Genomic DNA, 115,343 nt, shown 5'->3' with positions numbered 1-115,343 from the left:
AGACCCGTGTTTAGAGAGTTAAAACAATTAAGAGATCGTTTAAATGAAAAACAAATATTTAATTATAAAATAAGACATCTTTCAATGGGGATGTCAAATGATTTTGAGATTGCTATTGAAGAAGGAGCTACTTTTATTCGTTTAGGTTCACAATTAGTTGGAAAAGAATAAGGGAGGCAAGAATAGTTATGGGTGTTATTCATAAATTTTTAGATTTTTTTGGTTTACAGGAAGAAGAGGTTGTAAAAAAGGAAACAGTTATTGAGGAAATTGAAGATGACTCATTTGAAGAAGAGAAACGTTCTAGTTCGAAAAATGGGGCGAAAAATAATGTTGTTAGTATTCATTCAAACAAAAATAGTCGTGTTGTTTTAAATGAACCACGTACATATGAGGAAACACAAGAAATTGCTAATCATATAAAGTCACGTAGAGCTGTCATCGTGAACTTACAGCGTGTTCGTTCTGATCAAGCTTTGCGGATAGTGGACTTTTTGAGTGGAACCGTTTATGCTTTAAATGGTAGTATATCAAAAATCGGTAGTAATATATTTTTATGTACACCAGATAGTGTAGAAATTGAAGGTACAATTACCGAATTATTGAAAGAAGAAATAGAAAGGAATAGGTGATAAACGTTGAGTATAGAACAAATAATCGGAAGCATCTTGCAAATTTATTTTTATATGATTGTTGCTTACGTATTATTATCGTGGGTCCCTAATGCAAGAGATAGCTTCATTGGCGAATTATTGGGGAAAGCTGTAGAACCTTATTTATCCATATTCAGGAAAATCATTCCTCCAATTGGTGGTATGATTGATATTTCTCCAATTATTGCAATATTTGCATTGCAATTTGCAGCGTCTGGATTAGTTAGTGTCATTTCATTTTTAATTGGTGGGTAAATATAATAGATGAAAACAACTTTATACGAACACTTTCATGCAGATGAGCGCAACTTTGTTGATAAAGTTTTTGATTGGATCACTAGAACAGAAGAGCGACATATCACGAAATTGACTGATTTTCTTGATCCTAGACAAGCCTATATTCTAGAATCAATGATCAATTCAAATTTAAATGTTCAACACTTGTTATTTGGGGGATATGAAAATGCTGAAAGAAAGAGAGCTCTGATTGCTCCAGATTATATGATGATCCAGAAAGATGAAATACCCATTCAAGTGCTTTCTATTCGTTCTGAAGATGTTAAATTTTCAAAGTTAATCCATGGAGATTTTTTAGGGGCAATTTTAGGACTTGGAATCAAAAGAGATAAAATAGGGGATTTGCATATATTACAAGATCAATGCCAGTGTATCGTTGCTGAAGAAATTATTGATTACGTTAATTTACACCTACGTCAAGTCCACAGAGTTCATGTTAGCACGGACATTGTTCCACTAGAACAATTAAAGCCTATGACAGTTGAAATGGATGAAAGTCACTTTACAGTGTCTTCACTACGTTTAGACAGCATTATTAGTGATGCAGTAAAAATGAGTCGATCAAAAATATTACCGCATGTAAAAACCGGTAAATGCAAAGTGAATTGGAAAGTAGAGGAAGATCCTTCTAAAGTTTTAAATGAAGGAGATGTCATATCCTTAAAAGGTTTTGGTCGATTTAAAATTATAAGTATAGAAGGAAAAACAAAAAAAGGCAACATTCGATTAAAAATTGGAAAATACATTTAAAGAATTTGCAGGAATTTAACACTTATCGTCGAATGTTAACACTTATAAAATTAATATGTTTCAGGGAGGTGCAGGAATGTCACTAACACCATTAGATATACATAACAGAGAATTTTCTAAAGCATTTCGCGGATATGATGAAGACGAAGTAAATGAGTTTCTGCAACAGATCATCAAAGATTATGAAGTACTTATACGTGAAAATAAAGATCTGAAAGAAGAAGCAGGGGCAATGAAAGAAAAATTAGAACACTTTTCTAATATTGAAGATACATTAAGTCAAACGATTATCGTCGCCCAAAATACTGCAGATGAATTAAAATCAAATTCTAAAAAAGAAGCTGAACTCATTATAAGAGAATCAGAGAAAAATGCGGATCGTATCATAAACGAATCGTTAGCTAGATCAAGAAAAATAGCACTTGATAATGAGGAATTAAAAAAACAAGCGTCTATTTATCGTACAAGATTCCGCTCTTTATTAGAGGCACAATTAGAAATGTTAAACGATCAAAGTTGGGAATGGGATTCTCTAGAGAAGGATTCAAATCATACTTTAGATTATCTTACAGATGAGAAAATTTCTAAAGTTGAATAGTTTGTGCATTGACTCTAACTAAAAATTTAGATATACTGCTGTATTATAATCTTTTATAAAGCGTTGATTGGGATCAGTAAATCGAATATACAGTTTCAGCGAATTAGGGTTGGTGAAAGCCTAATATCTGTTTACGATTGAATATCACCCATGAGTATATACTTGAAAAAACATCGGAAATATAGACTGTTTTAGTAGAGTATGTCGGATGATTCCGTTAGAGATCCTGAAAGTGATAATACAATATGGTTTTTTATATGTATTATTATTAGGGTGGTACCGCGAGCAAACTTCTCGTCCCTTTTGGGATGAGGAGTTTTTTTTATACTTGAAGGCTCGTCATACGAGTTTTCTTTAATGGGTAATTATATATTTTAGTGAGGTGTAAAAGATGGATTATGGAAAAACATTAAACTTACCGCAAACAGATTTCCCGATGCGCGGTAATCTTCCGAAGGCAGAACCAAATATTCAAAAATGGTGGGAAGAAATTAATATTTACGAAAAAGTGCAAAAACATCAAGAAGGAAAACCATTATTCATATTACATGATGGTCCACCATATGCGAATGGTGATACACATATTGGTCATGCTTTAAATAAAGTTTTAAAAGATATTATTGTTCGATACAAAACGATGCAAGGTTTCAATGCTCCGTATGTTCCTGGGTGGGACACACATGGATTACCAATTGAAGCGGCAATTGCTAAAAAAGGGAAAGTAGACCGAAAAAAATTAAGCATTTCAGAGTTTAGAGATTATTGTAAAGATTATGCTTTGAATTGGGTAGGAAAACAAAAAGAGCAATTCAAAAGATTAGGTATAAGAGGAGATTGGGATCATCCATACCTTACCTTACAACCTGAATATGAAGCAGAGCAAATTCGTGTATTTGGAGAAATGGTGAAGAAAGGTTATATCTATAAAGGTTTAAAATGTGTATATTGGTCCCCTTCTTCTGAAAGTGCTTTAGCAGAGGCAGAAATTGAATATCACGATAAGAAGTCCCCTTCCATTTATGTATCATTTCAAGTAAAGGACGGGAAAGGAATTTTACCAGAGGATGCATCCATTGTCATTTGGACAACGACACCGTGGACGTTGCCAGCAAACCTTGGGATTTCCTTACATCCTGAATTTGATTATGTCATGGTTGATGTAAACGGAAAAAAATATGTTGTTGCAGAAGGTTTGTTAGACTCGTTGAAGAAAGAACTAAACTGGGACTCCTTGAGTATAATTGATCAATTTAAAGGAAATGAACTTGAGAATATCACCTGTTCACATCCGTTCTATGATCGTGAATCTTTAGTCATGCTTGGTGAACATGTCACTCTAGAAGCAGGTACAGGGTGCGTACATACTGCCCCTGGACATGGTGAAGATGACTTTGAGATTGGTGCGAAATATGGGTTAGATGTCCTTTGTCCAGTTGATGATCAAGGGAAATTTACGAAGGAAGCACCAGGGTTTGAAGGATTATTTTATGATAAAGCCAATAAAATCATTACAGAAAAGCTAGAAGCTTCTGGTCATCTGTTAAAATTGGAATTTATGCAGCATCAATATCCACATGATTGGAGAACGAAAAAACCAGTCATATATCGTGCAACAGAGCAGTGGTTTGCTTCTATCGATAAGTTTAGAGACGTGATGCTTGAAGAAATCAAAAATGTAAAATGGACACCAGAATGGGGGGAAACCCGCCTTCATAATATGATCCGTGATCGAGGAGATTGGTGTATTTCACGACAAAGAACATGGGGAGTACCAATTCCGATTTTCTATTGTAAGAGCTGTAATCATGAGTTATTAAATGATCAAACCATTAACTTCGTTGCTGATGTGTTTGCTAAAGAAGGTTCTAATGCTTGGTTCATTAAGGATGAGAATGAATTGATGCGTGAAGGAACAATATGTCCATCATGTGGACATCACGAATTTAAAAAAGAAACAGATATTATGGATGTTTGGTTTGATTCTGGATCTAGCCATCAATCTGTATTAGAAGCTAGAGATAACCTTCGTTATCCTGCAGACTTATATTTAGAAGGATCTGACCAATATCGTGGATGGTTTAATTCATCTTTAATTACAAGCGTGGCGGTTAAAGGTATTGCACCTTATAAAGAAGTGCTTAGCCATGGATTCACTTTAGATGGTGATGGACGTAAAATGTCTAAATCACTCGGGAACACGGTTGATCCTATCAAAGTAAGTAATCAATTAGGGGCTGAAATCTTACGTCTTTGGGTATCTTCAGTAGATTACCAAGCTGATCAAAGAATTTCAGACAATATTTTAAAACAAACATCTGAAGTATATCGAAAAATCAGAAATACATTGAGATTTTTCTTAGGAAATTTAACAGGTTTTAATCCAGTTACAGATCGAGTGTCTTATGATCAATTGAGTGAATTAGATCAGTTTGCCCTAATTCGCTTAAATAAAATGTTGGAAAAAGTTACGGGTGCATATAATCGATACGACCTTAATGTTGTTTTTCAATCTGTTCATCATTTCTGCTCCGTTGAAATGAGTGCATTTTATCTAGATATTGTAAAAGATACTTTGTATGTCAATGACTTAAATGATTCAAAACGTAAAGCAGTGCAAACTGTATTGTATGAGGCTTTAGTAGTGATTGCAAAATTAATTGCTCCAATTTTACCTCATACAGCAGACGAAGTGTGGAAGTTCATCCCGAACGTCGAGTTGGATAGTGTACAATTAGCAGACTTCCCAGTTGTTAATACAGATGTATTTGATGAAAATCTAGAACAAAAGTGGAATCAATTCATGGAAATTCGTGAGGAAGTATTTAAAAAATTAGAGGAAGCACGTAAAGATAAAATTATTGGTAACTCTTTAGCCGCAGCATTGAATTTACATCCAAATTTAGCTACAGCAGAACTGCTCAAGCAGTTTCCTAAATTAAATGAATTATTTATTGTTTCAGCTGTAACTGTTCATGAACCTAGTGAAATAGAAGAAAATATTCAAGTGAAGGTTTCAGTGGCAGAGGGTGAGAAATGTGAGCGCTGTTGGATGGTTACAACAGATGTAGGGAGTGATTCCACTCATCCAACATTATGTCAAAGATGTGCATCAATTATTGGATAAATTAAAAAAAGAATTCAATTATAAAACGAGCCGAATTATTGGCTCGTTTTTATTACTATTTCAGTTCATCTCTAATTCATGATCTCCCTCACCATTTGCCATATATTTTTGGTATTCCACATTCCGAATGACAGATGTATGATTGCCATATAAATTTGTTGCTAAGAAACTTTCAATGGGTTCTACATACCCATCTTTCTCATGGGACTCAATGTACATATGGTTATAATCATGTATTTCTTGTTCCTCAGCCATTGCTGGACTATCAGATGTACCCCAACTTTCCACAATTTGCCAAGCATCTTCACCATCAAATTGATTTTGTCCTTCATGTTCATCTAAACTCGTTCGTCCAAATGGTGGATTTAATATGGTTTCTTCAATAGGTCTTTCATGGGAAGTATGTTTTCCTTGAGAATGCTCTATACAATATTGTGTGGTAGGAACAGCTTGCAATCGATTAAAGGGTATATTTTTTCCACAGGTGATACAAATTCCATACTGTTCATTATCAATGTTCTTCAATGCTCTAATTACATCTTCAAGATGGTATTCAGCATTTTCATTTAAAGCAATGTCTTTTCCTCGTTCATAAGTCTCAGTGGCTAGATCAGCTGGATGGTTATCGTAACTTGATAATTCACCACTGGTGTCCTTTTGAGATTGAGACAGACCAAAGTGGTCATTTTCGTTAAGTTGTTCTTGTAGGTTGTTTTTTTCTTGAAGAAGTTGTTGATATAACAAATTTAATTGATTTTCATTTAGACCAGACATTTTTACAACTCCTCTTTATGAGTTTCTTATAGAGGTTGTTCAAAAAGTCACCTTAGCTAGCATAGGACGTGACTGATTTTATATGGAAACTCTTGTTGTAGGCACTGGTTTTCAAAAGTGATTCCTGAAAGCTGAACTTTTTGAACACACACTTATATGTTGCTGAGTTTATTCTTCTCAAAGATTCATGAATTTAAAGAGGTAATTCCATGTATTGATGGGAAATACGTCATGTGCTTCATAGACGTAGGGTTCTATGCTATGCTACAATTATCGAATGTAAGGATGTATTATTTTGATTAGGAGGATATGTTATTTGAGGTATTATTTGATTGCCTTCATTATGATCTTGTTAGATCAAGTTTCTAAATGGATGATCATTAAGTATTTGGAAATAGGGGATCGTATATCTGTTATAGGAGAATTTTTTCAAATCACTTCTCATCGTAATAAAGGTGCGGCCTTTGGTATTTTACAGAATCAACAATGGTTTTTCATCATTATTACAATTATTATTGTAGCAATGGTCATTTGGTTTTTAGAACAATCAAAAAAAGAAAATCGTCCCATATTGTGTGTAGCACTTAGTTTAATATTAGGTGGAGCAATTGGGAATTTTATTGATAGGGTAAGAATGGGTGAAGTCGTTGACTTTTTAAGTTTTAACTTTAGATTTACTTTATTTGGTTTTGAAGTAGACTATCCCTTTGCCATTTTTAATATTGCAGACTCAGCTATTGTTGTTGGCGCAATTTTAGCAGCAGTAATTACCTTTTTCAGTGTAAAGAAAGGTGAGGTTTAATTTACATGTTATACGAAGACATCTATGAAAATGAATTAATCTGGAAAGGAACTCCTGATTTAGATGGTATAAGAATTGACAAGTTTTTATCAGATCAGTTTGAGGGTATTTCCAGAACACAAATACAACAATGGATAAAAGAAGGGCATGTTTCAGTAAACAATTCATCCATTAAAGCAAACTATAAAATAGTAGATGAGGATGAAATTAAATTATTAGCTCCAGCTCCAACCGAGTTAGAAATTACTGCAGAATCAATTCCGTTGGACGTAGTGTATGAAGATAAACATTTAATTGTAGTGAATAAACCTAGGGGGATGGTTGTACATCCTGCACCAGGAAATTATTCAGGAACTTTAGTGAATGCATTATTAGCCCATTGTAAGGACTTATCAGGTATTAATGGGAAGTTAAGACCAGGAATTGTACATCGTATTGATAAAAATACATCAGGGTTATTAGTTTCAGCAAAGGATGATGCAACACATTCAGGGTTATCTGAACAATTAAAAAATCATACTGTTCATCGAAAATATATTGCAGTTGTTCATGGGAAGTTATCTCATTTACAAGGAACTGTAGATGCACCGATTGGAAGAGATCCTAAAGATCGTAAAAGTTATATGGTAACAAATAAAAACAGTAAAAAAGCAGTGACTCATTTTGTTGTTTTGGAACAATTCAAAAATTATGCTTTATTAGAATTAAGATTAGAAACAGGGCGTACCCATCAAATTAGAGTACATATGAAATTTATTGGTCATCATCTAGTAGGAGATCCTACTTATGGGCGTAATAAAGGAATATCAATGGAAGGACAAGCTTTGCATGCAGCAGAGTTAGGCTTTGTTCATCCTATCACTGGGAAAAACTTAATGTTCACAGCTCCTGTTCCTGAGGATATGGATAATATTGTTGATAAAATAAAAAATCAATAAGTTTTATTGGGTTCTGAATACAAAAATAATGTATTAAAATCTATTTTATTATTTTATATATCATGATAAATTGTTGTAGATTAGAATAAAGGAGTGGATTTATTATGTCACAGGAAAATTATATACAGAATCTTTTCGCAGAAAGAATTGGCGGAAAGAACTATGGTAAAGATACGGAAATTTATAAATTCGAAAAAATTAAACGTGCGAAAGCAGCTGCAAAAGCTGAACATCCTGATGTTGAGTTAATCGATATGGGTGTAGGAGAACCTGATGAAATGGCGGATGCTGGTATTGTGGCAAAACTAGCTGAAGAAGCAGCTAAACCTGAAAATAGAGGTTATGCGGATAATGGAATCAATGAATTCAAATCTGCCGCAGCTAATTACTTAAAAAATGTTTTTGGTGTAGATGGGATTGATGCTGAAGAAGAAATCAATCACTCCATTGGTTCGAAACCCGGTTTGGCAATGTTGCCTAGTGCATTTATTAACCCTGGTGATGTCACAATCATGACTGTTCCAGGTTATCCTGTATTAGGAACACATACAAAATTCCTTGGTGGGGAAGTTTATAATGTACCATTATTAAAAGAAAACGGTTTTTTACCTAATTTAGATTCAATTCCTGAAGAAATTCGTACAAGAGCAAAATTGTTTTATTTAAATTATCCAAATAACCCCACTGGTGCTGGTGCAACTGTAGAATTCTTTGAAAAGGTCATTGCCTTTGCTAAGAAATACGATATCGTTATCGTACATGATGCTCCTTATGCAGCACTAACTTATGATGGAGTAAAACCTTTTAGTTTCCTCTCTGTGCAAGGTGCAAAAGAAGTTGGTATAGAATTTCACTCTTTGTCTAAATCGTATAATATGACAGGTTGGAGAATAGGGTTTATTGCTGGTAATCCTTTAGTTGTTAAAGCATTTAAAGATATTAAAGATAATAATGATTCTGGTCAGTTTATTGCAATTCAAAAAGCGGCTGCTTATGGATTAGAACATCCTGAAATTACTGAAAAAATTGCTGAAAAATATTCGAGACGGCATGATATGCTTGCAAAAGCATTAAATGAAGTGGGATTCAAAGCTGAAAAGCCTAAAGGTTCATTTTTTATGTATGTTGAAGCACCTAAAGCGATTAAAGGTGGACAAACATTCGAAACAGGCGAGGATTTCTCGCAATATTTAATTCGTGAAAAACTAATTTCTACAGTTCCATGGGATGATGCAGGACGTTTTGTCAGATTTTCTGTTACATTTAATGCTCCTGGAGTTGAAAAGGAAATTGAAATTATTGATGAAATTAAACGTCGATTATCTGATGTTGAATTTATATTTTAATGATTATCTATTGACTTTATGATCGAATAATGTCATAATTTTAAAAATGAATATTGATAATGAACCTTTAAAAACAGTCCCGTGAGGCTGGCAAGGTGAACGAATTATACAAAAGCAATGAGTACGCATGTGTTTTTATACAAAAACTTTGCATACTTATGTGATTTATCTGTATACTTAAATCCTTGCCCCAAATGGGTAAGGATTTTTTTGATATTCTTTCATAATTACCTCACTTTTGTAGTGCAGGTGAATAGGTGGTGAAACAATGAGTTCAGGACACGTACTCATGGATGAAATTGCAATTCGAAGAGCACTAACAAGAATTGCTCATGAAATATTGGAAAAAAACAAAGGTGTAGAAAATTGTGTGCTTGTAGGTATTCGAACAAGAGGAATTTATTTAGCAAAAAGAATCGCAGATAAAATAGGAGAAATTGAAGGTATACCTATTCCAATGGCTGAATTAGATGTTACCTCGTATCGTGATGATGTTACCAACAAAACTACAAAGGAACACCATCAAACATTTACGAGCTCCTTCATTCAAGATAAAAAAATTATATTATTCGATGATGTTCTATATACGGGAAGAACGGTACGAGCTGCAATGGATGCATTGATTGACATGGGAAGACCCAAAATGATACAGCTAGCTGTTTTAATTGATCGAGGTCATCGAGAACTACCCATTAGACCCGATTATGTTGGAAAAAATATTCCTACCTCTAAAATGGAAAATATTAATGTTTCTTTGATAGAAGTTGATTCTGATGATCAGGTTGTAATTAAACAACAAAGGAGTTAGATATATGCCTCACTTGACGGTTGGATCAGACAAACATTTATTAGGATTAAAGGGTTTAAGTAAAACGGAAATTTTAGGTATATTAAATCGCGCATCTTATTGGGAAAACTACCCGACAAAAGTAACAAATTATTTGTCAGGGCATTTTGTTGCAAACCTATTTTTTGAAAATAGTACACGAACACGTTTTTCGTTTGAAATCGCAGAAAAACGACTAAGCACTGAAGTATTAAACTTTTCAGCAGCAGTATCAAGTGTACAAAAAGGTGAATCTATATACGATACTGTAAAAACATTAGAGTCAATGGGTATTGATGCGGGTGTTATTCGTATTAAGCCCATCGGAGTGTTACAAGAGTTAGCTCCAAAAATAAAAATTCCTCTCATTAATGCAGGGGATGGAAATAATGAACATCCAACACAAGCGTTATTGGATATTTATACAATGAGAAAACATTTTGGTCATATTAAAGGTCTTCATGTATCTATTATAGGTGACATATTACATAGTCGTGTGGCTCGTTCTAATCTATGGGGGTTACTAGCCATGGGTGCAAAAGTAAGCTTTTGTGCTCCGCCAAACATGCAAGCTCCAGAACTAGCTGAATTTGCTCCATATGTTTCCATAGAAGAAGCATTAAAAGCAGATGTCATTATGATGTTACGAGTGCAATTAGAAAGACATGGTCAGGGCATGATTAAATCAGCTGAACAATACAGAGAACTATTTGGTCTAACAGAGGAAAGAGAAAAAAAATTAAAGGATCATACTATTGTTATGCATCCTGCACCAGTAAACCGAAACGTAGAAATTGATGATTCGCTGGTAGAGCATCCAAGATCAAAAATATTCCCACAAATAAGTAATGGAGTACCCATTCGAATGGCAGTCATTGAGAGAGCATTAACATAAATGAATTGGATTAATATATATAGGAGGTTTTGAACTTGGGAACATGGTTATTAAATGGAAAGTTGCTAAATTCAGAAAACAATGAGTTAGAAACAAAACACATTTATATTGAACAAGGGAAAATAAGTAATATCATTGAGAGTCAAGAAAAACCACAGGTTGATGGACATGATGTGATTGACGCAGAGGGTAAATTAGTATCTGCTGGCTTTATTGATATGCATGTCCATTTTCGTGAACCTGGATTCGAATATAAAGAAACAATTGCTTCAGGTACAAGGTCTGCAGCAAAAGGTGGATTTACTACAGTAGCATGTATGCCTAATACTAGACCCATCGTAGATGATGTTGAAACTTTACAACTTGTTTTAGATAAAGCGGAAACAGAAGGGATTGTTAGAGTACTTCCATATGCTGCAATTACAGAGAATGAGTTAGGAAGAGACTTAACAGATTTTGAAGCTCTAAAAAACATAGGAGCTATTGGTTTTACAGATGATGGTGTAGGTGTGCAAAGTGCACAAATGATGAAGGATGCAATGAGCAAAGCGGCTGAAATGAATATGCCAGTCATTGCTCACTGTGAAGATAATACTTTAGTAGTTGGTGCTGCGGTAACAGATGGTGTCTTTGCTAAAAAACATGGATTGAAGGGAATACCAAATGAATCCGAAGCGATTCACGTAGGACGAGATATTTTACTAGCTGAAGCTACAGGTGTACATTATCACGTATGCCATGTGAGCACTGAACAATCTGTCCGTTTGATCAGACAAGCGAAACAAATAGGGATTAAAGTAACGGCAGAAGTATGCCCGCATCATTTACTTTTATCAGATGAAGATATACCAGCTTTAGATGCAAATTGGAAAATGAATCCACCCCTTCGTACGCCTAGAGATGTTGAAGCCATGGTTGAGGCTTTAGAAGATGGAACAATTGACATGATTGTTACGGATCACGCTCCACATAGTGAAGAAGAAAAAGCACAAGAGCTACAAAGAGCACCATTTGGAATTGTAGGGTTAGAAACAGCATTTCCTTTGTTGTACACAAAATTTGTACAGACAGGGAAATGGACATTAGACTTTTTAATTCAAAAGATGACAGAGAAACCAGCTGAGGTATTTAACCTCAATTCAGGAAAAGTTTCTATTGGAGCAGATGCTGATTTAACCATTATTGACTTAGAAAGCACTAAAGAGGTTGACCCAAGTACATTTTTATCTAAAGGTAAAAATACTCCTTTTACAGGATGGGAGTTACAAGGATGGCCAGTCAAAACACTTGTAGCTGGAAAAGTGGTTTGGTCAGAATAAAGAAAGATATGTCACGAGATTACAGAAGGAGGACATTATGCAAGCTAAATTATTATTAGAAGACGGAACTCTTTTTACAGGTAAATCTTTTGGAAGTGAAAAAAATGCAATTGGTGAAGTTGTTTTTAATACAGGAATTACTGGTTATCAGGAGGTATTGTCAGATCCTTCTTATTGCGGTCAAATTATTACAATGACATATCCTTTGATTGGAAATTATGGAATTTCGCGTGATGATTTTGAAGCAGTCCGTCCTTATATCCATGGTTTTGTTGTTCGTCAACATGAAGAAATTCCAAGTAATTGGAGGGCACAGTACACTGTGGATAGCTTACTAAAAGAATATGATATTCCTGGTATTTGTGAGGTTGATACCCGTATGTTAACCCGCAAACTTAGACATTTCGGTACGATGAAAGGGGTTATTTCAACTGGGGATCACTCCATTGAGGAATTAATGGAGCAAATAAAGGGGACTCCATTATTAACAGATCAAGTGTCTCGTGTCTCTACAAAAAATATTTTTAGTTCACCAGGTAACAAAGAAAGAATTGTTCTTGTAGATTTTGGATCAAAAAGTGGAATCTTAAGAGAATTAAATAACCGGGATTGTGACGTCATTGTCGTTCCTCATAATACAACTGCGGATCAAATTAGAAGATTAAAACCAGATGGCATTTTGTTATCCAACGGACCTGGTGATCCAAAAAATGTCCCTGAAGCTGTAACAATGATTCACGAACTGTTAGGTCAATTCCCTATTTTTGGTATATGTTTAGGTCATCAGTTGTTTGCTTTAGCTTGTGGTGCGGATACTGAAAAGTTAAAATTTGGACATCGCGGTGGAAATCATCCTGTAAAGGAGCTGTTCTCCAACCGTTGTTATATTACTTCACAAAATCACGGCTATACAGTTATGGAAGATTCTATATCTAACACACCATTAGAAATCACACATATCAACAACAATGATAAAACAGTAGAAGGTCTTAAACACAAACATGTGCCTGCTTTTTCAGTACAGTATCATCCTGAAGCGGCTCCAGGCCCTTTTGATTCTAGTTATTTGTTTGAAGATTTCATCCAAATGATTCGCCGAACCAAAGCAGAAACCCCTGAGATGCCTCGCCAAGCGCAAATTGTTGCAGCAGCGAAGAGAGGAGACATGCAAAATGCCTAAAAATATTTCATTGAAAAAAATATTAGTTGTAGGATCCGGTCCGATTGTCATAGGACAAGCAGCAGAATTTGATTATGCAGGAACACAAGCATGTCAAGCTTTAAAGGAAGAAGGCTATGAAGTAGTACTTATTAATAGTAACCCAGCAACGATCATGACAGATACCAATATGGCGGATAAAGTATATATTGAACCGATTACACCCGAATTTGTTACTCAGGTTATTCGTAAGGAACAACCAGATGGCTTATTGCCAACTTTAGGAGGACAAACGGGTTTAAACATGGCTGTTGAATTAGCTAAAAGAGGTGTTCTTGAGGAAGAAAATGTTCAGCTTTTAGGTACACAATTATCTTCAATTGAGAAAGCAGAGGATCGTGATTTATTTAGAGAACTCATGCATGAATTAGCACAGCCCGTTCCAGAAAGTGTAATTGTTACTACTGTACAAGAAGCTGTGGATTTTGCCAATGAAATTGGATATCCCATTATTATTAGACCAGCTTATACATTGGGTGGTACTGGTGGAGGTATCGTTGATAATGAAGAAGATTTAAGAGAAATTGTAGCATCAGGTATTCGTTATAGTCCAATTGGCCAATGTTTAATTGAAATGAGCATCGCTGGCATGAAGGAAGTAGAATATGAAGTGATGCGTGATGCAAACGATAACTGTATTGTAGTTTGTAACATGGAAAATTTTGATCCAGTTGGAGTACACACTGGTGATAGCATTGTTGTAGCTCCTAGTCAAACATTATCTGATCGTGAGTATCAAATGCTTCGTTCAGCTTCATTAAAAATCATTCGTGCTTTAAATATTGAAGGAGGCTGTAACGTACAGTTTGCTTTAGACCCATTCAGTTACCAATATTACGTGATCGAAGTGAACCCAAGAGTAAGTCGTTCATCTGCCTTGGCATCAAAAGCAACAGGATATCCAATTGCAAAAATGGCAGCAAAAATTGCAGTTGGTTATACATTAGATGAGCTTGTAAATCCAGTGACGGGTCAAACCTATGCATGTTTTGAACCAACACTTGATTATATTGTAAGTAAAATTCCTCGCTGGCCATTTGATAAATTCACGAGTGCCAACCGAAAATTAGGTACACAAATGAAAGCTACTGGAGAGGTTATGGCAATTGGACGTACTTTTGAAGAATCTATTCATAAAGCTATTCGTTCATTAGAAATTGATGTACATCGTTTATATATAAAAGAGCTTGAGGATTTAGATGAATCCGTTCTTAACAGCCGTTTACAAACACCTGATGATGAACGTTTGTTTATCATAGCTGAGGCTTATCGTAGAGGTTATACTTTACAGCAAATTCAAGACCTTACTAAGATCGATTGGTGGTTTTTGAATAAAATTGAAAAATTGATTCAGTTTGAAAAAGAACTAAAAGATGCAGATTTAACAAAAGAGTTATTGTTAGAAGCCAAAAGAAAAGGATTTTCAGACAGAGCGATTGCTGAGCTGCGTAGATCCTTGAATCCAAATTTTTCATTTACAGAAGAAAAAGATGTACGTATGCTTCGAACACAATATGATATTAAACCAGTTTACAAAATGGTTGATACTTGTGCAGCGGAGTTTGAAGCTACAACACCTTATTATTATTCTACTTATGAAACTGAGAACGAAGCTATTCAATCAACAAAGGAGAAAGTCATCGTATTAGGTTCTGGTCCTATTCGTATCGGTCAAGGGATTGAATTTGATTATTCTACTGTACATGCAGTTTGGGCCATTCAAGATGCAGGGTATGAAGCGGTTATTATAAACAATAATCCTGAAACAGTATCTACAGACTTTAGTACGTCTGATCAATTATATTTTGAACCATTGTTTTTTGAAGATGTCATGAATGTTATCGAACAGGTACAACCTATTGGAGTTATTGTCCAATTTGGTGGTCAGACTGCAATTAATTTAGCTGAGCCTTTATCTAAAGCAGGTGTAAATATTATTGGAACAAGTATAGATAACATTGATGCTGCAGAGGACCGAAAAGAGTTTGAAGCACTTTTAAGAAGATTAGAGATTGCTCAGCCACAAGGAAGTACAGTGACTACAGTAGATGAAGCGGTAGAAACGGCTTCCGCCTTAGGATATCCAGTCTTAGTCCGTCCATCTTATGTTTTAGGTGGAAGAGCGATGGAAATTGTATATTCTGATGATGAATTACTGAATTATATGGAGAAAGCTGTGAAAATTAATCCAGATCATCCTGTATTAATTGACCGTTACATGTTAGGAAAAGAAGTAGAGGTTGATGCGATCTGTGATAAAGAAACTGTAGTGATCCCAGGTATTATGGAACATGTTGAAAGAGCAGGAGTTCATTCAGGGGACTCCATTGCTGTATATCCTCCACAGTCAGTCTCTGAGGATATTAAAGAACAAATTATCGAAATTACTACGAAAATTGCAAGTGAATTACAAGTGATTGGGTTAGTGAATATTCAATTTGTCATATTCAAAGAGAAGGTATATGTGATTGAAGTGAATCCACGTTCTTCAAGAACAGTCCCTTTTCTTAGTAAAGTGACGAATATTCCAATGGCTAATGTGGCAACGAAAGTGATTTTAGGCCAGAAATTAACCGATTTAGGATATGAGAGTGGATTGTGGCCTGAGGATGATTATGTATCTGTAAAGGTGCCTGTGTTCTCATTTGCTAAACTCCGTCGAGTAGACACTTCTCTTGGACCAGAAATGAAATCTACTGGAGAGGTTATGGGTCGAGATGTTCATTATGCTAAAGCACTTTACAAAGGATTAATTGGGTCAGGGATGAAAATACCTCAATACGGTTCGATTATCGTTACCGTTGCAGATAAAGATAAAGATGAAGCCACAGAATTAATCAAAGGTTTCTACAATCTTGGTTACAAAATCATTGCTACAGGGGGTACTGCTCATACATTAGAGGATACTGGCATGACAGTTCGACAAGTTAATAAATTAAAAGAAGGCTCACCTAACATCGTAGACTTAATTAGAAAAGGCGAAGCACAATTTGTAATTAATACATTAACAAAAGGAAAAGCTCCTGAACGTGATGGTTTTAGAATTCGTCGGGAAGCTGTGGAGAATGGTGTTGTATGTTTAACGTCACTTGATACAGTTCGAGCACTTCTTACAATGTTACAAACGATTAACTACGCATCCACACCGATGCCTGTCATGGGTGAGGATATAACAGAAGTTAAAAAATTAAGAATTGGACTTGCTGGTGTGCAGGTGTAAATTTAAAACAACTTAAATCTTGTAAAAGAGAGGTCGATGATTTGGGGAGAACGGAAGATTTCATAGGAAGAATGATCGTAGCTATGGATTATGCTACAGCTGATGAAGCCCAATCGTTATTAAATCAATTAAAAGGTATTCCTTGTTATTTGAAGGTGGGAATGCAACTGTTTTATGCTGCTGGCCCATCCTTTGTTTTGAAATTAAAAGAACAAGGTTATAAAGTTTTTTTAGATTTGAAAATGCATGATATACCAAATACAGTGAAGGGTGGAGCAGCTAGCATTACTCGACTTGGTGTAGATATGTTTAATGTTCATGCTGCAGGTGGGAAAAAAATGATGGAAAGTGCACTCGAAGGAGTGGATCAAGCTGCAAATCATTCTAATCCTAAACCATTGGTGATCGGTGTAACACAACTTACAAGTACAAATGTAACTACCTTAAACGAAGAGATTGGGATTACTGGAACAGTTGAGGACTCTGTATTGCAATATGCTAAGTTAGCACAGAGCGCAGGTTTAGATGGAGTCGTAGCATCTCCTTTAGAAGTTAAGAACATAAAAGAGCAAAACGGAACAAATTTTGTAACAGTGACCCCAGGTATTCGTCCAATAGGCTCAAATGCAGGGGATCAATCTAGAATCATGACACCAAAGGAAGCATTTAAGCAAGGTACAGATTACATTGTGATTGGAAGACCCATTACGGCTTCTGATGATCCACGTAAGTCAGTTGAAAGTATTATAGAGGAGTTGAAATAATTTATGAATTCTCAGCTAGCAAATCAAATTGCACAATCTCTATTGGACATTGGTGCAGTGAACCTTCAACCAAAGGATCCTTTTACATGGTCTTCAGGTTTGTTGTCTCCTATTTATTGTGATAACCGTTTAACCATGTCATATCCTCATATTAGAAATAGTATTGCTGAAGGATTTGTGAAAGTCATCAAGGAAAAATATTCAGATGTTGAAGTTATCGCTGGTACATCAACTGCAGGTATTCCACATGCAGCTTGGGTAGCAGATAAGTTAGGACTACCTATGATTTATATTCGTGATAAAGCAAAAGGTCATGGAAAGAAAAATCAGATTGAAGGTCTTTTAAAACCTGATCAAAAAGTAGTTGTGATCGAAGATTTAATTTCTACTGGAGGCAGTTCATTAAGAGCTGCAAAAGCAGTAGAAGAAGCGGGGGGATATGTGCAGGCGGTTATAGCCATATTTACTTATCAATTTGAAAAGGCATCGAACGCTTTTGTTGAAGAAAATATTCAATTGCATACCTTATCAAACTATACTGCACTCATTCAAATAGCTTCAGACATGGGCAAAGTGGATAGTGAAGATTTAGAATTACTTCAATCTTGGCGCCACAATCCTGATGAGTATATGGTAGACTAAAGAGATATTTAATTTATAGTATAAGTTAGCAGAAACGGCATGCATGGATATCAAAAAATGGCATGCCGTTTTTTTTAATTTTATTTCTTTCAGATTAGTTTAAAAGGAGCAGGGATACATTTATTATTTATAATCTAAATGCTTCTGCAAGTAATTCATAAGATCGCAGTTTATCTTCAAAGTCATGAGTAATGGTGACTACCATTAATTCATCTGTACCATATTGATCTCTTAACTGAAGCAGTTGATGAGTCACTGAATCTTGTGAACCCACAATCATTCGTTTTCTATTTTGACGGATTCTTTCTAAATCAAATTCACTGTAAGGGTATGATTCTGCTGTTTCTATACTTGGAATTCCCTTTCTTGTTTGCCCCCCTTTTTCAATCAACAACAAGGATAAATCTAAACTTTTTGCAATTCGTTCTGCTTTTTCATCACTTTCTGCACAAATTACAAAAATAGCTACAATGTTTTTTGGCTTATTTAGATATTTGGACGATTTAAAAGTGTGTTTATAATGATCTACATACTGTGATCCACCTTGTCCATTTATAAAATGTGCAAATGTATATGGCAACCCTTTATTTGCTGCTAAAACTGCACTATCGCCACTTGAACCTAACATCCAAAGTTCTGGTGCTGTTGGACTTAAAGGTGTTGCTTTTAAACCAGCTAATTGATGTTTTTCATCTAAATCATCATGAATGTAAGCTAATAAATCATCTATTTGTTCAGGAAACTGATGAACAGCTCTTTTTTTTCCCTCCTGTAAAGCAATTGTAGATAATGGCATACCACCTGGAGCCCGACCTACACCTAAATCGATGCGATTTGGATGAAGTGATTCTAATAATTGAAAGTTCTCAGCAACTTTGTAAGAGCTATAATGAGGTAACATGACCCCACCTGAACCTATTTTTATTTTTGAAGTGTTTGCAGCCAAGTGTGCTATTAATATTTCTGGAGATGAACCTGCTAATGCTTCAGTATGATGGTGTTCTGCTACCCAAAAACGATGATAACCTAATTTTTCTGTTTGTTGAGCTAACTTTACTGTGTTTTTTAGAGCTTCTTGTGGATTGCTTCCTTCAGAAACGGGGGATTGATCCAGAACACTTAATTTTATCATATTTACTCCTCTTTTCTAATGATTAGTGGTTCAATTAGAGAATAGACTAGATTTTATTTTATAAATTTTGTATAATTAAATTGTGCACAATTAAAATTTAACATAGGATTTGTTTGCTGTCAAAGTAAATTAATTTGTTCAATATAAGGATACCTAGGTTTACATTTGAACTTGGTCACGATATGATTTCATTGATAACAGAAGCAGGTAGGTGAATATTGATGGATGAACAATTAAAGATAGAAAATCAATTATGTTTTTCTATCTATGCATTGTCTAAGGAATTTACAAAATTGTATAATTTATTTTTAAAGGATATGGATGTAACATACCCTCAATATTTAGTATTGCTTGTTTTATGGGAACAAAACGAACTGACAGTAAAACAGCTAGGGGAACATCTTTTATTAGATTCAGGAACTTTAACCCCACTGTTAAAGAGAATGGAAGAGGCTGATATTGTAAAACGTGAACGTTCTAAAGATGATGAACGAAAAGTGCTGGTAAGTTTAACATCAAAAGGCTTGGATTTGAGAGAAAAAGCAGAAAAAATACCAGTTTGTTTGGCGGAGAAAATTGGACTTTCTCCAAAAGAATTTCAAAAAAAACTAGATGAAAATCGTGATTTATTAAGTAAAATTTTAGAAGCAGCTGAGTCGTAATTACTTTAAAATATTTAAACAAACCTCCTACACCTTTGTTCATGGCAGGAGGTTTGTTATTATAGTCAATTTACAATTCTTTAAAACCCTTTATAACGAGACCCTTGAAAAGTTAATTTACCTAGATCTCCTTCAACTAAAATTCCAAATTGTTCACCACTCATCTTAAGCTCCATCCGATAAAATCGTTTATTAGATTCAAAATAAAAAAATACCTACTCCATGTTTTCACACACATGAAGTAAGCATTTTTATGATCATTTGACACTTTTATTCTTATGAATTTAATGTTCTTCTTTTAATACGAAACTTTGGTATGCAGTCCATACTTCGTTCTCAAGCTGATAAAGCAAATGAACACGATCCACTTTCATACGGTAGTGTATATTTTGGTTTTTTAAGTTTGCAAAAATATCAAACATTTCGTCTTCATTTAAATTTTGCCCAATTGTCAGATGAGGTGTGAAAGGGTATTGAGGATGTTCTTCTTGTAACATTCCCTCGTTAATACTTTCATATAAATTTGTTATTCTGTTCGTCTCCTCAAGTGCAAGGTAAATCACATTACTTAATGGGAAAAAGTTGGATACTCGATTAAATGTGATTTCAAATGGTGACAAGTTAGAAGTGACATGCTCAAGATGAGCTGCAATTTCATCCATTTTTTGTTCATCAAATGATTCAAGTTTTTTGATGGTAATATGAGGAGGTAAAAGTTTATAATGTGGGTCATACCTCATACGATGAGAGTTAGAAAAATCTTGAATCTCTTTACTTGGAAATACTACAATTCCGAAATTCATAATAAATACCTCCTTATTAAATTTGACTACAGGAGTTTTGCAAGAAAAATGAACACGCTGCATATGATAACGTATCTTATTACTATCTAATTCTATTATAGCTGTTTTTATCCATTTTAATAAGGGCTATTTTGTGAAGATATGATATAATATAGAAATCTTTTCAAGGGAGGGGTTTAAAATGAAAAGACAAGTACACAGTAAAGAAGTTCGAGCTGCAGTTTTTGAAAAACTGAATCAGCGTGGAGTTAAAATAGAGGATATCGCTTTTATTGTATATGAGATGCAGTCAGCTTATCATGAGGATTTGCATATGGACGATTGCATAGAAAGTGTCGAGGCCGTATTAGAGAAAAGAGAAGTTCAACATGCCGTTTTGGTTGGGATTGAGATTGATGTTTTATGTGAAAAAGGGATGTTATCTGAACCACTGCAGTCACTTATTGAAACAGACGAGGGTTTATTTGGTTGTGATGAAACGTTAGCGATTGGTTCAGTGTATGCATATGGCAGTATTGCATTAACAACATTTGGACATTTAGACAAAAATAAAATAGGAATTATTAAAAAGCTAGATACGAAAAGAAACAATGGTATCCATACTTTTTTAGATGATTTAGTGGCTAGTATTGCCGCATCAGCATCTAGTCGACTTGCTCATCGATATCGTGATGAGGAAGAGCAACAAGCTGAATCATAATATTATTCTACTTAGTGCTGATGTTAACCTTCATATTATATAACAGTCCGTATGTCCTTTCATTATAAAAACGGGCTGTTAAGCTTTTCTCCAAGTTAGTTTACCCTTATGTTATTTAGAATAACAATGCAAAGTAAATCCAATGCAAATCATAAAATCTGATAAAAAAACATTTAGTTTAAATAAATGTGCCAAAATCGGTTAATCTAAAACTATCGTATATAGTTTATGAGGTGAGGATATGAAATGGATTTACTGTGTGAAATTGTATGATTCCAAATTTCAAGCGGGATGTTTAGCTAAAAGAATGGAGGAAGATTGGTGGGTATACGGCTTTGAATATCCAATGGAAGTTGAGGTTTTTAGATCGCTAAAAGGTAGGTATGGTGTGCGATATATCATATGAATTAAATTTTCTAAACATTATGAAAATATAGATTATAAAAAAATCCTTGACTTTGTTTTTAGCATTGTGTATGATTACTCTTGTCGCTGTTATACAAGTTTTAAACAAGCTAACAACGCGGGGTGGAGCAGTCTGGTAGCTCGTCGGGCTCATAACCCGAAGGTCGTAGGTTCAAATCCTGCCCCCGCAACCAAGTTTGGGCCTTTAGCTCAGTTGGTCAGAGCAATCGGCTCATAACCGATTGGTCGGGGGTTCGAGTCCCTCAAGGCCCACCAACTAAAAATGTGCCGGGGTGGCGGAATTGGCAGACGCACAGGACTTAAAATCCTGCGGTAGGTGACTACCGTACCGGTTCGACTCCGGTCCTCGGCACCATTTAAAACTCCCTTGTTTCTATCCATAGAGGTAGGTAGAGGGGAGTTTTTTATTTGCAAACTTCATAGTATTACTATTTCTCAAATTGTTGGTTTTTATCACAATTGCTATTCCAGGGAACATTAAAGCTGCTTATTTAGCTCGAAATAAATTTGAAATCGTATTTGGTGTCATATATTTTTATTAAAAAAAGAATAAACAACTCCCCATCACTTTGTTTTGAGACAATGAAAGGAGTTGTTTATGTAAATCGATTACGTTCAGAACTTGAACAACATTATTGTTTTAATTGTTGAATACTAGGTGTTAATGAATTAGAAATATAAGTTTCTGCTTTAGGTTCAGTAATCACCATAGCATACATCATACCTTCAACAGGATAATGAAGTTGATAATGAATTACAGCTTCTTTATTGATAAAATCGACCGATGTAATTTCTATGGAGTAGCCTGAATTTGGTTTTTCTCCCCATGATAAAGTGACTTTGCTCACTTCCTCATTCATTTTCTCAACTTTAAAGGTCACTTCTTCATCCGGGATGGGTGCAGGTATTTCAAAAGGCGGTTCATCCTCTGAATGATTATTTTCTACGAATTTTATTGCTTTATATATCATCACTGAAGCATCAATTCTTTTGACAAGTTGTGACGGATGGAATTTGTTTGTTTGATCTAAAGAAGCAACTTCTGAAAGTAATATTTTTTGAATGCTATCCATATATTTTGAATCAATCTTATCACCATCTGAAATCGTTAAGAATATCTCGATAAAACTATAATCTCCTTTTGCATCCATCGCTTGAAATAAGGCATGTGCAAACTGTTCTTTCGTCATCTTCTTGTTTGGATTAACATCCTTTTCTATATCTACACCATTTAAGTAGGCTTTTACAAAATAATCATCATACCAGGAATCATCTGATATGTTTGTAAAATAGTCACTTGCTAAAGGCTGCTTGATAAAGGTCATATGGGCTAAATTCAAATCTAACCCTTTAACGATTAAGGCAATACCTTGAGCATAGGTAAGTTTTCCATTTGGAGCGAAATTATTTTCGTCCATTCCACTTACAACTCCATTTCGCTTTAATTCCATAATCATGTTTTTGTCTGTTCCCTCAGGTAAGTCACTAAATGCAAAAACTGATCCAGCAACCACAAAAATAAACATGAAAATGACGGATAACCCTGTTAATATTTTTTTGTTCAATTTAAACCCTTCTTTCGTTAATTGATTTAAATATTAGACGGACTATGTGGCAGAAATGTTGCAGAAATATTTTTTGTTTTTTCTTAATTACTTGTTTAACAGAACTTCCTACTTCATAATATAGAAAGTAAAGCATATTTATGAATGAAGTTTTTTTTAATATACAGAAAATAAGTTTCTTTTACAAGAAAAATGCATTTAGGAGTGATCATAATTGAAACTAGAAAAATGAAATGGGGAGTTTTGGGCTGTGCAAATATAGCTATAAATTCAGTCATCCCTGGTATAAAAAAATCAATAAATAATGAAGTGACGGCTATTGCTAGTCGAGGGAAAGAAAAGGCTTTAAAAGTAGCATCAGAATTGAACATACCAAGAGCATATGGAAGTTATGAGGAATTGTTAGCTGATCCAGACATAGAAGCAGTATACATCCCACTTCCAAACCATTTACATAAAGAGTGGACGATCAAAGCAGCACAAGTAGGTAAACATGTGTTATGTGAAAAACCATTGGCACTAAATGAAAATGAAGCTAGTGAAATGATTGAAGCTTGTGAGAAAGCTAAGGTTAGTCTTGCTGAAGCTTTTATGTATCGATATCATCCACGTTATAAACAGTTAAAAGAGATTATTAAATCAGGTGAGATAGGTGAAATACGTGGAATACATAGTGTATTTACGTTTAATAATGCAGAGGATATGGAAAACGTTAGATACAAACAACATATGGGCGGAGGTTCATTATACGATGTAGGATGTTATCCAATTAGTGCTGCAAGATTTATTGTAGAAAATGAACCTGAAGCGGTAACAACCCATGCCTTTTTCTCCTCACAACATGATCAAGTAGATATGATGGCATCTGGATTGATTGAATTCCCGAATCAAATCTCATTAACTTTTGACTGCGGGATGTGGGCAGAATTTAGAAACAGTATAGAGATTGTAGGTTCTGATGGGAAAATTGAAGTGCCAAGTGCATTTATTACAATGGATGGAAAGAATTATCTTACGGTTACAAAACAAGGTGATTCGAAAGTAATTGAGGTACCTGATGTAAATCAATATACGTTGCAAGTAGATCATTTTGCACAAAGTGTATTTCAAAATCAACCTTTACCATTTCCATCTAAGGATGCGTATTATAATATGAAGGTGGTTTCAGCTTGCATTGAATCTGCCAAAGCAAGAAAAAGGATTGAATTAGTCTAATATCAATAAAAGGAGGAGTTCATATGTCCATCCCATTTCAAATTAAAATCGAAGAAAATAGGGTGTTAAGAGGGAATGTTTATCTCTCTAAAAACCTTTCTAAAGGTACTCTCATTATTTGCCATGGTTTTAAAGGTTTTAAAGATTGGGGCATGTTTTCATATATTGGAGGGGCATTATCAGATGATTTGGATGTAGTCACATTCAATTTCTCGCACAATGGCGTTGGTGAGAATCTACTTGATTTTACGGAGTTGGATAAATTTGCACAAAATACATATGCAAGAGAGTTAGAGGATTTAGATATTTTAGTGGATGTTGTTCAAAATCAAAATCTCCCGATTGATGTAGAGATAAATACATCTCAGCTTTACTTACTAGGCCACAGTAGAGGGGCAGGAGTATGTTTGATATATAGCTTTGATCATCCTGAAGTAGTTCAAGGAGTAGTCAGCTGGAATGGAATTACAAACGTAGATTTATTCACCAGAGAGCAGAAAGAGGAAATGAAACAAAAGGGAAGGTCTTCTGTATATAATGCGCGTACAAAACAGCAAATGCCTTTAAATGTGGAGATATTGGAGGATATGGAAAAGAATAAAGAAAAGTATAATATTCTTAAAAGAGTAGAATCTACTCAAACTCCTATCGTTCTTATTCAAGGAACAAAGGATCATGATCGATTAATTAGAGGGTCTAAACAGCTAGTTGAAAAAAATGATACTATTGATTTGATTCAAATTTCAGAAGGCAATCATACGTTTAACTCTGTGCATCCATTTCAAGGAACAACTAAACCATTGGAGCAAGCTATAGTAGAAACGAAAAAATTTATTAATCACATCATAAAGTAGGTTTTATAATATAATGATTGACCTTTTAATTCATCCTTGGTAGTATGAATATACTAAACACTCGCAAAAAGCTTTGTATTATAAATGACCTGATAGCTCAGCAGGGAGAGCGCCATCTTGACAGGGTGGAGGTCACAGGTTCGAACCCTGTTCAGGTCACCATAATAAAAACGTCCAAATCCTTTGTGTATCAAGGGGTTTTTCTTTTTTATCAAGTTTCATTAATTTGATAAAAGTTTGTAAAAAACACATTTGTTGACGAATTGTTGACGAATTTTTTCAGTACTATTTCGACTTCTTTCTAAGTTGTTCGAATGTATCGGCAACAGCTTCATCCGCTAATTTGATTAAATGTCCATATCGATCATTCTTGATGTTGACCATCCCATTCTTTTAGTGATTGTAGCGTCGTGATGTTTTGCACTTATAGCCATTGTAACGTGTGTATGACGAATATCATGAAGCCTTATTTTACGAAGGTTGTTTCTTTTAATAAATCTATTCCACCACATTGTGGGTGAAGTATAATATAGAGCTTGTCCGTATAGACCACAAAAAACAAAGTCATATTCACTTTCAATCCAATCCGAATCCACATGTGATTTATTGTCTTGTTGTAATATTTGATATTGCTTTAATTCGGTAGATACCGATTCAGGCATGGAAATTGATCGGACTGATTTTTTAGTTTTAGGCTCTTTAATAACTGGTTTTCCCTCATTAAAACCCGATGGATATAGTGTATTGTTCCACTCGCTAATTTCCCTTCTTTTTTTAAGTCATTAAAAAAATTAACTAGGTGCATTGTTTTTATTTGATCAATTCTTTTTTGACCAAAAGTCGGAATGATTCTTGTATTTATTTGACTCATGTAGTTATCAAATGTTCTTGAGGCAAGTTGTTTGATAGCGTACTTTTCTTTCCACTCTTCTATAAAGTCAATGATTTTCATTTTCTCTGGTGCTATATACTCACCAGATTCAACTTCGATTTGAAATTCCGCAAGTAATTTTTTGACTTCTGTTTTATTTTTTGCTTTTACTGTTTTAGTTCGTCTATTCCTTTTTCCGTTAGATTCATTTCCAGCTTCTGCTACTAATAGGTAAGTTTCCTTTCCCCTTTTTTGAATTGATGCCATTTAATTGTCCTCTTACTTTTCTTTTAAAGGTCCCATACTAAAAAAACATTCTCATTACATTTCTCACAGATACGGAGAAGCACGATTTGCTTTCGCTGAGTTAATGAAACGTTATGCCCACGAGTTATTCGGTGAACCTACAGAAAAGGACCACGATTTATACCAGTGGTTCGGACAAGCGATGAGAGAGCGTGATCCTAACATATGGATTCGAATGTGTTTCGATAGAATCGACCGATTAAGACCTCATGTACAATTTGATCATATTATTATCACGGATCTACGAATGCCTAACGAATTCAAGGCGTTGAAGGATCACGGCTATATGATTTTACGAGTCAATGCTTCGGAAGATCTTCGTATCAAACGGATGAAAGAGGCTGGTGATATGGAAGTTGACGATAGCAAACTTAAAGATATTCTCAATCACGATACCGAGAAGTACGTCGATACGTTTGCTGTTGATTATGACGTATATAACACGGGTTCGATTGATAGCTTACACAAACAAATTGATAGGATTATGAAATGTTAGATGTAATAAAATTAGAATTTTATCATATAAAATAATCTCCTATAAAATAAGGAGATTATAAACAAAGTCTAATTGTTTAAGTTAAAGCGATCAATGTAAATAATGCAAAACCAATCAACACAACAGATACTATTATAATTATCCAGATTATTATCATTGTACTTAACGCTCTCCATACTGAAAATTGATGAGCTTCAGATAAACACTTTAAACTTACTATGAATATCCATATTGAAATAGATATAGATAAAATCACAAAAGGTAGAACTGATAATTCAGGAGAGAAAGATGCAATTATCTGAAAGAACATAAATATTAAAGATGAGTAGATAGATGGGATATAAGTATAGCCAACAACATAACGCATCTCTTTTGTAGTACCTTTCCCACCTAAGATATCTCCTATCCATTTATAAAGGAGTGGAAGTAGATAGTAAGCAGCCGGTATAGCAATAACTGAAACAACAACAGAACGCCAAAATATTCCTATTACAAATGAATTTAGTATAAAGCCTTGAATTGAATAAATTAATGTGTCTATAAACATTACTAAACAGATCAACAAAAACACTTTACCTGGATCAGTGTCTAATATGTATCTCATTGTAGCACGGGGTTTAAACATAATTGTTGTCCAAGGATTTAATTTTACAACGGTTTTAGATTCAATTACTTCATTTTTTTGTTCGATGTCCAAGAATGATCAGTCCTTCATGTGAGTTTTGAAACAAAGTATATTATACCATTGTTTTTATAGTTTATAAGATAAAACTAGGATTTTATCCAAAGAAAGGAGATGAATTTATGTGGGGAATATGTGCCACTAACAGATCTTCAGGCTCACTCTGACAGAGTAGAATGGCAAGACAAGAATTTTAAGCATCAATGCAAAAAATGTGAAGAATGGATAATTCTTAGTGAAATTTATTGTGAAAAATGTAAATAAAATCAGAGTTTTATTGAAAGTAAATTAAAAACAGTAAGAAAAGACCCCATATAAGAGGTCTTCGATTAAAATATTATTGAATCAAGTCAATTAGCTGGTTAGTCATTTCTTCTGAAATGGAATAGATAGTGGATGTATCATCAATATTCATTAAGGTGCTTTTTTGTCCCTTTTCTCCTACCCATAAATGATAACCTTGCTTAGTCCCGTCTGTAAAAATGAATTCTAAATCAAACTGAGGATCGACCATATACACTTTAAATGCTTCTTTAACTGCTTTTAAGATGATATTTTTGAATATCTTAAGAGTTTCTTCATCTTCATATACTGTAAAAAAATCAGGGTTCACTTTACCGAAACCACTTGATTTAGAGATACTTACTTTTGATACTTCGGCATCTGCTAATCCGTTATTCCCATTTGATTGACACCCCAAAAGAATTGCAGAAATAAGAGCCATTGATAAAGCAAGCAAGATAATTTTTTTCATTTATTACAACCTCCTAAGGTATTGTTTTATTTTTCAACTTAGACGTAATAAATCATCTTAAGGTTACATATCATTAAAATTTTATCAAATAATTGTTTCATATCAAGTTTAATCATAAAACAGAGGTTTTATAGAATGGAGAAGAGACTTTATGAAGAGTAATTCAGATTGGCTTTATGAAGCTTTAAAAAGCATAGATGATAGTAAACGAGTAATCGCAATGGCTTTGAAGAGCGTTATAAAAGATTGAATGAAAAATATTAACCGAATAAAACAGAGATTCTATTGAAAATGAAAGGGGGATACAAGCTTATAAAATATCTTTATAAGCCAGTCAGTTTTTCTCCTGTTTTTCAAGTAATTCAATTACTCTATCAAGTTTCTTGCTAATTTCAGCATTATGTGTGACTTTGGTTGATGAGTTAATAAGCAGTCTTCGAATAAAAAGAACAAAAGAAACTACAAATAGGATGATTAGTAAATAAAATAGTAAAGGTAAAAATGTTAAAAAACCTACATTTACTGATGCTGAAGCAGTTAACATCATAATCAAATCTCCTTTTCATTTTGGCTAGGGATATAATAACATATTTAGATTAAATAGAACTATGATAAAATCAGGATTTTAACGAAGTAAATATATCTAAATTATTCCTCTTTTAAAGGGAAGATAGAAGTAAAAAGATTTTTATCATCAACTTCTTCAAAATATCCATTAATTTCAATATAAGGTTCATCGATCATTAAATCTGGATCACTCATTCCTTCAAACGGGGTGAAAAGACTTAAAATGATTTCTTCATTAGGTTTTATGTTTGATTTGTTTCACAAATAACGCAGTATCCGCACGGTGATTATGTAGATTTATTAGATGCGTTGTCTGGAGCGGTTGAGAACGTGGCGAAAGCGAAGAAGGTAGTTAGGGATAAACCGGGTTGGTTGTAGAGAAATGATAGTTAATTAGCGGAAATTTTGTAATAGAGCACAAGCGTCCATTCATAATGACAATAGAATTCATACAATACACTAACTAAAATTATGAATGAGAGGTGAATATTATGGGACATTTCGATGAATCCATATGTGATTGCTGCGTTTGCCCGATGCAATGTGTTTTGGAGCAGTTGGTGGGGGAAGAAGTTGCAATATTAATTTCTTCTCTTCCAGAAGCTGATCTTGATGGAACTTTAATTGCTGTCAATAACTTTATCGCTACTCTTGATTTGGAAGGCAATAATATTCAAATTGCAGTTAATGATATTTGTGCTGTTGGAGTTGAAGGTATATTTGATTTTAAATTAAAACCCATTAGAAAAAGCGTTGGGGAATGTTCGTGTACTGAAGATCCAATAACTAACGTAGCTAAATCTATGATCGGAGAATCGAAAGGTATTGCAGTTTGTAATATATTAACAACTGGGGTAATTATTGATGTTGGAGAAGGAATTGTTATTATGTCTATCGAAGGTATGGGAAGCGCTAATACAGCTGCCTTTTCTAGTTGTAAAATAGGGGCAATTACCCCTTTGCTTGAGGAGCAAAATTTCAAACAAAAAGGAAAATTTCCTCGATTTAAACAATCTTAAACCACATCTAAATGAAGAGAAATAGATGATTCACATTGTTCTGCCTATTTATTTGATGCAAATGAGTCTCTAAAAAGTATGAATCAAAGTGATATATTTGAACACATTATATTATGGGCGGTGGGCGCTAAACAGCGTCTTTTTCTTTTGCCCGAAAACACTTACGAAAGGAGAAAACGAATGTCAAAACTATTTGATTCTGGCGGACAATACCCTACAACGGACTCTATTGAACGTCTAGCCAAATATAAACGTGGTCGCAAGATATTTGACGGAAAACAAGCAGAAGTCTACGAACGTGCTTCGGAAATATTGAAAGACACACCACATGCAAACCAACTCAAGAAGCTTTATATCGCTGTAGAATTTGACAACATGTGGAAACAAGGGTTTTGCATTACAGATATAGCTAGAGCGTTTAAAAGAAAGCCAGATGACGTTGCAATATTAGTCATTGACCGCAGTAAGAAACAGAAGATTCAACCACGTTTTGGAGGAATGTACGGAAATCGAATGATTAAGAAAGGGTGAATGGAATGGAATGGAATGGAAATAATAGGTCAAGGAAAAGTTACTAAATCAGGTCTTAGAGAGCTGATTGTTAAAACAACGAATGAAGAACTAAGGTTACTCACAGAAAATCCAAAAGACTACAGGCAAATGCTGAATATTGGGGATGTAATCGAGGTCAGTAAAAAACATGGAATGTACAAAGCAATTCAACGATGTGGAGATTTATATATCTACGCTCTAGATAAGCATAGGGATGCAATTATAGATACTGGATTAGTTGATGTGAAGAAAGGTGACGTGGAATGACCTACGCTAACCGAGGAATGGGGTTTGAACAAATGATAGATTACACCAATGCCATGTATGAACGTAAGGGACAAGCTGTAATCAATAAACGTCCAACACCTGTAAAAATACTTGGAATGAGTGGTAGCAGGATATCAGGGTTTCTTGAAAAGCCATCAACAGTGGACTATGACGGAACATATCAAGGACTTTCAATTGTGTTTGAAGCGAAGTCAACAAAGCAACTTAATAGATTCCCACTCTCTAACATTGAGGATCACCATTTGAGTATTTAGAGAAATGTCATAGACATGGAGCGATTAGTTTTATCCTAATTTCCTTTGATAAACACAGAACGATATACCTCATGCCTTTTATCACTCTCAAACACTATTGGGAGGTTAGGCAGAAAGGAAAGCGAGGAACACAAAGTATAACCCTTGAAACACTAGACGTAAATGCGTACCCAATCGATCAAGGGAAAGTGCCCGTTGATTATTTAAAGATTGTGGATCAGGTTTGGAAATTAATAGCATGAATTTCATAGAAGAGTTGGAAGGAGTGAAAGAGGTTGGGTGATACAAATCAAGAAATAGAAAAATTAAAACAAGAAGCTAATAGCCTTGGTATTCATGGGTTATATCGTATGTTAAAGAAGCATGAGGAGTTATTAGATAGACACTATAGGGCTATTGATGCTTTTGCAGATGGGGCAACATATAAAGCGTGTCGTATTATGAGAGGGTATGATAACTGAAAGTGGAAAAGCATTTGTTCTAGGAGGGTGGGATATGGCTGAACAACAACAATTAAACTTTGAATTACCAGAGATAGATGCAGAATTGACAAGGGAAGCAGTAGAGGAAGTTCTATCAAATTGCCTTTTGTACAAAACAATAGAGTATCAAGAAAAAGAAGCGAACCTTACACCTGCATATATATTCAAAGAACACCAATCAACAAATAAAAAAAGCGACTCAACAGCAGATATTGCTATAGAGAATGTAGACGAACCAGAAAGACGTAGAAGGTATGTAGCATGGGTTGAAAGGGCAGTTAATAGATTAAGTGCAAAAGAAAGGCAGCTCATCATAGAACGTTATTTAAAAGATCAGTATATATATGATCACCATGTGTACTATGGAGAAATGGAAATCAGTCCAAAGAAATATAAAGCAATAAGGGAAAGAGCATTCTATAAACTAGCATTCATTCTAAAGGTAGAGGTAAGAATTGAAAAATGCCAATGAAATGCCAAAAGATTAACAATAAAATGCCAAAGGAATGCCAACGATTTGGATTCTGAAATGATATTATTATATTGTGAGATACAAAGGAAGGGCGCACATAAGCGCTCTTTTTACATTCCAGCCCATAGATAAGAGTCCAAGCAAATTCATTAAATTGTTCATAAGATAGGATGAACGAATAATTAAAGAAGTTGGGAGGTTATTTTATGGGTTTAAACAAAGGACCTTTTGTTGTAGCTGATACGGTTTCAGTTGAGGGAAGTCCATATACTATGCAAACTGAAGGTGTAGTTTCTCTTCCTTCAGATGGCACACCTATTGATGTCCTTTCCGTCGATGTATGTGTACATGGATCACAAGTGTGTATTGATTCAATGATTCAAGTTGCTGTAGGGATGTCTAATTTTGGGAATACAACATTTTCAGTTAAATATGATATTCTTCGAAATGGTGATTGTATAGCAACTATAAATGATGAGATGGACTATGAAGCAGTACCTGCTGATGGAAGACATACAAATTTTCCAAGCATTCCAGTAGTGGATGAAAATCCGGTTTCTGGATTGAATAAATATGTTCTTAGATGTACAAATCAATCACCACTACCATTTCCAAATGTATTCATAGGATCACGCAGTCTAAAAGCCTCAGTTATACCAATATAGACTTAAGTTTAAAAATAAAATTTTATGATTAAACGGTTAGCAGAAGGGCTAGAAATACGTTCTTTTTTTGTTTGGGAAACAGGGGGAGGGAAGCAGGATGATAAAAAAGAGAACGACTAGTTTTTACGCCTATTTTTTCGCTTATCCGCATTTGCACAATCAAACAAGGTTTGAGCAGCATAAAGTATATGGATAATAAAATTTTATTTTTAAACTGTGATCTATAATGTGAACACGCTTTTAGACTTCTGGATGCAGTCAAAGAAACTTAAGACCAAGGAGCTTTTAAAGTTTCTTGGTTTTTTGTGTAAATGTCTAGGGATATCAGTCCAAGCAACTTCATTAGATGGTTCATAAGATATGGTGAACGGACAATTTAAGAAGTTGGGAGGTAGATTTTATGGGACTAAAACAAGAACCTTTTGTTGTAGCTCAAAGTTTTTCAGTAGTTGATCCATATGATCCAGATGATCCAAATATAATTGATTTAAGTAATACTCTCGATCCTAAAACCGTAGCTACCGTCGATGTATGTGTTAAAAATCCCCAGAAAACACAAGTATCAATTGATTCAATGGCTCAAATTGCTGTAGGTGCTACTCAATCATCCGAAACTTTTAAAGTAACATATGAAATCATGCGCAATGGAACTACTATTGCAACGATCAATGATGAAATGGATTATGTTCCAACAGGATCATTTCCAGATGCTGGAAGACATACAAACTTTCCAAACTTTCCAGTCTTAGATAATAACCCAAGTGCTGGAATCAATACGTATGATCTAGTGTGTACAAGGCTATCAGCTACATCTTTTATTTTTGTCGCATCTCGAAGTCTGAAAGCAACAGTATTTACATTATAGAATACAGTTTGAACATTAGATTTTATTGTTAATAGGAAGGGCGCTGATTGCGCTTTTTTTGTTGGGAAAATATCATCCATTGTGCTAGGGGAGGGAAGCAGGGTGATAAAAAGAAAGTCCCTACTAAGAATACTCTTAATAAGGACTAGTACAGACAGCTTGCTTTTATATTATCCCAATTATCAATTAAAATATAACAGTTGGTTTTTTACATTTCAGCCCATAGATAAGAGTCCAAGCAACTACATTAGATTGTTCATAAGATAGGGTGAAGGATAATTTAATGAGTTGGGAGGGGATTTTATGGGTATTAAAGATGAACCTTTTGTTGTGGCTCAAAGTGTTTCGGTAGAAGGAGATCCTTATAATACTGATACCGAAGGAGTTATTTTACTTCCTGATGATTCTATTCCTAAAGTTGTTCTTTCGGTAGATGTGTGTATTAAACAACCAGAAAGAACTCAGGTATGCATTGATACTATGGCTCAAATTGCTGTAGTAGGTATTACTTTTCTTAGTAATCCTATTGATATGACATACGAAATTCACCGTAATGGAAATAGAATTGCAATTATCAATGATCAAATGGAATTTGCGTCTAATGCTCCTGGAGCTAGGCATACAAACTTTCCTAACTTTCCGATTTTAGATAATAACCCTTATGCTGGAATTAATACTTATGATCTTGTATGCACAGCGGTAACCGGCTTTAATAATTTCGTTGCATCCCGAAGCCTAAAAGTCACAGTATTCACAGTATAGATTGTTTAAAAATAAAATTCTATTCTTAAACGGTTTAAAGAAGGACTAATTGGTCTCTTTTCATCCATTGTGCTAGGGGAGGGAAGCAAGATGAATAAAGAGAGAATATTTTGTAACTTTACGCAGATGTCTATATGACATCAGTCCAAGCAAATGTATGAGATGGTTCATAGGATAGGATGAAGATATTAAACGGAGAGAGGGGTGAATCTTATGGGTTTAAATAAAGGACCCTTTGTCGTAGCTGATACGGTTTAGGGTAGCCCTTATAGTTTTACTGATCCAAAAGTGATTCAGCTTGATGCACTCAATACCCCTACAGTTATACTCTCTGTCGATGTGTATGTCAAACAACCGCAGAGAACACAGGTATCACTTGATTCAATGGCTCAAATTGCTGTAGATGGTAATAATACTGGTGCAACGACTTTTGAAGAGACCTATGAAATCCTGCGTAATGACGTTGTCATTGCCACGATTAATGATTTAATGGATTATGAAGGAGCTAACTTTGGAAGACATACAAACTTTCCAAACTTTCCTTTAGTGGATGATAATCCAAGTGCCAGAATCAATAAGTATGAGCTCAGAGTTACAAGGGTTGCACCAGATACAGGGGTGATATTTATCTTTGTTGCATCTAGAAGTCTCAAGGCAACTGTATTTACTGCATAGATACTAGTTTGAAAATAAAATTTTATGTTTAAACGGTTAACAGAAGGGCGCACATAAGAGCTCTTTTTTGTTGGAAAAATAAAACAATGAGGTGTTCAATTGCGTCTATTTATTCCACGTATCCGCATTCGCACAATCAAAAGGATATTAAATAACATACAGTATAAAGAACCGATTGAAAATAAAAAATTTTATTGTAAACTGTAACAGGAAGGGCGCTAGTATGGCGCTCCTTTTTGTATTTATGCCCATAGATAAGAGTCCAAGCAAATTCATTAGATTGTTCATAAGATAGAGTGAAATGGTATTTTAATTTAAAAAGTTGGGAGGTAATTTAATGGGACTAAAAAAAGGACCTTTTGTTGTTGCTCAGACATTTTCAGTAGAGGATGCATATGGGGGAACAGGTGCAATTACTCTTGCTGCTGACGGTGATTCTGAAATTGTAGCTACCGTCGATGTATGTATTAAAGAACCACAGAAGACACAAGTATCACTTGATTCAATGGCTCAAATTGCTGTAGGTGGTACTCCTCCCCCTCCTCCTGCTCCTCCTTCTGTTGCATCTGACCCAGTAATTTTGAATGTCTCTGTAACTTTTGAAGTGAGATATGAGATCCTGCGTAATGGTAATGTCATTGCAACGATCAATGATGAAATGGATTATGAAGGTGTAGCTGCTGGAAGACATACCAACTTTCCAAACTTTCCTATAGTAGATGATAATCCAAGAGCTGGAATCAATACGTATGATCTCAAAGTTACAAGGGTTTCAACAAGTTTTGTAGATGATATTTTTGTTGCATCACGAAGCCTAAAAGCAACAGTAATAACATTATAAATAACCGTTTAATAATAAAATTTTATTATTAAACGGTTAACAGGAAGGGCGCTGATATAGCGCTTTTTTTGTTGGGAAAATATCATCCATTGTGCTAGGGGAGGAAGTAGGATGAAAAAATAAATTATTGACCAAGGATATTATGAAATGACCTTACAAAGATTGAGAGGAAGATAAACAATAGTGCCATCTAAACCAAAGAAACCATGTAATCAACCAAGCTGTTCAAAACTCACAAGAGAAGCTTATTGTGATGAACACAAGAAAGATAGTAACCAATACTATGACAAATATATAAGAGAAAAGAAGAGTAAAGCCTTCTATCAAAGCAAGGAATGGAAGATTGTAAGACAGCAAGCATTAACTAGAAATCATCACCTATGTCAGTATTGTTTAAAACAAAGACAAATCACACCTGCAGATATGGCGGATCACATTACACCGATCAAAGATGATTGGTCATTAAGGTTAGTATTAAGTAATCTACAATCATTATGTAATAGCTGTCATAACAAAAAGACAGCAGAAGAGAGATAACGGAGATAAAACAAAAACATACTAAGATTAGTAGTGCAGACCAAGGCATTGGTTCGCACTACTATTTTTTATATAGTAGAAGTGAAGAATAGATCGAGGTACTGTTTTGGATCATGAATCCGTGACGAAAACTGGTCTACTTCACTACCCTTATTAGAATCAGGTTTAAGTATGTTGGATCCACTGAGATCGTGTATAAGAAATGGGAATCGATAAGGATAGAGTGAAGCTTGAAAATAACAAAGGAGAATGAAAATGAAACATGTTATTGCTTTTGATGTTAGTATGGGGAAAAGTTACATGGTTATTTATAGTCCATTTAAAGAATGTGTGATCGAAAAAGAAATAAAGCATAATCGTCCTGAATTTCTCAAGTTAAAAAAGACGATTGAAGACTTGATCGATGCTTATATGGAACAACCACATATTGTATTTGAAGCCACTGGAGTCTATTCAAGACAACTCGAACGTTTCATGCAGGAAAACGTGTTCTCTTATTATCTATTGAATCCATTAGAGTCGAAAATGCAATGTGATTCTCTTCGAATTCATAAAACAGATCGGAGTGATGCTCATCAACTTGCTCTTACCCATTTTTACTAATGAGCGGAGGGAATACGTAGCAGAAAATGAGGTTTACCGCCAATTAAAAAGATGTTCAAGGCATTATGCAGAATTGGACGATGAGCTGAGTATTGTTCGAAACCGAATGCATAAGGTGATTCAAGAAACCTTCCCTGATTAAAAATGCAACCCTATAACAAATGTCATAAGGTTGCATCCATTGCATGTGTAAACAAACTGTTAAAGACAATCTTTTATCTTGTTACACATCGTTTAAACTATGACTACAGGTTCGCAGCCTCATCATAGTTATACATATAACTTTAACATAAAGAATCCTAGTGCAAAAATAGTAATCTAGCTAGGTTTATTTGTGCTTTTCTCAAAAACTAACTATTTAGATAAATTCATTCCTAATCATAAGTTTTAAGTAAGTAGCACGATATTTATGGATTTTTAAGAGTGAATATGAAAATCAAGAAAGTACCATGTATAGTCGCCAATTAGCAGTTTTTTTGCTCTATAGTCCAGTCAAAACTTCATTCTAACCCATACAATATCTTAACTAATAATTAATAAGGAGTTGTTTAAAGATGGGCGTTTTTGATGAATCCAAGTGCGACTGCTGCATCTGTCCGATGCAGTGTGTTTTGGAGCAGTTGATTGATGAGACATTAAGCATAGTTACTCTTAGCGATGGAAATTTGGTTGAAGTTACGATAAATGAGGTTAAGGATTTTTTGTTATTTACGTCAAAAGGCACTTTTCCTATATGCCAAATTACAGTGTTATTCATAGAGGAAAACGCTTCTAAGTTACCTAAATTGAAACCAATTAGGAAAAGTACAGGAGAATGTGCTTGTTGTGAAGACCCAATAACAAATTTATTAAATAATACTTTTAAAGGTCAAGTGGTCGATATTAAAGTCAGACCAAATAATAATATTATCAATGCACCTGTCTTCGAAGTAGGGGAAGGGATTGTAAATATAAATAATAGAATATATATATCCACATGTGCAATAACAACTGTCACCCCAAAATAAAAACGGTTCCCTAATAATTAACCTTGACTTAATTTAAAAAGAGAGTACTTGGATAGTCCCTTTTTAGTGATATTGATCTTCAAGAATATGGCGCATTAATTGATGAATAAAATAGGAAGAAATGATCAAAATTTTATTTTGAGCCAGCCATAAAAATATTAATCTTTAAATGTACTTGACTAATCGTAAGAAAGTTCCTTCTCATCATAATAGAGAAGAAACTTATTATAAAAGGATGATCTAATGGGTGTTTTGACAAAAACCATCTGTGATTGGTGTACTTTCATCTTATGACATTCCATCCCATATTGACACTGACAAGTGCGGATTTATGATCTCCTAAGACATAAGTCCAATCATGTAGGCAATCCCATTCATAAGATATCTCATCAAATAAAATAAGAAGGAGATGATCCATATGGGACATTTTGATGAGACTATATGTGACTGCTGTGTTTGTCCGATGCAATGTGTTTTGGAGCAGTTGGTGGGGTTAAATGTTGAAATATTTACTCTTAATGGTCGAAGAACAGGTACTTTAATTGATGTCGATAATTTTATCGCTGTTCTAGATAATAGGGAATTTCCAATTCATAATATTTGTGCTGTTTCGACTTATAGTCCATTTGATTTCAAATTAAAACCCATTAGAAAAAGTGTTGTGGGAGAATGTTCGTGTACTGAAGATCCAACAACAAAATTAGCAGAATCTAAGATAGGATCGTTTGAAGGAATTAGAGCTGGTGAGTTTATAAATAATGGAACAATTAGTGATGTTGGAGAAGGGATTGTCATTTTATCTTCTGGTGGGACAACAGCTATATCTAGTTGTAAAATAGAAGAATTCGGTGTATTTGCTTAATAAGTATAGGTTGTGCCACAAATTTTTAATTTATTTAAGAAAGGGCAGGGGGGGTATGAAAAAGCCTATCATATCGGGCTTTTAAACCGACTACCCCTTTTCTTTATATAAAATTCCCTAAATGAAATTTTTTGAGAGGAGGAAATAGTATGGCAAGACCAAGGCAACCCGTAGACTTGCTTCTCTACAAAGGGAATAAAAATTTAACGAAAGAAGAGATTAAAGAACGAAAAAAGCAGGAAATAAAAGCACCCAGTGATAAAATTAGAGCCCCTGCTCATCTTCCTAAAGAGCTAAAACGTGAATTTAAGAAAATAGCTGACGAGTTAATGAGAATTGGCATCCTGAGTAATCTTGATGTGGATGCATTAGCTCGTTATTTAATTTCTAAGACATTGTATTTAAAAATATCGGATCAGCTTTTAGAAAGAGATCCTATATCACAAATGGAAATCCCGATTAAGGATGATGAGGGTAACGAGATCGGTACGAGAATAGAAGAATACCCTAGTGGATTGTTTGCGTCCTTAACCAAAACCCAAGATAAATACTTTTCACAATGTCGTGCCGCAGCTTCTGATCTTGGTCTTACGATTTCCTCTAGGTGTAAATTAGTGATCCCCAAGCAGGAAGTGAAAGAACAAACAAAGCTAGAAAAAGATTTTGGGGGAGATGTTTAATGTTAGACCTGAAGCAATGGATGATCCACTATTGCCACGATGTCATAAAAGGTGAGGTCGTCGCTTGTCAAAAACATAAATGGTCTTGTATGAGGTTCTTACGAGATATAGAGAAGGAGGGAACAGATGATTTTCCTTATGTTTTTGACGAAGATAAGACCATTCGTTTTTTCAAATGGATGCATTTATTTAGGCATACAAAAGGCATACTCAGAGGGAAACGAATTGAACCCCATGAGATTCAAGTGTTCATATTCGGGAATATCTACGGTTGGATTCATCGAGACAAAGGATACAGGCGTTTTAGAAAGGCGTATTGGCAAGTGGAACGTAAAAATGCAAAGTCACAAAGCCTTGCCACCGTAGGAACTTATGAGCAAATGGCCTTTGGTGAGAACATGTCAGAGGTGTATATTGGAGCTACAAAGTCAGAACAAGCCAAGATTGTTTGGAATGAATCAGCAGCGATTTTAAAAGGATGTCCAGATCTAGAGGGGAAATACAAGATTGCTTATGGGAAAATCACACACTTAAAAAGTGATTCCATCATGAGGGCGTTATCGAAAGAAGATCGAAAGATAGGAGATGGATTAAATCCTCAGTGTGGGATTATCATGAATACCATGCACATGAAACGGATGAGATCATTAATATACTAGACTCAGGTATGATTGCAAGAGCACAGCCACTACTTATGATCATCACAACCGCAGGGAACGACTTAAATCATCCATGTTACCGAGTGGAATATGATTATGTTTCACGCTTGCTTCACCCAGATGATCCAGCAGAGAATGATTCCTACTTTGCTATGGTCAATGAACTGGATAAAGACGAGGATGGAAACTTGATGGACGATATCAGGGATGAAAAAGCGTGGTTAAAAGCAAATCCTATCGCTTGCTCCTATGATGAAGGTGTAAAAAACATAAGGGAAAGACTCAAAGAAGCACTGGATAAGGATGAAATGATGGATGATTTTCTCACGAAAAACATAAATTTTTGACTTAAAAGTTACATGGCACGCTTTATAAAAAGGTAAAAGAAATTAAAGATTCATGCTAACAGGCTTGGTAAAGGTAAAATAGCACATTTTTAAACAAGCAAGTCACTTGTCTATACCAAATGAAGGGTATGAACATAGAATATATCACCTCCTAGTAATAGGAGGGTTGTATCCACTCATAGAATCTCTCTACGGAAACCTCACTATTTAATGTAGTGGGGTTTTAAACTATTAAAAATGTGTACTTGCCCTAAGATACCCGTCCAATCAAAGTAGATTCTCTGAACATAGTATATAGTACATCATATTATAGAAAGGAGGGATTAACATGAGTGGACACAGTGGTTCTGGAGCTGCATTAGTTCTAGTCCTTTTCATTCTTTTGGTTATTATCTTATTAGCTTCTTGGATTCAACCAGGATGCGATGTGATCCAAGGCGGCCCTTTTGTTGGTTAGGACACTAGTTGGATTCAACAAACACGACCTACAATCAATATGGGTGACGCTGGGCGGCCCCACAGCTTTTAAGTCTATAGATAATCAACTAGCGCTCATTTATCAAACTCTAAACCTCACTATTTAATATAGGGGGTTTTAATCTATCAAAAATTTGTACCTGCCTGAACACCAGTCCAATCAAAGTAGATTATTTAACATAGTATATAGTACATCATAGTGAAAGGAGGGATTCTATGGGTAAGCATAGTTCTGCTACAGGTGCAACTATTGTACTGGTACTATTTATACTCTTAGTTATTATTTTAATTGGTAGCCTCTACCAGTCTCTTGATCTCACCTTTGCTCGTAAAAATCTGACACCATAAAGTAAATTTCCTAATATAGTATATATTTACTCAATTACGTAAGGTGGAAAATAAAATGAATGAACTTATACAACTATATCTGGAAACAATCGTGTTTTCACTTATATCTTTAATATCAACTTTGGTGGTAGCAGCATTAATTGAGTTAAGGGATAAGCTTTATCCTGGATACAGTCAAAAACAAATAAAGAACAAAGAGAGCTTCTTCAAAAAATAAGTGAGGAAGCTTTTTCTTATGCTGAAAATGTATTTATGGAATCAAAAGGACCACAAAAACTGGATGCTGCTTTTGTATATGTGAGCTCAAGACTTAAAGGAATAAGTTTACAAGTGATGAAATTAAAGCAACCATTGAAAAAGCAGTATTGGATTATAATTCTAAAATAAAATAAATATACCCCTTCCCACTGGCTTTTAGGTAACTGGTGGGAGAGTGGTTCTTCTTGAAAGTCTAGACGGATCATTAATTTGTTGTTGGGTTATTGGAATAACCCTTGTTATTGTACATGTGGAGTAAATATCAAAAAAAAGGCTAATTCCATTTTCAACTCCTACAAGAATACCTTCACCTACACCTAGGATTTCGTTTGTGAATGGTACATCTGGACCAATGAATTCAACTTCGAAAGTATTTCCGATTTCAAACTTTAATAAATTTGTCATAGGGTCTTCACAACAAGCACACTCCCCTTTACTATTTTTTCTTATAGGTTTTAAAGCAGATAATGCTGTGGTAATTATCGTATCTGTAGGATTCATAATTTCTACATGAGTAATTTGACATACTGGAATATCTCCATCAGTAGTTGATACAATGAAATCATTAACACCAGAAATAGTTGTAGGAATATTATTAACAGGTGTATCAATCTCCAAACCCTCCACTCCAACCAACTGTTCCAAAACACATTGCATCGGGCAGACGCAGCAGTCACATATGGATTTATCAAAAACGCCCATAGTTAACACGTCCTTTTAAGTTTTTAATATTGTATGAGATTTAATGTTGTTTTGACTGCACGTGTACCTATTCTCAAAAATTGTGCTCTTGCACATATCCTTCTACCTCTTATATAATAAGAACGAATGTTCTAAAAGAGGTGAAAAAAATGAAAAAAAATAAACTAACCGAAGGTAGTATCTTTTAATTCACTATGACTATTATACTTCCTAATCCATTTCCTGAGGACAGATGTATCCGATATTTCATACATTCTAGCAACCTCACGTATAGAATACTTACCAGACAGACAATCTTGTGTTTCCATTCCAAAATTGTTGTATGGTGCACGTTATATATTGACTCAAGTTCATTTGTTGAATAATGATCCTCTAATGCCTTTAATATCTCGTATTTTTCTTCTGCAGAGTAAGATCTTTTAGACATAATAAATACTCCCCCATAAGTAGCCAGATTTTTGTATTTAATCTGTCTACCTAAAGGGGAGCATTTGGAGATCCGCTTCATCCTTATTCAGAAGGTCTTATTGAATCCGTTCCATCTATCGATGGAGAGGTTTCTAGATTACAATCGATTGAAGGAAATGTTCCTCCCCCTGAGAATTTACCACAGGGTTGCCGCTTTGCTCCTAAGTTAGAAGCAGGTGGAGGAGAGCGATTCACTAGTGACGGTTCTATCATTTATCTTGACAAATATTCAGCAATTTTGTACGACGTTGATAAAGCTTACCGTGACGCGTTGGATGATTTTAAAGACTTTGAGGTTCCCCGAATGATTGGAGAAGATACAAAGATTCAACGCTCCCATGATACGTTTCAGCGTACTGAATGGATTTTGTTCGGTGGTAAATTGGAAGTGGATGCGAAGAAGGAAAATCAACCTGTTGATAAACGATTTGCGGAAAGTAAAAGCATTAAAGAACTAATTGAATTGAAGAAAGAATTAAACTCCGAGTAATTCAAGGATTCACTATTGACCCCATACGGGGTCTTTTTTTTATTAATTTTAAATAACGCCGTCACAGGAGTCGTTATTTAAAATGCATTGGAAAAAGATTGTAGAGCGATATTATCCTAAATATTATACGGTTGACCAAGTAATGGTGTATGTTTAAAGGCAAAAGATTACTGAAGCAGAGTATTTGGAAATTACGGGTGAAGAGTATGTAGAATAATTAGCACAATTTTATTTATACAATATACACGTCCAGTCAAAATGTTGTTTTTACTCATACAATATAAAAAAACTTGAAAGGACGTGTGAACATGGGACATTTTGATCGAACAATCTGTGATTGTTGTGTCTGTCCTATGCAGTGTGTTTTGGAGCAGTTGGTGGGAGAAACGATAAGAGTAGCAACACTTGTAGGAGTCATAGATAATGTAATGCTTTTAGACGTCAAAAGTTTTATTGCTTCTACTTCAGAAGGAGAATTACCTATATGTAATATTTCTGGAGTAGAATTCATTGGAGTTGATATCGCACTAGCACTAAAACCGATACAAAAAAGCACGGGAAAATGTTCATGCTGTGAGGGTCCTATTACAAACTTAGCAAATTCTTTAATTGGACAGATTGTAGATATCGAATTTATAAATTTTATTGGGTCTGGTCGTATTCGTGATGTTGGTGAAGGTATTATTTGCTTTCAAGATTTTGTAATATCTTCTTGTTTTACCACTAAAATTATACCAGTTGCAAGTAGCGTTAGTTTATCAGAAAGAACAAATTCAAGTTTTTGGAGCAGAGAAACATAAAGTATAACAAAACAAATACTCCCCCACTAGCTACCTAAGCTAGCTAATCCAGTGGGGAATATAATAACTAAAGCTTCTTCAGTAAATGGAGATGTTTTCTTTACGATAGAATACCGATTTTACAGGATGAAAAGTGAGAAGTTTTTGAACAAGCAACATCTTCTGATTTAAACTTACATTCTACAATCGGTCATCATCAAGTACAGAAGGTTTTGACTTAAAAGTTACATGGCACGCATTATAATAACAAGCTTGGTAAAATAGCACATTTTCAAACAAGCAAGTCACTTGTCTATACCAAATGAAGGGTATGAACATAGAATATATCAACCTCCTAGTAATAGGAGGGCTATATCCACTCATAGTATCTCTCTACGGAAACCTCACTATTAGTTGTAGTGAGGTTATCTACATAGTTTTGCTACAGGAACTGCAATTGTATCGGCACTTAATCCATCATATGTTTCTATTAGTGTTTTGATTGAGCGCTTGTAGTGGATATATTAAATTGTGGTTTTAACTATGTATGAGAAATCCTGTACTAAGTACTGGTTTAGGTAGATAGTGGGGGAGTGATTTTTTTAAAATAAAATGAATTAGATAGCCTATTTGGATCGTTAATTTGTTGTTGGGTAAGTGAAGTAATCCTGGTTATTGCACATGAAGAAATAAAGTCAGTTCGATTTGGATTATCAATATTTCTTCCTACAACAATACCTTCGCCAACATTTATTATTCCATCATCAAATGTATCCCCTTCATTATTAATAAATTCAATTTCAACAAATTTACCAATCAATGACTTTGCTAAGTTTGTAATAGGGTCTTCGCAACAAGCACATTCTCCTTTGCTTTTTCTTATAGGTTTTATATTTACTGGAATGTTAGGGTCAAAGATTGCAACTAAAGAAATTTGACAAATTGGAAAATCACCTTTATTTGTGAATGCTATAAAATCTTTTACTTGGTTAATATTTACACCATCTTCAAAAAATGTCGGAGTTACAATCCCTACATTATCAACACCTATCAACTGCTCCAAAACACATTGCATCGGACAGACGCAACAATTACACTTAGACTCATAAAATACGCCCATGTGATCACATCCTTTTTAGTTTTTAATAATGTATTCATGTTGGTATTGCTTCGACTGGACGTGTACCTAATTCTTAAAAATTGTACTCTTGCATATCTCCCCGTACCTCTTATATAATATTATATTTCGACAGTTATCAGATTCCATGATGGAAGAGTCTTAGATCACAAATGAATTGTTTACTTCATTTGGAAAAATCACCTAAACAGTTATATCATGAATTGTAGAATAGTGTTAGATCGTCCTCATCATATCTTCTTGAAGTAACTATGATGATTACTAGAAGGATAGAGCAATTGGACACTGGGTTTTGGTTGGACTGGTGTCATAGTGCAAGTACATATTTTTGATAGTTATTAATATTGTTGAACCTTTAATATTTCTAGTATTAGGAGTAGCAACTGGTATTTTTATGTCGCTCTTACTGATCTCAAACAAGCTATTTTAGTTGGGATTGTAATGGGACTTGCTGCAAGTGGTTTGTGGTCAGGTGTGAAGAGTACAGTTCAGAAGTAAGTATAATCCCCACTGGCTTAAGTAACAGCTGGTGGGGGAAAAGGATAGAAAAAGTCCACCTTACAGTTGAAAACTTGGTGGCGCTGGTGGAGGTGGTGGAGGTACAATAGGAGGTCCTATAGCGTCCAACAAGCATGTAGAAGTTATGCTAAAGGGCGTTACAGAGCCAGTTCCCATATCAATATTTTCCAATAAAACGATTCCTTCTCCAACAGCCTTTACACCTGCTGATAAAATGCCGCTAGGTCCTCCACCAGAAGGTATAGATATGTTCGTCCCAATCTTATCTACTAGCAAATTCGTCATTGGATCTTCACAACATACGCATTCTCCAACGACGTCCTTTCGAATGGGCTTTAATTTAAAATCAGTTGGGAGAGTTAGAAAACCAACTGTAATGATTTGACAGATTGCGATGTCTATTCCCTCACTTGTCGTTACAATAAAATCCTTGACTTCTGTTAGCGTAAAAGACACAGCCGGGGCAGTTGGGAGTATAGCACCAAGTGTAGTGACGATGACAGTTATCTCTGTTTGAGCATCAGCCAACTGCTTTAAAGCACACTGCATAGGACAGACGCAGCAATTACAGATTGACCTGTCGAAATGTCCCATAAGCTTCACCTCCTTTTTCAATTTGATGAGTTATTGTATGCTCAAAATAAATAGTCTGATTGGATATATACCTTAAGTTCTACAAAATCCACATATGTCTGTGTCATTTTGTTGTCTGCTGTATAAGTTACAAGTAAGCAATCACAAATGAGTTTTCAAAAGTCTCATGCCTCAACGAAAATAAAAAGTCCCTCCGCTAAATTTTAGTGAGAGGAGCTTACTTTGAACAATCTTCACAAAGGGGAATATAAATTCTATTATTTTCAATGGTATTATTTTGGCCGTGTTGGGGTATTTATCCATCCAAAATGTTCTTATAATGTACAACATTTATTGGGCAGATGACGGTAAAATCGATCGATGCTATTATATGGAGATATAGTTTGGATCATCATCACTGCCACGGGCGACATAAAAATTTCATCGGCTGCCTCTGAATCATAATCACGTGTTGATAAACTTTGATTAGACTCAAAAGATCGCATTTAAAAACCTAAGATCCTTTGCTACACCTTCTTTTGGAAAATTATGTCGCCAGACTCGGGTACATTAGTTAATTTCTTTTCCCGTTCTTCCTTTTGCTTTCTCTGTTTCTTATCTAATTCAGCAGGTGAAACCTTGTCCAGTTCTTCCCTCGTTGCTATGGCGAATGAACGTAAGAATAAATATTTAAACGCACAAGTCATGGCTTTTCCTACCCCTTTATCTTGCATATCCACCCCTGTTCCAGAACTAACCAATATTTCACTTTCACCCGTTTCTGCATCAACAATCTTGTATTTCACATCTACCGTTGTGAGATTTCCTTCTTTTCGATGTTGTTGCTCAATCGGGAATACAACTAATTTATTTTCTACTAATGCAGCTCTCACAGCGCCAGTTACCTTTTCTTCTGTAATGGCTTTATATTTTGTAGTCTTGTACTCCACCTTGTCATCTTTTTGAAGATAAGAAACCGCAATCATGACATTGATCATTTTCTGATACAAACCTGTTTTATTCCCCATGCTAACCCTCCTTTATGTTTGTTTAGATTAGTATATGAGCATCCAATACAATTGACCTGTATATTTGTAAGGGGTTAAACACCCAATTTTAACCCCTCTAAAAGAGGCATCGTCAAGTTAACCGAGAGAAATCCATCCAAAATGTACTTATTATATACATGAAAAAAACTTAATGGATTGGATTTGTACGGAAATCATTATATCTGGGTAAATTGAATTGGTTTTTTTGACTGAACGTCTGTACCCCAAATATAATGAGAACAAACGTCCTATAAGGTGATTTCATTGCTTACTGACCTAGAAAGAAAAGTATTGCGTATCTTTTATAATTCCACTCACTCAAAACGTAGAATGCCAACTATACTAGAACTAGAAATAAAAACAGGTAAAAACTAATTAGTAAAGGGGATAATTAATATGAACACATTTTTAGAAAGAATTAAACAACCACATATTTTATTTATGGTTGCTGCCCTTATATATCAGGGATTAGAATATTTCGGATATGGGATCGAACAAGAAACGTTTGAAATGACCGTTGATGTATGTGATAACATTTCTATTGTTTGGTGTGATAGTTTATAAATCTGATAAGAATAAGTTGATATAGAGAAATAATCCCCACTGGTTTAAGTTAGTGGGAGAGTGTAATTCTATTTTTGAACTTTGGTAGCTTATATTCGTATACAAGAGATTCACAACTAACCGAGAACAGTGCTTCCTTCTAACGAAGTTCCTAGAGAAATTCCCCCTGACGTGCTATATCCTGAACGTCTACTTAAAGCTAAAAGTATGATTACTAATAGAATGAAAAGTACCAGAACAATTGCTACACCAGTAGCAAATCCACTGTGTTCACTCATAATCTCAACCCCTTTCTATATATGATGTAGTACATACTATGTTAGGAAATTCTACTTTGATTGGACGGGCATCCTAATTGAATTTATTATTGGTTTCCCTAAGCGGGAAAACCTAAAATGACACCGCCCCAACTCACTAATACTATGACTAAAAGAATAAATAATACTAAAACCACTCCAACATTTTTAAATAAACTCATGGGGTTCACCTCTTTCATTATTTAAGATAATACATTCTATGTTAAGAAATCTATTTTGTTTGGACTACAATCCATCAAACATTATTCCCCATGAACCAAATAAAATGATCACTAAGAGTATAAATAGTACCAATACAATAGTTGTACCTGTAGCAAAACTACTATGTTTACCCAATAGAATCATCCCTCCTCTCAAAATGATGTAATATATACTATGTTTAGAGAATCTACTTTGCTTGGACTGGTGTTCTAGTGCAAGTACACATTTTAAGTCTTCTACTTATAATAGAAATGATATATTGCAGTGCACTTAATGAATTTGTATAGACGAATATCCTAGTACAAGTACACATTTTTAATAGTTTAAAACCCCACTACACTAATAGTGAGATTTTCTACATAGATTTGCTACAGGAACTGCAATTGTATTGGTACTTACTGCATGTGACAGTTTATAATTCAAATAAGAATAAATTGATATAGAGAAATGACCCATCCTCAAAAAATAGGAGTGAATGTTCTGTTAGAGGTGAATAATAATGAAAGAAAATAAACTACTTGCCAAATGTATGATTAAAGAATTACTACCTCAAGCCCTTCTTACCTTTGACAAATTGAGTCGCAGTAAAAACGATGGGACCCATTAAGACAATATCAAACATTACATCCTCTTCTGCGAAAGCAACTAATTGATAGGTAACATCTTTTTGTAATTCTGAAATCGCATCAACAAATTGTTGAGAGAAAATTTGACCAAAATTATCATTTGTAAGAGTATCAGGAGATATTTCTGTAACCGCAGTGTATATATCTGTTTGATTTTTTTGTATTTTACGGGTTACTAATACATCCATCTCACCAGGATTGTTCAGATGGAAAATACCATTTAACCAAATTTGATCCCCTGGTTTTAAGCAGTCAAAAGTTACTTGAGCAATGATGGTTGGGTTATTAGGGGCTTCTGAAATGGCTCCCTCGTTAGAGAGTGCAAATACGATCGGTATTGATATTCAAAATTCATCCATGGTAACAATTGAAAAACTTACAGTTCAAAATTTTGAAGGTAACGGTATTTTGATTCAAACAAGTGATAATATCGTAAATCAAGTAAAATCGATAAACAATCAAAACAATGGAATGGAAATTGCCTTAAATGCTGAAAGAAATTTAATTATTGAATCTGAAGCAAGCTTTAATTCAAGCAATGTAAATTTACTCGTAAATGGAATTCAAGTGAATGGAGATCAAAATTATTTTGTAAAATGCAAATTCATTGGAAATTTTGATGAAGGGTTAGAGTTGAACAGTTCCAACAATCTAGTGTTTTTGAATCTTGCAAAAGAGAATGGTGACGATGTATTTTCACTCTTGAACAGAGCTCAGGTTTCAATTTATTTATATGCAATCAGGCTATTAGAAATGGTGATGATGGATTTGAAATTTTCACGGATAATAATTTAATTTTATGGAACAAAGCTTTATGTAATGATGAAGAGGGGATTGATTTTGGTAATAGCAATTTAGTTTGGGGGAATGATGTACTATGTAATATTGAGAGTGGCCTTGATTCGGATAACAACAATAATCGAATTATCCGAAATAAAGTCGTAAGAAATGGGGTTCAACAAGAGGAGGATAGCGGAATTAATATCTTTGGGGTTGAGAATATAGTAGACAATAACTGTGTCGAGAACAATGTGAACGCAGGGGTATTTATAGGTGAATTTGCTATAGATAGCGTTATCCGATCTAACAATGTAAGAGGGAATAACTCAGATATTGAGGATAATGGAGTTGACACCGTATTCGACGATAACAAATGTACAACAAGCGATCCAGCTGGCTTATGTCGGATCAATAATGAAGTGATAGTAATTGAGGGTGAGAGTATTCAAGCAGCCATTGATGCGGTGACAACAACCGAAGGCTTTACGATTCGAATTGGCGTAGGAATCTTTAACGAAGCTATTACTGTTCCAGCAAACAAAGATCGTATTCGAATTATTGGAGCAGGTGAGGAAAAAACAATGATCGAAGGAAATGATCTTGGCAATGTGATTGGAATAAATATAGATGGTTCTTCCTTTGTCACCATCTGAAATCTTACGGTACAAAATTTTGAAAACGTTGGAATCCGCGTGGATACATGTGATAATATATTGAATTGTGTAAATATACTTAACAATTCAAATTATGGAATAGAGATCACTGGACCTTCTCAACGAAATATAGTCATTGATTGTGAATCAAGTGATAATAGAAATGGATCGATTGGAATTCGTATCTTTGGGGAGCACAACCGGGAGTAGGTATCTGTTTTAAGTTTGGACTAGACCCTACAAAATTTATTATCGGTCATCATATTCTTGATCCACAGCGTAAAACAGACCCACAAAACGCACTTTCAAAAATGGATAGTTCTTATGATCAATTGCTCCAGGACGTAGTGAAAGAATACTATGACTGTCTACCAAAGGAGGATATATTAATGAAACTAAAAAATTGCCAAATAGATATGGCTCATCAATCTATTGAAAACTTAAATGAGAAAGAATTGCTTCATGATGTTGATGAATGGAAAAAGAAAATAGAAGAAAAACCACAAGAAGTCATTCATGATATGCCTTGGTAATTCTTTTTTATGTTATTTATGATTGCTGCTCTTATATATCAAGCATTTGAGCATTTTGATTGAACAAGGAATATTTCAAATGTCTGTTGATGTAATAACATTTCTATTAAGTCAGATAAAAATTGACATAGAGAAAATAATCCCCCGCTGGCTTTAGGTAGCTGGTGGGGGGAGTATTTTACAGAGGGATGACCCTTGTTATTGCACATGTGGAAATTGCAGTTGAAATTATGCCACTTCCGGTATCTAAAGTTACTATCGCAATCCCTTCCCCAATATCAGTAATTGTACCTTGTATGTTAGGGGGTATCCCCAATGTTTCCACTAATACATCGTTTCCTATAAGTGATTTTAATACATTTGTCATTGGATCTTCACAACAACTACATTCTCCCACATTTTTTTTTAATTGATTTTAATTTGATACTTGGTTCTGGGCCAGGGAATGAAACGACTTGAACCGCAACAACATTGCAAATAGGATAATCCCCTTGTGAAGTAAATACTATAAAGTCATTAACGTCATTTATTGTTACACCTTGATTAGATGTTGGGGTCAGAATGGAAGCAAATAAAAACTCCACCCCTACCAACTGCTCCAAAACACACTGCATCGGACACACGCAACAGTCACAAAATGATTTATCAAAAACGCCCATATTGACCACGTCCTTTCCATTTTTTACATTGTATGAGAACAATTGATTTTTTGACTGGACGTGTACCCATCCTCATAAAATGTGCTCTTGTATATTTTCTTATACCTCCTATATAGTAAGAACAAACATTCTATGAGAGGTAATTAGATGAAACAACAATGAAAAATTGATGAACCATTATCAAAAAGAATAGAAAGATTAAACCTGAACTTGTAGAGGAAGAGGTCAATATTATATTTCGAGAGTTATCAGATTCCATGATGGAAGAGTCTCAGGTCACAAATGAATTGTTTACTTCATTTGGAAAAAGTACCTAAACAGTTATATCATGAATTGTAGAATAGAGTTAGATCGTCCTCATCATATCTTATTGAAGTAACTATGATGATTACTAAAAGGATGGAGCAATTGGACACTGGGTTACATGCGGTACTGACCACGAAGCAACAAGTATGATCACTAAGAGTATAAATAGTATCATTATAATAGCAGCACCTGAGCAGAACTATGTTTACTCATTATGATTTCCTCCTCTCAGTATGTAGTAATATATACTATGTTTAGAGAATCTACTTTGCTTGGATGGGTGTTCTAGTGCAAGTACACATTTATAAATAGATTTCTACTATAATAGAAATGATATATTATAGAAACCGTCATAAATAGACCATCCTTTCTTAGAAAGCATCCAAAGAAATTCAAAAGAAATTTAATTTAAAAGTTAAGAAAAGCGAAGTTAAGCAAAATTATATAAGCAAAGAACCAAGGAATTAGTTAATTCAACCTAGGAGATGATTTAATATGAATATTGTTTCAGTAGATTCTAGAAATAAGCTAATATATCTTAATTTATGTCAAAGTTATGAAGGTGAATTCTCTGCTCTTACTGAAAAGTTACCTAATACTGATGGAGTGTTTAAATTGGATACAATTTTAGGAGTTAATATAGAAGGCTTTTTACTTTATGAAAAAGAAATACCAATTGGCTTAGCTGCAGTTAGAAAATCAATAGAAGATTTTTTTGAAGTGTGCGAATTTTATGTGATCCCTTCTTGTCGAAAAAAAGACCTCGGAAGAAAGTTTGCACATCATTTATTTTCTATTTTTAAGGGTCAATGGCAAGTTAAACAAATAGAGGGTGCGGAATATGCAACTACATTTTGGAGGAAAGTAATTGGAGAATTTACTTCTGGGGAATTTGAAGAAGATGTTTATATGGATTTTCACTGGGGAAAAGTAACTAGACAACGATTTACTTCTGTTTAAATTAACACTATCCCATATTGAAATATTCTGCGATACTTTGCACCTGTTATCAGGCAATAAAAAGTAGTCAGATTCCTTTCATTTAAGTATCTGACTACTTAGATGTAAACTCGAATTCAATTCAATGGAACCACTATATCAACAAATGAATCTTTTCAACCCTTACTTAAAAATAGTTTTTCCTTCAAACCAAGCGAACCCGATTTTCGCTTTAACGATATTACGACTTGTTAAAAAGAATAAAAGTGATTTGCCCGGGGACAAAATAACTTTTCCACCGATTTGACCACTGGTTACCGTCTCATTACCTGGAACTCGTCTATCTGAAAAGTTTACCCCTCCCCTTGGTCTACCTTTTACTGAAGGATTAAATTGAACTTTGCCTTGCGGAGTTGTGTTAAAGTTAGTATTTGCAACACCCACATTACGTGAATTAAAAATCATTCCTGGCGGCTTAGAACTGATAAAGAAGTTTGCTGAATAAGGGTTTTTTGAGAGATTAGTAAGTGTAAAGAAATCCACAAATAAATTAACTTTGGAGCTTGACGGATTGAATAAACGAGCCCATGCATTCGTATTTCCACCAAAGGTTAACACTTTGGTTGTTCCTCCGAAAAACTTGCCTTTAGAGGATTGGAATGCTGGATTAATGATATTGACAACTTGCTTTCTTTTTTTCCTATGATTTATGGGAATCACCTCTTGTTAATCTCTTTCAAGTTATGAGTTATTAGTATTTTTTTTTCAAAACCCCAATGTTTATCTCATGATAAAGATGGCTTGTTGTGGGTTCTTTCCTACTTTGATGGTTTTTATGACTTTATTGGTTGCTACTTTAATGACGGATACCGTGTTGCCTCCAGAGTTTGGAATATAGTAGAGTTTTCCATCTGGAGTAAATCTACCAATTAAAGGATTTCTACCTACTCTAATGGTTTTAATTACCTTATTGGTTGCTACTTTAATGACAGAAACGGTACAGCCTCCTGCATTACTTACATAATAAAATTTTCCATCTGGTGTAAACATACCAGTAAAAGGTCCTTTACCAACTGGTATTGTTTTAATTACCTTATTATTTGATACACATATAACGGATACATTGTTTGAACCAGAATTACTTATATATACTAGTTTATTGTCTGGAGAAACAAAGGATCTGGATGGTTTCTTACCTACTTTAATGGTTTTTATTACTTTATTCGTGGCAACTTTAATGACAGATACTGTATTCGATCCGTTATTCGGTACATACACTAACTTACCATCTCGGGATACACGAGCTTGGAACGGATTTTTCCCTACTCTTACGGTCTTCACCACTTTATTTCTTCTTACATCAATAACTGAAACGGTATTTCCACCCGAATTGCTAACATAATAAAATTTTCCATTTGGAGTGAAACTTGATGTGAATGGTTTTTTACCAACTCTTATCGTATTTGTTACCTTGTTATTTTTTGCATTTATTTTAGATACATTATTTGAACCAGAATTAACAACTAGAACTGTTTTTTCAGATGGATCTAAGTCTATATCATCCGGTTTCTTCCCCACAGTAATGGTTTTTATTACTTTATTTCTAAATGTGCTGATCACTGAAACTTTATTCGTTCCAGAATTAGTTAGATAAATAAGCTTATTATCTGATGTTTCCGCAAAATCAAATGGCTTTCTACGAACTTTTATCGTGTCAATCACTTTATTAGTTTTTACATTAATGACAGAAACGGTATTAGAACATAGATTGGAAATATAAATTAACTTTCTTTTTCTAGGCAAATGAAATTACCTCCTACCATGATTAGAATCAAGATAATTACTCTATCAAAAGACTGTTTAAGAAATTATCTTGTTACTTATTTATATGAACAAACAAGTAAAGATGCTTGGGCCAATCATATAGGAGTTTTATCTAAATTTAAAAATTTTGTAGGTTTAAACAAATTGAGGTTTAAATTATAATAGATTAAGAAAACTAGATAGCAAAAAAGAAGACTTTAAGTTTCAAAATGGCGAAAAGAAGGTGAACTAATGCTTACATTTTTGTGCTGTTTCCTTCAAAGACAAAGTACCATCTGTTATTTCTTCTATTCCTCTTATTTTACAACTGGAAAAAATGATTGTTGAGCCAAATGGTGGTACTGAGGATACAAATGTTCCAATCACTATTCCTTCTCCTACCTTCTCAATAATAACTGGAGAAAGACGGGAAATTGATACATTTTTGCCTTTTAATACATTAGCGACATTGGTCATAGGATCCTCGCAACATACACATTCCCCTTTCGTATTTTTTTGAATCGGTTTGACATCTGGAATCCTTGTTGTTGAAAGTGGCGAAACAGAAACTATATTGCAAATCGCACTATGAATTAGATTAGGATCATCCCCAGGAAACCTATTAATCCCAGATACTATAAAGTTTTTGATTTCCGTAATTTGAATGGTAAAAGTTCCAAATTCTGAAACTATCAAAACTTCTTCTCCTTTAAACTGCTCTAAAGCAAACTGCATCGGACAGACACAACAATCGCAAATTGATTTTTTAAAGTTGACAGACATCTGCTTTAGATTTTCCCAGTGATTTAACTTTTCCAGAAGAGGATTTGCAACTACTTCTATTCCACCTATTTTACAACTGGAAAAAATGATTGTTGAGCCTGAGGATACAAATGTTCCAACTACTATTCCTTCTCCTACCTTCTCAATAATAACTGGAAAAGGACTGGAAATACATACTTCTTTTCCTTTTAATGTATTAGCGACATTGGTCATGGGATCCTCACAACATACACATTCCCCTTTCGTATTTTTTTGAATCGGTTTGACATCTGGAATCCTTGTTGTTGAAAGTGGTGAAACAGAAACTATATTGCAAATCGCAATATGAATTGGATTACCCGAACTCAAACCAGATACAATAAAGTTTTTGACTTCCGTAATTTGAATGGTAAAAGACCCAAAGAATTCTGGAACTATCAAAACTTCTTCTCCTCTAAACTGTTCTAAAACAAACTGCATCTGGGAGACGCAACAATCGCAAATTGATTTTGCAAAGTTGACAGACATCTGCTTTAGATTTTCCCAGTGATTTAACTTTTCCAGAAGAGGATTTGTAATTTCTGCTATTCGAACTATTTTACAACTGGAAAAAATGATTGTTGATCCTAATACTGGTGGTGGGGATACAAATGTTCCAACCACTATTCCTTCTCCTACCTTCTCAATAATAAGTGAATTACCGGAAGCACCAGAAATTACTTCTTTTCCTTTTAATGCATTAGCGACATTGGTCATAGGATCCTCGCAACATACACATTCCCCTTTCGTATTTTTTTGAATCGGTTTGACATCTGGAATCCTTGTTGTTGAAAGTGGCGAAATAAAAACTATATTGCAAATCGCAATATGAATTGGATTACCTGAACTACCAGGAGATTTGTCTATCCCAGACACAATAAAGTTTTTGACTTCCGTAATTTGAATTGTAAATTCTACTCCAAATTCTGAATCTACCAAAACTTCTTCTCCTCTAAACTGCTCTAAAACAAACTGCATCGGGCAGACGCAACAATCGCAAATTGATTTTTCAAACATGGCTTTCACCTCTTTTTGTTTTAATTAGTTTGAACCATTTTGCTTTCCTTCTATATATTATGAAAACCCCAACTTTTTGTATGGACTCCTGTCTAGCTTTTTTTAACCAAAAGAATTTCCTCAAATCGAGGGTATTTTTTTAAAATTCACGTTACTTCCATGCGAAAACCATTAAAAAAGCCAATGGAATCCTGAAGGAGTCGCTTGGCTTTTTAGGGTGGTGAACTGGGGGATTATATAGACTATAAAATCACAAGTTTCTACTACTATTTATTTACTTGATTTATTCTTTTAATTATCCTTCTATATCAACTATGCCATTATTTGCATCAATTAATTGAGCTGGATCACCGTTGTTATTCCAAATGTTTTTCTCTGTCCAATATAGATCAGACGACCATACACCTCTGGAAAAATCACCTGACCAAATTGTGATTGTTTCTCCAGCTTTAATCGTATACGAGTCAGGGAAATCAAAACGTTGATCTCCTTGCACACTTAACACACTCCATCCAGTCATATCCATGTCTGTATTATCACTATTCTTTATAGTTATATATTCTTCCTCTAAATTCAGTTCTGTAATTTGAATGTATGAATTGTTTTCTGTTGTTACTGGATCTATGCTTTCGTTTTCTGTAACTTCGTTAAAAGTTACATCACCATCTAGCCAATCTACCTTTACATAATCCTCTAAAGACCATATCCCTATGCCTTCTTGCCTTGCTTTCTCTTGTGTCTCCTGAAACTGATCCACGTATTTTACGTTTGGTGGATAGATATAAGCCACTCTAGCGAGTCCTTTTTCTAGGAGCATTTCATTAAACAATTTCCCTTCTACCCACAGATATGCTAGTAATCTACCGTATTTATCACGTTCAGAAACATCAATTTCAATTTGAACCTTTTTACCTAATGTAAGTGTATCTTTTGCAAATTTTGATGCTTCGGGTCCAAACGGTTGAATAGGTTTGTTTGGATGAACAGTTTCTGGGGTGTCTACTAATAGCAATCGGATTGTTTCTTCTTTTCCTTCAAACTGTACTTTTATGGTATCACCGTCAACAATGTCAGTTATTGTTCCATTAATTAACTGCTGCTGAAATTCGATATTATTTATGTTTTCATTCTGTTGATTTTCTAATGTATATGTATTAGAACACCCTACAAGAAATATAAGTAATGAAATATATAAAATTCTCATTATTAAAATCACCTTTCAGATACTTAGATATATCTCTGCTTAATTAATTCTAGTAAATTCATAAATCCATATAGTATACAAATAAAACCCAGTATCCTAACTATAACTTTTGATTTTAAAAACCACCTAATAAATATTGTAGGCTTTATAATAGCGACTGTTTCTAATGAAAAAAATATTATGACTTCTATTATATAGTATAAGTTCATTTCATTTCGTTTTTCCTCCCCATAGTATAACGAGCGAAAAAGATTGTTAGAGATAAGCCTAGTTGGTTGTAAAGAGGTAAAGTATATAAGCGGAAATTTTGTAATAGGGCACAAACGTCCATTCATAATGACAATAAAACTCATAAAATACACTAACAAAAATTATGAATAGGAGGTGAAATCATGGGACATTTCGATGAATCAATATGTGATTGTTGCGTCTGTCCGATGCAGTGTGTATTAAAGCAGTTAATTGGAGAAAAAGTTCAAATAGTTAATGCATCTTCTGGATTCATTTTCTCATTAGAAATTCAAATAAAGGAAGTCAAAAACTTTATTGTTTCTGGAACAGATCCTAGTGGTGTTAGAATCAATTTTCCTATTTGTAAAATAATAGCTGTTATACCGCCATCGGGAGCATTTCCCTTAAATTTAAAACCGATTCAAAAAAGTACAAAAGGAGAATGCGTCTGCTGTGAGGATCCCATTACGGATTTAGCTAACTCATTAAGAGGGCGGGAGGTAACAATATTACCGATTGCTGTGTTTTTGGAGAAGAAGTTATCATCTGTGAGGATCCCATTACGGATTTAGCTAACTCATTAAGAGGGCGGGAGGTAACAATATTACCGATTGCTGTGTTTTTGGAGAAGAAGTTATCATCTGTGAGGTAGGAGAAGGAATTTTGGTTGTACAAGAGATGGTAGATATGATGTTAGTGGTTCTCTCTAGTTGTTTCATTGATTTAATTGCAGAAGGGAAAATTAGTGAAGGATTAGAGATAACGTCAAATGACTTTAAGAAGAGGAGTGAAAAAACCGTATGATGGTCTGTCCACGGTAAATCGGATGAAATTGAGCCTCTAAAATTATGAAACAAATGATAGCCTGAACACATTAAACGAGTAGTGGGCACTATTATTAGTGCTTTTTTCTTTTGCCGAAATCACTTACGAAAGGAGGAAACGAATGACAAAACTTTTTGAAGCAGGCGGCCATTATCCACCACCCGACGCGATCGAACGCCTAGTAAAATATAAATGTGGCCGAAAGATATTCGATGAAAAACAGGAGGAAGTCTACGAACACACTTCGGAAATTCTAAAATCAAAAACTAGGAAACGATCTAGCTTTAAGAAGCACACCCTATGGTAGTGAAACCATTAGTTTGAGTGTCACGGGTTTAGAATACGAACCCCATTATCTTTATATGATTCCGACTTGATGCCTGACCTTGATGATCTGAAGTCATTGCACTTAAACTTACATTCTACAATCGATCATCTTCATGTACAGAAAGTTTTGATTGCTAACAGGTTTGGTAAAATAGCACATTTTTAAACAAGCAAGGTCACTTGTCTATACCAAATGAAGTTTTTGAACATAGTATATATCACCTCTTAGCAATAGGAGGTACTTACCAACCCATATGTGCTCATATATCTTCTCTCATATAACCTCACTATTCATTTATGTAGTGAGGTTTTATAACAAAATGAAAAAGGATGATGGTTTCATCCCTCAGGTGTAACAGTTTATAAGTCAGATAGGAGTATATTATTTGATAAAAATTATAAATCAAGAAAGTTACATTTTATTGCAGTTGATGTATTGATTTTAACGGCTCTTCTAATTATTTTTAAATAGGTTATTCCAAAGATATTTTAATGTAACTACAGAGAGGTCACAACCTTCACTTTATTTGATGGTTGTGACCTCTCTGACTTTTAATTGGATTTTTTATAATCCGAAAATGACCCCTTTTAAAATAATTTAGTCGTTTCGATTATTCCAATCCGCTAAAAATTTTTCGATCCCTTGGTCTGTCAACGGATGATTACAAAGCTGCATGATGACTTTGTACGGAACAGTTGCAATATGAGCACCATTTAACGCTGCATCTGTAATATGAAGTGGATGACGAATCGAAGCGGCAATAATTTCTGTATCAAGATTGTGTATATTAAATATTTCAGAAATTATTGAAATTAATTCTAATCCATTATGTCCGATATCATCTAAACGCCCTAAGAAAGGTGATACATATGTAGCTCCAGCTCTTGCAGCGAGTAATGCTTGGTTTGCATTAAAAATGAGTGTTACATTCGTTTTGATTCCTTCATCTGAAAAAGCTTTAACAGCTTTTAGACCTTCTATAGTCATAGGAACTTTAATAGTAATATTCGGTGCGATTTTTGCAAGTTCTTTTCCTTCTTCAATCATTTCTGGTGCTGTTGTTGCAATAACCTCAGCACTAACTGAACCAGGTACTATCGAGGTTATTTCTCTTAAGCGATCATGAAAAGAAACGTTTTCCTTTGCAACTAAACTTGGATTTGTCGTAACTCCAGATAAAATTCCAACTGAATGAGCTTCCCGAATTTCTTCAATGTTTGCAGTATCAATAAAAAATTTCATATTCATTCCTCCTAAGTAAAGTAAATGTAAGTAAACAGGAGTAAACCCTGCATGAATAGCTTCTGAACAATATTCACAGCTAGAACCATGATCTAAATGAATCACTACGTATAACTCTATTATATCAAACAAGAAATATTTCACAATGAAGCCTACCAAAAATCAGATTCATCAACTTCCTCACCTTTTTTTCTCAATCCTGATACTATCCTATGTTTTGTACTTCTGTTTGGTCTGTGGTACTCGTCAGAACACATTTTTGAAACTGTCTCTTTATTTAATCCAGAATTTTCACTCATCCATTTTTGAGAAATCTTTTTGTTATCGATGTATTTTCCTAATTTAGTTCTTGGTTTTCCTAATCCAAACATGACTACCATCCCCTTTAGTAGTAATGTTGGGCAATTATCAAAAAATTTATACGTTTCCTATGAATAAAACCGTACTAGTGGACAAACAGTACCACATAAGCTTTAAACAAAGGAGGGAATATAAAATGAAAAATGAGATTGTAATATCGGTTGATTTTAGGTTTTATATCCATATCACTTATGAAGGTTATTTGAGGTTGTTGAGAATGGCTAAGAGATTCATCATAAAACCCGATCCTTTACGCGTTTTCTTTGATGGATTTGTAGGTGTTTCCTATTTTATGAGTTAAAACAACGTTTGGAATGGACGTGTGTTCAGGATAAAAAAATTGTTCTTTTATGTATTTTCACATTTTAATAATTCTAATAAATAAAAATAACAAAAATTCCTCAAGGATGAGTGTCAAAATGTGTTATAGGTGAGTATACTAAAAGTGAGCAGTCACAAATGAATAAGTCAAGGAATCCATCAAAAAAAACTTCTCCAGTAATGGAGAAGTTTTTTTGTTGTTTTGTTCATACTAGCTTAGGAAACTGATGAATGGAGTCATTTCTCTTTGTTTTGGTATTAGCATTGACTAAAAAATAATCCCATTATATGATAGTTTTTATAAGTTGTCTTTATCGCTTTAAAACTTTTCAATAGAATACAATATGGGGGGAAAGTAATGAAAAAAATAGGTTTAGTGTTGATCACTGTGTTTATGATATTTGCATTAACGGCTTGTGGGGACGCAGAAGTGAAGGTTGGAATCGCACAATTGGTAGAACATCCTTCCTTAGACTTAACAAGAGAAGGATTTATCCAAGCATTGGAAGATGCTGGATATGTAGATGGAGAAAAATTAGAGATCGATTACCAAAATGCACAAGGTGAGATGCCAAATAATACAACCATTGCACAAAAATTTGAAGCTTCAGATAATGACCTGATTCTAGCTATTACAACACCAACAGCACAAGCAATGCAGCAAAAAGTTAAAGACATCCCTGTTGTATTTACTGCTGTAACTGATCCACTTGGAGCAGGTTTAGTTGATGCTTCTAATGCACCTGTTGGGAATGTGACTGGAATGTCTGATACACATCCATCAGGACTAGAAGAATTGATGAATTTCATTGCAAAGGAATTCCCAGATGTTAAAAATTTAGGCGTTGTGTACAATGCAGGAGAACAAAACTCTTTCGTTTCAGTGGAAAGAGCAAAAACTAAAGCAGATGAATTAGGAATCAGCCTAGTGGAAGCAAATATAACAAATACTAGTGAATTGAAACAAGCAACAGAATCTTTATTAGGCAAGATAGATGCTTTGTTCATTCCGAAGGACAATATGGTTGTATCAGGACTACCAGCACTTTTACAAGTTGCCAATGAGAATGATCTTCCGGTGTTTGCTAGTGAGAAGGATACAGTAGCAAGTGGAGCGTTCGTTTCTTTTAGTGTTGATTATTTCACAATAGGTTATGAAACAGGTCAAATGGCATTAGAAATTATTGATGGAGGAAAGACTCCTGAAGAGCTTGAAATACAATACCCTGATAAACTTGATCTGGTAATCAACCTTATAGCAGCAGAAGAGCAAGGAATTACTGTGAGTGAAGAACTATTAAATCAAGTTAAGGAAGAAAACATAATCAAATAATAGTATTTGTTGATAGTGGAGGTACTTACCTCCACTATCTTTTAAAACTTATCGGGTATTAACAGCCCGTGTAATAAACATATTACGGACTGTTAGTACGGGATGAAGTACGTTAAAATAATATATTTTAATTTAATAGATTGACATTTGTCATTCTTTAAACTATTTGCTAGGAGGCACATTATGTTTTTGATGAAAGCATTAGAAGGTTCTCTTGAACTAGGTTTATTGTATGTGCTTATGGCACTTGGTGTTTATATTTCTTTTCGAATTTTAGATTTCCCTGATTTAACAGTAGACGGGAGTTTTACAACAGGAGCTGCGGTATCTGCTGTCATGATAACACACGGTTACAACCCATTGTTAGCAACTTGTGCAGGTTTTTTTGCAGGAGCTGCGGCAGGGACAATTACAGGGTTACTTCATACAAAAGGGAAGATTAATAACTTACTATCTGGTATTGTGATGATGATTGCCCTTTATTCCATTAACTTAAGGATTATGGATAAACCAAATACAACCTTATATGGAGAAGAAACGCTTTTTACTGCTATAAACGACAAATATTTCTTATTGATTGTTCCAATTGTTATTGTGATCTTTAAGTTCTTATTAGATGCATTTCTTCATACGGATATAGGGTTTGCCCTAAGAGCAACAGGAGATAATCAACGAATGATACGGAGCTTTGGTGTGAATACAGATTCAACCATAATTTTGGGAATCGCATTATCCAATGGACTTGTAGCGATGTCTGGTGCTTTAGTGGCTCAATATCAGGGATTTGCGGATATTTCCATGGGTGTTGGTATGATCGTCATCGGACTTGCTTCTGTTATTATTGGAGAAGCCATTTTTGGACATAAAACAGTATTTCGAGCTACTTTAGCTGTACTATTAGGTGCAATTGTTTATCGGATAGTTATTGCAATGGCACTTCAAGTCAATATGGATGCAAACGACTTAAAATTAATTACAGCATTTATCGTAGTTGCCGCGCTTATTCTACCGAAAATACAAAAGAGTTTTGGTCAAAAACGGAAAATAATAGAAAGAATTAAAGACATGAACAAAGAAATAGAAAATAAGGGGAGGGATATCAATGCTTAAGATCAATCAGGTTACGAAGTTATTTAATGCAAATACGGTTGATGAAAAGCTAGCTTTATCTAATGTGAATTTGATTCTCGCTCCTTCTGATTTTGTAACAGTCATCGGAAGTAATGGTGCCGGAAAGTCAACCTTAATGAATGTTATTTCAGGTGTATTAATGCCTGATGATGGAAATGTAACAATTGATGGTGTTGTGGTAAATAAACTTCATGAACATCAAAGAAGTCAATGGATAGCCAGGGTATTCCAAGATCCAATGGCGGGAACCGCACCTAATATGACCATTGCTGAAAATTTATCTATAGCTTACCTGAGAGGGCATAATCGAACTTTGAATTGGGGATTGAATAAAAAGAAAAAGAACTTTTTTAAAGACCAGCTTGAAAGGTTAGGCATAGGATTGGAGAATCGTTTAAATGCAAATGTTGGTTTGTTATCTGGTGGGGAAAGACAAGCTTTAAGTTTGCTCATGGCAACTTTTACTAAACCTAAAATATTACTATTGGATGAGCATACAGCCGCATTAGACCCTTCTCGTGCGGAATTAATTTCAAATTTAACTGAAAAAGTGGTCAAAGAGTTTAATCTTACAACTTTAATGGTCACACATAATATGTCTCAAGCAATTCAATTGGGGAATCGATTGATTATGATGGATAAGGGGCAGATTATTATGGATATCCCACCTAGTAAAAAACAAGGCCTCACAGTAGAAGATTTACTGCATGAGTTTGCTGCAATTAAAGGTGAGCAATTAAATGACGATCGAGTAATACTCGGATAAAATAATGAATTAAAACATATCTTAATTTTAGATCCCTATAGTTGTAAAAACTAGTAGGGATTCTTCTTTTAATATGTCTTAATATTTCTTAAAGCTGGGAGATGAATATATGAAACAACCTTACGTATATATCACTAAAAAAATACCAAAAGAAGTTATAGGACCACTAGAGAAAATTGCCACGGTGAAAATGTGGAATGGAGAAAGTGAAAAGGTACCAGTAGAGTTTTTAAAAAGAGAGGTAGCTAACGCAACAGCACTATTCACAACACTAGATGACACCATTGATCACTCTATCATTGAGAATTCTCCACAATTAAAAGTTATTTCTAACATGGCTGTAGGGTATGACAATATTGATATCTCAACAGCTACAAAACACAGTATCTTTGTATGTAATACACCGGATATTTTAAATGATACGACTGCGGATTTAGCTTTTGCCCTATTAATGTCCTCTGCTAGAAGAATTGTGGAAGGTCAACAGTTTATTAAGGATGGTTATTGGAAAGACTGGGGTCCCTTATTAATGGTAGGTAGAGACATTCATCATAAAACCCTAGGAATAGTGGGCATGGGGCGGATCGGTGAAAAAGTAGCGAAAAGAGCAACTGGGTTTGATATGGAAGTGTTATATCATAATCGTACGAAAAGGGATAGTGTAGGGGAAGCTTTAAATGCAACGTATTGTTCTTTTGATGAATTGTTAGAAAAGGCTGATTTTATTATCAACTTACTTCCTTTAACAGATGAAACAAGAAATAAATTCGATGAATCTGCTTTTTCAAAAATGAAAAACACAGCTATTTTTATTAATGTGGGGCGTGGAATGTCTGTTGTGGAAGAAGATCTGATTTATGCATTACAGAATGGGGAAATAGCAAGTGCTGGATTAGATGTGTATAGACATGAACCAATATCCAATCAACATCCTTTACTAAAATTAGATCAGGTTGTGCTTGTCCCTCATATAGGAAGTGCTACCATCGAAACTAGAACTAAAATGATGCAGTTAACGGTTCAAAACATTGTAAATGTCTTAGAAGGAAAATACCCTGAAGCTTATGTTAATAAAGATGTGAAACTATAACAAATTCAGCGATTTCTTATTCCTCTTCTTCCTGTAATGAAAAATCCTTTAACAATGTGTTCATTAAAAGATATGGGCAAGTATTTTAATAATAATGGCATTATTTGTTTATATGAATATATAATCTTCGTAATTTACCCCTAGAACTTCAAGGTTTTTTTTGATTTTTCTATATCATCTTCCGATATCTGATGTGAATGATTGTTGTATATTTGAGTTTTTTCATATAATTCTTTTTGTTGATAAAATATCCACTAAAATAAAAAAATTTAGAAATTTATTGAAAAGGGGTTCTCTTTTTGATTAATCTGTTATATAATACAACTAAATTTAATAAACTGTACTATAACAAATGGTTGAGAGGGTGAGTCTTACTTATGAATACCGTTGTATCAGGGGTTCAGGTTCATGGTGAAGTAAATGAAAAGTTTGAAGAAGTATTAACAGACGGAGCATTACAATTTATTTCAAATTTAGAACGACAATTCAGGGGAAAAAGAAAAGAACTGTTACACAACAGGATTTTACGTCAACAAAAAATAGATCAAGGAGAAATGCCTGGATTTATTAAGGAGACAGAACATATTCGTGATGGTGATTGGACGATTGCTCCTTTACCTGAGGATCTTCAAGATAGAAGAGTAGAGATTACAGGTCCAGTTGATCGAAAAATGATTATTAATGCGTTGAATTCAGGAGCAAAGGTATTTATGGCAGATTTTGAAGATGCCAACTCGCCCAAATGGGAAAATTGCATGGAGGGGCAAATCAATCTTCGTGATGCAGTAAATAGAACGATTACATTTGAAAATGCGAATGGAAAAAAATATAGTTTGAATGAGGAAATAGCTGTATTAATCGTTCGTCCTAGAGGTTGGCATTTAGAGGAAAAACATATCATAGTGGATGGAGAAAGAGCATCTGCAAGTTTAGTAGATTTCGGATTGTATTTCTACCACAATGTTAAAAAGTGTATTGAAAACGGAAGTGGCCCGTATTATTATTTACCAAAGTTAGAAAGTCATTTAGAGGCAAGACTTTGGAATGAGATATTTGTATATGCTCAAAATGAGTTGCAGATTCCGCAAGGAACGATCAAAGCAACAGTACTTATCGAAACGATATTAGCTTCCTTTGAGATGGATGAAATTTTACATGAATTAAGAGAGCATTCAGCAGGATTAAATTGTGGAAGATGGGATTATATTTTTAGCTATATAAAAAAATTCAGAAATCATGATGAAATGATTTTACCAGATCGTTCTGAAGTAACGATGACTGTACCTTTTATGAGATCTTATTCACAATTAGTAATACAGACGTGTCACCGTAGAAATGCACCGGCAATCGGAGGCATGGCTGCTCAAATTCCGATAAAAAATAATCCGAAGGCAAATGAAGATGCGTTTCAAAAGGTAAGAGCAGATAAAGAAAGAGAAGCTTTAGATGGTCACGATGGAACATGGGTCGCACATCCTGGTCTGGTTCCTGTTGCATTAGAAGTGTTTAATAAAATTATGCCTAATGCAAACCAAATCAATAGAAAACGAGAAGATATTAAAGTAACAGCAAAGGATTTACTTGCTGTTCCAGAAGGAAAGATCACAGAGGCTGGCGTACGTACCAATATTAATGTTGGTATTCAATATATTGAATCTTGGCTGTCTGGTAATGGTGCTGCTCCTATCCACAATTTAATGGAAGATGCGGCAACAGCTGAAATCTCACGAGCACAGTTATGGCAGTGGATAAGACATCCGAAAGGGATTCTCAATGATGGAAGGAAATTGACTTTGGAGCTTGTTCAGCAATTACAAGAGGAAGAATTAGAAAAAATTAAAGCTGAGCGAGGTGTTGAAAGATTTGAAAGTAGTTTTATTAAGGAAGCTGTACAACTATTTAATAAATTAATTGAAAATAATGAATATACTGACTTTTTGACTTTACCTGGTTACGAAAATTTATAAAATACAATAAAAAACAAATTGGAGGAATTAGAAATGATGAAAAGAGTTCAAAATTTAGAATTAAGTTGGCAAATTGATGAGCGCTGGAATGAAATAACAAGACCATATACAGCACAAGAGGTAATCAAATTACGTGGTTCTATGGATGTTGAATATACTTTAGCAAAAGAAGGGGCAAAAAAACTTTGGAAATTAATGCAATCCGAAAGTTATGTTAATGCATTAGGAGCATTAACAGGAAATCAAGCCGTTCAACAAGTGAAAGCAGGATTAAAAGCGATATATTTAAGTGGATGGCAAGTAGCAGCAGATGCTAATTTATCTGGACAAATGTATCCTGATCAAAGTTTATATCCAGCAAATAGTGTACCTCATGTTGTAAAAAGAATTAATCAAGCTTTACAGCGTGCAGATCAAATAAGTCATTTAGAAGAGGATGATAGTATAGATTGGTTCGCACCTATTGTTGCAGATGCAGAAGCAGGTTTTGGCGGTCAATTAAATGTATTTGAATTAATGAAAGGAATGATCGAAGCAGGTGCTTCTGGTGTGCATTTTGAGGATCAGCTTTCATCAGAAAAAAAATGTGGTCATTTAGGCGGTAAAGTGTTATTACCGACACAAACGGCTGTACGTAATTTAATCTCAGCTAGATTAGCAGCAGATGTAATGGGTGTTCCAACAATATTAATTGCTAGAACAGATGCAGATGCGGCAGATATGATTACAAGTGATATTGATGATGCTGATAAACCATTTATTACAGGTGAGCGAACTTCAGAAGGGTTCTTTAAAACAAAACCAGGCTTGGATCAGGCAATTGCAAGAGGTCTATCTTATGCACCATATGCAGATCTAATTTGGTGTGAAACTTCCACTCCAGACCTAGAACAGGCGAAACGTTTTGCTGATGCTATACATGAAAAGTATCCAAATAAATTACTTGCATATAACTGTTCCCCATCATTTAATTGGAAAGCAAAGCTTGATGACGCAACCATTGCAAAGTTTCAACAGGAATTAGGGAAGATGGGATATAAGTTCCAATTTGTAACTCTAGCAGGTTTCCATGCATTAAATCACAGTATGTTTGAACTTGCAAAAGGATACAAAGAAAACGGTATGGCTGCTTATTCCAAACTACAGCAAGCAGAATTTGCGAACGAACAGCATGGTTATACAGCAACTAAACATCAGAGAGAAGTAGGCACAGGTTATTTTGATGAAGTTTCACAAGTGATTTCTGGTGGTACATCATCTACTACAGCTTTAAAAGGTTCAACTGAAGAAGCGCAATTTCATAGTGCGTAATCAGTTGTTGTATTCATTGTATTGAAAAACTAAACGTTAAAAGCTTCTCCAACACTGGAGGAGCTTTATTTTTTCCGTTATAATTTAAAAAGTGTTCTATATGAAATAAAGTAATTTAAATTCAGAGCTGTTCAGAAAGAACGTTATATTTATTGTAAACGGAAAGGAATTTGAAGCACATGAACTTAACGAACCTTCCAATTGGGGCAACAACCTCTAAAATTCCTTTTGCACAAAAAGCAAGTGGCAGAACGAGTAAAGAAATAGTATCAGATTTAGATAAGGATGCTTTCTTTTTTCGTTCATTAGAAAATAGAGGGATTGAACTTAATCAATCACAAATAGATGCAGTGAGACATTATAAAGGACCATTATTAACCTTAAGTGGCGCAGGAGTTGGTAAAACAACGCTACTTACTTGTAGAACAAGTTACTTAATTTCCTTCTATCAAGTTCCCCCAGAAAATATTCTACTTTTGACCTTTACTAAAAAAGCAGCGGATGAAATGAAAGAACGAATCCTCTCTTTACATACTTCTGCTAAAACCAGTACAGGGAAAATTGAAGCAAGCACATTTCATGCTTTCTTTTTTAAATTATTAAGGAAACAAGGTTATCGTCAAGAGGTACTTAAAGAAGAATACAAACGAATCTTAATCAAACAGTTTTTAAAAGAAAAGGGACTTAGAGATGAATACCAAGCTGAAAATATACTTTCTATGATCACTAGTTATAAAATACAAGGAATGAAACCAAATCAGGTAGTGGCCAAATCAACTTCAGAGAAAGAGATACAAGAGATGTATAAACGTTATGAAGAATGGAAACAGAAACATGAACGTATTGACTTTGATGATATGCTGCAGTTAGCTTATGATCTATTAAAAAAGTCTCCTGAGTTGCTTGAATTAATGCAAAGAAGATTTCAGTTTGTTTTAATTGATGAGTTTCAGGATACGAATGATTTACAATATGAACTGATTAAATTAATGACAGAAAAGCACAAAAATCTAACGGTTGTAGGAGACCCTGATCAAACGATTTATTCCTTTAATGGCGCTCGTTATGATTTCATTATGAATTTTGACAAAACGTTTCCAAATACAAAAATGATTACGCTAAATATGAATTACAGATCAAACCCAGGTATTGTAGGCCTTGGCAATGAAATGATTAAACATAACAAGAACAGAAAACCAAAAACATTAACTGCAACCAAAGATGGGATGGAAGTTCCTTTATTTTTACGTCCAAGTAATACGGATAATGAAGCAGAACTAATCATTAAACAAATGCAAACCCAGATAAGTGCTGGGGTTAGTTATAAAGATATCGGTGTGTTATATCGTACTGCCAGCAGTGGACGTGCTATTTACGAATTGTTAACACTGAGTGAGATCCCTTTTAAGGTGAGTCGTCAAAATGAAGTGTTTTATGAACAGAAAATAATTAAACCATTAGTCGATCACCTCAGATTATGTTTGAACCACAGAAATATGGAGGCTATAGAAGGGATTTTAGGCTCTTTATATATAAACAAGGACATGGGAATGCAGCACATTAGAGAAATGGAGCAGAAACAAAAAAAGAAGTACCCATTAATCCATTTGAAAACATACTCTCACTTACAGGATTTTCAAAAGAAACAAGCGGTCGAACGAATTAAATTAATCAAAAAATTAACGGAAATGAAACCCGATGAAGCGATTAAGAAATTAAGAAACGAATTTTATAATAAATACATGGAAACGGATGAAAGGCAAGAATTAACCTCCCACAAGGAAATGAATATAGAGATGCTTGATGAAATTGAATCCTCTGCAAAAAGATTTATGAATATTAAAGAATTTATATATTTTATTGATAATATGGTTCAAAAGCATCATGATTTAAAATTGAAAAAAGAACATGATTCCAATGCAATTAGTTTAATGACGATTCATGCAGCGAAAGGATTAGAATATCAAGTGGTATATATTATTGGATTTTCAGAAGGGATTTTACCGCATAGTTCATCTCTAGAACCTGAATTGTCAGATCGACTGTATACTGGTCATAAAGGAGAACAGAGGGAGGAAGCACTAGAGGAAGAGCGCAGATTAGCCTACGTAGCTGTAACGAGAGCAAAAGAACAGTTAATTATCAGCTCTCCTCAATTTTATCGTGGTGTAAGAGCAGATGTATCTAGATTTATCATGGATGTATTTAATTCAGGTTTACCGAACAAAAATGAAGAAGTATCTGCTTGGCTGTGCACAAGCTCAAGTTGTAACGGGTGGATGCGGATTGATCCTTACGACAGACCCCAGGAACTGTTAAAAAAATGTCCAATATGCAACTCTATGATGAACAAGGGAACGAAACTTATCAATGCTCGATAATAGCTAAAATACTCATTTTGTAAATTTACTTATTCCCCTTCAATGTGAAGGGGTTTTCATGATAGTTGCGGATTTTTAATCCTCTTGGACATCCATCCAGTCCATTTACTCATAAGCATCATATGATAAAGAATAACAATATAAAAACAATAGAAATTTTTAATAGAAACGGGGGAGATGAACATGGAGAAAGAAGATATTGAACGCATGGCAAAATTAGAAGCTGAGCTCAAATCGATACGTGACGTAGTTGTTAAAATGGATACAAAACTAGATACTTGGAATAAGAGTTTTGTTCCAAGACCCGAGATTAATGAAATGTTCAAAGCAAGAGATAAAGAAATAGATGATTTGAACTCACAAATAGATGAATTACGTCTGGATAAAAGGAACAATAAGTCCATTGTTCCAGCTTGGGCGGGCGTTGTAGTAGCTTTTGGAGCGATGATCGTTACAATTGTTGGTATCCTAATCCTTCGCTAGTTGAAATGAAAATAAGCCAGTAACTCGGTTATAAATTTCCCTCATTAAAACTTAGAGAAAATGATACTATGGTTATTTTACTATAGGCACCAACTTATTAATGAACTAAACGAACTGACTCATAACTTTTCCGATATGATCATAAATAACATAATTTGCTCTAGAATCATAGGGAGTTGGTGCTTTATTAATTAGAATAAAGTGGTCCCCTCTATAATATTCAATCAATCCAGCAGCCGGGTATACACTAAGGGAAGTTCCTCCAACGATGAGTACCTCGGCTTTTGAAATAAAGTCTACAGCACTATCAAGAATATCTTCGTCTAATCTTTCCTCATATAAAACAACATCAGGTTTAATAATTCCTTCACATTGTTCACATCTAGGAATGGTTTCTTCATGATTTACTATTTTGTCTAGTGCATAGAACATTTCACAATCCATACAAAAGTTTCGATGTACGGAACCGTGTAATTCAAGAACGATATGGCTCCCAGAAGATTGATGAAGCCCATCAATGTTCTGGGTGATTACTGCTTTTATTTTTCCTTGTTGTTCTAAACGTGCTAATGACTGGTGGGCTGGATTAGGCAGCGCATTTTCATGTATCAAATGCTCTCTATAAAATGAATAAAATTCTTCTGGATACTTTTTGAAAAAACTAGAACTTACAATCTCTTCAACTGAACGATCTTGCTGAAACAAACCTTGTTTGGATCTAAAGTCAGGGATGTTGCTTTCTGTAGATACACCAGCCCCTCCAAAAAAAACGATATTAGAACTTCGTTTAATGATGGTTCGAACTCGCTCTATTGTATCCTTTTGATTATCCATGGTTATATCCTCCCTAAATGATGAATTTTTGACTTATTCAATAGATCACTTCTCTGTTTTAATTATAATTATATGAAAAAAATTATCTTTATTTTACCAAATATAAAAAAATAATTCTATCTTGTAGGATAGGGACGTCTGATGAGCATTTTATATAAGTTGTACACATTTTTTAAATAAATCAATTGATCAATTGACTAGTCATTAATTCTATACCTTGTATTAAATCATATCAATCCCTATTGTATTCAATAGGGATTGATATGTGTTTTGAATCATTTTTAACTGATATATTATATAAGTCATACAATCGATTAAAATTATTTGCTGATAGAATATTGTAAGTCAGCTTCGAATGTACCTATACAGAATGCTTCCATTACCATTCCATTACATGTTAACGTTACTGAAGATAAACTGGCTACCAGCACACTTATTGCATCTCGAGGACCAACATCATAATCTGTATCTACTCCAGCATCTGTAACTGTAACTGTCATTGTACACTCTGTACTAGTGTTTGTGATCGTTATCATCCCGGTAGGTAGCTGTGAAGTTGCTGTTATTGTTGTTGTAAATAAGGTAGCCTCTGCATCTCCATCACACATATTTCGAATCGGTGTACATCTTTTAATTAAAATTAACTGTGAAGGGAATAAATCAATACCAGCACACGAGATTGGACAACAAACGTCACTTTTATAACTATTGCAACTCATTATAAAACATCTCCTTATATTTTTAGTCTATTTGAGGTGTATTGAATTACCTCATAAAATAATATATGAAGGATGGGTACTGGCTGTATGTGCGAATCTACTGGATAAAAAGCACATTTTCATATCAAAAATCCCTATGTAAATATAATAGGGATATTTAAGCATGCTTTTTAATGTGGGATCTATCTAAAACATTTTGATATAAAATAGATCTACTAGAACAAACGCACATTTATAAATTCATAATTAAATCTATTTTAATAATAATGTGTAAATTCCGTTTCATTTTTATAATGTATTTAATGCACTTTTTTTGAACAACTCGCACAACCTGGACAATGATGACAAATCGTAGTCAGTGCTTGATTACTTTCCGCTGTTTGATTGCAGCTAAATCTCACAATTGCTATATTGGTGACAAAACATTTACCTGCTGTGACCCTCACTCTAAATTGAACTGTGATTGTTTCTCCGGCTTCAAGATCCCCTAATTCTATTCCAGCATTCGGATCAGCTCCAGGTTGTAGAATCCCATTAATCTTCACGCTATTTTCTATAAAATCAGTCCCAACAGGTTCGATATCTGTTAAAACAATGTTTGTCGCAATGGAAGGTCCCGGATTTGTAATTTCAATCGTGTAAGTTAATATATCTCCTTTGTTAGCAAGAAATTTGTCTACACTTTTTTCTATATTTAATGTGCTTTCAGGTTGATCAATTTGCAGCCCCAAAGCATTCGGCATATAGGCATCTTGAGTAGAGGTAAATCTGAAAACTCCAGCATTTTGGTTGTTAATTAATGCACCTGAAGCATCCACATTTGCTATATCCCATCCCTGACGTCCAGCACTTATGTTCATTCCTGGAGTCCCAGGCATTTGATTTCTAGATCCATAAGTACCAGACATATCTACCGCACCTGAATCATCTTCAATTTGTGATCCAAAAAAATTCATTGCTGGGTTATTTGGAGGAAGACCAGATAAATTTACTAGAGTCGCTACAGTTGGACCAAATAGACATTGATCCCCTGTAATATTAGCGTCTCCTTCTCCAGCACTAATCAGCGCCCTGGCTGCTACTGCTCCTGCTGGAGGAGTAACAAAACCAGCAACAGGTACATCAATGGTAGGGTTTGTCGTAGCGTTTACAACACCTTGAGCTCCGACAAAAAGAGTCATATTACGGAAAGAGAACAGTGGGAAATTTTCATAAATAACAGCAAGTGTCCATCCAGCATGGTTCGTATTATTTGTCGATGCCAATAAGGGATCTGTTAGTCCTGGAACCTGCCCTACCGCATATTGACCTGCCCCAAAGTTTTGCACAATATTTGTTACATTTGCTGAACGCATATAAAAGCCTAATGTATTACCACTTCCACTTATAAAAGTAGGTGCATTAGCTGTTAGCGGATCAGGTGATACTTGAAAAACGCCTCCACCTGGAACTGTGAAAATAACGTCATTATTAATTAAACCAGTAATATCTTGATCTCTTGTTAAATAGTTCCCTCCCCAGATTAATTCTGCATAAAGTACTGTGCTGCCCGCTGGGATCACTAAATTTGCTGCGGAACTATTTATGTTAATAGAAAGTGTAGTTGTAGCTATTCCACCAAGTGGGAAAGGATCTAGTGGAAAGGCATCTACTATAGGCTGACTGGTATCTAATGTAATAAAAGCTCCGATACTTCCTGCTGTACCGGCCGCATTTTGGTTTGTTTGTTGACTTAAGCCTAAAGTATTACCCGTAAACGTCATCGCACCACAAGTATTTGTTGTAAATCGATTAATGAACATGTTATATCACTTCCTAACTCATTGGTTATTCTTATCTCACTTTTTAGATTCTAGTAATGTGGGTGCTTGTTTATTTAATGTAGTATATTCCTATAAATCTCTATTGCTACTAAAATACAGGGCAATTCCCATGTGTCATTCGCCAATTTTTCTAACAAATGTGCGATTGTCCTAAATCAAATAAGTGATAAGGGTAATAGTATGGTACATAATAACCAATTCAGTTGTCTAGGAGGTGATTGCTTTGAGTAAAATTAAGAAGAATAATTGTTGTGTAAACGTCAATGTTCATTGCTCTACAAAATCTACTCGTAAAAAAAGAAAGTCTAAAAAAAAGTGCAAGAAAAAATCAAGTAAAAGAACGCTTCAGATCAGTCGCTGTATTCCTATCAACAAAGCCTGTGATGATACAATGCCTACACCCATTTTTGTAGGTGAAAAAACAAGTGGAATTTCATTGCCCTCTGGTGCCATTACTATTGTGAATACTAGTGAGACATGTACGATACAAGTAGCGATTGAAATCTTATCTTCCATGACACCTCTGATTACAGAAATTGATCCAAGATCATCTTTTACAACTACACTAGCGGATATCATACGAGTGGATATCTTATGTATAGGTCCTATGACAGAGAACTGTACAGGTACTGTTCAACTTGACCTTGTTTTTACAGTATCTACAAAACTTGATCACCATAAAGTAAAACACAATTTAAAAAGACATTCATTTTACGATACTGAGATTAAGTCTATAAAAACAAATAACAGAGATAGAATAGAAATGTTAGAACCTAATACGATTGGAAATATGCACCTAGAAGGACGGCGAAATATCCAAATTCAAGAAAAAAGTTTTTCTAAGGAAATGAGTAAAATTGTTGATAAACTTGATCACCAGTTAAAAAATTTAGACCATACAATAAAAAGAAGAGATGAACTTTTTTTGACAGCCTTAAAGGAAATGAGTGACAATCAAAAGGTTCTAAATTCAACTTTATTAAAAACAGTAAAACAAGAGAATGTAGAAGAAATGGTTAGAGAAAATCCAAAGAGAATAGGTGGACCCACAAAAGAAATACAAAAGGAACTAGAAGAAAACTCTAATATATATCCAAAGAAAATAGAAGCAAATAAAGAAAGTATAGAAAGTATAAAATCTGAAGAAAAATTGAAGACAGAAGTTTCCGAAGCATCCTCGATAGAAAAAACAACAAGAAATAAAAAGAGAAAATGGTGGCAAAAATTATTTAGAATATCATCAGTTGAGAAAGCAAATGGATAGTACTTATATGAGAAGATTAAGACTAGAAGACTGGAGGAAAAGTAGTCTTGTAATATCTGGCTACTTTTTTTCTAGGCCTAAGAAGGATCTACATTGCTGACATGATTGCTTTCTGTTAAAATTTGAAGGGAAACTAAGAGAGAGGATATAGCCATATGAAACTTGTTACTTTTAACCCACTAAGAACGATTGGAATTCCGAATATTTCCTATATAAAACCACTAAATATGTATAAGGACATCGAAAAGATTAAAGAAGCGGATATGCTCCTATTTCCTGAATACTGGCAGGTAAATTCTCTAGTTTATGGATTGAAAAAAAAGATTTTCCCTAGCATTAATTCTTACCATTTAGGCCATAACAAAATTGAGATGACTCGTGTTCTGAAGACTGTTTGCCCTGGACAGATTCCATACACAGAGATATTAAGTAATACAGATGAAAATAGACGTTATATAATGGAAACCTTTCCGCTTCCATTTGTTGCTAAAGAAATCAAAAACTCAATGGGACAAGGTGTGTTTTTAATACAGAATGAAAAAGAGTTTCAGAACTATGCTGAGAAAGTTGATGTTTTATACATTCAAGAGTACATACCAAATGATCGAGATTTACGAATTTGTGTAATTGGGAATGAAGTTGTAACTGCTTATTGGAGAGTAGAGGAAACTGGCGGCTTTCATCATAATGTAGCACAAGGTGGAAAGGTATCGTATGACAATATTTCAGATGAAACACTTCGGTTAGTATTAGACGTTTCTCAGAAACTAGGGATTAATCATGCTGGATTTGATGTGATTTTCGACAATGAAAAACCATATATTTTAGAGTTTAATATTTTATTTGGAAACCAAGGCGTTCCAAAACATAAAGTATCTCTTGAACAAAAAATAGTTGAATATATTACGAGGAGTGCCGAAATACTTTGAGAAGCATTGCTTAGATAAGAAAAAAATCGAGGCTAGATATAGCATAATTAATAGTAAGGGGGAGATGAAAAAATGGACTTAAACCTAGAAAAAGCGGTTAAATTACGTGAAGAGGGTAAATATGGGGAATCAAATTTATTATTAATGCAGTTGGTTGAGAAGCATCCTGATGATGCTACGATTCATTACCAAGTTGCATGGAGTTTTGATGTAATGGAAAAAGAAAGAGAGGCGGTACCTTTCTATGAAAAGGCAATATCTTTAGGATTATCTAAAGAGGAATTAAAGGATGCTTATCTTGGGTTAGGAAGTACATACAGAACACTAGGTGAATATGAAAAGTCCAAACATATTTTTCATAAAGCAATAGAAGAATTTCCAAATCATAGAGCACTTCAGGTGTTTTATAGTATGACTTTATTTAATCTAAAAGAGCATGACAAAGCAATGGAAATTCTCCTAAAAAATATTGTGGAAACAACAAATGATCAATCTATCATTGATTATAAAAGGGCGATTCATTTTTATACTGACAAACTAGATAAAGTGTGGGACTGATTAGACCCTCTCATCCATCCATTCTGCCATTTTACTAAGGGAAAGCCCCATATTACCGACTTGGCAATGATTTTGGCCTTGTTCCTTTTCTGTAAAGATACGGTCTGTAATGGATTTTGCATTTTTTAAAGCTTGAATTTGTAAATGGTGCATTTTAACTGGGATGAAATGGTCTTTTTCACCAGTTAATATCAGTATATCTTGTTTTACCATTTCAGATTTTAAATGTTCTTCATTGAATTCGAGTATAGCAAACCCGCTTTCTAGCGGAGTTTTTGTATGTGTAATATACATTAAATGCTCTATGCCCCATTTTTCCTGTGGCATCATTTTCATTTTTAAGTCGGACATCCATGCCATCAAGTTTGGATGTTTGAATAACCATAATGCAAACTTCTCAATGAATGGAGGCGGTATTTTCATATAGTCGTATGCAATGCTAGAAGCTATGACTCGTTTGATTCTAGGTTCATATGCTGCAGCACGAAAACACAACCATCCTCCCATCGATATGCCTAATAAAGTGACATCGTCCAATTCAAAATAATCCAATATCGCTGAAGTAGGTTTCTCCCACTCATAACTTAGTGGTAATCCTTGTTTTTTCAAAGCATAACCTTGCCCAGGTCCTTCGAAAAGAATGACTTCATAGTTTAGTTTAGAGAAATATACTGCCATCGAATAAAACTCTTCCATGAAAGAATCAAACCCACCGTGGATAACAAGTGTTCCTTTTTTTACGTTGCCTTTTGCTGGCACTTTCATTGCGGGTAAGAAGTGTTTACCGTATGGAACTAAAATACGTTCTATATTCTCACCTGCAACGAGCACATTATAAAATAATGCTATAAATTGATCATAAATTTTCATTTTATCAGGATCGGTTGGAAGCGTAAAAAACTCTGCAGCACGATAATAAAATGTAGCGTTCATGATTCGATTTTCAACTCTCGCTTTCTTAGCTTGACGTATCATTTCATCCTTCCAATCATCGACTTTCTGAATGTTTCTGGCTGCATCCATCATATCTTCTACTCGAGAGTATCCCATTGAAACCCATCGATTCATCTGAAAATCCATGATTTTTGTCTTGTGGAAATGATGATAACCAACAGGAAAATTGAATTCTAACATCATTATTCTCTCCTTTCCTTCGTTAACCCCATTTTTAAAAAGTCTATGAAATAATTCATTTCTTGTTCAATATGTTCAGGTTTGCTTATATCTGTTATTTCCCCGAGGTGGGTGAACAAAAAACCAATGATTCGTTTAATAAATTCAATCGGTAAATTTTCTCTAAACTCTCCTTTATGATATGAAGCTTCTATCATTTGGTTGATTTGATCATTATTTTCAAAATTATACTTTTTTAATGCTCGTTCATAGATGTCATTTCCTTTCTCTTTTACGAAACTATTTGCAAATCGATTGATATCTGGGTAATCTACCGCAAATTGCATACCAAGACGAATCTGTGTCTTAAAAATAGAAAAGATGTCTGTAGAGTAGTCTTCCACAGTCATTGCTTTAGAGAGAAATGCTTGTTTTTTCTCAATTAATGTCTGAATCAAATGAAAGTACAAATCTTCTTTATTTTTAAAATGATAATAAAATGATCCTTTACTCATGTTTGCCATCTTTAAAATGTGATTTATAGAGGCTTTTTCATATCCTCTTGTTATGAACTCATTTAGTGATGCTTTCATTAAAGCTTCGTTATGTTCAAAATCCTTGTTAAAACCTGTGCTCAAAAAATCCCTCCTAGCTTAAAGAAAAGGTATAAATTATCCATAAACTAATTATAGACCTCAAGGTCTAGACCGTCAAGTCTATTAAAATACAAAAAACCCCTTCTTGAACTAGCCGAAGCTTGCAAGAGGGGGCGACCTATATGCCCTCAATATCATTTGAGGGCTTGGAGATTTTATGAATTTAACTGTTTCTTTTCCAAATCACGCACGGTGTCACTTTTTTCTACTTTTTTTTCATTTTTGTACGTATTAAATAACACGTCAAATGTAGGGTGGGTTACACCAAACCAAAATTGTTCATTTTTATAATGATGCCATAGGTGCATTCGTTTCATGAATTTGCCCCAAGGGGTAAGCGGCGTGATGGGTCGATGTGCAACATAGTGTGACCATTCATAATACAACAAATAAGCGAGGACTCCAGTTGTAAATGCAATGGCTATCATTAGGTCAAATGTGATGAAAAATACAATAATACCAGCAGTTATAAAGATTGGAAAGCTATACCATACAGGAAGGAATAATAAGTTCAAATCATTAGGATGAGCATGGTGGTGATAATGTATACGCTTCATTAAGTTTAATAGAAAGTTTTTTCGAGGGGGTTTCATATGAAATAAAAAACGATGAATCAAATATTCAGTGACTGCATATCCAACAATACCTAGGAACATAGCTATCCACAATTTTCCGTTTGTTAGGTTAAGTAATGTGATTAGGAGTAAGGTAAGAAAAGTAATAGAAGTAATTTGAATATCTTTGATACTAAAAAACTCTTTAATATACTTCATCATTTTAACCTCCAACTTTTTTATACACTTCATGAAAGTGTACAACTCATAATTTTTCATTTTGATTTTCTAAGAAGTTGAATGTAGGATGAGAGGAATTTAATCACATTTTTTCTTTTTCCATACCAGCTTTTAATAAAGTTTTTAAAATGAGGGAGTTTCCCTTCATAGGGATACCAGTTCACCTCAGATTTTTTGATGCCTCTATCAACCAGAATTGATTTTTGATGGCAAAAAATTTGCACCCCAACTTGAGCATGATACCTTCCTATACCGCTATCTTTTATACCACCAAAGGGAAGGTACGGATTGGCAATGGCTACAATGACATCATTAACCACAACACTCCCAGCAGCTAATTTCGCTGCTACTCTTTTGGCTTTATTTAGATCTTTGCTCCACACACTCGCACTGAGTCCATATCGAGTATCGTTTGCCAACTGAATCGCTTCCTCTTCATTTTCAAAAGGAATGACATTGATTACAGGTCCAAAGGTTTCTTCTTGTATGACTTCCATTTCGTGATTAACATCGGTTAATATTACGGGTTCAATTTTCATTCCTTGATGTTGATGAAGTTTAGGATGACTTCCACTAATGATTTTAGCCCCTTTTGAAATAGCAGATGTAACGTGATTTTGTATTATTTGAAGTTGGTTTTCAAATGTCATTGATCCTAAGTCAGCATCATCAGAATGTTCAGTTTTTAAATTCTGAAGTTCATTTTTTAATTCTTGAATAAATGATTCATAAATTTCCTTTTCTACATAAATGCGTTCAACAGACATACATACTTGACCGTAATTTGTTAATGATCCCCATAATGCACCTCTAACAGCTCGATCAAAATGAGCATCTTGGAATACAATCATGGGGTCTTTCCCACCTAACTCTAAAGAAGTTGGTATGAGGTGCTTCGCAGCTTCTTGTTGTATGATTTTTCCTGTTCTATCCGATCCTGTGAAAAAGATATAATCAGGTTTTTCAGATACAAGTTTTGCACCTAATTCTTTTCCACCATGCGCCACTTGAATGACATGTTCGGGAAACCCTGCTTGTTCAAATAAACTTTCCATCCACTGTCCCACTAGTGGGGTAACTTCTGAAGGTTTGAGTATGACACAATTTCCTGCTAATAGAGCATTAATGACTGGGTTCATAGCAAGCTGAAAGGGGTAATTCCAAGGGGAGATCACTAAAACAACTCCTCGAGGCTGGTAGGAAGTGTAGGATTTTTTCCCTATGAGTGCAATAGGAGTTTTTGTTTTTTGTGTTTTCAAAATTTTTGCTGCATGTTTTTCTAAATAGGCAATCGTATCTAATACGGTAAATAGATCTGCTGTAATCGCTTCCACCTTAGGCTTTCCTGCATCTTGATGTATGATATCAATGCCATCTTCTAATTGTTCAACGATAATATGTTTTAATCTGCGTATGTACTGTAAACGTTCTTTAATTGATGTGTTTTGCCAAGAACTATTTGCCTGTCTGGCTTGATCATACATAAGAGTCGTTGTATGGAGTGGAGTAGTATTCACAAAGCCAATCGTTTCACCACTAATTGGGCTCATAACCTCTAATGCTTCCATCTTAGTACCCTCCTATATTTAATTAATCTTATTATATGATAAAATCTTATTTTTTTACAGTGTACTAAAATAGTCATTTAGTTTTTTAATTTATTTTTATTCAACCATTGGTATAAAAATAATTTCTTATAATCACTATAAGTAGTTATTATTAGAAAATTTAGCGTATTCACATTAAAATGTTTACTATGAGGTTTAAGATTACAAATATGGAAAATCTTAATATTTTCTATATCACAATTTTTAAGTAAAGGAGTAAAAAAGATGAATTTAGCTAAATTTCCAAGAAGAAGATATACGCATTTTGATACACCGATTGAACCATTAAATAATTTATCAAAACATTTAGGTGGTCCTACTATATATATGAAGAGAGATGACCTACTGGGTCTTACTTCTGGTGGGAATAAAACGAGAAAGCTTGAATTTTTAGTTGCAGATGCATTATTTAATGGAGCTGATACTTTAATTACATGCGGAGCGATTCAATCCAATCACTGTAGACTAACACTAGCTGCAGCCGTGAAGGAAGGAATGGGTTGTCATCTTGTGTTAGAAGAACATGTTCCAAATACATATGATCCAGATGCTAGTGGTAACAATTTTTTATATAAACTGTTAGGAGTCGATCATATTACTATTGTACCTAAAGGAACTGATCTGCTATATGTAATGGAGGAAGTAAAAGAAAATCTTGAGGAACTGGGGAAAACGCCTTACATTATCCCTGGAGGCGGCTCTAATGAAATCGGGACCACAGGGTATGTGGCTTGTGCAGAGGAAATTCAAATTCAATCTTTTCAAAAAGGCATTCAAATTGACCATGTGATTACAGCTAGTGGCAGTGGAGGCACACATGCTGGGCTTATTGCAGGATTTTTTGGTACAAATAGTCAGATTCCAATTATAGGAATTAATGTAAGTCGAAATAAAGATGAACAAGAAACATTGATCTACGACCTTGCTAAACTAGTTGCAAAACATGTTGGCATTCGAGAAGAACTTCCTAGAGATACGGTTGTTTGTTTTGATAATTATGTAGGACCTGGTTATTCCTTACCTACAGATGAAATGGTGGAAGCAATTCAATTAGTTGCTAGAACAGAGGGCATCTTACTTGATCCAGTATATTCAGGGAAAACAATGGCAGGAATGATTGATTTAATACGAAAAGGTTATTTTAATTCAGATGATCAAATTCTTTTTGTTCATACTGGCGGTTCCCCAGCGCTTTATGCATATACCAATACTGTTTTAAATGACTTTGTTGTGCATAGTAGTTAGGCATTGGAGAGGGAGTTGGATTTTTTATTTTATTTAAAGAAGTTCTTCAATTTAGAAGAACTTTTTTTCTTTTTTAATGTTCATGATGAGTAAATCTTACTTTTGAGTATTCTCATCCTCATTTGTATTAGAATAGGCAACTAAAGTGACGATATCTCCTGATTTATTTTTAATTTTGCTTTCTAAATGTTTTATTTCTTCAATTTGTTCGTTATTTAATTGAGCAATTTGATATTCGTTTGAATTCATTTTATTATCACCTCTATTTTGTTTATAATTATGATAAGATAAAAATGATTCTATAATACAAAAATTGATTGGGGAACTAGGATTTGAACCTAGATAATGACTTTTAATTGTCATATGTGCCATCCATCTGGCTACTCCCCATTAATAAATATTATTTTTATCAGCAGTAAGTTTTTTTATACGTTGTTTTTAGCACTATTAGTTCATTAGATTTTTAGAGGAGTGAATATTTATGAAAATAATTTCAATTGAACCTACACCGAGTCCAAATTCTATGAAAATCAATATAGATGAGTCGCTTCCAACTGGGGTACGAAAAACTTATACTTCAGAAAATAAAGAAAAAGCACCTGAATTGATGAAACAAATACTAGATATAAAAGGGGTTACTTCGATCTTTCACACCGTGGATTTCTTGGCAGTTGATCGAGTGCCAAACGCAGATTGGAAAACAATATTAGAGCAAGTGAAGGATATATTTGGTGAGGGACAAGCTGTAAACGATTTTGATTCCATGAATCAAGGATTTGGAGAAGTTAAAGTTTATGTACAAACATTTAGAAAGATACCTATGCAAATTAGAGTTAAGTCTGAAATGGAAGAAGCAAGGGAAAGTTTACCTGAAAGATTTACGAATGCTGCCATTGAAGCAGGTTTAGCATCTCCAAATTTAATAAAAGAGAGAAAGCTAGAGGAGTGGGGGATTCGTTATGGAGAGCCTAAGGACATCGCTATGGAAGTGTTGGAAGAATTAGATGCATCCTATAATGGTGAAAGAATAAAAGGGTTGTTACAGCAAGCACAACATACGAATGTTGATGATACCCCTATAATCATTGGAAAAATGACACTTGAGGATGCAGTAAAGGCATTGGATAACCCTGATTGGCGCAGAAGATTTGCTGCATTAGATCAGATGGAACCAACCGCTGAAGTCCTACCTATAATTTCAAAAACATTAAAGGATCCTAAAGCTTCAATCCGACGTTTAGCAGTGGTTTATTTAGGAGAAATTCAAAATGCTGAAGTTTTGCCTTTGTTGGTTGAAGCTTTGAAAGACACATCTGTTTCTGTGAGAAGAACAGCTGGAGATACAATATCAGACATTGGTGATCCGCAGGCAATTGAACCTATGATACAAGCATTAAAAGATGTAAATAAATTAGTTCGCTGGAGAGCAGCACGTTTTTTGTATGAAGTAGGAGATGAAACAGCTTTAGCTGCGTTGGAAGAGGCTGAAAATGATCCAGAATTTGAAGTCAGTTTACAAGTGAAAATGGCTTTGGAAAGAATTAAAAGTGGTGAAGAAGCTGCAGGAACTGTTTGGCAACAGATGACAAAAAGCCGGAAATAAATTCTAGAATAAATCATTCTTTTCTGTAAAAAATATTAGTGTAATAACATATTAACAGCAACACCAATTTTTCAACTAAGGGGATGAGTCGAATGGAAAATAATATTCAAAATCAGGGAAACCGTGTTGAAATTGTAGCTGTAAGAAAAAATGGAGATGGGGATTTAACTGAATTTAAAACATCCGATGGACGAACGTTAGGTTATCAACAAGCTTTGCAAGAAGTTCAGAACGGCAATATTAGTGGTGTGAATGCATTTAAAGGAAGAGATGGTGAAACCTATTTACGTGGAGATGCGGATGGAGATCCAAGTAATAATTTAGATCAATTACCTATATTTTAATATATTATATTCACTATTAGGCAATTTGTTGGGCATGAGTTCGGTATTGTATCGGACTCATGTTTTTTAGTTTTGCCTTAATTCGTTTGTGACTATAAACTTTACACGACATACTCTGTACGATGCCATAATCATTAATAAAATTGTTACAATTTACATATATCTTTTGTATATTTTTAATTTTTTCTAAGGAGGAAGTATGGAAAATCGTAAAAAAAGTGAAGTTCGAGGTAAAACACAAAAAGTTGATGAACAAAATGATTTAGTTAAACAACCAACAGTCGACGATATTATGAGTTATGAAAAACTCGATCAGATACTTAAGGATATTTCGAATGATCAAAAAATATTAGACTTGCTCAAAGATAATCCTGTTGAAATCGTAAAAATGTATGAACTTACAACAAAAGAGTTGGAGGCACTAACTAGTGCTGATTTACTGCTCGTTAAACGACCAAGGAAACTTTAGCTAACGTCTTTATTTGAAGAATACAAATAGGCTCAGAGCCACCCGGGGAGGTAATGTTACAATGTGTTATTCGTTAATTAGCATTGTAATTCCTGTAAGAAATGAATTTGATCGTTTAGTTGGAACAATCAAGTCCATTATGGAGAACGGTGTTACTGCATGTGAGAAAGAATTTATTATAGTAGATGATGCTTCTGATGATCATTTCTATGAAAAAATAGTAGATGAGGTTTCTGAAGTTTGTATTAAGGTGTTTCGACTTGATGAGCATGTAGGAATTCCACGTGCAAGGAACTATGGTGTAAGTAAGGCACAAGGTGACATTATATTTCTAACCGATGCACATGTACGTTTTAGTAAAGGGTGGGATAGCTATGTGTTAAATAACATAGAAGATAATAGAATTATAGCTGCCACCATTTGTGATCCTAAATCAAATCTTAAAGGTTACGGGAGCCATTTAATCGTACCTTTTATGGGGATAAGGTGGAATCAAAAAATGGATGTTGATCGTCCATCTTTCGTTCAAGTTGCATCTTCAGCAGGGACTGTTCTTACCAAAAAGTTGTTTGAGAGAATTGGTGGATATGATTTAGGTATGATGATATATGGAGGTGCCGAGCCCGAATTTAGTATCAGGGCATGGTTAAGTGGTGCTGAGATTGTATCAGCCCCATCTCTCCAAGTTTATCATCGATTTAAAACGATTGAAGAAATTAGCATCTTTTTAAAAGGACTAGGAACGAATTTGATCCACAATAATCTCAGGTTTGGACTTTTATATTTAAGTGAACTCGCTTGCTTGCAAATGATTAGATATTTTGCAATGCTCTATCCTAAACGAATGCAAGATGCAGTTAAACTATTGCAAAACGGTGACGTTTGGGATCGGAGAGCTCAACTCAATGAAACTTTATCTTATGATTTTAAATGGTTTGTTCGCCATTTTAACTTGAAGGATCAAATAAACCAAGAAATTATTTTTTAACTGGTGAAAACAAATAGGACTGGAGGTGCAGTTACATATGAGAGTTCTAATTACAGGTATGGATGGTTATCTAGGTTGGGCATTAACCCAGTATTTAATCGCTCGTGGACATGTAGTAGGGGGGGTTGATAATTTCTTTCGTAGACAGTGGGTGGAAGAAATGGATTCATGGAGTGCTATTCCGGTTGTGTCGATGGAAGAACGGCTCATCACTTTAAAAGAGCGTTTTGGAGAGGTTGTTAAATTCTGGGAAGGGGATTTGAGAAACTATGATTTTGTAGAACACATCTTTCAGGAATTTCAACCAGAAGCAATTGTACACTTTGCTGAGTGTGCATCTGCACCTTATTCATCCATTGATGTACATCATGCTGTATTTGTGCAAAATAATAATATTACGACAACATTTAATATATTATTTGCAATGAAGGAATGGTCACCTGAAGCGCAATTAATAAAGCTTGGAACAATGGGTGAGTATGGTACACCTGATCTAGACATACCTGAGGGATTTTTTGAGGTCGAGTTTAGGGGACGAAAAGATAAACTCCCTTTTCCGCGCCAAGCGGGATCATGGTATCATTGGAGCAAGGTTCATGGATCAAACAATGTTATGTTCGCTTGTAAACTCTGGGGCTTGAAGGCAACAGATGTTATGCAAGGTGTTGTCTTTGGTACTCATATTGATGAAATGGGGAACTATGAGCGGTTATTTACACGTTTGGATTTTGATCAGGCATTTGGAACGATCATCAATAGGTTCTGTTGTGAAGCCGTAATCGAATATCCACTTACGATCTATGGTTCAGGAAATCAGAAACGTGGGTTTTTATCACTTCAAGATTCGATGCAATGTTTAACACTAATATTAGAACATCCGCCACCGAAAGGTGAATATCGTGTCTTCAATCAGTTTCAGAATGTATATTGTCTGTTCGAATTGGCACAAAAAGTAAAGAAAGTTGCAGAGGGATTCGGGTTAAACGTTCAGATTCAACACTTGGAAAACCCTCGCCTGGAACTTGAAGACCACTATTATCAACCAGATCATCAAAATCTTCTGAACCTTGGGTTTAAGCAAACAGTAGATGTTGAACGTGAGTTAGAAAACATGATTCATCAGTTAGTTAGATATACAGATCGAATTAAAGAGAAGAAACAAGTTCTTAAACCTGATATATTTTGGAATTATAAAGAATAAAATGCAGCCCCCCCACTTTAGCTAGACGAACTAATGTCAGTAGAGGGAAATTGATATTTTAATGAACTGGAGAAAATTAACGAAACATTAGGCTGGGTCTGGATCAATTCTTGTAACTTGACAAGTAGATATGGCTATCTTTTCTGAGCTTACGAGTTCACTAATAACGATACCTTCCCCAACCTTTAGAACAGTTCCAGGAATCATGACAAGACTCGAGTTTGTTATAAATTCAATGCCAACCTCTTGATTAATTAATTTAATTAGTTCGTTTGTGGCTGGATCCTCACAACAGCTGCACTCGCCTTTTTTATCCTGTCGCACTGGTTTCAATTTAGTATCAATTCCTAATGCATCACTTGCAACAGCAGTGACATTACATATAGCGTACAATCCTGCAGAAGTATCCGCTATAAAATTATCAACAGAATTAATTGTAACATTAAATTCATCACCAACAGGTGTAGTGATAGCCACATCCGTTTGACCTACTAGTTGTTGCATCACACACTGCATTGGACATACACAACAATCACAGGTCGTTCTGTCAAAATGTCCCATGATTTCACCTCCAATCGAGATTACGTTCATGTTATTTTATGTGGTAAGATATCGATTGGATTGGGCCAAAGGACTAGGATTCCCCTTTGTTATAAAAAATCCGCATTTGTTTATGTCAATATGTCGAGTGATGATTTTATTTTATGTTAGAAATCAGTGATTCTTCATCACTGTTTGGGGAATATATATTTTTTTTGTTGCTCTATAAATGACATCTTTCCAGTTTTACCAACAAACGTTTCCATGTTATCCCCATAATGCATAAGTAAAATTTTATCTTGAATCTCTTCTGGAAGAGTTAAAAGTTGGCTCAAGTTAGCATGTACTTCGACTTTTCCAGGTTCCTCTAAATTACAATCATGAAGAATGGTTTTGCAATTTCTTTCTTTATGAATGTGTGCAAGCAAGTTAGGATCAAACTGCATATCTGCGCTATAAAATATGTCATCATTAATCAATAATGAGTAACTTAATTTATTTGGAATATGCTTTGTTTGTATCATTTCTATATTTAAAGATGGAGTGATAATCGTATTTTCATTTTCAATTATCGGAATGACCTCAAAAAAATCTTCTAACTTATTTCCTTGTCCATCACTCAACCCTGCTTTTAAACTGTTTTCCCATAAAATAGGTAATAATTTAGAACAAATAAAAAGTTTTGGTTTTATATTATATAAGTATTTTGCTTGAAAGGCTAATTCCTCTACTCCACCTACGTGATCAGCATGTAAATGAGTAATTAATATCCCATCGATTTCTTGAACTGTTTTGTTTAATTGATGTAAAGCCATGGGGGCTGTGATGCCGCAATCAATTAAAAGAGTGAAATCATCAGCATAAACCAATGCATTGTTATTAAAGTATTTTTTTGAAAAGGCACTCCCAGTTCCAATCATTTGTATTTGTATAGTCATCATATTCCTCCCAATCTATTTCCTCTGTTATCCATTAAAGTTCACTTTATAAAGTTACCATAATGATGTAAAAAATACAGACCCAAAATTTTATCTACATGAAAATCGATCTTTTAGCATATATTAACATTGATAAATCAAACATATGTTCTATATAATAATTAATAAAGAAAAACCCTTTAAGGTTGGATGAAAATGAAAGAATCAAATATCAATCGAATGATAAATGAATATATAGTTTCATTGTATTTGTTAAAAGCAATGGATTTTGATAAAAAAACAACAGAATCGATGAAGTTAAATCGCTTTTGGAATACATTTCTTGATCGTTTACATAAAGTGGTGCTTCACGATCATATACGTATAAAAAAAAGAATAAAACAAATTGGCTGTAAAATTGTGGTTGAAGAAATTTTAAGTAACAAAAATGTTCATATTATGTATGTTTTTGAAGGTTATGAACATCATTGTGAGATAATGCCTTCCGTATTAAAAAACAAATGTGAAGAAAAACTAGATGCTTTAATGATAAAATAAAGCGTATAAATGAGGGAGTTGTTATCATAATGATTATAGCCATCAGTATTGTTATATTCATTGGGTTAGGGTGTTTTTCAATTGCCATGTATGTAGGTTGGAACTTATCACATCCCCAAAAACAATCTATCTTAGATTCTCCTATGAGATATGACCTTAAATATACAGATGTTGAATTCAAAAGTAGAGATCAAGTAACTAAACTAAAGGGATGGTTTATACCTAACCATTCAACAGAACCTGCTAAGATGACCATCATTTTTGTCCATGGTTATACAAAAAATAGGGAGCAAGACAATTTTCCATTTTTATCATTAGCTCAATCCATAGTTAAAGCAGGATACAATGTTCTTTTATTTGACTTAAGAAATTCAGGTGAATCGAGTGGAGGTTTAACCACTTTAGGGCAGCTTGAAAAATATGATGTTTTAGGAGCAATAGATTGGATACAACAAAATAAAGAAGGAAAAGTAGGTTTGCTTGGTGTATCCATGGGTGCTGCTACTGCAATACAAGCAGCGGCTGAAGAGCCTTCTGTAGCTGGACTTATAGCTGATAGTCCTTATCATGATTTGAAATATTATTTAAGAACTAATTTAGCAACATGGTCTAATCTACCTAATTCTATATTCACACCTTTAATTATGAATATATTAGGACCTCTAATTGGAATTAAACCAGAGGAGGTTTCACCTATCAAATCTGTGGATGCAATTTACCCCAGACCTATATTATTTATCCATAGTGAGGGTGATCAATCTATCTCTTATACGGAAAGTGAAAGGATGTTCAACAAACATCCTGACCAATTTGAATTTTGGAAAACGAAATGTGAAGTACATGTCCGTTCCTTTCAACAATATCCAGTAGAGTACACAAATAAAGTCATTTCATTTTTTAATAAAATATCTTGCTGATGTGACATATGATGATCGAAAAAACAATCACTCCTTAATACAATAAAAAAATTAAGTATTTATCGCAACTCTGGTTTGATATGAGAGTATAACATTATTAAGAAGAAATTATTTGGAGGTTTGACAAAGTATGAAATTCAAACGCACGTTTTTACTTATAGTAGGCCTTTCTATTTTAGGGGCTGCCACTGTTGTCGCTGACAGTAAAATTAAACAATACAGCGGAAAGGAAATTTCTGTCCAAGTCAATGGAGAACTGTTATCTAAACCGGCTTTAAATATTGAAGGGACGACAATGTTACCAGTTCGAGATATAGCAAATAAACTTCAAGCTATGGTTGAATATAATGCAGCTACAGATACTGTTTCCATTTACAAACCAAATGTCCAAGTATCATTATTAACTAGATTAAAAGATGGGCAATTTGGAACATTTGGTACAGTACCTAAAAACGATGAAAATGAGTTTTTCATCTTTACGCAAATTGATACATTATTAACAGATATAGATTCTCTGAAATATGAAATTATTGATCCTAATGGTTCTATTGTTTATAATTATACTGAGCCAGATTTGACTGAACAAAATGAGAATATGTGGTTGTATACCCCAAACATTAACTTCACAGCTAAAATCACAGGTGAATATACAGTAAATGTTTATATGAAATTGACTGAAAGCGATGAGTTTTCTCTTGTAGGTCAAAAAGTGTTTACTGCAAATTAATGCAAATTGATTTCATAAACTGTTCATGTTACGATATGTGTGTACATACGTAAATTATGAGAAATACACAAAACACATAGTATGATGAACATCTACTAGAAAAGAGGTACTAAATGACGGACGAGTTAAGCCATCAAGATGATGAACAAAGTTTTATTATTACGGATGATCAAGGCAATGAATATGAAATGTCGATTGTTTATACATTTTCAGTAGTTGATGATCAGTATGCTGTATTAATTGATAATAACAATCCAGAAGGTGACGGAGTTATCTTTAAATTGGTTGAAGAAGGCGAAGAGAATTTTCTTGAGCCAATTGAAAGTGATGATGAATGGCAACGAGTCGTAGCCATCTATGAGGAAATTGTTGCAGAAGAAAACAAAAAAGTATAAAAAATAAAAACCGTTTAATGATTTTGTATTCATTAAACGGTTTTTTAAGAATGCAAATGAACATTTTTTATTTTGATAGAAACAGTGAGTTTATGTTTGACTGTAACTTTATAAAAACTCTACTTACGAGGATTATAATACATTTTACGTCCATTAAATAATTGAAGTTCAGCTTTGAATTGTTTTCCTAAATATTTACACAATTCATTTCCTTTTGCTTTATCTCCATGAGTGCAACCATCGGGTAATACAACTTGAATGTATGACTGTTCATCATCATCTTGAGTCATATTGCCAACCCCTACGATAATATACTTATATAGATGATTGATTCCTTTAAGATAAAACCATTTTCCTTCTGAATCCGATTTTGCTTCCATTGTATAGGGAAATGCAGCCTCACCATAATCCCATCCCAATTGTTGCCCCGTATTATTCATTTGTTCCTTATAAGTTAATAGTTGCGCTTTCACTTCATCTAAAGTTATAGACGTTACCGTTGATTTCTCTTTGAATTTTATGTATGCGCTTTGACTCAAATTAGACACCCGCCTTATTTAATACCGAACTAACAAGCTTTTTTTCATAAACATCATAACATCAGAAGGTAACTTTTACAACGAATATCTTATAGATATGAATAAAGTGTTACTATTTATTAATAATTATAAATAAAGTCAAAAATTATGATATAATAAATTGTAAACAATATTCAGAAAATAATAGGAGGTGTAAGGTATGTTCGATAAATTATATGATGTAAATGAGAATACACATGTTAATTTTATTGGATTTACTTCTGAAAATTTTCGTTATGATTTTGCTTTTGTTTACACAGATAATTTTTTTGGTAAGCCACTTGTAGTGTGTATGCAAACAGGAAGATCTTCACTATTATGCTTTGATGATTTAGATAACTTAGATTATTTACAACGTATATTTAGCATCAACGAGGTGGAGGCTGAGGAACTTTCAGATTTTTTAAAACATAGAATACCTTCTGTACCGAATATTGCTCAATACTGATCCTTTATTTTCATGTCCTCAGAGCCCCTCACCTTTTAAGGGTTTAAAATTAACGAATGGCTGATGTTTCTACGATAACTTTCACATTTTTAATTGTTTTATCTTCAGGTCCTTGAATCGGTAAACCTACCTCTAAGTGTTCATTTATATAATTAATGTTTTCTTGTGTCACAACTTCACCTGGTAATAATATTGGAATCCCAGGCGGATATACCATAATAAATTCAGCAATAATTCTGCCTGCAGATTCCTGAAACTCAATCACTTCAGTATCTGCATAAAAGGCATCCCGTGGTGAGAGAGATAACTGCGGGATTTCTGGTGTTTTTACAAATAAATTCTTTAATTCTTTTTGGTTGTAGTATTTTTCAGAGAGATGTTGAAGAGATTGTATCAATCCATCTATTTTTTCAATCGTATCACCTGGAGTGATAATACAAAGAATATTATACATATCACTTAATTCTACTTCGATGTTATAATCATCTCTTAATATATTTTCAACTTCATATCCAGAAAGTTGAATTCCTTGCAGGTGAATCGTTAATTTGGTTGGATCATAATCATAAGTTGCTTCACTTCCAAGTATCTCCTCGCCAAAACAATAAAACCCCTTAATTTCATTAATTTGTTTCCTAGCATGATCAGCTAAAGATAAACTTAAAGATGCCATCTGAGCTCCATTAATAGCTAAGTTTTTACGGGCAGTATCTAATGATGCCAATAAGATATATGAAGTTGATGTTGTAGTTAACATACTCATAATGGATTGAACTCTTTTTGCATCAACCAGTCCTTCTTTCACATTCAAAACTGAGCTCTGTGTGAGAGACCCTCCAAGTTTATGAACACTAGTTGCTGCCATATCTGCTCCAGCTTGCATCGCAGATAGAGGTAGCTTTTCGTGAAAATGAATATGCACACCATGAGCTTCATCTACTAACACAGGTATAGCATAAGAATGTGCTATATCAACAATTTCCTTTAAGTTTGCTGCAATTCCAAAGTAGGTCGGGTTGATGACAAGTACTGCTTTTGCATCTGGATGGATTTCTAAAGCTCTTTGTACCGATTGAGTTGTAATCCCATGTGCAATACCTAATTTTTCGTCCATAGTAGGGTAGATGAAAACTGGTTTTGCTCCTGCAAATATGATTGCAGACATAATTGATTTATGAACATTTCTTGGAACGATGATTTTATCACCATGTCCACATACGGACATAATCATCGTCATTATCGCTCCACTAGTACCTTGTACTGAAAAAAAGGTATAATCTGCTCCAAAAGCTTCTGCTGCTAATTGCTGTGCTTCCTGAATAATGCCAGTAGGTTGATGGAGATCATCCAAAGGTGCAATATTAATTAAATCAATGGAGAGAGCGTTGCTTCCAATAAAGTCCTTAAATTGTTCATCCATACCTTCCCCTGCTTTATGACCAGGAATATGAAATTGATAAGGTTTTTTTTGTGCATGTTCAATTAATGATGTAAATAGAGGGGTACGATGTTGTTGATTCATCAGCTTGCTTCATTCCTTCAAAATTAAATTAATATTAAACAAGCTAGAGTATACCAAAAATAAAATGAATTTTCACCTTTTTTACTTTCAGTGTGTGTTCAAAAAGTCCATTTTTCAGCACCGAGAAGGTGGCTTGAACCTGCAGAAGCTGGAGCGGAGTGTAGGGTATTTCTACATGAGCACTGGACTTCAAAGGTGAATGTCAGATTCGATGTCGAGTAAACCTCCTCGAGATACTTCGTGATCAAAAGGGGACTTTTTGAACAACCTCTTTCAGATAATATAGGTTATTCTTCCATATGATTAGATCTTTGAAAACTGCATAAAATAAACGGTGATATTTGTACACTTTAAATAAAATGTGGAGGTAACAAACATGGAAGTATTGTACACTGCGACTGCTACTGCAACAGGGGGAAGAGATGGAAAAGTGATTTCAGATGATCATGTGATTAATCTAGATTTAAAAACACCAAAAGAGCTTGGAGGACCTGGTGGCCATGCTACGAATCCAGAACAATTATTTGCTGCAGGTTATTCGGCTTGTTTTGATAGTGCATTAAAAGTAGTACTCCGAAATAAGAAAGTTGAAGTGAAATCTACTGCTGTTACAGGAAAAGTTTCGATTGGTAAGGATCCAGATGGAGGTTTTAAAATAGGAGCTGAATTATTAGTGAAAATTGAAGGTATAGAGCAAGCACAGGCGTTGGAGTTAGTTAAAGCGGCTCATCAAGTTTGTCCTTATTCGAAAGCAACACGCGGTAATATAGAAGTAAAACTATTGTTAGCACAATAATGATGCTTTTTCAAAAAGCTCATGGTTTTTTGAACAACCTCTAATAGATATTTATTGTTCATTCAATAAAAGTTTTAAACTCGCCAATCGGCGAGTTTTCTTTATGGTGAATAGTTTAACATTCTATTTGTTTTATTTCGAAATATTATCACATATTCATTTTTACAAAATTAAAAGTTATGGTACGATAATATAAGGTTTTTTATATGTTGATTGGAACTTGGAGGAGTTAAGTTGCAAAAAAAGATTGGTATCATCATGGTTTTACTTATAACGACTTTTATTGGCTTTGCTATTATCATCCCTGTACTACCAAAAATAGTGACTATTTTTCATATGAATATGATGTTGGCTCTATATTCTGCGGTTTCATTTATTATGTCTCCAATCTGGGGGAAACTCTCTGATCGCTGGGGACGTAGGCCGATTATTTTAACTGGTATTTTAGGGTTTAGTATTAGTTTTTTTATTTTCGCACTTTCGATAGAGAGTTTATGGTTAATGTACATATCTAGAATATTAGGTGGGTTCTTTTCAGGCGCCGTTACTTCTTGTGCAGTAGCTTATGTAGCAGATATTACAACTAATGAAAAACGGACAAAAGCAATGGGACTCGTTGGGATGTCCATTGGTCTTGGTTTTATATTTGGACCTGCTATCGGGGGATTATTAAGTACAATTAGCACACAAACGCCATTTTTTGTTTCTTCCGGTCTTGCTTTTATAACTTTTATCTTTGTGTTGCTTTATCTGACAGAATCCTTATCTAAAGAGCAAAGGATGAATAAAGAAAAGCAAAAGGTTTCACGTTGGTCAGCATTTACAGGTCCGATGAAATATTTATATATTATGTCCTTTCTTGTAACGTTTACTTTAGCTGGACTTGAGGGAACTTTAATCTATTATGTGGATCTTAGATTTGATGCAACGTCTGAAAAGATTGGAATTATGTTTTTGATAAGTGGAATTGTTGGGGCTCTGATTCAAGGTGGAGTAATACGCAGATATGTAAAACCAGGCTCAGAATCTAAATTTATACAATTCGGACTGTTACTCTCAGCACTTGGATTTATATTATTATTATTTTCAAAAGATTTATGGACAGCCTCTTTATATTTATCTGTGTTTGCTGCAGGTAATGCTTTTATTAGACCTTGTGTAATCTCCTTGATTACACAAAAAACAAAAGTAGGTCAAGGGATTGCAACAGGTTTAAACTCTTCAATGGATAGTTTAGGTAGAATAGCGGGACCGCTTTTTGCTTCGGCCCTTTTCTCAATAAACGTAACTTTACCATTTATCATTGGGGCTGTTATATGTGTTGCTGCTATTCAACTTGTTGTATCTTATAAAAAAATAGAAAATAATATAGAAGCCGCTTAAATTGAAGTGAAGATTAAACAACAAAGAAGTTATCTACTTGGATAGCTTCTTTGTTGTTAGCCTTTTAAAAAAACATTTAAAAGTTTCCTTCTGTTTTTGGAGTATTACTTATACCATACATAATAAAGTGTATCGTATGATCTATTTCTTTTTCATCATCCCATACTAAATCAGGGAGGATAAAATATCTAACTAACAAATGCCCCATGATTGTGGATACTGTAAATCGAACGATGGAAGGAGGGGGGACTGATATAATTTCTCCTTTACTTTGAAAATGATCTACGATTTTATAAATTCGCGTATAAACGTTTGAAGCTACATGTTTTACAAATAAAGCTTGTAAATCAGGTTGAAAGGGGATTTCTTGTAGTAGTATTTTTAATACAGAAGTATTTTTTTTAATAAACTTAATTCGATTGCTCATCAATTCCCTTAAAAAATCCTCATATGAGTGGTGTGAACTAGCTAGGAGTTTTTCAACATCTCTTAATATGAATGGAGCAACAAGTTTCGTCATCATTGGTGCAACAATTGAAATTAATAATTCTTTTTTCGTTTTATAATGGCGAAAAATAGTTCCTTCAGCTACACCTGCTTTTTTAGCTATTTCATTTGTAGAGGAGGCAGAATAACCCTTCTTAGCGAAAATTTCAATGGCTGCAGTAATAATATTCATTTGTTTATCTGTTTTTTTTTCATCCTCATCATTGATTTTAAGTAGTTCTTCGATCCATTGTTCCATTGATTCTGACACGATGGTTCCTCCCCTGTATTCATCATAATTTTCTATATTTCTTCAGTACAAAAATGTTGGCAATCATAATAGTGACAGAAAATCCTATGAGTACATATACATCACTTGCGATTTCACTCCATCCACTTCCACGCACCATAACTTCCCTCAAAGCATCTGCACCGTAAGATAATGGCATCAATACACTTAACCACTGCAACCATTCAGACATGCTTTCCAAATTAAAAAGTCCAGACAAAAATACTTGTGGCACGATCACAAGTGGAATAAATTGCACCATTTGAAACTCATTATTGGCAAATGCAGATAATAGAGTGCCTAATGTGAGTGCTGTAAGGGCTAATAACAAAGTGACTAATAAAACAAACCAAATGGATCCCATCATTAACATATCAAGCACTTGAATCGAAAACCAGGCAATGAGAGCGGCCTGAATAACAGAAAAAATCCCAAATCCAATCACATATCCTATGACAAGCTCCCATCGTTTCACAGGTGTTGCCAATAAACGTTCTAATGTGCCTGTTGTTCGTTCCCTTAAAAATGAAATGCCCGATGTAAGAAATACGAAGAAAAATGCAAAAACTCCAATCAGTACCGGACCAAAAGAATCAAATGAAGTCATGTCTTCAGAGCCGTGCAAGTAAGTGATAGAAGCTTGTAATGAGTTTGATGTTGGGGAGAGCTCGTTGGCAATATTTTGAACCATAATTAACACAGATTTGTTGGCAGAAGGATCACTACCTTCTAATATGATTTCAGGCCCTATGGATGTCCAAGTTAATATGGCATCTATTTCACCTTCAGATAAGAGCAATTCAGCTTCTGATGAAGTATAGTATAATAACTGTAATTTTTCCTCCTTTAAAAGGGTGGATACTTGTTCTGGGATATCTACTAGAGCGATGGTAGGTTCATATTGATCACTATGGAAAACTTGTGACATCAACCATAATATAAACATAGGTGCTACTAAAATCATAGCAAGTGTTCTTCTATCATTCATAAATTGTTTTATTATGCGTAAGACAAGTGCTCGAATCCTCATGCTTTTACACCCCCATAATAAAGAAAGGCTTCTTCAATACTTTTTGTTTCTGTATCTTCTACTAACTTTTTTGGTGTGTCAAAAGCGATCATTTCTCCATTGCGGAGCATAGCTAGTTGATGACACTTTTCAGCTTCATCCATAACATGGGTCGTTACGATAATGGTTGTACCTTGCTCACTTAATATGTCTAATTCTGACCATATGGATTGTCGAAGCACAGGATCGATCCCGACAGTTGGTTCATCGAGTAATAAAATCTCTGGTTGATGTACTAAAGCTATGGCTAAGGATAAACGACGTTTCATGCCCCCAGAATATTTACTAACTTTTTTTCTTAAATCAGCAGTTAAGTCCACCAACTCCATGACTTCATGGATTCTTTGTTTTTTAGCTTTTCCTTTTAAACCATACAGTTGTGCGAAGAAATCCAAATTATCATAGGCAGATAATTCGTTGTATAAAGCATCGGATTGTGCCATATAACCGATACGATTGATCATATCTATTGAAGGCATTTTTTTGGATAAAACATAAATATGTCCTTGGTCAGGTGTATCCATACCTGCAATTTGTTTGATTAGAGTTGTTTTTCCTGCACCTGATGGGCCTAACAAGCCTGTGATTTTAGCGCATGGTATATCTAGAGATATTTCATTAAGTATTGTTTTTTTGTTAAATTTTTTCGTGAGCTGTTCTACTCGAATACAAGATTTAGTCATTTCATCATCCCTCCTTGAATTCTCAAAAAAAGTGAGTAATCACTCATTTAAAGTGTATGCCATTTGGATTTAATTGTAAAGAATTTATACCAGATGAAGCTTAGTTTATTGTGTTCCACTGGCTCTTAGGTAGTTGGTGGGGAAGTGGTTCTTCTAGAAGCTCTCGACAGATCATTAAATTGTTGTTGATTTATTGGAATAACCCTTGTTATTGAACATGTGGAATAAATGTCTAAACTACCACCACCTGAACAGGGTCCTACGACAATCCCTTCCCCTACACCTAGGATTTCGGTTCCAAATATACCACCAATGAATTCAATTGCGAATAAGCTTCCAATTTCAAATCTAAGCAAATTTGTCATAGGGTCTTCACAACAAGCACATTTCCCTTTACTGTTTTTTATAGGTTTTAAAGCTGATAATACGTTAGTAATAATTGTATTTGTAGGGTCCAAAATATCCACATGAGTAATTTGACATATTGGAATATCTCCTGCATCAGATGTTGACACAATAAAATTTTCAACACTTGTAATAATAGTAAAATCCCTACTAATAGGTGTATCAATCGCTACATCAACACCTGTCAACTGTTCTAATACACACTGCATCGGACAGACGCAGCAGTCACATACGGATTTATCAAATACGCCCATAGAAACACGTCCTTTAGTTTTTAATAGTGTATTCAAGTTGGTACTAAGATGATTGGACGTGTGTACTGTGCTATAAAAATTCCGCAAGTGTCATTGTCATAGGTAACTTCTAATACAAATTATTATTTTCGAAACAGGCAGGAGAGAAATAATATACGCTTTCGGGCGTCTTTTTTTATAACGCATGTCACAAATCAAAATAACTTTTCAACACTAAAACGTAGGGTGGCATATAAGTCGTCAAATAAAATGATAGAAGCGTAATGACGTTTTTCTTTCGGGAAGGCGTTCTTTCTTTATATAGGGGTGAAATTATTAGAAAATTATTACCTCGTGAATTTAACGGTCAAATATGGGTTTCTATAGTAGAACGCTTTTGCGGACATTGTGCGTTGACAGATTCGAAAAACTTTACGGTCGATCATTTTATTCCTGTTTCGTGGGGACATGGCGGTTTGACGATTAGAAATGTTTATCCGCTTAACGCTTCTTTGAATAGTTGTAAACGTCATAAAAATCCGTTTGTATGGTTCGAAGAAAATCGTGACAAGATCGACGAAGAACGTTGGAATGAACTTATTTTTTATATCGCAGTACAAAACGATTTGATGGTTGAAGAACTTCGTGAATTTACGTTTTGGTGTGAAGCGAATAAACGATCTATTAAACAAGTGAAAGCGGATCAAAGAGATTCAAAAGAGAGATTTGGATGGAAGCGTCACAATAGTTATGATTCCTACAACACGTTCCCTTGAAAGTATAAAAAGGGGGAATTGTTGTGGAAATATTAAAGAATACAAACAAGCAGATCGTTGCAAAAGTTGCGGTTATTTTAAATACTAGAAGCGAACCAAGTAAGGAAGCGTTAAATGATTTTAATAACTGGATTAATAGGGAAGCGAAGCAAGCAATATAAAAAGGCGTCGAACCGATTCGGTTCAACGGCTTTTTTTTATTTATACGAAAGTAAATATAACGGAATAAGTGTTTCGAATGTTTCCTTTACATAATCCATGAATTTTGTTTCGTCCTTCAGGATTGGGTCTGTTGAAGAAATATGTCGTCCAATTAAAAATTCAACTTTCTTCACATCACGGAAACGTTCAAGTGATTTTTCAATCTCAATTTCTTTTATTGTATACGCTTCTTTTTTCATATGGTCTTGGGAAATAACGAAGTCGTTTGGAACGTCATTAATCATTTCGATATTATCCAAGAATATTTTTGCTATGTCCGATTTATTCGGCAATTCATAAATGAACGCGAGCCAAATGAAAACATGAGAGTCAAACAATCCAATTTGAAAATGAGGGTGTTTTTTATATCCTCTTTTATTCGCTGCTATCGCTAACCAAGTGTCATTCGGCGCATTGACGCTTCGTCGTGCGTGCTTCGCTATATGTAAAAACATTTCACTTCCGATCATTGCGGAAAGGTCGCCAGTCAATTCGTCCCCAATCACCTTAAATTTCGGTTGAATTCTTTCCTTTATTGCACTCATTCTTTCGTCAAGACCTTCTATATTAAATGTATCAAAATCATGTTTTTTAAATCCTTTAAAAGTCATTATAAATAATTCCCCTTCGTTTGAATTTTTACTTATATTTGTTGTTATTATTAGTGAACGAACCATGTATCATTCGGAGGATTGACGGTTCTTCTAGCATGTTTAGCTACATGTGGAAACATTTCCTCTCCAGTAACCGCTGATAAATATGGAGCGATTTCTGCCCCTAACCACTCTAATTTAGGTCGAACATGTGTAATTAAAGCTTCCATTCTTGGCTCCAAGCTATCTATGGTAAAGACATTAAAATCTTCTTTAGTAAATCCTTGAAATGACATATGTAAACCTCCTGAATTACATTATTTTTTGTAGTTCATAGCTTTCAAGTAAATATATCGTATTTTAAGATTTGGGACAAGTATTCTTATTTAGCATCAACATACATATCTTCCGAGAACAAAAAGATCAAAATCATCAATATGACCAATACATTTCATTATATCAGTGTAATCGCTATCATGAATATGAATGAGACTACAGATGTTAGGAAGGGGTATACAAATGAAAAAAAGTGGGGTACTTATTTTATTACTCATATTTAGCTTGTTCATTACTGCTTGTGGAGGGAATACAGAAGAAACTGATTTAAAAACTGATCCAGACTCTAACGGAGAAACTGAAGAAAAAGAACAAAAAATGATTGAAGAAGCACAAGCTATAGTTTTTGGAACGGGGGGAACTTCAGGGACCTATTACCCAATTGGAGGAGCATTAAAGCCCATTTTTGAGCAAAGTGATTATATTAAAAATGTAACAGTGGCGGCTACAGGTGCTTCTGTAGCAAATATTCAAAACATTCAGGATAGTATCAATCAATTTGCTATTGTGATGAGTGATGTGGCATATGATGCATTAAATGGTACAGGGCAATTTGAAAACAGTAAGGTGGATTTAAAAGCATTTGCAGGAATGTATCAAAATATTGTCCAGATAGTAGCTACAAAGGATAGTGCTATCCAGTCTATTGATGATCTAAAAGGTAGAAAAGTAGGGGTAGGTAAAGTAGGTTCTGGGGTTGAGCAAAGTGCTCTAAAGGTTTTAGAGGCTGCTGGATTAACTTATGATGACTTATCTAAAGTGACACATACAGGTTATGCTGATAGTGTTCAAGAAATGAAAAATGGCAATTTAGATGCAGCGTTTTTCACCTCAGGTATTCCAAACAGTAATATTACAGATTTAATGCAATCCGTGGATATAACTTTTGTTGAAATTAAGGGAGAATTAGCTAGCAAGCTTATGGAAAAATATCCTATAAAGAAAACAATATACTGGCAGGAGACGAAGTAAAATACAACTTAGAAAATGAAGTGAAAACTGTTGGAATTCAAAACATGTTAATTGTACCCTCTGATCTGAAAGATGAGTTGGTTTATGATTTAGCCAAGCACTATTATGAATATCTAGGCTCCGAGGGAGTATCTGTAGGTGCTTTAAAGCAGTTGGATAGAAATGATATTGCAAAAGGACTCATTGCACCCCTTCATCCTGGTGCAGAAATGTTTTATAAAGAGCAAGGAATTTTAGAGTAATTTGACTGGTTATAGGTTGAAAAATATTTGGATCATTACAATCTTAATTATGTTATACATTTTGTTTTTTTTTCCAGTGACTGTTTTACTTATACAAAGTGACAATGAAATCAACCAAAAGTTTTATATTCACAATTTTAATGAATTTTCCGTTCGTTGGATTCATTCGGTTGAAATGGAAGAATGGGAAGAGTTTTTTGAAATACAAGGTGTTTCCATTGTATTAAACTCCACAAGGTTTAAAACTTTTGGAGCTGGGACTCCTAGTAATGCAGGAACCCACTCTTTTATTAAAGGTGGATGGGTTTATATGATAAATATTAATCGTCAAATCGGTAATGAACTTGTCATTCAAACTGGAAATGAGACAAATCATCGTATTTACATTAAAGAAAATATACTGGAGTTAAACAAAATAGATACAGCTTATCATATTAAGGTTGAACCAATGAAGTTGATAGACATTGTGTCGGGTTACATTAGAAAAATAGATTTTCAAATAATTCCTTAGATATTATTATGGGGTGAGCATGTGGATAAAGAATTAGAAAAACCAGTTGAAGATCTTGATCGTGAGAGTAATGTAAGAAGTCATCTAGGGAAAAAGATAACATTTTTAATTGCAGTATTTCTGATTGGTGTATCTATATTTCATTTATATACATCATACGCAGGACCGTTTGTTGATGTGAAGCAGAGAAGCATCCATCTCTTTATACTAATGTCCATCGGTTTTCTTCTTTATCCGTTTATAAAAAAAAGCAATCATAACAAGGGTCTAATCATGGATTATGTACTTGCTGGTGTAACCATGTTTACAGGTATTTATATGATTCTAACAGCTGAAAGAATTATCGAGTCTGGAGGTAGAATCAATAATTTTGATTTTATTGTCGGAATTGTCATCCTCATTTTATTGTTAGAAATAACAGAAGAATAACAGGTATGGGATTAACATTACTTGCATCAGGGTTCTTACTTTACGGATTTTATGTGAAATTATCTATTTACCCTGAGTTAACCTCTAGCAAGATACTCACAGTTTCGAAGAGTATTATTGCTCACTTGGTGTTTATAACAGAAGGTATACTTGGTACAGCTATAGGCATTTCAGCTAGTTATATTATTTTATTTATTTTATTTGGAGCATTTCTTAGTCGATCTGGGTTAGGAAAATTATTTAATGATCTATCAATGGCTGTCGCAGGACATACGAAGGGAGGACCAGCTAAAGTTGCTGTCATTGCAAGTGGGTTTCTTGGTTCCATTAATGGATCTGCTATTGCAAATGTTGTAACAACAGGTACATTTACAATACCATTAATGAAAAAAATAGGTTATCATAAAAATTTTGCTGGGGCGGTTGAGTCGGCTGCTAGTGTTGGTGGACAAATTTTACCTCCAATTATGGGAGCTGCAGCTTTTATCATGGCTGAGAATTTGAACATTCCATATACAAAAATCATACTTGCCGGTATTATCCCTGCTTTATTATTTTATGTGGGAATTTTACTACAAGTACATTTTCGAGCTGCAAAACAAGGGCTTACGGGGATACCAAAAAAAGAACTACCTACAGTAAAAGAAGTGTTGGTTGAACGTGGGCATCTCATTATACCCATGATCATTCTTTTATACTTATTATTTTCTGGTAAAACTCCGTTTTATGCAGCGTTCTGGTCGATTATCGCAAATGTTGTCATCTCAGGATCAAAGCAGCTTTTACCTATGATTACAGGAGTTTCTGTATTTATGATTTTCCAATCGCAAATATTAGCAGTGTTAAATGGTGAGCCTATCCCAGCATTAAGAAATGATTGGTGGGAGTTACTGCTCATTATATTAATTCCATTAGCGATAAATATTTTTAGGAAAAATTTAAAATTGCAGTCTGAGGAAATGAGTTTAAAAGATTGCTTGAATGCACTTGAAGACGGTGCCAAAACCACAATCCCTGTAGCGATAGCATGTGGAGCAGTTGGAATTATAGTGGGCATAGCATCTCTAACAGGAATTGCCCTTGAAATTGCAAATAGTGTTGTAAGTATTGGATCCGTAGTAGAGAGTCCACTAATACAGTTGATCATTACACTTCTATTAACGATGCTTACCTCTATTATTCTTGGAATGGGTTTACCAAGTATACCAACTTATGTGATTACAAGTACGATGGCTGCTCCTATACTTCTGCAATTGCCTTTATTTAGAGAGCTTGCAGGTTCACCTGAGACAGCTATATTTGTTGCTCATATGTTTGTGTTTTATTTTGGCATCTTTGCAAATATCACACCTCCTGTAGCACTGGCAGCTTTTGCGGGAGCGGGTATAAGTGGAGGGGACCCAACAAAGACTGGCTTCAATGCGATGAAGTTAGCTATCGCAGGATTTATTGTACCTTTTATGTTTGTATTTTCACATGAGATATTAATGATAGACTTTACACTTTTAAAATTGTTTATGATCATTTTGACAACAGTTATGGGCGTGTTCTTATTATCTATATCAGCGGAAGGTTATTTTTTAAAGAAAATACCTGTTTGGTTGAGAATTTGTTCAGGAGTGGGAGCGTTATTTCTTATTTATCCTGATGGAGTAGTAATTAATCTTATTGGTGTGGTTGTTTTTCTCATGGTTTTATTTATGAATATTTTCAACAAAGGCATACACTCAACGCCTACTATTTCTTCAAAATAAGCAATTAAATAAAAAAACACTTTGAACTCATCTCGACATCTTACTGACACATTTGAGAAATATGCTATTTCTATATGTCTAATAAAATAAAAACCAACAGCATGGATAGGGGGAGAGAAGAGATGATGAATAAAAAGGTTTATTTATCATTATTTCTTCTTGTATCAATAGGTTTGTTTGGAACAGCATGTAGTAACAATGAAGAAGAACAAACACTGCTACAAGTAGAAACGATAATCGAAGATGAAGTGTTAATGAAAGAAGAGATGAATAAGAGAGCGCCTAATGATCTAACTGAACTCACAGATAATCAACTACAAAGGATGGCAAAACAATTTGAGATTGATATTTCAGGACTAAGCAGAGAAGAGATCATCTTAGTCCTTAAGGAAAAAGGTATCCAAATGGGAAAAAGACAACTAGGAATGGGTTTAAATGATTTAACTGACATTTCAGATGAACTATTACAAAGGATGGCGGAACAGTTTGAGATTGATACATCGGGGTTAAGTAGAGTTGACATTATTGAGCTTCTTGAGGAAAATAGACCACAAATGGATGCTAACAATTAATTAAACCTTAAATTAAAGAATTGATATAAACAAAGATGTTGAGTGTGAAATCCTTATGGAATTCATGCTTTATTTTTTTATTATTATATAACTCTTTCTGAATAGAGCAGATCCAAATTATGTTATATTGAATATATAAGTTACTTAGAATTGAGGGGATGATAGAAAGTGGATTTAAACTTGAAAGGGAAATCGGTAGTTATCACAGCAGGCAGTAAAGGACTAGGTAAAGCAACGGCACTGGAATTTGCAAAAGAAGGGGCGCACGTTATTATTTCAAGTCGAAATGAGGAGGAGTTAGCAAAAACGAAGCATGAAATAGAAAAGGAAACAGGAAACAAGAATGTACATTTTCTCGTATGTGATATAACAAAAGTAGATGATATAAAACAAATGGTCAATGAAGCTGTCGAGCGTTTTGGTATGGTGGACGTATTAATAAATAATGCAGGTGGACCTCCAACTGGGACATTTGATCAAATGACTGATGAAGATTGGTTATATGCTTTTGAATTAAACCTATTAAGTTTTATTCGAACGATTCGTGAAGTATTACCTTATATGAAAAAACAACAGCACGGTCATATTATAAACTTTGCCTCCTCTTCCATAAAACAGCCCATAGATAACCTGATTCTATCTAATACGTTTCGTACTGGTATTGTTGGTCTAGCAAAAAGTCTATCACAAGAGCTTGCATCTGATAATATTTTAATCAATACAGTGGGTCCAGGGAGAATTAGCACAGATCGATTAGCGCAATTAGATGGAATACGTGCAGAAAAGCAAGGAAAAACAATAGAAGAAATTAAATTAGAAACTGAAGCTACTATTCCTCTTGGACGTTATGGAGAACCATCAGAATTTGCAAAAATGGTAGTTTTCTTAGCTTCAGGTGCAAATACTTATGTGACTGGCCAATCCTTTGTAATAGATGGGGGAATGGTTAAAGCGTTTTAAGGTTTCCAATTAACCTCTATTTTTCAAATAAAAAATAGCAATTTGTGTTCGATCTCTTAATGAGAGCTTTGCCAATATCGTAGTTATGTAATTTTTGATTGTGCCTTCACTTAAAAATAATACTTTTGCAATTTCTTTATTTGATAAACCTTCAGAAATCTGTTCTATAATTTTTTGTTCGGTTTTTGACAATTGATAAGATTCTAAAATGTTATCTCTTGGAACAGGGCTTGGTTTATGTTGTAAAAAACTAGTTAGTTTTTTTGCAATACTAGGATGGATAAGAAGATTACCTTGCATAACAGATTTTATACCTTCAATAATTTGTTTAGGTGGTATATTTTTCAACATATATCCATTTGCCCCATTTTTTAACGCTTCAATGATGTATTCATCATCGTCAAATGTGGTTAAAATGAGTACTGCTACATTAGAAAAGTTTTGTTTGATGATTTTAGTTCCTTCAACACCATCACAAATAGGCATTCTAACATCCATTAATACAATATTAACGTCAGGATTTTGCTTGATAAAAGTTAAAGCTTCTTTTCCATTTGAACATGTTCCCAAAACCTTAATCTCGTTTTCAGCATAGTTTTCAAAAATGATCTGCAGGCTCTCTCTTATAAAGGGATCATCATCAACGATTAATAGATGGATCATGTTACAATTCACTCCGTTCATTTGTTTGTTGAACCTCAATATATTTCCGGGGAAGCTTCATTTTTACTGTAAATGAATTTGTGAATTCAAAAGACATCTCACCACCTAATAATTCGATCCTTTCTTCCATTCCTCTTAAGCCTAGTCCTTTTCTTATCTTTTTCACAGGCATATCTCCATTATTACTAATGATAAAATCAATAAAATGAGGGTGGAATTCTAATCGAATATTTACTTCAGTGGCATGAGCATGTTTTACTGCATTAGTCATTGCTTCTTGTGCATTTCTATACAATGTTAATTCTGCACTTGGATATAGTGGGTAAGGAAGCCCCTTCACATCATATTGAATATGTATGTTACAACTTTTTGCAAACTGTTCAATTAAATGATTTAAAGAATACTGATAAATTTTATGATCATCTGGTTTCATATTTCGTACTGTTTTTCGTAAAGTTTCCATGTTATTCGAAAGCTGGTCTTTTATTTGTTCAAGTAGATGCATACTCTTTTTGGGTTGATCTTGTACGAGCGGCAAAGCGGCCTCCATCATCATTTTTGCTCGAGTTAATTGATGACCGAGCTCGTCATGAATTTCTTTGGATATCCGATTTCTCTCTTCTATTTGTGCCATATTTTCTATTTCGGAAGCATATTCCTTAATTCTTTTCCTAGCTTCTTCTAATTCATAGTGTTTTCCTCTTAATTGATCATATAGATATGTCATATCTTTTTGTTTATATGTTAATGAATGAATGTTCCAATGCAATAGGGAGGTCATTACATATAATAGATTTATTACAAGGATAAGATCAGGTGGTTGTTGAAATAATAAAAAGTTTAATAATGCCCATTGACCTATGATAAAAAACCACTGAAGTTTAGATTCAAGTTGGGAGATTGAAAAAATAGCAGTGAAAAAAAGAATGAATAGGATACCTTGAAATTGGTTGTTTAGCCAATAAATGTACCCTGTTTCTATTAAAATAAACCAAGGAAGTAGCTTAGTTGAGATCCAACGATTTTTAGCTTGTTTTATTAAAATAAGTAATAAAATGAATAAAGTAAAAGTGGGTGCATCAATTTCTATGTTTATAAATAAGGTACCTAGAGCTGTGATAATAATAAGTAGATATTGAAACCATGAAAGTTGATATTTCAAATTACATAACCTCATAACATTAATTTTATAAATAAGTTAATACATCATTCCTTGATGAGTGACTTTGATGAAATTATACCATAGAACATATTTATTAGGTGAAATAAGGAAAGTGACTATTGTCATGAAGAATATATGACTTGATCTAGGTGTGGATTAATTTGGATTAAGCTACTATAGAATTAAAGGAGTTGAACAAAAATGGCTTTTATTCAATGTGAAAAAGTAGTGAAACGTTATGATGATTTGATTTCAGTTGACCATTTAAGTTTTAATGTTGATAAATACGAAATATTTGGATTACTCGGACCAAATGGGGCGGGTAAAAGCTCTGCGATAAAAATGATCTGTGGGTTACTAAAAATAGATCAAGGTCAAATATTTGTAGATGGTATATCTGTGAATTCGAATCCAATTGAAGTTAAAAAAAGATTGGGTCTAGTACCTCAGGAGTTAGCTATATATGAGAACTTAAGCGCACGAGAAAATATACTTTTTTTTGGAAAATTATATGGTTTACGCGGTAAAGATTTAAAAAATAAAGTGGATGAAGCTTTACAATTTGTTGGGTTAACTGAAAGACAAAATGAAAGACCTGAAAAATTTTCAGGAGGAATGAAACGCAGATTAAACATCGCGTGTGCTATAGTTCACCAACCGAAGTTAATAATCATGGATGAACCTACAGTAGGAATTGACCCTCAGTCCCGCAACCATATTTTAGAATCTGTGAAAAAATTAAATGAAATGGGTTCTACAATTATTTATACAAGTCACTACATGGAAGAAATTGAATCTATATGCACGAGGGTAGGGATCATTGATTCTGGTCGATTGATTGCTTTAGGTTCAGTGCAGGAATTAAAAGATCAAAACAAACAGGATGAAAAGATAACACTCGTTGTGGATCACATACCGAGTGAAGCTATTTTTGAATTAGATGTACATCCTCAAACGAATGAAGTTTCTGCAACAGAGCAAACGATTGAAATATTTCTGAATTCTTCACAAACATATTTGCAAGATATTTTATTCATCTTATCGAAACACGACGTGAAAATCCAGACTTTGAAAAGAGAAGAGCCTAATTTAGAATCGTTATTTTTATCACTAACAGGTCGCACTTTAAGAGATTAGGAGGAGTTGGCATGAAAAATATATTTACAATAGCTGGCTATGAGCTTATCCGTTTTTTTAGAATGCGCTCTATCTTACTCATCATGTTGGGCTTACCATTATTATTGATTTTAATTTTAGGTACTGCGCTTTCTGGTGTGTTTCAAACCTCTGCTGAGGATCAACAGTTGGAGACAGTGAATGTAGCAGTTTTAAATGGAGATCAGGGAGTTTTTAAACAAACAATCTCAGATTTTCTGTTCTCTCCTGAAATACATCCTTATGTGTCAGTAAAACTTGTGGAATCAAGAGAAGAGTTATTTGAAAAATATGAAAATAGAGAAATAGATTACGGAATAATAGTGCCAGTTGACTTTAGTGATTCTGTTATGAGTGCTAGGTTAACAGGATGGGAGTTTATCGAAGGGGAGTCTATTGAAAAAAATTTAGTTGCTAGAACGATTTTTGAGACATTCTTAAGCCAAGTGAATGAGATGCAAGCAAGAGTTTTTGTAATGGGACCAGAGATGTTAGAAGGACCATTATTTACTGATGAGAATATGTATTTACAGTTTTCAAGTTATGTAGAAATTGGCAGCTTACAAAAAAATGAGAGTAGTACTTCAGCGATTCAATATTATGCAGTAAACATGTTAGTGATGTTTTTATTGTTTTCTGGTATGGCTGCTGCTATTAGTTTAACTGAAGAAAAAGAGTCATTTACTTTGCTAAGACTGAATTCAATACCATTACATTCAAATACAATCATTATTGGGAAACTGGTAGGTGTGGGGATTTTTTCATTAATACAAGCGATGGTTATTTTATCTTTTTCTACTTTTGTATATGGGGTGGATTGGGGTAATGATTATATCACATTATTTAGTGTAATCATTTTAACAATAGTATCATCTACCAGTATCGGAGTTATTTTAACCTCTTTCTTACAATCTTCTAAATCGATCATAGCAATATACCAAGCACTAATTTTTGTTATGACCTTTTTAAGCGGAGGCATGATTCCTAATTTAGGTGAATTTTTGAATATGTTAGGGAAGTTTTCGGTTAATTATTGGTCATCCAATACTTTAATTCGTTTAATGATTGAAAGTGATTCAACGATGATCATAAAGAACATGGGGGTTATTGGGAGTACCAGTTTAGTCTTAGCATTAATAGCTGGTTTCTTTTATTGGAAGGTGGGATATCATGAATAGTGTGATTATTGCTCTGAATATGTTGAAAAGAATGGTAGGCACAATGAAAGGATTTCTAACCATTGTTCTGATTCCTGTCATCGTCATGACCGCGATTATTTTTATTTTTGATAGAGACTATACCGAAAACTATAAAATAGCTTATTTAAACTTAGATGAAGGGTTGTTAGGAGAAGAATTAATTCATGATTTATCATCCTTCGATGAATATGAATTATTAGCTGCACAAGATGTTGAAGAAGTAAAAAAGTGGGTTGTTGATGGTAAAGCTAACTTTGCATTAGTGATTCATAAAGATCTTTCTCAAAATTTATTTAATGGTAAAAGTGTCAATGTGACTTTATATCAGCTCAATCAAAACGCGGAGAGTTTTACATTAAAACAAAGATTGGACCTTCAAATAAATCAGTTTGCTCAATCTATAGAACAGATAAAGCAAATGGATAGTACTAAAGTTTCAATACAATCTACGATGGAAGCTTTGATGGAACAAGTTAACAAAAATCAAGTGAAGGCAGTTTATACTCCATTTAATGAGAATTATAAACCAGGTCTCAATTCAATTATTGGATTCATGATTATGTTTCTAATGGGATTGATAGTAAGTTCTGTTACTTTAATATTGGAAGATCGCGCAAATCAAACGATGATGAGAATATATACAGCTCCAATTCGACGTTATGAAATTGTACTCGGACATTTTTTAGGAAGTTTTCTCTTAGGAAGTTTACAAATCATATTATTGCTTGTGTTCACAAAATATATAGTAGGATTTGATTATGGTGTTTCTTTTGGAAAGTTATTGCTTATTTTATTATTTTTCATGTTGGCTTCTATGGGAATAGCCACTGCTATAGCTAGTACAGTAAATAATATAAAAATATTAAGCAATATTACTCCTTTAATTGTTGTACCGACTTGTATGATTGGGGGTTGCTTTTGGCCAATTGAAATCATGCCAGATTTTATGCAAAAATTAGCGAATATCGTTCCGCAAAAATGGGCTATTGAAGCGGTAGAAAAAATGGCGATGGGTCAGGGATTATCTGATGTAAGCATGCATTTCTTGGTACTATTTTTATTTGCCGTGATATTAATTGGATTTGGTTCTGCCGTGTTTAAACCAGTGGAAACATAATAATGAATCAAGATGACTAGCACAGGGTGATTTAATCTGCTAGTCTACATAAAATATGAACTGTAAGTATTTATTCATAAGTAAGGAATAAAAAGGCAACCAGAGGGTGCCTTTTTTTTGTTTTTAAACATTAAACCAAGTTGCGAAAACATATAATTCAGTATAATATAAGTAACAAGAAATTTTCAGAATTTTCTGTTATTAACGTAAAAATAATGAAACGATGAGGAGGATCGCCGTGAAACAAAGTTATGAAGTGGAATATTGCAACCTTGAGTTGCGCTTTGACCGTCAACTAATTCAGAATTTTATAACCAATTTGATTGAAGAAGGTTATTCATTATATTGGAATGAAAATGATAAGTATTTTATTATTTCAATTCGTTTAGGAAAAAAACTGTTAAAATTAAAATTTGAACGAATGAAAGAACGTTTTAAAATGATAGGAAATTACTCAATTACTGATAGAAGGTTAGCTGAACTAATGGAAAAGATGATAGAGAATTCTAAAGGGCATGCTATTGTAAAAAGATTTTTAGACTCCCAAATTTTAATTGAAAATATCATGTTTGGCGAAATTATTAGAACGGTTGAAATTAATGGAGTTGAGCAAAAGGTACTTTATCAAAAGGATCCTTATATTACATTAGAAGCCGTTATACAGGCATTTGAATCTTCTAGGATAGAAGAAAGAATTCCTATATTACGTTATGAATTGGATGTTGAATTAGCTATGCTTCATAAGCTTCTTATAAATGGGAGTGTAGATGAAATTAAATCCTGTAAGGAAAGATTAAGGAATTTAAGTCATGAATTTATTTTATTGGAAGGTTAGGTAAATAATGAACAATGGTATAAAAGCGATTGCAAGTTAAAAAGGACTATCTAAATGTGTTGTGTGGATCGTCCTTTTTAACTTGTAAATTACTTCTACTTTAAGTACTTTAAGAATTTTTAAAATTCACCTTTAAAGCTTGCCAATGGGTGAGTTTTTTTTGCTATTTTAGCTTAGATAAACGATTTTTACAAAAGAAGGTTTGTGGTATTCATTAAAAATAGGTAAAATAAACATTAGAAATTGGATGGAAGGATGTAAGAAATCATATGTCAAAACAACAAATCGGTGTGATTGGACTTGCAGTCATGGGTAAAAATTTAGCTTTAAACATTGAAAGCAGAGGTTTTTCAGTGTCTGTATTTAATAGATCATATCAGAAAACAGATGAGTTTTTAAACGAAAATACAGATAAAAAGGTATCAGGTTATGATACGATAGAAGGTTTTGTAAACTCATTAGAAGTTCCAAGAAAAATCATAATCATGGTAAAAGCAGGTGATCCGACTGACGATACAATTCAAAAGTTATTACCTTACCTTTCAAAAGGAGACATTATTATTGATGGCGGGAACGCTTATTTCCCTGATACACAAAGAAGAAATAAACAATTAGAAGAAGCAGGTATTCGTTTTATTGGTACTGGAGTTTCTGGTGGTGAAGAAGGTGCATTAAAGGGACCTTCCATTATGCCAGGTGGTCAAGAGGATGCTTATAAATTAGTTGAGCCGATCTTAACAGCCATTTCAGCTAAAGTAAACGGTGACCCTTGTTGTACTTACATTGGTCCGGATGGTGCTGGTCATTATGTGAAAATGGTACATAACGGAATCGAATATGGTGATATGCAGCTTATATGTGAAGCATATCATCTTATGAAGGATGTTCTACAGTTAGAGACACAAGAGATTCATGAAATTTTTTCAGAGTGGAATAAAGGTGAGCTTGACAGTTACCTAATCGAAATTACAGCGGATATTTTTACAAAAATAGATTCAGATACGAATAAGCCAATGGTTGATGTTATATTAGACACTGCTGGACAAAAAGGGACGGGGAAATGGACTAGTCAAAGTGCACTTGATTTAGGCGTGCCTTTATCCATCATTACTGAGTCTGTATTTGCTCGTTTTATCTCTGCAATGAAGGAAGAGAGAGTAGCGGCAAGCAAAGTCTTGACTGGACCCAAAGCGGTTGAGTTAAGTGAAGGAAAACAAGAATTAATTGAAGCAATTAGAAAAGCTTTATATGCAAGTAAAATTTGTTCTTATGCACAAGGCTTTGCTCAAATGAGAGCTGCTTCAGAAGAATATAATTGGAATTTACAATATGGTAATATTGCAATGATCTTTAGAGGAGGCTGTATTATCCGAGCTGGATTTCTACAAAACATTAAGGATGCATATGATCGAGATTCAGAATTGAGAAATTTATTGTTAGATCCTTATTTTAAAGAAATTGTAGAAAATTATCAGGATGCTTGGAGAAAAGTGGTTTCTTTAGCTGTTACACATGGAATTCCGGTTCCAGGTTTTTCAACTGCACTAGCTTATTATGATAGCTATCGCACTGAAAGACTACCAGCGAATTTGTTACAGGCACAGAGGGATTATTTTGGAGCTCATACATTTAAACGAATTGACAAAGAAGGTACTTTCCATTTTGAATGGTTAGACAGTGAATGATATTCATTTTAAGATAAAAAAGGTTGAGAATTACCTCTTCTCAACCTTTTAAATTACATAAAGAGTTTAGTGCAACAAAAGAGAAAAGGATTGAGATTGATGTAGTCATGAAGGGGAAGGGAGAAAAATGAAAAAAAATATCGTTTTGGTTGGTTTTATGGGAACTGGAAAATCTACGGTTGGAAAACAACTTTCATTAAAATTAGGTTGGGAATTTGTTGATACAGATCAAATGATAGAACAGAGAGAAAAAATGAGTATTCCGGAAATTTTTTCAAAGAAAGGTGAAAATTACTTTAGAGAAGTAGAGACAATAATCATCCAAAAAGTAATGTCAAATGAAAA

130 protein-coding genes, 4 tRNA genes, 6 pseudogenes and 1 other annotated feature (2 of these 141 running past the window's edge) are annotated in these 115,343 nt (G+C 34.2%); of the genes and pseudogenes, 95 read left to right on the top strand and 45 right to left on the bottom strand.

Features of this window, described 5'->3' with window-relative positions; translation table 11 throughout:
• From EPK97_RS02615 to ileS, 6 genes are all read left to right on the top strand, one after another.
• Window positions 1–171: the final stretch of a YggS family pyridoxal phosphate-dependent enzyme gene (locus tag EPK97_RS02615; RefSeq protein WP_162035032.1), read on the top strand. 513 nt of this gene lie to the left of the window's left edge; the window shows 171 of its 684 coding nt (coding positions 514–684); its start codon lies beyond the left edge, outside the window; the stop codon is at window positions 169–171.
• Window positions 172–188: 17 nt separating this feature from the next.
• Window positions 189–632, top strand: coding sequence for a cell division protein SepF (locus EPK97_RS02610; protein ID WP_162035031.1), 444 nt, complete (start codon window positions 189–191; stop codon window positions 630–632).
• A gap of 6 nt (window positions 633–638) precedes the next feature.
• Window positions 639–908, top strand: coding sequence for a YggT family protein (locus tag EPK97_RS02605; RefSeq protein WP_162035030.1), 270 nt, complete (start codon window positions 639–641; stop codon window positions 906–908).
• Between the two features lie 9 nt (window positions 909–917).
• Window positions 918–1,700, top strand: coding sequence for a YlmH family RNA-binding protein (locus EPK97_RS02600; RefSeq protein WP_162035029.1), 783 nt, complete (start codon window positions 918–920; stop codon window positions 1,698–1,700).
• Window positions 1,701–1,776: 76 nt separating this feature from the next.
• On the top strand, window positions 1,777–2,298 hold the full coding sequence (locus tag EPK97_RS02595; RefSeq protein WP_162035028.1) for a DivIVA domain-containing protein: 522 nt from the start codon (window positions 1,777–1,779) through the stop codon (window positions 2,296–2,298).
• Window positions 2,299–2,352: 54 nt separating this feature from the next.
• Window positions 2,353–2,603 (top strand) — a binding site (T-box leader).
• 86 nt (window positions 2,604–2,689) lie between these two features.
• Window positions 2,690–5,422: an isoleucine--tRNA ligase gene (gene ileS / locus EPK97_RS02590; protein ID WP_162035027.1), complete on the top strand. Its 2,733-nt coding sequence runs from the start codon at window positions 2,690–2,692 to the stop codon at window positions 5,420–5,422.
• A 60-nt stretch (window positions 5,423–5,482) separates the two neighbouring features.
• Here ileS and EPK97_RS02585 read toward each other — a convergent pair whose 3' ends face one another.
• Window positions 5,483–6,196: a TraR/DksA C4-type zinc finger protein gene (locus tag EPK97_RS02585; RefSeq protein ID WP_162035026.1), complete on the bottom strand. Its 714-nt coding sequence runs from the start codon at window positions 6,194–6,196 to the stop codon at window positions 5,483–5,485.
• Window positions 6,197–6,512: 316 nt separating this feature from the next.
• Between EPK97_RS02585 and lspA the strand changes: the two genes are divergently transcribed.
• The 10 genes from lspA to pyrE all read left to right on the top strand — a co-directional run bounded on the left by lspA (window position 6,513) and on the right by pyrE (window position 18,167).
• Window positions 6,513–6,998 carry a signal peptidase II gene (lspA, locus tag EPK97_RS02580; RefSeq protein WP_162035025.1) on the top strand — a complete coding sequence of 162 codons (486 nt, stop codon included), beginning with the start codon at window positions 6,513–6,515 and terminating at the stop codon, window positions 6,996–6,998.
• A 5-nt stretch (window positions 6,999–7,003) separates the two neighbouring features.
• The gene (locus EPK97_RS02575; protein WP_162035024.1) at window positions 7,004–7,936 is read left to right on the top strand and encodes an RluA family pseudouridine synthase; all 933 of its coding nucleotides are present in this window, start codon (window positions 7,004–7,006) and stop codon (window positions 7,934–7,936) included.
• A gap of 104 nt (window positions 7,937–8,040) precedes the next feature.
• Complete coding sequence (locus tag EPK97_RS02570; RefSeq protein ID WP_162035023.1) at window positions 8,041–9,282, top strand: LL-diaminopimelate aminotransferase; 1,242 nt, start codon at window positions 8,041–8,043, stop codon at window positions 9,280–9,282.
• 268 nt (window positions 9,283–9,550) lie between these two features.
• Entirely contained in the window at window positions 9,551–10,090 is a 540-nt protein-coding gene (pyrR, locus tag EPK97_RS02565) for a bifunctional pyr operon transcriptional regulator/uracil phosphoribosyltransferase PyrR (protein ID WP_162035022.1), read from the top strand.
• A 4-nt stretch (window positions 10,091–10,094) separates the two neighbouring features.
• Window positions 10,095–11,003 carry an aspartate carbamoyltransferase catalytic subunit gene (locus tag EPK97_RS02560; RefSeq protein ID WP_162035021.1) on the top strand — a complete coding sequence of 303 codons (909 nt, stop codon included), beginning with the start codon at window positions 10,095–10,097 and terminating at the stop codon, window positions 11,001–11,003.
• A 35-nt stretch (window positions 11,004–11,038) separates the two neighbouring features.
• The gene (locus EPK97_RS02555; RefSeq protein ID WP_162035020.1) at window positions 11,039–12,322 is read left to right on the top strand and encodes a dihydroorotase; all 1,284 of its coding nucleotides are present in this window, start codon (window positions 11,039–11,041) and stop codon (window positions 12,320–12,322) included.
• Between the two features lie 37 nt (window positions 12,323–12,359).
• Entirely contained in the window at window positions 12,360–13,502 is a 1,143-nt protein-coding gene (gene carA, locus EPK97_RS02550) for a glutamine-hydrolyzing carbamoyl-phosphate synthase small subunit (protein WP_162035019.1), read from the top strand.
• A complete protein-coding gene (gene carB / locus EPK97_RS02545; RefSeq protein ID WP_162035018.1) occupies window positions 13,495–16,761 on the top strand; it encodes a carbamoyl-phosphate synthase large subunit in 3,267 nt (1,088 codons plus the stop codon). Before carA ends, carB begins: the two co-directional genes overlap by 8 nt.
• Before the next feature lie 71 nt (window positions 16,762–16,832).
• On the top strand, window positions 16,833–17,525 hold the full coding sequence (pyrF, locus tag EPK97_RS02540; protein WP_162035437.1) for an orotidine-5'-phosphate decarboxylase: 693 nt from the start codon (window positions 16,833–16,835) through the stop codon (window positions 17,523–17,525).
• A 3-nt stretch (window positions 17,526–17,528) separates the two neighbouring features.
• Window positions 17,529–18,167 (top strand): orotate phosphoribosyltransferase, encoded by a 639-nt coding sequence (gene pyrE / locus EPK97_RS02535; RefSeq protein WP_162035017.1) that lies wholly within the window; start codon window positions 17,529–17,531, stop codon window positions 18,165–18,167.
• Window positions 18,168–18,294: 127 nt separating this feature from the next.
• On the opposite strand, the gene EPK97_RS02530 is transcribed toward pyrE, so the two are convergent.
• Window positions 18,295–19,299: an LLM class flavin-dependent oxidoreductase gene (locus tag EPK97_RS02530; RefSeq protein WP_162035016.1), complete on the bottom strand. Its 1,005-nt coding sequence runs from the start codon at window positions 19,297–19,299 to the stop codon at window positions 18,295–18,297.
• Between the two features lie 221 nt (window positions 19,300–19,520).
• Between EPK97_RS02530 and EPK97_RS02525 the strand changes: the two genes are divergently transcribed.
• Window positions 19,521–19,961 (top strand): MarR family winged helix-turn-helix transcriptional regulator, encoded by a 441-nt coding sequence (locus tag EPK97_RS02525; RefSeq protein ID WP_420826766.1) that lies wholly within the window; start codon window positions 19,521–19,523, stop codon window positions 19,959–19,961.
• An 80-nt stretch (window positions 19,962–20,041) separates the two neighbouring features.
• Here EPK97_RS02525 and EPK97_RS02520 read toward each other — a convergent pair.
• Together EPK97_RS02520 and EPK97_RS02515 are read right to left on the bottom strand one after the other, a co-directional pair.
• Window positions 20,042–20,140, bottom strand: a pseudogene (locus tag EPK97_RS02520) (DUF2500 domain-containing protein); the annotation flags it as partial.
• Between the two features lie 105 nt (window positions 20,141–20,245).
• On the bottom strand, window positions 20,246–20,764 hold the full coding sequence (locus EPK97_RS02515) for a 2'-5' RNA ligase family protein (RefSeq protein ID WP_162035013.1): 519 nt from the start codon (window positions 20,762–20,764) through the stop codon (window positions 20,246–20,248).
• Window positions 20,765–20,945: 181 nt separating this feature from the next.
• On the opposite strand from EPK97_RS02515, the gene EPK97_RS02510 reads away from it, so the two are divergent.
• The 5 genes from EPK97_RS02510 to EPK97_RS02495 all read left to right on the top strand — a co-directional run bounded on the left by EPK97_RS02510 (window position 20,946) and on the right by EPK97_RS02495 (window position 22,245).
• Complete coding sequence (locus tag EPK97_RS02510; RefSeq protein WP_162035012.1) at window positions 20,946–21,464, top strand: phosphatidylglycerophosphatase A family protein; 519 nt, start codon at window positions 20,946–20,948, stop codon at window positions 21,462–21,464.
• 241 nt (window positions 21,465–21,705) lie between these two features.
• Entirely contained in the window at window positions 21,706–21,870 is a 165-nt protein-coding gene (locus EPK97_RS21345; RefSeq protein WP_170295431.1) for a hypothetical protein, read from the top strand.
• Window positions 21,871–21,986: 116 nt separating this feature from the next.
• Window positions 21,987–22,063 (top strand) — tRNA-Met (locus EPK97_RS02505).
• Between the two features lie 5 nt (window positions 22,064–22,068).
• Window positions 22,069–22,145: transfer RNA gene (locus EPK97_RS02500), tRNA-Ile, on the top strand.
• 11 nt (window positions 22,146–22,156) lie between these two features.
• Window positions 22,157–22,245 (top strand) — tRNA-Leu (locus EPK97_RS02495).
• Between the two features lie 277 nt (window positions 22,246–22,522).
• On the opposite strand, the gene EPK97_RS02490 is transcribed toward EPK97_RS02495, so the two are convergent.
• Window positions 22,523–23,455, bottom strand: a complete 933-nt coding sequence (locus EPK97_RS02490; protein WP_162035011.1) for an S-layer homology domain-containing protein — start codon at window positions 23,453–23,455, stop codon at window positions 22,523–22,525.
• 192 nt (window positions 23,456–23,647) lie between these two features.
• On the opposite strand from EPK97_RS02490, the gene EPK97_RS02485 reads away from it, so the two are divergent.
• The 3 genes from EPK97_RS02485 to EPK97_RS02475 all read left to right on the top strand — a co-directional run bounded on the left by EPK97_RS02485 (window position 23,648) and on the right by EPK97_RS02475 (window position 25,686).
• The gene (locus tag EPK97_RS02485) at window positions 23,648–24,670 is read left to right on the top strand and encodes a Gfo/Idh/MocA family protein (RefSeq protein ID WP_170295430.1); all 1,023 of its coding nucleotides are present in this window, start codon (window positions 23,648–23,650) and stop codon (window positions 24,668–24,670) included.
• A 23-nt stretch (window positions 24,671–24,693) separates the two neighbouring features.
• Window positions 24,694–25,524 (top strand): alpha/beta hydrolase family protein, encoded by an 831-nt coding sequence (locus tag EPK97_RS02480; RefSeq protein WP_162035010.1) that lies wholly within the window; start codon window positions 24,694–24,696, stop codon window positions 25,522–25,524.
• An 86-nt stretch (window positions 25,525–25,610) separates the two neighbouring features.
• A tRNA-Val gene (locus EPK97_RS02475) sits at window positions 25,611–25,686 on the top strand.
• A gap of 185 nt (window positions 25,687–25,871) precedes the next feature.
• Here EPK97_RS02475 and EPK97_RS02470 read toward each other — a convergent pair.
• Together EPK97_RS02470 and EPK97_RS22315 are read right to left on the bottom strand one after the other, a co-directional pair.
• A complete protein-coding gene (locus tag EPK97_RS02470) occupies window positions 25,872–26,186 on the bottom strand; it encodes a hypothetical protein (RefSeq protein WP_420826765.1) in 315 nt (104 codons plus the stop codon).
• Entirely contained in the window at window positions 26,159–26,662 is a 504-nt protein-coding gene (locus tag EPK97_RS22315; RefSeq protein WP_162035009.1) for a tyrosine-type recombinase/integrase, read from the bottom strand. The genes EPK97_RS02470 and EPK97_RS22315 overlap by 28 nt, the downstream gene beginning before the upstream one ends.
• Before the next feature lie 4 nt (window positions 26,663–26,666).
• Between EPK97_RS22315 and EPK97_RS02460 the strand changes: the two genes are divergently transcribed.
• Window positions 26,667–27,197: a nucleoside/nucleotide kinase family protein gene (locus EPK97_RS02460; RefSeq protein ID WP_162035008.1), complete on the top strand. Its 531-nt coding sequence runs from the start codon at window positions 26,667–26,669 to the stop codon at window positions 27,195–27,197.
• A 76-nt stretch (window positions 27,198–27,273) separates the two neighbouring features.
• Here EPK97_RS02460 and EPK97_RS02455 read toward each other — a convergent pair whose 3' ends face one another.
• The 3 genes from EPK97_RS02455 to EPK97_RS02445 form a co-directional block, all read right to left on the bottom strand.
• Window positions 27,274–27,894 (bottom strand): Yip1 family protein, encoded by a 621-nt coding sequence (locus tag EPK97_RS02455; RefSeq protein WP_162035007.1) that lies wholly within the window; start codon window positions 27,892–27,894, stop codon window positions 27,274–27,276.
• Window positions 27,895–28,216: 322 nt separating this feature from the next.
• Window positions 28,217–28,633 carry a YhfM domain-containing protein gene (locus EPK97_RS02450; protein WP_162035006.1) on the bottom strand — a complete coding sequence of 139 codons (417 nt, stop codon included), beginning with the start codon at window positions 28,631–28,633 and terminating at the stop codon, window positions 28,217–28,219.
• A 334-nt stretch (window positions 28,634–28,967) separates the two neighbouring features.
• Entirely contained in the window at window positions 28,968–29,180 is a 213-nt protein-coding gene (locus EPK97_RS02445) for a DUF4083 domain-containing protein (RefSeq protein ID WP_240903665.1), read from the bottom strand.
• 511 nt (window positions 29,181–29,691) lie between these two features.
• On the opposite strand from EPK97_RS02445, the gene EPK97_RS02440 reads away from it, so the two are divergent.
• The 19 genes and pseudogenes from EPK97_RS02440 to EPK97_RS22105 all read left to right on the top strand — a co-directional run bounded on the left by EPK97_RS02440 (window position 29,692) and on the right by EPK97_RS22105 (window position 41,595).
• Window positions 29,692–30,219, top strand: coding sequence for a hypothetical protein (locus EPK97_RS02440; RefSeq protein ID WP_162035005.1), 528 nt, complete (start codon window positions 29,692–29,694; stop codon window positions 30,217–30,219).
• A 180-nt stretch (window positions 30,220–30,399) separates the two neighbouring features.
• Entirely contained in the window at window positions 30,400–30,750 is a 351-nt protein-coding gene (locus tag EPK97_RS02435; protein WP_162035004.1) for a hypothetical protein, read from the top strand.
• A 15-nt stretch (window positions 30,751–30,765) separates the two neighbouring features.
• The gene (locus EPK97_RS02430) at window positions 30,766–31,038 is read left to right on the top strand and encodes a hypothetical protein (RefSeq protein ID WP_162035003.1); all 273 of its coding nucleotides are present in this window, start codon (window positions 30,766–30,768) and stop codon (window positions 31,036–31,038) included.
• Window positions 31,035–31,555: pseudogene (locus EPK97_RS21620) on the top strand (Holliday junction resolvase RecU). The gene EPK97_RS02430 and the pseudogene EPK97_RS21620 overlap by 4 nt, the downstream one beginning before the upstream one ends.
• A 33-nt stretch (window positions 31,556–31,588) precedes the next feature.
• Complete coding sequence (locus EPK97_RS02415; protein WP_162035001.1) at window positions 31,589–31,774, top strand: hypothetical protein; 186 nt, start codon at window positions 31,589–31,591, stop codon at window positions 31,772–31,774.
• Between the two features lie 34 nt (window positions 31,775–31,808).
• On the top strand, window positions 31,809–32,267 hold the full coding sequence (locus tag EPK97_RS02410; protein ID WP_162035000.1) for an ArpU family phage packaging/lysis transcriptional regulator: 459 nt from the start codon (window positions 31,809–31,811) through the stop codon (window positions 32,265–32,267).
• A 206-nt stretch (window positions 32,268–32,473) separates the two neighbouring features.
• Window positions 32,474–32,932 carry a hypothetical protein gene (locus EPK97_RS02405; RefSeq protein WP_162034999.1) on the top strand — a complete coding sequence of 153 codons (459 nt, stop codon included), beginning with the start codon at window positions 32,474–32,476 and terminating at the stop codon, window positions 32,930–32,932.
• Between the two features lie 400 nt (window positions 32,933–33,332).
• Complete coding sequence (locus tag EPK97_RS02400; RefSeq protein ID WP_162034998.1) at window positions 33,333–33,797, top strand: hypothetical protein; 465 nt, start codon at window positions 33,333–33,335, stop codon at window positions 33,795–33,797.
• Between the two features lie 303 nt (window positions 33,798–34,100).
• The gene (locus EPK97_RS02395) at window positions 34,101–34,559 is read left to right on the top strand and encodes a hypothetical protein (protein ID WP_162034997.1); all 459 of its coding nucleotides are present in this window, start codon (window positions 34,101–34,103) and stop codon (window positions 34,557–34,559) included.
• A gap of 288 nt (window positions 34,560–34,847) precedes the next feature.
• Window positions 34,848–35,234, top strand: coding sequence for a hypothetical protein (locus tag EPK97_RS02390; protein ID WP_162034996.1), 387 nt, complete (start codon window positions 34,848–34,850; stop codon window positions 35,232–35,234).
• A gap of 337 nt (window positions 35,235–35,571) precedes the next feature.
• Window positions 35,572–36,075, top strand: a complete 504-nt coding sequence (locus EPK97_RS02385; protein WP_162034995.1) for a hypothetical protein — start codon at window positions 35,572–35,574, stop codon at window positions 36,073–36,075.
• Between the two features lie 183 nt (window positions 36,076–36,258).
• The gene (locus EPK97_RS02380) at window positions 36,259–36,612 is read left to right on the top strand and encodes an HNH endonuclease (RefSeq protein WP_162034994.1); all 354 of its coding nucleotides are present in this window, start codon (window positions 36,259–36,261) and stop codon (window positions 36,610–36,612) included.
• 255 nt (window positions 36,613–36,867) lie between these two features.
• Window positions 36,868–37,354: pseudogene (locus EPK97_RS02375) on the top strand (IS110 family transposase); the annotation flags it as partial.
• A gap of 415 nt (window positions 37,355–37,769) precedes the next feature.
• The gene (locus EPK97_RS02370; RefSeq protein WP_162034992.1) at window positions 37,770–38,222 is read left to right on the top strand and encodes a hypothetical protein; all 453 of its coding nucleotides are present in this window, start codon (window positions 37,770–37,772) and stop codon (window positions 38,220–38,222) included.
• 418 nt (window positions 38,223–38,640) lie between these two features.
• Window positions 38,641–39,084, top strand: a complete 444-nt coding sequence (locus tag EPK97_RS02365; RefSeq protein WP_162034991.1) for a hypothetical protein — start codon at window positions 38,641–38,643, stop codon at window positions 39,082–39,084.
• 149 nt (window positions 39,085–39,233) lie between these two features.
• On the top strand, window positions 39,234–39,764 hold the full coding sequence (locus EPK97_RS02360; RefSeq protein WP_162034990.1) for a phage terminase small subunit P27 family: 531 nt from the start codon (window positions 39,234–39,236) through the stop codon (window positions 39,762–39,764).
• Window positions 39,764–40,764, top strand: a pseudogene (locus tag EPK97_RS02355) (terminase large subunit domain-containing protein); the annotation flags it as partial. The gene EPK97_RS02360 and the pseudogene EPK97_RS02355, both read left to right, overlap by 1 nt.
• 334 nt (window positions 40,765–41,098) lie before the next feature.
• Window positions 41,099–41,227 (top strand): YjcZ family sporulation protein, encoded by a 129-nt coding sequence (locus EPK97_RS02350; RefSeq protein WP_162034989.1) that lies wholly within the window; start codon window positions 41,099–41,101, stop codon window positions 41,225–41,227.
• A gap of 236 nt (window positions 41,228–41,463) precedes the next feature.
• Complete coding sequence (locus tag EPK97_RS22105; protein ID WP_276609462.1) at window positions 41,464–41,595, top strand: hypothetical protein; 132 nt, start codon at window positions 41,464–41,466, stop codon at window positions 41,593–41,595.
• A 414-nt stretch (window positions 41,596–42,009) separates the two neighbouring features.
• On the opposite strand, the gene EPK97_RS02345 is transcribed toward EPK97_RS22105, so the two are convergent.
• Both EPK97_RS02345 and EPK97_RS22500 read right to left on the bottom strand, forming a co-directional pair.
• Window positions 42,010–42,555, bottom strand: a complete 546-nt coding sequence (locus EPK97_RS02345; RefSeq protein ID WP_162034988.1) for a hypothetical protein — start codon at window positions 42,553–42,555, stop codon at window positions 42,010–42,012.
• A 164-nt stretch (window positions 42,556–42,719) separates the two neighbouring features.
• A complete protein-coding gene (locus tag EPK97_RS22500) occupies window positions 42,720–42,809 on the bottom strand; it encodes a hypothetical protein (protein WP_162034987.1) in 90 nt (29 codons plus the stop codon).
• A 236-nt stretch (window positions 42,810–43,045) separates the two neighbouring features.
• Between EPK97_RS22500 and EPK97_RS21610 the strand changes: the two are divergent.
• From EPK97_RS21610 to EPK97_RS02330, 3 genes and pseudogenes are all read left to right on the top strand, one after another.
• Window positions 43,046–43,189 (top strand): annotated as a pseudogene (locus EPK97_RS21610) (oligopeptide/dipeptide ABC transporter ATP-binding protein); the annotation flags it as partial.
• Window positions 43,190–43,327: 138 nt separating this feature from the next.
• Window positions 43,328–43,513, top strand: coding sequence for a hypothetical protein (locus EPK97_RS21605; protein ID WP_240903663.1), 186 nt, complete (start codon window positions 43,328–43,330; stop codon window positions 43,511–43,513).
• 308 nt (window positions 43,514–43,821) lie between these two features.
• On the top strand, window positions 43,822–44,313 hold the full coding sequence (locus tag EPK97_RS02330; RefSeq protein WP_162034986.1) for a hypothetical protein: 492 nt from the start codon (window positions 43,822–43,824) through the stop codon (window positions 44,311–44,313).
• 553 nt (window positions 44,314–44,866) lie between these two features.
• Here EPK97_RS02330 and EPK97_RS02325 read toward each other — a convergent pair.
• From EPK97_RS02325 to EPK97_RS02315, 3 genes are all read right to left on the bottom strand, one after another.
• Entirely contained in the window at window positions 44,867–45,412 is a 546-nt protein-coding gene (locus EPK97_RS02325) for a hypothetical protein (RefSeq protein ID WP_162034985.1), read from the bottom strand.
• A 576-nt stretch (window positions 45,413–45,988) separates the two neighbouring features.
• A complete protein-coding gene (locus EPK97_RS02320) occupies window positions 45,989–46,543 on the bottom strand; it encodes a hypothetical protein (protein ID WP_162034984.1) in 555 nt (184 codons plus the stop codon).
• A 506-nt stretch (window positions 46,544–47,049) separates the two neighbouring features.
• Window positions 47,050–47,550, bottom strand: coding sequence for an ERF family protein (locus tag EPK97_RS02315; protein WP_162034983.1), 501 nt, complete (start codon window positions 47,548–47,550; stop codon window positions 47,050–47,052).
• A gap of 417 nt (window positions 47,551–47,967) precedes the next feature.
• Between EPK97_RS02315 and EPK97_RS02310 the strand changes: the two genes are divergently transcribed.
• A complete protein-coding gene (locus EPK97_RS02310; RefSeq protein WP_162034982.1) occupies window positions 47,968–48,135 on the top strand; it encodes a hypothetical protein in 168 nt (55 codons plus the stop codon).
• A gap of 116 nt (window positions 48,136–48,251) precedes the next feature.
• On the opposite strand, the gene EPK97_RS21450 is transcribed toward EPK97_RS02310, so the two are convergent.
• Window positions 48,252–48,413: a hypothetical protein gene (locus EPK97_RS21450; protein ID WP_205690216.1), complete on the bottom strand. Its 162-nt coding sequence runs from the start codon at window positions 48,411–48,413 to the stop codon at window positions 48,252–48,254.
• A 784-nt stretch (window positions 48,414–49,197) separates the two neighbouring features.
• A complete protein-coding gene (locus EPK97_RS02300) occupies window positions 49,198–49,467 on the bottom strand; it encodes a hypothetical protein (protein ID WP_162034981.1) in 270 nt (89 codons plus the stop codon).
• Between the two features lie 112 nt (window positions 49,468–49,579).
• On the opposite strand from EPK97_RS02300, the gene EPK97_RS02295 reads away from it, so the two are divergent.
• From EPK97_RS02295 to EPK97_RS02285, 3 genes are all read left to right on the top strand, one after another.
• On the top strand, window positions 49,580–50,074 hold the full coding sequence (locus EPK97_RS02295; protein ID WP_162034980.1) for a right-handed parallel beta-helix repeat-containing protein: 495 nt from the start codon (window positions 49,580–49,582) through the stop codon (window positions 50,072–50,074).
• A gap of 236 nt (window positions 50,075–50,310) precedes the next feature.
• Window positions 50,311–50,712, top strand: a complete 402-nt coding sequence (locus EPK97_RS22310) for a pectinesterase (RefSeq protein ID WP_162034979.1) — start codon at window positions 50,311–50,313, stop codon at window positions 50,710–50,712.
• Between the two features lie 389 nt (window positions 50,713–51,101).
• Window positions 51,102–51,245 (top strand): hypothetical protein, encoded by a 144-nt coding sequence (locus EPK97_RS02285; protein ID WP_162034978.1) that lies wholly within the window; start codon window positions 51,102–51,104, stop codon window positions 51,243–51,245.
• 178 nt (window positions 51,246–51,423) lie between these two features.
• On the opposite strand, the gene EPK97_RS02280 is transcribed toward EPK97_RS02285, so the two are convergent.
• Both EPK97_RS02280 and EPK97_RS02275 read right to left on the bottom strand, forming a co-directional pair.
• Window positions 51,424–51,612 carry a hypothetical protein gene (locus tag EPK97_RS02280; RefSeq protein WP_162034977.1) on the bottom strand — a complete coding sequence of 63 codons (189 nt, stop codon included), beginning with the start codon at window positions 51,610–51,612 and terminating at the stop codon, window positions 51,424–51,426.
• Window positions 51,613–51,628: 16 nt separating this feature from the next.
• Window positions 51,629–51,904, bottom strand: a complete 276-nt coding sequence (locus tag EPK97_RS02275; protein WP_162034976.1) for a hypothetical protein — start codon at window positions 51,902–51,904, stop codon at window positions 51,629–51,631.
• A gap of 801 nt (window positions 51,905–52,705) precedes the next feature.
• Between EPK97_RS02275 and EPK97_RS02270 the strand changes: the two genes are divergently transcribed.
• On the top strand, window positions 52,706–53,170 hold the full coding sequence (locus tag EPK97_RS02270; protein ID WP_162034975.1) for a GNAT family N-acetyltransferase: 465 nt from the start codon (window positions 52,706–52,708) through the stop codon (window positions 53,168–53,170).
• Between the two features lie 162 nt (window positions 53,171–53,332).
• On the opposite strand, the gene EPK97_RS02265 is transcribed toward EPK97_RS02270, so the two are convergent.
• The 4 genes from EPK97_RS02265 to EPK97_RS02250 all read right to left on the bottom strand — a co-directional run bounded on the left by EPK97_RS02265 (window position 53,333) and on the right by EPK97_RS02250 (window position 57,974).
• Entirely contained in the window at window positions 53,333–53,869 is a 537-nt protein-coding gene (locus tag EPK97_RS02265) for a DUF6143 family protein (protein ID WP_162034974.1), read from the bottom strand.
• A 60-nt stretch (window positions 53,870–53,929) separates the two neighbouring features.
• A complete protein-coding gene (locus EPK97_RS02260; protein WP_162034973.1) occupies window positions 53,930–54,952 on the bottom strand; it encodes a YVTN family beta-propeller repeat protein in 1,023 nt (340 codons plus the stop codon).
• Window positions 54,953–55,201: 249 nt separating this feature from the next.
• On the bottom strand, window positions 55,202–56,770 hold the full coding sequence (locus EPK97_RS02255) for a hypothetical protein (RefSeq protein WP_162034972.1): 1,569 nt from the start codon (window positions 56,768–56,770) through the stop codon (window positions 55,202–55,204).
• 295 nt (window positions 56,771–57,065) lie between these two features.
• Window positions 57,066–57,974 (bottom strand): thermonuclease family protein, encoded by a 909-nt coding sequence (locus tag EPK97_RS02250; RefSeq protein WP_162034971.1) that lies wholly within the window; start codon window positions 57,972–57,974, stop codon window positions 57,066–57,068.
• Between the two features lie 392 nt (window positions 57,975–58,366).
• Between EPK97_RS02250 and EPK97_RS02245 the strand changes: the two genes are divergently transcribed.
• On the top strand, window positions 58,367–58,777 hold the full coding sequence (locus EPK97_RS02245) for a hypothetical protein (RefSeq protein ID WP_162034970.1): 411 nt from the start codon (window positions 58,367–58,369) through the stop codon (window positions 58,775–58,777).
• 91 nt (window positions 58,778–58,868) lie between these two features.
• On the top strand, window positions 58,869–59,009 hold the full coding sequence (locus EPK97_RS02240) for a hypothetical protein (protein ID WP_162034969.1): 141 nt from the start codon (window positions 58,869–58,871) through the stop codon (window positions 59,007–59,009).
• 946 nt (window positions 59,010–59,955) lie between these two features.
• Here EPK97_RS02240 and fsa read toward each other — a convergent pair.
• A complete protein-coding gene (gene fsa, locus EPK97_RS02235) occupies window positions 59,956–60,600 on the bottom strand; it encodes a fructose-6-phosphate aldolase (RefSeq protein WP_162035431.1) in 645 nt (214 codons plus the stop codon).
• A 152-nt stretch (window positions 60,601–60,752) separates the two neighbouring features.
• Complete coding sequence (locus EPK97_RS02230) at window positions 60,753–60,971, bottom strand: helix-turn-helix domain-containing protein (protein WP_162034968.1); 219 nt, start codon at window positions 60,969–60,971, stop codon at window positions 60,753–60,755.
• A 125-nt stretch (window positions 60,972–61,096) separates the two neighbouring features.
• On the opposite strand from EPK97_RS02230, the gene EPK97_RS02225 reads away from it, so the two are divergent.
• The 9 genes from EPK97_RS02225 to EPK97_RS02185 all read left to right on the top strand — a co-directional run bounded on the left by EPK97_RS02225 (window position 61,097) and on the right by EPK97_RS02185 (window position 71,743).
• Window positions 61,097–61,261: a hypothetical protein gene (locus EPK97_RS02225; protein WP_162034967.1), complete on the top strand. Its 165-nt coding sequence runs from the start codon at window positions 61,097–61,099 to the stop codon at window positions 61,259–61,261.
• Window positions 61,262–61,639: 378 nt separating this feature from the next.
• Window positions 61,640–62,614 (top strand): ABC transporter substrate-binding protein, encoded by a 975-nt coding sequence (locus tag EPK97_RS02220; protein ID WP_162034966.1) that lies wholly within the window; start codon window positions 61,640–61,642, stop codon window positions 62,612–62,614.
• 189 nt (window positions 62,615–62,803) lie between these two features.
• A complete protein-coding gene (locus tag EPK97_RS02215; protein WP_205690224.1) occupies window positions 62,804–63,724 on the top strand; it encodes an ABC transporter permease in 921 nt (306 codons plus the stop codon).
• Window positions 63,717–64,511, top strand: coding sequence for an ABC transporter ATP-binding protein (locus tag EPK97_RS02210; RefSeq protein ID WP_162034964.1), 795 nt, complete (start codon window positions 63,717–63,719; stop codon window positions 64,509–64,511). The genes EPK97_RS02215 and EPK97_RS02210 overlap by 8 nt, the downstream gene beginning before the upstream one ends.
• A gap of 109 nt (window positions 64,512–64,620) precedes the next feature.
• Complete coding sequence (locus tag EPK97_RS02205; protein ID WP_162034963.1) at window positions 64,621–65,601, top strand: 2-hydroxyacid dehydrogenase; 981 nt, start codon at window positions 64,621–64,623, stop codon at window positions 65,599–65,601.
• A 377-nt stretch (window positions 65,602–65,978) separates the two neighbouring features.
• Complete coding sequence (gene aceB / locus EPK97_RS02200) at window positions 65,979–67,568, top strand: malate synthase A (protein ID WP_162034962.1); 1,590 nt, start codon at window positions 65,979–65,981, stop codon at window positions 67,566–67,568.
• Between the two features lie 33 nt (window positions 67,569–67,601).
• The gene (aceA, locus tag EPK97_RS02195) at window positions 67,602–68,879 is read left to right on the top strand and encodes an isocitrate lyase (protein WP_162034961.1); all 1,278 of its coding nucleotides are present in this window, start codon (window positions 67,602–67,604) and stop codon (window positions 68,877–68,879) included.
• 179 nt (window positions 68,880–69,058) lie between these two features.
• Complete coding sequence (locus tag EPK97_RS02190) at window positions 69,059–71,260, top strand: UvrD-helicase domain-containing protein (protein ID WP_162034960.1); 2,202 nt, start codon at window positions 69,059–69,061, stop codon at window positions 71,258–71,260.
• Between the two features lie 183 nt (window positions 71,261–71,443).
• Window positions 71,444–71,743: a hypothetical protein gene (locus EPK97_RS02185; RefSeq protein WP_162034959.1), complete on the top strand. Its 300-nt coding sequence runs from the start codon at window positions 71,444–71,446 to the stop codon at window positions 71,741–71,743.
• A gap of 105 nt (window positions 71,744–71,848) precedes the next feature.
• Here EPK97_RS02185 and EPK97_RS02180 read toward each other — a convergent pair whose 3' ends face one another.
• The 3 genes from EPK97_RS02180 to EPK97_RS02170 form a co-directional block, all read right to left on the bottom strand.
• Complete coding sequence (locus EPK97_RS02180; protein ID WP_162034958.1) at window positions 71,849–72,577, bottom strand: NAD-dependent protein deacylase; 729 nt, start codon at window positions 72,575–72,577, stop codon at window positions 71,849–71,851.
• A gap of 320 nt (window positions 72,578–72,897) precedes the next feature.
• Window positions 72,898–73,296, bottom strand: a complete 399-nt coding sequence (locus tag EPK97_RS02175) for an S-Ena type endospore appendage (RefSeq protein ID WP_162034957.1) — start codon at window positions 73,294–73,296, stop codon at window positions 72,898–72,900.
• A 299-nt stretch (window positions 73,297–73,595) separates the two neighbouring features.
• Complete coding sequence (locus tag EPK97_RS02170) at window positions 73,596–75,098, bottom strand: DUF11 domain-containing protein (protein ID WP_162034956.1); 1,503 nt, start codon at window positions 75,096–75,098, stop codon at window positions 73,596–73,598.
• Between the two features lie 244 nt (window positions 75,099–75,342).
• Between EPK97_RS02170 and EPK97_RS02165 the strand changes: the two genes are divergently transcribed.
• From EPK97_RS02165 to EPK97_RS02155, 3 genes are all read left to right on the top strand, one after another.
• Window positions 75,343–76,383, top strand: coding sequence for an S-Ena type endospore appendage (locus tag EPK97_RS02165; RefSeq protein ID WP_162034955.1), 1,041 nt, complete (start codon window positions 75,343–75,345; stop codon window positions 76,381–76,383).
• Between the two features lie 155 nt (window positions 76,384–76,538).
• Complete coding sequence (locus EPK97_RS02160) at window positions 76,539–77,312, top strand: ATP-grasp domain-containing protein (RefSeq protein ID WP_162034954.1); 774 nt, start codon at window positions 76,539–76,541, stop codon at window positions 77,310–77,312.
• A 72-nt stretch (window positions 77,313–77,384) separates the two neighbouring features.
• The gene (locus tag EPK97_RS02155; protein WP_162034953.1) at window positions 77,385–77,870 is read left to right on the top strand and encodes a tetratricopeptide repeat protein; all 486 of its coding nucleotides are present in this window, start codon (window positions 77,385–77,387) and stop codon (window positions 77,868–77,870) included.
• Here EPK97_RS02155 and EPK97_RS02150 read toward each other — a convergent pair whose 3' ends face one another.
• From EPK97_RS02150 to EPK97_RS02135, 4 genes are all read right to left on the bottom strand, one after another.
• The gene (locus tag EPK97_RS02150) at window positions 77,871–79,004 is read right to left on the bottom strand and encodes an alpha/beta fold hydrolase (RefSeq protein WP_162034952.1); all 1,134 of its coding nucleotides are present in this window, start codon (window positions 79,002–79,004) and stop codon (window positions 77,871–77,873) included.
• Between the two features lie 2 nt (window positions 79,005–79,006).
• On the bottom strand, window positions 79,007–79,621 hold the full coding sequence (locus tag EPK97_RS02145; protein WP_162034951.1) for a TetR/AcrR family transcriptional regulator: 615 nt from the start codon (window positions 79,619–79,621) through the stop codon (window positions 79,007–79,009).
• A gap of 173 nt (window positions 79,622–79,794) precedes the next feature.
• On the bottom strand, window positions 79,795–80,412 hold the full coding sequence (locus tag EPK97_RS02140; RefSeq protein WP_338075639.1) for a sterol desaturase family protein: 618 nt from the start codon (window positions 80,410–80,412) through the stop codon (window positions 79,795–79,797).
• Between the two features lie 56 nt (window positions 80,413–80,468).
• Complete coding sequence (locus EPK97_RS02135; protein ID WP_162034949.1) at window positions 80,469–82,001, bottom strand: aldehyde dehydrogenase family protein; 1,533 nt, start codon at window positions 81,999–82,001, stop codon at window positions 80,469–80,471.
• A gap of 264 nt (window positions 82,002–82,265) precedes the next feature.
• Here EPK97_RS02135 and cuyA point away from each other — a divergent pair, with 264 nt between their 5' ends.
• Window positions 82,266–83,285: a D-cysteate sulfo-lyase gene (cuyA, locus tag EPK97_RS02130; RefSeq protein WP_162034948.1), complete on the top strand. Its 1,020-nt coding sequence runs from the start codon at window positions 82,266–82,268 to the stop codon at window positions 83,283–83,285.
• Window positions 83,286–83,381: 96 nt separating this feature from the next.
• Here the strand turns inward: cuyA and EPK97_RS02125 are convergent, their stop codons facing one another.
• Window positions 83,382–83,534 carry a hypothetical protein gene (locus EPK97_RS02125; protein ID WP_162034947.1) on the bottom strand — a complete coding sequence of 51 codons (153 nt, stop codon included), beginning with the start codon at window positions 83,532–83,534 and terminating at the stop codon, window positions 83,382–83,384.
• Window positions 83,535–83,766: 232 nt separating this feature from the next.
• Between EPK97_RS02125 and EPK97_RS02120 the strand changes: the two genes are divergently transcribed.
• The 5 genes from EPK97_RS02120 to EPK97_RS02100 all read left to right on the top strand — a co-directional run bounded on the left by EPK97_RS02120 (window position 83,767) and on the right by EPK97_RS02100 (window position 87,890).
• Window positions 83,767–84,888, top strand: coding sequence for a conserved virulence factor C family protein (locus EPK97_RS02120; RefSeq protein WP_162034946.1), 1,122 nt, complete (start codon window positions 83,767–83,769; stop codon window positions 84,886–84,888).
• An 83-nt stretch (window positions 84,889–84,971) separates the two neighbouring features.
• Window positions 84,972–85,232 (top strand): DUF3892 domain-containing protein, encoded by a 261-nt coding sequence (locus EPK97_RS02115; RefSeq protein WP_420826764.1) that lies wholly within the window; start codon window positions 84,972–84,974, stop codon window positions 85,230–85,232.
• A gap of 199 nt (window positions 85,233–85,431) precedes the next feature.
• On the top strand, window positions 85,432–85,701 hold the full coding sequence (locus EPK97_RS02110) for a hypothetical protein (RefSeq protein WP_162034944.1): 270 nt from the start codon (window positions 85,432–85,434) through the stop codon (window positions 85,699–85,701).
• Window positions 85,702–85,762: 61 nt separating this feature from the next.
• On the top strand, window positions 85,763–86,689 hold the full coding sequence (locus EPK97_RS02105; RefSeq protein WP_162034943.1) for a glycosyltransferase: 927 nt from the start codon (window positions 85,763–85,765) through the stop codon (window positions 86,687–86,689).
• Between the two features lie 37 nt (window positions 86,690–86,726).
• Window positions 86,727–87,890: an NAD-dependent epimerase/dehydratase family protein gene (locus EPK97_RS02100; protein ID WP_162034942.1), complete on the top strand. Its 1,164-nt coding sequence runs from the start codon at window positions 86,727–86,729 to the stop codon at window positions 87,888–87,890.
• Between the two features lie 87 nt (window positions 87,891–87,977).
• On the opposite strand, the gene EPK97_RS02095 is transcribed toward EPK97_RS02100, so the two are convergent.
• Together EPK97_RS02095 and EPK97_RS02090 are read right to left on the bottom strand one after the other, a co-directional pair.
• Window positions 87,978–88,451: a hypothetical protein gene (locus EPK97_RS02095; RefSeq protein ID WP_162034941.1), complete on the bottom strand. Its 474-nt coding sequence runs from the start codon at window positions 88,449–88,451 to the stop codon at window positions 87,978–87,980.
• Between the two features lie 167 nt (window positions 88,452–88,618).
• A complete protein-coding gene (locus tag EPK97_RS02090) occupies window positions 88,619–89,368 on the bottom strand; it encodes an MBL fold metallo-hydrolase (RefSeq protein WP_162034940.1) in 750 nt (249 codons plus the stop codon).
• A 195-nt stretch (window positions 89,369–89,563) separates the two neighbouring features.
• Between EPK97_RS02090 and EPK97_RS02085 the strand changes: the two genes are divergently transcribed.
• From EPK97_RS02085 to EPK97_RS02070, 4 genes are all read left to right on the top strand, one after another.
• Entirely contained in the window at window positions 89,564–89,905 is a 342-nt protein-coding gene (locus EPK97_RS02085) for a YhjD family protein (protein WP_162034939.1), read from the top strand.
• Between the two features lie 29 nt (window positions 89,906–89,934).
• On the top strand, window positions 89,935–90,822 hold the full coding sequence (locus EPK97_RS02080) for an alpha/beta hydrolase (protein ID WP_162034938.1): 888 nt from the start codon (window positions 89,935–89,937) through the stop codon (window positions 90,820–90,822).
• A 130-nt stretch (window positions 90,823–90,952) separates the two neighbouring features.
• Window positions 90,953–91,549, top strand: coding sequence for a stalk domain-containing protein (locus EPK97_RS02075; protein ID WP_162034937.1), 597 nt, complete (start codon window positions 90,953–90,955; stop codon window positions 91,547–91,549).
• 113 nt (window positions 91,550–91,662) lie between these two features.
• Complete coding sequence (locus EPK97_RS02070; RefSeq protein WP_162034936.1) at window positions 91,663–91,944, top strand: DUF1292 domain-containing protein; 282 nt, start codon at window positions 91,663–91,665, stop codon at window positions 91,942–91,944.
• 119 nt (window positions 91,945–92,063) lie between these two features.
• Here the strand turns inward: EPK97_RS02070 and EPK97_RS02065 are convergent, their stop codons facing one another.
• Complete coding sequence (locus EPK97_RS02065) at window positions 92,064–92,483, bottom strand: DUF1885 family protein (RefSeq protein WP_162034935.1); 420 nt, start codon at window positions 92,481–92,483, stop codon at window positions 92,064–92,066.
• A gap of 199 nt (window positions 92,484–92,682) precedes the next feature.
• Between EPK97_RS02065 and EPK97_RS02060 the strand changes: the two genes are divergently transcribed.
• A complete protein-coding gene (locus EPK97_RS02060) occupies window positions 92,683–92,970 on the top strand; it encodes a DUF3055 domain-containing protein (RefSeq protein ID WP_162034934.1) in 288 nt (95 codons plus the stop codon).
• A gap of 49 nt (window positions 92,971–93,019) precedes the next feature.
• Here the strand turns inward: EPK97_RS02060 and EPK97_RS02055 are convergent, their stop codons facing one another.
• The gene (locus EPK97_RS02055; protein ID WP_162034933.1) at window positions 93,020–94,492 is read right to left on the bottom strand and encodes an aminotransferase class I/II-fold pyridoxal phosphate-dependent enzyme; all 1,473 of its coding nucleotides are present in this window, start codon (window positions 94,490–94,492) and stop codon (window positions 93,020–93,022) included.
• Between the two features lie 376 nt (window positions 94,493–94,868).
• Here EPK97_RS02055 and EPK97_RS02050 point away from each other — a divergent pair, with 376 nt between their 5' ends.
• Together EPK97_RS02050 and EPK97_RS02045 are read left to right on the top strand one after the other, a co-directional pair.
• Complete coding sequence (locus EPK97_RS02050; protein WP_162034932.1) at window positions 94,869–95,288, top strand: organic hydroperoxide resistance protein; 420 nt, start codon at window positions 94,869–94,871, stop codon at window positions 95,286–95,288.
• A gap of 234 nt (window positions 95,289–95,522) precedes the next feature.
• Window positions 95,523–96,671 carry an MFS transporter gene (locus tag EPK97_RS02045; RefSeq protein ID WP_162034931.1) on the top strand — a complete coding sequence of 383 codons (1,149 nt, stop codon included), beginning with the start codon at window positions 95,523–95,525 and terminating at the stop codon, window positions 96,669–96,671.
• A 76-nt stretch (window positions 96,672–96,747) separates the two neighbouring features.
• Here the strand turns inward: EPK97_RS02045 and EPK97_RS02040 are convergent, their stop codons facing one another.
• The 4 genes from EPK97_RS02040 to EPK97_RS02025 form a co-directional block, all read right to left on the bottom strand.
• Window positions 96,748–97,428: a TetR/AcrR family transcriptional regulator gene (locus EPK97_RS02040; protein WP_338075638.1), complete on the bottom strand. Its 681-nt coding sequence runs from the start codon at window positions 97,426–97,428 to the stop codon at window positions 96,748–96,750.
• 22 nt (window positions 97,429–97,450) lie between these two features.
• Complete coding sequence (locus tag EPK97_RS02035; protein WP_162034930.1) at window positions 97,451–98,476, bottom strand: ABC transporter permease; 1,026 nt, start codon at window positions 98,474–98,476, stop codon at window positions 97,451–97,453.
• Window positions 98,473–99,198, bottom strand: a complete 726-nt coding sequence (locus EPK97_RS02030; protein WP_162034929.1) for an ABC transporter ATP-binding protein — start codon at window positions 99,196–99,198, stop codon at window positions 98,473–98,475. Before EPK97_RS02030 ends, EPK97_RS02035 begins: the two co-directional genes overlap by 4 nt.
• A gap of 125 nt (window positions 99,199–99,323) precedes the next feature.
• Window positions 99,324–99,857, bottom strand: coding sequence for a hypothetical protein (locus tag EPK97_RS02025; protein ID WP_162034928.1), 534 nt, complete (start codon window positions 99,855–99,857; stop codon window positions 99,324–99,326).
• Window positions 99,858–100,249: 392 nt separating this feature from the next.
• Here EPK97_RS02025 and EPK97_RS02020 point away from each other — a divergent pair, with 392 nt between their 5' ends.
• Both EPK97_RS02020 and EPK97_RS02015 read left to right on the top strand, forming a co-directional pair.
• The gene (locus tag EPK97_RS02020) at window positions 100,250–100,612 is read left to right on the top strand and encodes a hypothetical protein (protein WP_162034927.1); all 363 of its coding nucleotides are present in this window, start codon (window positions 100,250–100,252) and stop codon (window positions 100,610–100,612) included.
• A 23-nt stretch (window positions 100,613–100,635) separates the two neighbouring features.
• Window positions 100,636–100,773 (top strand): hypothetical protein, encoded by a 138-nt coding sequence (locus EPK97_RS02015; protein ID WP_162034926.1) that lies wholly within the window; start codon window positions 100,636–100,638, stop codon window positions 100,771–100,773.
• A gap of 36 nt (window positions 100,774–100,809) precedes the next feature.
• On the opposite strand, the gene EPK97_RS02010 is transcribed toward EPK97_RS02015, so the two are convergent.
• Both EPK97_RS02010 and EPK97_RS02005 read right to left on the bottom strand, forming a co-directional pair.
• Window positions 100,810–101,424 carry a YktB family protein gene (locus EPK97_RS02010; RefSeq protein WP_162034925.1) on the bottom strand — a complete coding sequence of 205 codons (615 nt, stop codon included), beginning with the start codon at window positions 101,422–101,424 and terminating at the stop codon, window positions 100,810–100,812.
• Between the two features lie 62 nt (window positions 101,425–101,486).
• Window positions 101,487–101,702: pseudogene (locus EPK97_RS02005) on the bottom strand (DUF1054 family protein); the annotation flags it as partial.
• Window positions 101,703–101,925: 223 nt separating this feature from the next.
• Between EPK97_RS02005 and EPK97_RS02000 the strand changes: the two are divergent.
• From EPK97_RS02000 to EPK97_RS01980, 7 genes are all read left to right on the top strand, one after another.
• On the top strand, window positions 101,926–102,714 hold the full coding sequence (locus tag EPK97_RS02000; protein ID WP_276609461.1) for a TAXI family TRAP transporter solute-binding subunit: 789 nt from the start codon (window positions 101,926–101,928) through the stop codon (window positions 102,712–102,714).
• A gap of 44 nt (window positions 102,715–102,758) precedes the next feature.
• A complete protein-coding gene (locus tag EPK97_RS22100; protein ID WP_276609460.1) occupies window positions 102,759–102,956 on the top strand; it encodes a TAXI family TRAP transporter solute-binding subunit in 198 nt (65 codons plus the stop codon).
• Between the two features lies 1 nt (window position 102,957).
• Window positions 102,958–103,467 carry a DUF1850 domain-containing protein gene (locus EPK97_RS01995; RefSeq protein WP_162034923.1) on the top strand — a complete coding sequence of 170 codons (510 nt, stop codon included), beginning with the start codon at window positions 102,958–102,960 and terminating at the stop codon, window positions 103,465–103,467.
• Between the two features lie 21 nt (window positions 103,468–103,488).
• Window positions 103,489–103,896, top strand: coding sequence for a hypothetical protein (locus EPK97_RS21595; RefSeq protein ID WP_240903662.1), 408 nt, complete (start codon window positions 103,489–103,491; stop codon window positions 103,894–103,896).
• 5 nt (window positions 103,897–103,901) lie between these two features.
• Window positions 103,902–105,650 carry a TRAP transporter permease gene (locus tag EPK97_RS01990; protein ID WP_240903661.1) on the top strand — a complete coding sequence of 583 codons (1,749 nt, stop codon included), beginning with the start codon at window positions 103,902–103,904 and terminating at the stop codon, window positions 105,648–105,650.
• Between the two features lie 125 nt (window positions 105,651–105,775).
• Window positions 105,776–106,222, top strand: a complete 447-nt coding sequence (locus EPK97_RS01985) for a hypothetical protein (protein WP_162034922.1) — start codon at window positions 105,776–105,778, stop codon at window positions 106,220–106,222.
• A gap of 168 nt (window positions 106,223–106,390) precedes the next feature.
• Complete coding sequence (locus EPK97_RS01980; protein WP_162034921.1) at window positions 106,391–107,182, top strand: SDR family oxidoreductase; 792 nt, start codon at window positions 106,391–106,393, stop codon at window positions 107,180–107,182.
• 9 nt (window positions 107,183–107,191) lie between these two features.
• On the opposite strand, the gene EPK97_RS01975 is transcribed toward EPK97_RS01980, so the two are convergent.
• Window positions 107,192–107,845 carry a response regulator gene (locus EPK97_RS01975; protein ID WP_162034920.1) on the bottom strand — a complete coding sequence of 218 codons (654 nt, stop codon included), beginning with the start codon at window positions 107,843–107,845 and terminating at the stop codon, window positions 107,192–107,194.
• Window position 107,846: 1 nt separating this feature from the next.
• Window positions 107,847–109,007, bottom strand: coding sequence for a sensor histidine kinase (locus EPK97_RS01970; protein WP_162034919.1), 1,161 nt, complete (start codon window positions 109,005–109,007; stop codon window positions 107,847–107,849).
• A 201-nt stretch (window positions 109,008–109,208) separates the two neighbouring features.
• On the opposite strand from EPK97_RS01970, the gene EPK97_RS01965 reads away from it, so the two are divergent.
• The 6 genes from EPK97_RS01965 to EPK97_RS01940 form a co-directional block, all read left to right on the top strand.
• Window positions 109,209–110,144, top strand: coding sequence for an ABC transporter ATP-binding protein (locus EPK97_RS01965; RefSeq protein WP_162034918.1), 936 nt, complete (start codon window positions 109,209–109,211; stop codon window positions 110,142–110,144).
• A gap of 11 nt (window positions 110,145–110,155) precedes the next feature.
• Window positions 110,156–111,340, top strand: coding sequence for an ABC transporter permease (locus tag EPK97_RS01960; RefSeq protein WP_162034917.1), 1,185 nt, complete (start codon window positions 110,156–110,158; stop codon window positions 111,338–111,340).
• Window positions 111,333–112,478 (top strand): ABC transporter permease, encoded by a 1,146-nt coding sequence (locus EPK97_RS01955; protein ID WP_162034916.1) that lies wholly within the window; start codon window positions 111,333–111,335, stop codon window positions 112,476–112,478. The genes EPK97_RS01960 and EPK97_RS01955 overlap by 8 nt, the downstream gene beginning before the upstream one ends.
• 238 nt (window positions 112,479–112,716) lie before the next feature.
• Entirely contained in the window at window positions 112,717–113,313 is a 597-nt protein-coding gene (locus EPK97_RS01950; RefSeq protein ID WP_162034915.1) for a hypothetical protein, read from the top strand.
• Window positions 113,314–113,582: 269 nt separating this feature from the next.
• The gene (gene gndA, locus EPK97_RS01945) at window positions 113,583–114,998 is read left to right on the top strand and encodes an NADP-dependent phosphogluconate dehydrogenase (protein WP_162034914.1); all 1,416 of its coding nucleotides are present in this window, start codon (window positions 113,583–113,585) and stop codon (window positions 114,996–114,998) included.
• Window positions 114,999–115,125: 127 nt separating this feature from the next.
• Window positions 115,126–115,343, top strand: partial view of a shikimate kinase gene (locus EPK97_RS01940; protein ID WP_162034913.1) — the beginning only. 295 nt of this gene lie beyond the right edge of the window; only the first 218 of its 513 coding nucleotides appear in the window; it begins with the start codon at window positions 115,126–115,128; the stop codon falls past the right edge of the window.

Source organism: Chengkuizengella sediminis (genome assembly GCF_010078385.1).
GTDB classification, from domain to species: Bacteria; Bacillota; Bacilli; order Paenibacillales; family KCTC-33759; genus Chengkuizengella; species Chengkuizengella sediminis.
This window is presented reverse-complemented; position numbering and strand designations above follow the sequence as displayed.

Coding starts and splice junctions, on each gene's coding strand:
- EPK97_RS02610 (WP_162035031.1), top strand. CDS start 189: ATGGGTGTTATTCATAAATTTTTAGATTTTTTTGGTTTACAGGAAGAA.
- EPK97_RS02600 (WP_162035029.1), top strand. CDS start 918: ATGAAAACAACTTTATACGAACACTTTCATGCAGATGAGCGCAACTTT.
- EPK97_RS02595 (WP_162035028.1), top strand. CDS start 1,777: ATGTCACTAACACCATTAGATATACATAACAGAGAATTTTCTAAAGCA.
- ileS (WP_162035027.1), top strand. CDS start 2,690: ATGGATTATGGAAAAACATTAAACTTACCGCAAACAGATTTCCCGATG.
- EPK97_RS02585 (WP_162035026.1), bottom strand. CDS start 6,196: ATGTCTGGTCTAAATGAAAATCAATTAAATTTGTTATATCAACAACTT.
- EPK97_RS02575 (WP_162035024.1), top strand. CDS start 7,004: ATGTTATACGAAGACATCTATGAAAATGAATTAATCTGGAAAGGAACT.
- EPK97_RS02570 (WP_162035023.1), top strand. CDS start 8,041: ATGTCACAGGAAAATTATATACAGAATCTTTTCGCAGAAAGAATTGGC.
- pyrR (WP_162035022.1), top strand. CDS start 9,551: ATGAGTTCAGGACACGTACTCATGGATGAAATTGCAATTCGAAGAGCA.
- EPK97_RS02560 (WP_162035021.1), top strand. CDS start 10,095: ATGCCTCACTTGACGGTTGGATCAGACAAACATTTATTAGGATTAAAG.
- carA (WP_162035019.1), top strand. CDS start 12,360: ATGCAAGCTAAATTATTATTAGAAGACGGAACTCTTTTTACAGGTAAA.
- carB (WP_162035018.1), top strand. CDS start 13,495: ATGCCTAAAAATATTTCATTGAAAAAAATATTAGTTGTAGGATCCGGT.
- pyrF (WP_162035437.1), top strand. CDS start 16,833: ATGATCGTAGCTATGGATTATGCTACAGCTGATGAAGCCCAATCGTTA.
- pyrE (WP_162035017.1), top strand. CDS start 17,529: ATGAATTCTCAGCTAGCAAATCAAATTGCACAATCTCTATTGGACATT.
- EPK97_RS02530 (WP_162035016.1), bottom strand. CDS start 19,299: ATGATAAAATTAAGTGTTCTGGATCAATCCCCCGTTTCTGAAGGAAGC.
- EPK97_RS02525 (WP_420826766.1), top strand. CDS start 19,521: ATGGATGAACAATTAAAGATAGAAAATCAATTATGTTTTTCTATCTAT.
- EPK97_RS02515 (WP_162035013.1), bottom strand. CDS start 20,764: ATGAATTTCGGAATTGTAGTATTTCCAAGTAAAGAGATTCAAGATTTT.
- EPK97_RS02510 (WP_162035012.1), top strand. CDS start 20,946: ATGAAAAGACAAGTACACAGTAAAGAAGTTCGAGCTGCAGTTTTTGAA.
- EPK97_RS21345 (WP_170295431.1), top strand. CDS start 21,706: ATGAAATGGATTTACTGTGTGAAATTGTATGATTCCAAATTTCAAGCG.
- EPK97_RS02485 (WP_170295430.1), top strand. CDS start 23,648: ATGCATTTAGGAGTGATCATAATTGAAACTAGAAAAATGAAATGGGGA.
- EPK97_RS02480 (WP_162035010.1), top strand. CDS start 24,694: ATGTCCATCCCATTTCAAATTAAAATCGAAGAAAATAGGGTGTTAAGA.
- EPK97_RS02470 (WP_420826765.1), bottom strand. CDS start 26,186: ATGCCTGAATCGGTATCTACCGAATTAAAGCAATATCAAATATTACAA.
- EPK97_RS22315 (WP_162035009.1), bottom strand. CDS start 26,662: ATGGCATCAATTCAAAAAAGGGGAAAGGAAACTTACCTATTAGTAGCA.
- EPK97_RS02450 (WP_162035006.1), bottom strand. CDS start 28,633: ATGAAAAAAATTATCTTGCTTGCTTTATCAATGGCTCTTATTTCTGCA.
- EPK97_RS02445 (WP_240903665.1), bottom strand. CDS start 29,180: ATGATGTTAACTGCTTCAGCATCAGTAAATGTAGGTTTTTTAACATTT.
- EPK97_RS02440 (WP_162035005.1), top strand. CDS start 29,692: ATGGGACATTTCGATGAATCCATATGTGATTGCTGCGTTTGCCCGATG.
- EPK97_RS02435 (WP_162035004.1), top strand. CDS start 30,400: ATGTCAAAACTATTTGATTCTGGCGGACAATACCCTACAACGGACTCT.
- EPK97_RS02430 (WP_162035003.1), top strand. CDS start 30,766: ATGGAAATAATAGGTCAAGGAAAAGTTACTAAATCAGGTCTTAGAGAG.
- EPK97_RS02410 (WP_162035000.1), top strand. CDS start 31,809: ATGGCTGAACAACAACAATTAAACTTTGAATTACCAGAGATAGATGCA.
- EPK97_RS02405 (WP_162034999.1), top strand. CDS start 32,474: ATGGGTTTAAACAAAGGACCTTTTGTTGTAGCTGATACGGTTTCAGTT.
- EPK97_RS02400 (WP_162034998.1), top strand. CDS start 33,333: ATGGGACTAAAACAAGAACCTTTTGTTGTAGCTCAAAGTTTTTCAGTA.
- EPK97_RS02395 (WP_162034997.1), top strand. CDS start 34,101: ATGGGTATTAAAGATGAACCTTTTGTTGTGGCTCAAAGTGTTTCGGTA.
- EPK97_RS02385 (WP_162034995.1), top strand. CDS start 35,572: ATGGGACTAAAAAAAGGACCTTTTGTTGTTGCTCAGACATTTTCAGTA.
- EPK97_RS02370 (WP_162034992.1), top strand. CDS start 37,770: ATGGGCGTTTTTGATGAATCCAAGTGCGACTGCTGCATCTGTCCGATG.
- EPK97_RS02365 (WP_162034991.1), top strand. CDS start 38,641: ATGGGACATTTTGATGAGACTATATGTGACTGCTGTGTTTGTCCGATG.
- EPK97_RS02360 (WP_162034990.1), top strand. CDS start 39,234: ATGGCAAGACCAAGGCAACCCGTAGACTTGCTTCTCTACAAAGGGAAT.
- EPK97_RS02350 (WP_162034989.1), top strand. CDS start 41,099: ATGAGTGGACACAGTGGTTCTGGAGCTGCATTAGTTCTAGTCCTTTTC.
- EPK97_RS22105 (WP_276609462.1), top strand. CDS start 41,464: ATGGGTAAGCATAGTTCTGCTACAGGTGCAACTATTGTACTGGTACTA.
- EPK97_RS02345 (WP_162034988.1), bottom strand. CDS start 42,555: ATGGGCGTTTTTGATAAATCCATATGTGACTGCTGCGTCTGCCCGATG.
- EPK97_RS22500 (WP_162034987.1), bottom strand. CDS start 42,809: ATGTATGAAATATCGGATACATCTGTCCTCAGGAAATGGATTAGGAAG.
- EPK97_RS21605 (WP_240903663.1), top strand. CDS start 43,328: ATGATTGGAGAAGATACAAAGATTCAACGCTCCCATGATACGTTTCAG.
- EPK97_RS02330 (WP_162034986.1), top strand. CDS start 43,822: ATGGGACATTTTGATCGAACAATCTGTGATTGTTGTGTCTGTCCTATG.
- EPK97_RS02325 (WP_162034985.1), bottom strand. CDS start 45,412: ATGGGCGTATTTTATGAGTCTAAGTGTAATTGTTGCGTCTGTCCGATG.
- EPK97_RS02320 (WP_162034984.1), bottom strand. CDS start 46,543: ATGGGACATTTCGACAGGTCAATCTGTAATTGCTGCGTCTGTCCTATG.
- EPK97_RS02315 (WP_162034983.1), bottom strand. CDS start 47,550: ATGGGGAATAAAACAGGTTTGTATCAGAAAATGATCAATGTCATGATT.
- EPK97_RS02310 (WP_162034982.1), top strand. CDS start 47,968: ATGAACACATTTTTAGAAAGAATTAAACAACCACATATTTTATTTATG.
- EPK97_RS21450 (WP_205690216.1), bottom strand. CDS start 48,413: ATGAGTGAACACAGTGGATTTGCTACTGGTGTAGCAATTGTTCTGGTA.
- EPK97_RS02300 (WP_162034981.1), bottom strand. CDS start 49,467: ATGGATGTATTAGTAACCCGTAAAATACAAAAAAATCAAACAGATATA.
- EPK97_RS02295 (WP_162034980.1), top strand. CDS start 49,580: ATGGCTCCCTCGTTAGAGAGTGCAAATACGATCGGTATTGATATTCAA.
- EPK97_RS02285 (WP_162034978.1), top strand. CDS start 51,102: ATGAAACTAAAAAATTGCCAAATAGATATGGCTCATCAATCTATTGAA.
- EPK97_RS02280 (WP_162034977.1), bottom strand. CDS start 51,612: ATGACAAATGTATTAAAATCACTTATAGGAAACGATGTATTAGTGGAA.
- EPK97_RS02275 (WP_162034976.1), bottom strand. CDS start 51,904: ATGGGCGTTTTTGATAAATCATTTTGTGACTGTTGCGTGTGTCCGATG.
- EPK97_RS02270 (WP_162034975.1), top strand. CDS start 52,706: ATGAATATTGTTTCAGTAGATTCTAGAAATAAGCTAATATATCTTAAT.
- EPK97_RS02255 (WP_162034972.1), bottom strand. CDS start 56,770: ATGTTTGAAAAATCAATTTGCGATTGTTGCGTCTGCCCGATGCAGTTT.
- EPK97_RS02250 (WP_162034971.1), bottom strand. CDS start 57,974: ATGAGAATTTTATATATTTCATTACTTATATTTCTTGTAGGGTGTTCT.
- EPK97_RS02245 (WP_162034970.1), top strand. CDS start 58,367: ATGGGACATTTCGATGAATCAATATGTGATTGTTGCGTCTGTCCGATG.
- fsa (WP_162035431.1), bottom strand. CDS start 60,600: ATGAAATTTTTTATTGATACTGCAAACATTGAAGAAATTCGGGAAGCT.
- EPK97_RS02230 (WP_162034968.1), bottom strand. CDS start 60,971: ATGTTTGGATTAGGAAAACCAAGAACTAAATTAGGAAAATACATCGAT.
- EPK97_RS02225 (WP_162034967.1), top strand. CDS start 61,097: ATGAAAAATGAGATTGTAATATCGGTTGATTTTAGGTTTTATATCCAT.
- EPK97_RS02220 (WP_162034966.1), top strand. CDS start 61,640: ATGAAAAAAATAGGTTTAGTGTTGATCACTGTGTTTATGATATTTGCA.
- EPK97_RS02210 (WP_162034964.1), top strand. CDS start 63,717: ATGCTTAAGATCAATCAGGTTACGAAGTTATTTAATGCAAATACGGTT.
- EPK97_RS02205 (WP_162034963.1), top strand. CDS start 64,621: ATGAAACAACCTTACGTATATATCACTAAAAAAATACCAAAAGAAGTT.
- aceB (WP_162034962.1), top strand. CDS start 65,979: ATGAATACCGTTGTATCAGGGGTTCAGGTTCATGGTGAAGTAAATGAA.
- aceA (WP_162034961.1), top strand. CDS start 67,602: ATGATGAAAAGAGTTCAAAATTTAGAATTAAGTTGGCAAATTGATGAG.
- EPK97_RS02190 (WP_162034960.1), top strand. CDS start 69,059: ATGAACTTAACGAACCTTCCAATTGGGGCAACAACCTCTAAAATTCCT.
- EPK97_RS02185 (WP_162034959.1), top strand. CDS start 71,444: ATGGAGAAAGAAGATATTGAACGCATGGCAAAATTAGAAGCTGAGCTC.
- EPK97_RS02180 (WP_162034958.1), bottom strand. CDS start 72,577: ATGGATAATCAAAAGGATACAATAGAGCGAGTTCGAACCATCATTAAA.
- EPK97_RS02175 (WP_162034957.1), bottom strand. CDS start 73,296: ATGAGTTGCAATAGTTATAAAAGTGACGTTTGTTGTCCAATCTCGTGT.
- EPK97_RS02170 (WP_162034956.1), bottom strand. CDS start 75,098: ATGTTCATTAATCGATTTACAACAAATACTTGTGGTGCGATGACGTTT.
- EPK97_RS02160 (WP_162034954.1), top strand. CDS start 76,539: ATGAAACTTGTTACTTTTAACCCACTAAGAACGATTGGAATTCCGAAT.
- EPK97_RS02155 (WP_162034953.1), top strand. CDS start 77,385: ATGGACTTAAACCTAGAAAAAGCGGTTAAATTACGTGAAGAGGGTAAA.
- EPK97_RS02150 (WP_162034952.1), bottom strand. CDS start 79,004: ATGTTAGAATTCAATTTTCCTGTTGGTTATCATCATTTCCACAAGACA.
- EPK97_RS02140 (WP_338075639.1), bottom strand. CDS start 80,412: ATGAAGTATATTAAAGAGTTTTTTAGTATCAAAGATATTCAAATTACT.
- EPK97_RS02135 (WP_162034949.1), bottom strand. CDS start 82,001: ATGGAAGCATTAGAGGTTATGAGCCCAATTAGTGGTGAAACGATTGGC.
- cuyA (WP_162034948.1), top strand. CDS start 82,266: ATGAATTTAGCTAAATTTCCAAGAAGAAGATATACGCATTTTGATACA.
- EPK97_RS02125 (WP_162034947.1), bottom strand. CDS start 83,534: ATGAATTCAAACGAATATCAAATTGCTCAATTAAATAACGAACAAATT.
- EPK97_RS02120 (WP_162034946.1), top strand. CDS start 83,767: ATGAAAATAATTTCAATTGAACCTACACCGAGTCCAAATTCTATGAAA.
- EPK97_RS02115 (WP_420826764.1), top strand. CDS start 84,972: ATGAGTCGAATGGAAAATAATATTCAAAATCAGGGAAACCGTGTTGAA.
- EPK97_RS02110 (WP_162034944.1), top strand. CDS start 85,432: ATGGAAAATCGTAAAAAAAGTGAAGTTCGAGGTAAAACACAAAAAGTT.
- EPK97_RS02105 (WP_162034943.1), top strand. CDS start 85,763: ATGTGTTATTCGTTAATTAGCATTGTAATTCCTGTAAGAAATGAATTT.
- EPK97_RS02100 (WP_162034942.1), top strand. CDS start 86,727: ATGAGAGTTCTAATTACAGGTATGGATGGTTATCTAGGTTGGGCATTA.
- EPK97_RS02095 (WP_162034941.1), bottom strand. CDS start 88,451: ATGGGACATTTTGACAGAACGACCTGTGATTGTTGTGTATGTCCAATG.
- EPK97_RS02090 (WP_162034940.1), bottom strand. CDS start 89,368: ATGACTATACAAATACAAATGATTGGAACTGGGAGTGCCTTTTCAAAA.
- EPK97_RS02085 (WP_162034939.1), top strand. CDS start 89,564: ATGAAAGAATCAAATATCAATCGAATGATAAATGAATATATAGTTTCA.
- EPK97_RS02080 (WP_162034938.1), top strand. CDS start 89,935: ATGATTATAGCCATCAGTATTGTTATATTCATTGGGTTAGGGTGTTTT.
- EPK97_RS02075 (WP_162034937.1), top strand. CDS start 90,953: ATGAAATTCAAACGCACGTTTTTACTTATAGTAGGCCTTTCTATTTTA.
- EPK97_RS02070 (WP_162034936.1), top strand. CDS start 91,663: ATGACGGACGAGTTAAGCCATCAAGATGATGAACAAAGTTTTATTATT.
- EPK97_RS02060 (WP_162034934.1), top strand. CDS start 92,683: ATGTTCGATAAATTATATGATGTAAATGAGAATACACATGTTAATTTT.
- EPK97_RS02055 (WP_162034933.1), bottom strand. CDS start 94,492: ATGAATCAACAACATCGTACCCCTCTATTTACATCATTAATTGAACAT.
- EPK97_RS02050 (WP_162034932.1), top strand. CDS start 94,869: ATGGAAGTATTGTACACTGCGACTGCTACTGCAACAGGGGGAAGAGAT.
- EPK97_RS02035 (WP_162034930.1), bottom strand. CDS start 98,476: ATGAGGATTCGAGCACTTGTCTTACGCATAATAAAACAATTTATGAAT.
- EPK97_RS02030 (WP_162034929.1), bottom strand. CDS start 99,198: ATGACTAAATCTTGTATTCGAGTAGAACAGCTCACGAAAAAATTTAAC.
- EPK97_RS02025 (WP_162034928.1), bottom strand. CDS start 99,857: ATGGGCGTATTTGATAAATCCGTATGTGACTGCTGCGTCTGTCCGATG.
- EPK97_RS02010 (WP_162034925.1), bottom strand. CDS start 101,424: ATGACTTTTAAAGGATTTAAAAAACATGATTTTGATACATTTAATATA.
- EPK97_RS02000 (WP_276609461.1), top strand. CDS start 101,926: ATGAAAAAAAGTGGGGTACTTATTTTATTACTCATATTTAGCTTGTTC.
- EPK97_RS22100 (WP_276609460.1), top strand. CDS start 102,759: ATGTTAATTGTACCCTCTGATCTGAAAGATGAGTTGGTTTATGATTTA.
- EPK97_RS01990 (WP_240903661.1), top strand. CDS start 103,902: ATGGGATTAACATTACTTGCATCAGGGTTCTTACTTTACGGATTTTAT.
- EPK97_RS01985 (WP_162034922.1), top strand. CDS start 105,776: ATGAATAAAAAGGTTTATTTATCATTATTTCTTCTTGTATCAATAGGT.
- EPK97_RS01975 (WP_162034920.1), bottom strand. CDS start 107,845: ATGATCCATCTATTAATCGTTGATGATGATCCCTTTATAAGAGAGAGC.
- EPK97_RS01965 (WP_162034918.1), top strand. CDS start 109,209: ATGGCTTTTATTCAATGTGAAAAAGTAGTGAAACGTTATGATGATTTG.
- EPK97_RS01960 (WP_162034917.1), top strand. CDS start 110,156: ATGAAAAATATATTTACAATAGCTGGCTATGAGCTTATCCGTTTTTTT.
- EPK97_RS01955 (WP_162034916.1), top strand. CDS start 111,333: ATGAATAGTGTGATTATTGCTCTGAATATGTTGAAAAGAATGGTAGGC.
- gndA (WP_162034914.1), top strand. CDS start 113,583: ATGTCAAAACAACAAATCGGTGTGATTGGACTTGCAGTCATGGGTAAA.